Origin of the sequence: Candidatus Methanoperedens sp. BLZ2 (genome assembly GCF_002487355.1) — an archaeon.
In the GTDB taxonomy this organism is placed as follows: Archaea; Halobacteriota; Methanosarcinia; order Methanosarcinales; family Methanoperedenaceae; genus Methanoperedens.
In genome coordinates this window covers 1-91,243 of record NZ_NTMG01000083.1, presented here as the reverse complement: position 1 = coordinate 91,243, position 91,243 = coordinate 1, and the positions used below count along the sequence as shown (strand labels likewise).

Below are 91,243 nucleotides of genomic sequence, written 5' to 3'. Positions count from 1 at the left end.
TCCGTATGCATTGGGCATAATTAAAGTATTCATATTCAATAGAAATATAAAATTATGAAGTAAATTCATTATGCATAAGGTATATCAATATTTTGATCTATATAAATTAATAATATTTGGCTCTGAGTTGTATAATATATGAAAGTTTCTATAATAATATGTACTAAAGATAGACCCCTCGATTTGATGATTTGTTTGAAATCTATTTTTGCTCAATCTGTTAAACCCGGGGAAATTATCATAATAGATTCAAGTAATTCTGAGGAAAAAATCAATCATTTGAAGGAATTTATTCGAGAAAATAAGATCATAAAACATTATGCAGTCAAAGCTGGCTTAACAAGGGCAAGAAATATTGGAATCGAAAAAAGTATAGGGGAAATAATAATATTTCTAGACGATGATGTAATATTAGATGATGATTATGTGAATCACATTTTAAAAATATTCGATGCTTATGAGAATGTTGGGTTAGTGACAGGAAACATGATTCAGGCTGATATGGCAACAAGGACATTTTCAAAGTTAATAAATAATTCATTTATAAAAGAAATAAGGAATGTTTTTTTCTTTCTGTTTTTTTTGCACAGGTATGGTAATGGATATTTTCTACCGTCAGGACTTCCCAGATATATAGCATGCGAAAAAAAAATCAAAATGATAGAATGTGTACAAGGTGCAAATATGGCATTTAGAAGAAATGTTCTGGATGAATTTCATTTTGATGAACATTTTAAAGGATATAGTTTTATGGAGGATTGCGATATATCGTATAGGGTATCAAGAAAATACAAAGTGATATTCACACCATTTGCAGAACTTATTCATAAAATATCTCCAGTGTCAAGGGATTCTGAGAGATATAGAGCGGAAATGTTATTAGAGAATCATTTTTATTTATTCCAGAAAAATTTTCCTCAGACACTTCTGAAAAGATTTGCATTCTGGATATCCATTATTGGTTTATTTTTAATGGCCACACTTAGATTAAGTTCAAATGAATTTCGAGGATACTTCTGCGCCTGTATTGAAATTTTTAAAAAAAAAAGGAAAAACAAGCACAAAATTATCTGCCATGTCGAAACGATGGTAGTTGAAGGGGAAAAGGTGTGATATTTTGGAAAAACCTTGTGTATCTATAATTGTACCTGTTCTGAATGGCGCTAACCATATTAACAATTTGATGAACTCCTTAATGAATATTAATTACCCAAAAAATAAATATGAAATTCTCATAGTTGATAATGAATCCATGGATAAGACAGTTGAATTAATTAAAAAGTTTCAAAGAAATATTCCACAGTTAAAATTGTTTTTTGAAAAAAGAAGAAGTTCTTATGCAGCAAGGAATATGGGGGTTATGAATGCTAAGGGCGAAATAATAGTATTCACAGACGCGGACTGTGTTGTCGATAAAAACTGGTTAATTAATATAGTGAAGAGTTTTTCAGAAAATTCAGTTGGTTGTGTCGCTGGTGAAATTTTATCGGCAAAATGGAATAATATCGTGGAGGAATATTATGCAAAAAAAGATATTATGTCTCAAAAAAATACATTGAATTCAGAGTTTCTACCATATCCCATGACAGCAAATGTCGCTTATAGAAAAGAGATATTTAATAAAATAGGATATTTTGATGAAGAATTGATTTCAGGTGGAGATGCTGATTTTGCCTGGAGGATGCAATTAGAAACAGAATATAAGATAGTATATGACCAAAATGCCATTGTAATTCATAAACATAGATCAAATATGAAGTCCTTATTTAAACAACAATTTAGCTATGGATATGGAAGTGTACTTTTATATAGAAAACATAATTATTTTATGGATTTTAATCTAAAAAATATCTTAATGGACTATTTAAAGCTTATGCTCGCTTTCGCTTTATTCTATTTCAGATTATTTGCCAGGTTATTTTGGGATTGCGACAGATATTGTCTATACGAACCTTTATTAGCATTCTTATGCATATCCGGATATCGTCTCGGAAGGCTATATGGATCAATAAAATTGAAAAAATTATTTATCTAAAATTCATATATTATTAGAAATTGATATAAATTATGAAATTGTCTGTGTCTTATCATATTTATTCAAGAAAAAATACAAAACAGCATAAAGTAAGAGTTTCAATATGTTAAGAAATCAAAAAAACATCAGTTCAACAAAAAAATTTGAATATCCAAAATCATTGTTTAGTGGACCCAAAGATTCAAAAATATACCTGATTTTTGTAGCTATCAGCCTGATATTATTATTTTATGCTATAATGGAAATCAAACCGGTCGTCGTCAATAGTACAGATTTTCTTGGATTAACTTCTCATTTAACCCTTGCCTATTGGATTGGATTTTTGATACTAATATTTGGCTCAATAAGTTTATATTTAGATAAACAATATCAAAACACATTAATATATATAATTTTTTTATTAGTTATAGGTCTATATCTTTTTGGTTTACCGATATTTGCCGAAGAAAATGCATGGTTCGCCTGGTCTTACCATCCTGCAGGAGGAGTTCAAAATATTTTAGAAAGTAAATACATAGATACCAATTCTGCAAACCTCTTATCCTATAATTCGTGGCCAGCTACCCATCTAATATCAGCATTCATTATTTCAATTGGAAATGTTAGTTTAGGGTCTCTCATAAAGTATATGCCACTATTCTGGATAATCGCTCTGATTTATTTTACATATGCTGCGGGAAAAATCTTTAATTTCTCTCCGAATCAATCCTTCTTACTCTCTTTTATAATCCTTACATCATTTATATTATTTTTATATTACTATGGTCCACCGTCCATAGCCTACCTATTTTTTGTTATGATATTTATATGCTTAAATGATATTTGTATAAATCGAAAAAATAGACTTTATATTCCATTAATCTTACTCATTTCTGCTCTTGTTGTAACGCATTTATTGACCTCATTAGTGGTGATCGTCGTGATATTTATTATGTATTTAATTGAAAGAAGGTTAAGAACCTTAATGCTTTTTTCGATAACAGTCTTCTTTTCATGGTATTATTTTTTTGCACCACGCATAATCAAACTTATAATAGACAATTTTTCTAAACTCATAACAATCGGGAATCCTGTAGAATTCGCGGGAACAAGTACGATATTCCAAATATCAAAAATGTTGTCCCATACTTATCTTGGAATATACATTATTTTAGTAATTCTAATTACATTGAATATGTTTTATAATAAAAGTTTATTGAATAACAAGAAATCGATCAATTGCATCGTGTGGCTTATAGGTATTGGATCTTTTTTACTCGTCAAATATGGTGGTGAAATTGATGACAGATTATATATATATAGCATTATACCAGCTGCAACTTATATCATATTAAATATTTCAAATCGCAATAAAATATTGATCGGAATTATGGTGATTTTTGCATTTCTTCATATTCCTGCGCATTATGATTCAGAAAGTATAAATATGATTTATACAACAGAATTATACGGTTCAAAATTTTTTGCATTGAGAGTGGAACCGGGAAATGAACATCCTATATTTGTAAATTATGTTTTTGGTCCTTTGTTGGATTATTATCATCCCTTGCCCTTTTACGAAAGGGGAGGTATAAGCGCATATGTTTCAGGAATTTACAATCCAAGCAATGCCTCTTTGGAGGAATCAACATATATTATATATTCCAAACAAACAAATAATTTCCTTCTGTACGTCTTTGGATATGATTCCATTAAATTGTGGTTAGAATCAGACAATACGTCTAAATTAATATATACAAATGGATATTACGAAATATATAAACATCTTATGTGGTAATCTGGTATAGATTCAATAATGAAAACCACATCTAACAGTAAAATAAATATTATGAATTCATTATCACATAAATCTGTCTTAATCCATATTTGTGATATTTTCATGTTAATATTTATAATATTTCCAATTATAATAGTTATTCAAATCTCCATATCGCCATCTAGTCAAGACCCTTCAGGTTATACTCTTGTCTGGAATGATGATTTCAATGATAAAACGCTGGACACTTCAAAATGGTCTAAAGAGAATAGGCATCCTCAATCTCTGAATAATGAATTAGAGATTTATATTCCAGATGAAGTATATATTGAGGATGGAACTCTTATATTAAGAAGTGAAAAAAAAAATTACCAAGGATATAACTATACATCTGGATCAGTAATTTCACGCGATAAGTTTTTCCAGAAGTATGGCTGGTTTGAGATTCGTGCGAAACTCCCAGAAGGTAAAGGAATATGGCCTGCTTTCTGGCTAGTACCCAATGATCGATTATGGCCCCCAGAAATTGATGTTTTTGAATTGCTTGGGCATGATACAAGAAAAATTTATATGACAAACCATTGGGAATGCGAAAATCCATCCAAAGCAACTTTATCATGTTTTAATCAAGAAGACTACATGATATCGGATTTGAATGTTCCTGATTTTTCTTCAGATTATCATACTTTTGCCATTGAATGGCAACCGGGATTGATACGATGGATTATTGATGGCAAAGAAAGGTTCAGGTCAACTTTATACGTTCCCGATATTCCAATGTACCTGTATTTGAATACAGCTGTGGGTGGAAACTGGCCGGGTGACCCAGATTCGACAGTTGTGTTCCCTCAATACTATTATATCGACTATGTTCGTGTATATAATAAAATATAATCTGCCTAGAATACGATCGCATTGAAGTCTATTTTGTTTATTTTTTCATGAAAAATTCCCTAACAATTGCCAAGATATCAGTTGTAATACATTAACAAAGCTCGATGTCCTAATATATATCTAACATATATCTAACATAATTAAATAAAATGACTCAGGATTATAAAGCACTTATTTACGACAAAACGCGATATATTCATAACCTCCTAAAAGTGATTGATCAATATCTTTTGATACTAATCTTATTAAACTAGATAGATTTGAATGGAGTTTTCCAAATATAGTTCTCTGCATCTGCGATCCACACGATTTCATAATTTTAGAATTAACAATATTAAATCCAGATTTTTCAATAAGGTTTTTACATTTGTTTGATTTAAATCTATGAATGTGACCATACCTTTCAATGTTAGTTTCTAAACCAATCAAGCGCATAAATTTGAATGCAATATCTGAAAAAAAACCTGATTCAATTGGGATAATTATTAACATTTCTTTTGATACCCTTTCAACTTCATACAGTAATTTATCTGGCTGGTTTACATGTTCCACCAAATCAGTTATTAAAACTAGATCAATCGTATCATTCTTAAAAGGTAATGACAAGCCATCACACCTGATATAATGATTGGAGGGTACCAATTTCTTACTTTGTGATAAAATATTTAAAGAAATATCACATCCCATAGCAATCTCAGGAAATAGCTCATTTGCCATCATATTTATTAATACACCTGAACCGCATCCGATATCCAAGACTTTTTTATATTTATTATCTGAATTAAATACTGACATCAATCTATCAAACTTTTTTGGAATATCCTCTACATGCATTGATGGATTTAATTGTAGATATTTATTTTCATAAAAAATTTTTTTATTCACGATTTTTTCCTCCTAATATTTATTATTTTGATTTATAAACCTACAATATCACTGGTACATTTCTTTATATAACCAAACACATACAGAATGGTTAGTGATAGCAATATAAATGTTGTAAATTTCCCATCGAAACAAGTTCTTAAAATTGATACGAATAGTATTTTCAGATAATTATATTCTTGGTGAAAAATTTGTTTGTTTACAAATATTATATTTATGACTTGACCAAGATCATATTTCAATCTTCCTTCAGATAAAGATCCTTGGTATATATAATTTATTTCTGTCAACAAACATTTTTTTAATTGTACCTCTTTGAACACTATTCTCCATTTATTGCAGTAGTTTTGAATTCAGATTCTATTTTCTGTTTGAGCTTTTTATTTCCATCGACAACAATTATTATTTTAAAATTTTTATTATGAACGTTACAGTTTAGATATCAATAGGGATGCACTTTTATTCATTATTATGATTTAAATTTTCCAAATTGCATACGTTTTCACCCCTCCCAAGTTCGGCAAAAACTCAGGCGCAAAGAAAGCGATGTAAATAGAAAATAGCTCGCATTTTTCGACACTTATCCTACTAAATAACTTCAATGTAAATTATTCGCATCACTTGGCAACTATAAATTCCTTACTCTATATTAAATATATCCCATATCATCATCATAATATCCCACCGGTACGCTCTTCGGGTACTTTGAAGAAGACGATTTCTTACGGATTGTTCTAGCCATTCTGGGGAGTAATATTCAAAGGTCTTTTTCGATCAAATATGGTTCATAAACTGGAATTTTTGTTTTGGGTATTTTGGAATTTTTCGTGCTTTATATCTTTTTTTTTAATTTTAATACAATAAAATTAGAATTTTTAACAATTAGCTCCTTTAGAAAATGAGATTTTAATAAATTTAGAAATTATTTATAAAACAATATACTTAGAAGTCAAACAGATTAATAGATATTCAATGAACTCACTGTCTACTAATTGGACGGAGTCCAGAGGTCGGAATTCAAATACATTGTCGATAATTACTTACATATTGAGATTATAATGTAGTTTCACCGATTGATAAATTATGAAAAATAAAGAAAGATATAATCTATCTCAATTGAAGAGAATGCAGAAATTTGAAGAAGATCATTCTTATTTCAAAAAGATTTTGAAATATTTAAAATATCGTCATCCTGGTTATAAATCAATATGGGATGAATATGAAAAATTGATATCTAAAAATATTTTTCCAGAAATGATATTTTTAGATGCAGGATGTGGATGGATGAATGATAGAACAGATAAGTATTTGACAGACAAATCAATCGGAATTGATATTGACTTAGGCTCTCTTAGAGATAATGTTAATTATGATAGTCTTATTCTCAGTAATCTTGAGAACATACCTTTAAGAAATGGGACTGTGGATATAATTACTACAAAATCCGTATTAGAACATATTGAATATCCCGATGTTGTATTTCAGGAATTTTTTAGACTTTTAAAAGATAATGGTATCCTAATAATGGTATTGCCTAATGTATATAATCCTGTTAATCTATTTGGAAAATTTACTCCGTTGAAACTACACAAAATATTAATGAAAATAGTATCAAAAAGAGACGATAAAGACATATATCCAACATATTTCAGATGTTGTTCTCCAAACTCTATAGATACAAAATTAAAAGAATTTGGCTTTATTAAAGAAGAATTTATACTAAGAGGAGATTTTATATTATTTATGCACTCAAAAATTTTGATAAATTTATGGACCATATTTGACAAATTATTGCCATCCAAATTTAAGATGTTCATATTGATAAAATATTCAAAAAAAATATGTTGAAAAACTAGGAACTAAGGAAAAAAAGAAGACTTTGGATTTTGAATGAAAAAAACTACAAAATGACGGCATAATCATGCCTCGCAGCTCTGCTGCGATTGATTGTGCCGTTTCAAAGTTTGACTATTTTGCGTGCGTAAGTGTCACTGGTCCCATTGTTCTTTTTTCATACACAGGTCTTCCTGCTTTATCGATAACATCCTTGTAAGAAGGCTTCTGTTTAAATGAGTGAGCAAGTTCAAATGTTGCATATTCAAATAGATCCGGACGTATCTCTTGATACGGCCAATTTTCTTTACCTGCTAAATATGGAGCATGAAAATCAAAAGCTAACTCAAGTCCTCTTCCATCATCGGTTTTATAATTATATAGATCTATACCGCGATGACGGGCAATCTCCGCAGTTTGTGTCATCGCATTGATTGAAAAAAGCGAATAGAAAAGAGATCTGGTTCTACGAAGTTCATTCACCATTTGACCTTTTTCGTCCATCTGAATAGGAACAAGTTCCTTCCAATATTGAAATGCCCAATCCATATCATTGTTATCACCTGTTATCACTGCTGATGAGCTGACAAATAATACTTTCCAGTTTTCATAATTGGTAGGGGTGGATTCTTTAGATCTTCCACGGCTGGTACTTATATCTCCAACCCAGGATTTAAACACATTCTTATCGGCAACATTCCAACCCTGATAATTCCATATCAAATCAGCCCCATAGAACATACCTGTCAATGTAATAGGGATTTCAACATAAGATTGACCATTAAAATCTGTAAATTTAGGATTCATTCTTGTTTCAGGATTGACAGACCATGCATTGATAAGTTGTACAGCCTTATCCGCATATTTATTCTCTCCTGTAAGTGCATACGCCAATCCCAGGTTTCTCACTGCTTTTCCAACTGCAATAGCTCCGTAATAGTCGGATTTATCTGCATATGGGTTATAAACGCCGTCACTTGTATATGGAGTTTCAGAAAAATAATCATGTATATCTCCGCTGGGAGGAACCTTTCCCCCATAAGTAACACTCTGAATTTTTGTATTTAATGCTGCTGGAACATCTTCATTCATAAATTTGTCATATGCCTCTTTCCACGGTTGTTGCCCGGAGTCTACTTTCTTTATGATGGCATCTATCTCATTAGCATTAAGATACATGCCCGGGTGATCGGATGTATACCCTGAAGGTGTTGCTGTTGGTACAGGTGTAGGGGTTGATGATGGTACAGGCGTAGGGATTGTTTTTGTCAAACTCAAATTTACGTCATCTATCCAGAGTTCTCCTGGACCATATAACCTGAATTCGATCCTTGCATAGGAAGTATTCGAAGGTGAATTACCTTGAACTGTTACCTCAGTCCAGTCACTAGTTCCAGTCATGGATTTATCTGACTCGTAGCCGCCCAGATAGTTTAAGGATTCGTCCCAGAAGTTAATAACAAGCATTCCATACTGGGCGACATTTATTGTTTTCATCCAGACAGATGCAGAATAATCATTGTTTGCCTGTCCAGAGATGATATCTGTTTTGCTCAACCATCTCGCATATGATCCCGCGGGTTGGCTGGAGACTATTTTAGTTGAACTATTTCCATTGTTTGCTGCATCGGTTGTCCAGGTAAAAGTGCCATTCCCGTGGGTGAAATAGTCGACTGTGGGATCGGTTTCAAAACCGGAGTTAGGTGCAAGATTGGATGATGGGATGGTTACGGTCGGATTCATATTTAAAGTAGCTGCTGAAGATATTGATATAGAAAATAATAGTATAAATAAAACAATATATATTCTTTTTATATGTCCCAATATTTTCAGTTTTATTGATTTTCGGTTCATTTTTCTCATGATCATTACCATATATTTTATTTATAAAATAACTAATCTTATTATAAGGTTAAATAGAAATCGATAATTTTTTTAGTTTTTACTGTTTTTATAGTTTTTTCGCATATACAAACGATGGTATTTATAATTTACGCTGGGTGTAAAGAAGCGCTTTTGTATTAAATAGGAACGGGTTTTTAAAGTTATTATTTTCTTAAAATCCTTTCATTAATTCTTACGATAAATGCGTACATAATCAATATCCAAATATGCCGGAAGTATTTTTGAACTCGCACAATCCGGCCAATCAGACCCGCAGATTCCGCTCCATGCACCCATACCAAATTTCATCGGAATGGTTGGATATAATTGTTTGGAAGTCTTCTTTAAATTACCATCAACATACCATTTTAATGTAGAGTTATCCCATTCAAATGTATATACATGAAATCCAGTATTCCAAGTTGTGCCAGTTACCTGCGTCACATCATACGCAGGTTTATTTAGAGTGTTAGAATAAACCTGAATGAGATATGCTATTATCGGTCGTTTTCCAATGTTTTCAGCAATTACTATTTCGGGTGGCCATTTTCCAGCAGATCCAAAAAGCCCGATATATCCGTCTGTGCCAAATCCCTGTGGCATTTTTGCCCTGATTTCCCATCTTCCTTGTGTTAATTTTCCGGTTACTGAATTAAGATTATCAACACCCCCACCTATATATTTTCTTCCATTAGATGGATTCATAGCAATACCCAAATGAAGTTGACCATTACTTACTTTCACCATATTTGAGTGGAATAATGTATCAGAAGTAGCTCCAGACTGGTTACCCCCATATACTCTCCAACCAGAACTTAATGTATTTCCATTAAACTCATCGCTCCAGAAAAGAGTATAAAAACCCGAAGGTTTTGGAGTCGGAGTTGGTGTAAGTGTTGGTACAGGTGCTGGAGTTGGTGCAGATGCTGCCGTTTTCAAACCCAAATTCACGTCATCCACCCATAATGTGCCTGGACCATAGAGCCTGAATTCGACCCTCACAAAGGCAGTCTTCGAAGGCGCAATACCCTGAACTGCAAGCTGGGTCCAATCTGTGGTGCCTCTTATAGATCCAGCTGACTCGGTGCCCCCTAAATAATTCAAGGATGCGTCCCAGAAGTTAATAACAAGCTTTCCATACTGGACGACACTTATTGACTTCATCCAGACAGATGCGGAATAATCATTGCCTGCCTGTCCCGATATCTTATCAGTTTTGCTCAGCCATCGCGCATATGATCCCGTAGGTTGGATGGAGACTATTTTAGTTGATCGACTTCCAGTGTGTGCTGCATCGTTGGCCCAGGTAAAAGTGCCTTTTCCGTAGGTAAAATAGTCAACTAAGGGATCAGTTTCAAAACCGGAGTTGGGTGCAAGATTGGTTGATGAACTGGTTACGGTCGGATTCGTATTTAAAGTAGCTGCTGAAGATATTGATATGGAAAATAATAGTGTAAATAAAACAATATATATTCTTTTTATATGTTCCATAATTTTCAGTCTTATTAATTTTCGGTTTATTTCCCTCATGATTATCACTATGATACATTTTATTTATAAAATAACTAATTTTATTAGAAGGTTAAAAAGAAATCGACAATTTTTATAGTTTTTATAGTTTTTTTGTAGATATTAATACTGTTTAGTTTTTAAGTAATTAATATCTCATTTGCATTAATTTAAATTCTTAGTGATCACACATTTTGCAATTATTGTTATCAGAAAGGGAATAAATTTCTTTATTTACACCAAGCGAAGAATTTTAGAGGATCATTTGACATTATGTCAAGTTTCTTTTTATTTTGACTGAAGCTCAATTATTGGCGCAATGAAAAAAAAGAAAGGATTAAAATCCTTTCATTAATTCTTACGATAAATGCGTACATAATCAATATCCAAATATGCCGGAAGTATTTTTGAACTCGCACAATCCGGCCAATCAGACCCGCAGATTCCGCTCCATGCACCCATACCAAATTTCATCGGAACGGTTGGATATAATTGTTTGGAAGTCTTCTTTAAATTACCATCAACATACCATTTTAATGTAGAGTTATCCCATTCAAATGTATATACATGAAATCCAGTATTCCAAGTTGTGCCAGTTACCTGCGTCACATCATACGCAGGTTTATTTAGAGTGTTAGAATAAACCTGAATGAAATATGCTATTGTTGGTCGTTTTCCAATGTTTTCAACAATTACTATTTCGGGTGGCCATTTACCGTCCGACTTATAAAGCCCGATGTATCCGTCTGCGCCAAATCCCTGTGGCATTTTTGCTCTGATTTCCCATCTTCCTTGTGTTAATTTTCCGGTTACTGAATTAAGATTATCAACACCCCCACCAATATATTTTCTTCCATTAGATGGATTCATTGCTATACCCAAATGAAGTTGACCATTGCTTACTTTCACCATATTTGAGTGGAATAATGTATCAGAAGTAGCTCCAGACTGGTTACCGCCATACACTCTCCAATCAGAACTTAATGTATTTCCATTAAACTCATCGCTCCAGAAAAGAGTATAAGAACCCGAAGGTTTTAGAGTTGGATTAGGCGTTGGTTCTTGAGTTGGGGTTGGGGTTGGGGTAGATGTTGCAGTTAGTGTAGAGGCTGCTGTTTTCAAACCCAAATTCACGTCATCCACCCATAGTGTGCCTGGACCATAGAGCCTGAATTCGACCCTCACATAGGCAGTCTTCGAAGGTGCAATACCTTGAACTTTAAGCTGGGTCCAATTTGTTGTGCCTCTTATAGATCCAGATGACTCCCTGCCGCCTAAATACCCCAAGGATGCATCCCAGAAGTTGATAACAAGCTTTCCATACTGGGTGACGCTGTTAGTCTTCATCCAGACAGACGCATCATATTCATTGCCAGCTTTTCCGGATATCTTATCCGTCTTGCTCAACCATCGTACATATGATCCCACAGGTTGGCTTGAGACTATTTTGCTTGAACGAGTTCCAGTGTGTGCTGCATCAGTAGCCCAGGTAAAAGCGCCGTTCCCGTGGGAAAAATAGTCAACTGCAGGATCATTTTCAAAACCGGGGTTAGGTGCAAGATTGAATAATGGACTGAATGCTGGAGTTGGAGTAGGAGTTGGAGTAGATGCTGGAGTAGATGCTGGAGTAGATGCTGGAGTAGATGCTGGAGTCAGTGCAGGTGTTGGAGCTGGTGTGGAGGTGGCCGTTTTCAAACCCAAATTCACGTCATCCACCCATAATGTGCCGGGACCATAGAGCCTGAATTCGACCCTCACAAAGGCAGTCTTCGAAGGTGCAATACCCTGAACTGCAAGCTGTGTCCAATCTGTGGTGCCTCTTATAGATCCAGATGACTCGGTGCCCCCTAAATAATTCAAGGATGCGTCCCAGAAGTTAATAACAAGCTTTCCATACTGGACGACACTTATTGACTTCATCCAGACAGATGCAGAATATTCACTCCCGGCCTGTCCTGATGTCTTATCAGTTTTGCCCATCCATCGCGCATATGATCCCGTGGGTTGGATGGAGACTATTTTAGTTGATCGACTTCCAGTGTGTGCTGCATCGTTGGCCCAGGTAAAAGTGCCTTTTCCGTAGGTAAAATAGTCAACTAAGGGATCAGTTTCAAAACCGGAGTTGGGTGCAAGATTGGTTGATGGGCTGGTTACGGTCATATTTAATGTAGCTGCCGAAGATATTAATATAGAAAGAAAGAGTAGAATTAAAATTACGTATACTCTTTCTATACGCCCAATCTTTTGTAATTTTATTATTTTATTTTTTATCTTGTTCATAATGATAACCATAATGTAATACAACCTCACTTTTTAAAATAAACAATATTATTTATATACCTACCTATGCTAATTATTATTATGATGAGAAGCTAAATTATTGCATGATAATTTTCAGATGAATTATATTTGGATTTTGAAAAGAATTTGATACAGGGATTATAGAATCATAAAAGATTGATGAACGTTAGTAAAATTCCAATCACCTCATGATTAGTATCACAATCAGTTAAAATATTTATACGAAGTAGATAAGTTTATATAAGACAAAGTACAATCTGAAACTATGCGTGTGGTACGGGAAAATAAAAGAGATAGTCTATTATTATAATATTTGACCCAAAAAGAAGTGAGACAAGAATGTCATTGATAGATAAATATGGTATAGAAAAAAGAATAAGTATTGTTATTCCTACTTTAAATGAGGGCCCGAACATAAAAAATGTTTTTTCCAATATTCCTGAATTTGTTGACGAAATACTGGTCGTTGATGGGAACTCGACAGATGGAACAAGGGAAGAGATAAAGAAATACAGAAAAGATGCGAAGATCATTATTGAAAATAGACGCGGAAAAGGTCAAGCACTTAAAACTGGTTTCGAGAATGTATCCGGGGATATAGTTGTAATCATGGACGCGGATGGAAGCCACGACACAAGAGAAATGCCAGGGCTGCTGGAACCAGTACTGGATGGTTATGATGTCTCACACGGGTCACGTTTGATTCCGGGTGGGGGTTCGGCTGATTTCACACCTTTCAGGAGATTCGGGAATAATATTTTCGTGAGCCTTGTTAACTATATGTATGGGTCACAGTACTCGGACCTTTGCTATGGGTACCGGGCATTCAAGAAAGAGGCAATACAAAAAATGAAGTGCACTTCGAAAGGTTTTGAGATAGAGACTGAACAATCTATACGTGTTATAAAAGCAGGGCTTAAGGTCAAGGAAATACCCTCTTTCGAAGCGCACAGAATGAATGGAAATTCAAATCTAAATACATTCAGGGATGGATGGAAAATACTTGATGTAATAGTAAAAGAATATATCAAAGATTAATGTGAAATAATAAAAAAATAAATTATAAATGAAAAATCACCCTTTTTTGATTCTCCTCATATTGCTGACCGCAGCAGGGGGCACAGGTGCTTATCTTACAATCACAAAGCTCAAGCTGGATAAGGCCGATGACATCCAATTTCACACAACCAGGTTCTATGTCAAGAACGAAAGCCAGATTGTTTCTGGAAAACCCGTAGACTTCAGGATAATACTTGATAACCATGAAGCAAAAAGCATAGAATATAAGTTAAAAGTCAGGATCGCAGGAGAAGAGATATATTCGAAAGATATCCCACTTCCAGCCAATGAGACATTTAATCAGACTATCACGATCACACCAAAGACGGCAAATGGATACCTGAGGTTTGAGTTCCGGATCATGAAAAACAATGAGACATACAGGACGCGGGTATTTCAGGTATCGCCTATTATTGATAACAGTATAGCCCAGGATTTATCTAATGAATCGAAAAAAGAAGAATCAAAGTACAATTTGGAAAAAAATGGAGACCTTCTTACTTACATCTTCAATTCAGGAGAAAAACTTATACTTAAGAATTCTGGCGGAAAAGTGAATATAGGAGATGCAGTTTATACCAGTGCTAAAAAGAATGAAATCCAGGTCTTCGTTGGGGAATCATACGAACGTTTGATCCCTGACTTAGCGAACTTCTTGCTTCCTGTCCTGCTGGAAGTTAAGGATGTAAAAATTAAGGTAAATGAAAGCTATAAATTACAGAATGGTTATTCTGTTAATCTCCTGTCCATAGAAGATAAGATGACAAGGGTGAATATCATGCAGGATGGCAGAGTGGTCAGGGATTTCAAAAGTACTGAGAACTCAACAATGGAATATTGGATGAAATTGAAGTACTTTGGGAGAATAGACGATTTCAAGAAACAAAAAGCAATACTGATCAAAACCACGAAGGTCAACATGAGTGATGTAACCGTGGATATAAAACAGTATGGTGACCAGAAATCTATTGTTATAGGTAACACATATAGCGAATTCCGGGTCACGGATATTACGAGCGATACTATCGTCATGAAGAATACTGACGCAATAACAATAGAGCCAGGAAGAGAGATAATGCTCATGAAAGGGGCGATAAGGATTAAGGTGTGATCATGAACATTAATATTGATTTTTGTGGGCTCAGGCTTTTCATTTTGCATTAACCCATAGGTGCAGCTGACGATAAGGCAAGGTGAAATTATCTTCCCTGAACAACAAGAACTCAAGCTTGAGGTTACTACCTGTTTTGTCAGGTACAAAAGTTACATTTTCTTCCCATGTTTCATTATGAGCCAGCATAAACGATGTATCTGTCAATACTTCTTTGTCAAGCGCTACCTCAATTGTATAATTAATAGGAATATACTCGTGGTTCACCACGCCGACAAGAATTCTTGAGGGAGAATTAGATTTTAGCTCTGTCGGATAATTCTGCGCTTTTCCTGATGGTTCAAGAATATAAAATTCAGTAAATCTTTCTCCGATAATGGGAGTTGTAATCACGAAATAGAACATGCCTGCGGCAAAGGTAACGGATAATACAAGAATAATAATAATAATGGTGTCTCTTTTGCTCTTAGGGGAATTGATCTCATTGTTGATTATCACATAAACCCTGTGGAATGTAACCGAGAACCGCTCTTCTGGAGGCAATCTTTCCCTCCTGTATACTGCTATTATCACCAGGGCTATTGTATATGATGAAAGCGAGAGAAGGATGGGGATAAGGCTTATCCCGAAGGTGAAATTGAGCAGCAAACCCATGATAGGTACTACTGCTATACTGAGACCAAAACTCAAGGCGACTCTCTCCACCTCTTCAAGGTCTTGCCTTTTTGGATATAATGCTGCAGCAAGCACATAACCTGGAATAAAAAGTACCATGGGAATCCCCAGTACCGTTCTTAAAGGTGTTTCACTTAACATGGGGTCCTGGACAAATATAAGAGTCAGTACAGTCCAAATAAATATTAATATAAGATCAAAAGAGGGTTTTTCGGGTGCTTTCATTCAGAACAAATCCTTAATCAGGGGATCGAACAACAACAACACTCAACATAATTACTGATTAATAAACTCTTTGGGTACACCCATTTATCAGGAATAGGATTATATTTGATATTAAGGGCCGGGCTTTTTTCTTCTTAATTTCCCGATCAATGTTTTCAGACGGCTCTTACTTGCATTCTTAATTTTTAGCCGAAGATAACCCCTCTTTGAATTAATAACCATCTTAAATACCGTATTTTCAGGACAGGCATCAAGATAATTCTTTATCTCTCCTGCTACAGTCTCTTTATTAACTCCTGTGTACTCTATACTCATGCACTATCTGTAACAATCGGAATTATTATATATCTATCCTTCAAATCATGCAATACTTTTAACTAAAATCAAGGCTTAATACGATAATCTTCAAAATGGAAAGAAAATATGGTACTGGATAAACTTGGGGGCTCGCTTCAGGATGCCCTTAAAAAATTAGTCGGCGCAGGCCGGATCGATGAAAAGTTAGTGGATGATGTAGTCAGGGATATTCAGCGCGCCATGCTGCAGGCGGATGTGAATGTAAAGCATGTAATGGCGCTGTCCCAGAAAATAAAGCAGCGCTCACTCAAGGAAGAACCGCCAAGCGGTATGAATCCAAGAGAGCATGTGATACGCATCGTTTACCAGGAATTGATAAATATCCTTGGAAAAAGCGCAAACGTCAAGCTTGCGCCCCAGACAATAATGATGGTGGGGCTCCAGGGAAGCGGAAAAACCACAACGACTGCTAAACTTGCCCGCTATTTCCAGAGAAAAGGACTGAAAGCTGCTGTCATATGCGCAGATAATTTCAGGCTTGGAGCTTATGACCAGTTAAAGACTTTGTGTGAAAGGAGCGGCGTTTTTTTCTATGGGGAAAAAGATGTGAAAGATGCTGTTGGTATTGTACAGCGCGGCCTCAAAGCAATTGAAAAATTCGATGTCAAGATAATAGATACTGCGGGACGGCATGCCCTTGAAACAGACCTTATTAAGGAAATGGAGAATATTCACCAGGCTGCAAAACCGGATCACAAGTTCCTTGTTCTTGATGCGGCCATGGGTCAGCTTGCAAGCGATCAGGCAAAAGCTTTCAATTCATCTATCGGGATAACCGGTGTTATCATAACAAAGCTTGACGGAACAGCCAAAGGTGGAGGCGCTTTATCCGCGGTTTCCGATACGGATTCATCTATTGCTTTTATCGGGGTTGGTGAAACTCCCGATGACCTTGAGAGGTTTGAAGCTGACAGGTTCATTTCACGCCTCCTTGGAATGGGGGATCTCAAATCCCTGCTTGAAAAAGCCGAGGAGACCCTGAAAGCAGAAGATTTTGACATGGAATCAATGCTCAGCGGGAAATTCACTCTTAAAGATATGTACAAGCAGATGGAAGCAGTGAACAAAATGGGCCCACTTAAGCAGGTCATGTCCATGATACCGCTGGGAAAACTGGGAATGAAGGTCTCGGATGATATGTTCGCCGTTACCCAGGAAAAAATGAAAAAGTACAAGTATATCATGGATTCCATGACCGACAAAGAGCTTGAAGACCCGAAACACATCAACAGCCCAAGGATCACACGGATAGCGCGGGGGTCGGGAACGAAATATGATGAGGTAAGGGAACTTCTGAAATACCACAAAATGATGCAAAAGACCATGAAAGGTATGGGTGGCGGCGGAAAATTCAACATGCAGAAAATGATGAAAAAATTTGGAATGTGATGTCCACAATTTTGATTATGATAATATGATCATGGAAAATATTTATAAGGAATGAGATTTATATTGTTAATGGGGCAGCGGCATCGCATCCATCCCCTCCGATGTTTCCGCAACGCCCCCTTTATCTCCGATAATGGAAAAATCCTGCTAATTTAATAGGAACTTCCATGCAGGGATTATTTCGATATCTTCAACAACCCCTTCCTTTTCAAGGTCGATTATTATGGCTTTTTTGATCCTGCCTTTAAATTCTTCCCTGAATTTTCTTATCTGCTTTATATCTTTTTCAGTTTTCTTGACCTCTATTGCTATCAGTTTATCATTATCTGGAATTACGAAATCAATTTCAAAACCATTTCTATAAAAGAATTTTGCATCGGTCTGTGTGGCAATAATATTTTCCAGTAAAAATGGAAATATCCTGTCCATGTCCTGATTAAAAGCGAATGCAATATTCGGGGTAGATAAATATACCTTTTTCATTTTCCGAAGACTTGCCATCGGGCTTCCACGATAGTTGAAAACAAATCTTATCAATAAACCGAATTCCAGATATTCGAAGTAATTTGCAATAGTTCTCTGGTCTTTTCCGAGATTCTTGGAAATTTCCCTGAAATTTACGATCATTCCAGGATTTTTTCCCAATAGATATATCAAATTTTTAAGAAGTTCCACATCTTTGATTTCAAACTCTCCAGGCAGATCTTTATAGATTATTCGCTCTATAATATTATTTAAAATATATTTTCTTGCGAATTCCTCATCATCTTCATTGACAAGCTCAGGGAACATGCCGTATTTCATATACCTGTAGAAAAGCGGGAGAATTTCACGCTTCCAGATATCCGGATTTTCCTTTATTTTGGTAACATCCTTCCCATTCATTTCAAGAAATTCGGGAAATGAAAGCGGTTTCAGGAGAAAATCCAGTACTCTTCCCGCAAGACTTTCACTTGATTTTTTTCGTAATGCAACTGAAGCTGAGCCTGAAGTGAAGAACTTGATGTTCGGATACAGGTCATAGTATGTTTTGAGCTTGTTCTCCCAGTCAGGTATTTTTTGTATTTCATCAAGAAAGATATAAATGCTTTCCCTTGTTTCGTCAAAAGTCCTGTTCAGGATGATTTTCTGGTAGCTCTCAAGCACATTTTTCAGGTCAAAAGCTATCTCGTCAAAAGAGAAATATAAAACGTTCTTCGGATTTGTTTTTGTTAAAAGGTCTGAAATTAGCTGTAACATCAGGGTTGTTTTACCAACTCTTCTTAAGCCCCATATCAGGATGATCTGCTTTTTATCCAGGTATTTTGTTATTTCAAAATAGGTCTTTCTCCTGAATTCCTTCAACAATCCTGCCCTGACCTGTCCTGTTTTCCACCATGGATTAAATCTTTCGAGGTCTTCGAATTGCATGAATTACAGTATGATGTTATAGATATTTAAATTTAATTACATCCTGATGTTATAAAAATTGATTTTTTATGACATTTCAATGTCTTTGTTTTGGATTTTTAAAACTTTTCTTTATCTTCTATTTGAAAAACCACAGAGAGCACAGAGTACACAGAGAAAAGCGACAAAGCTCGGTGCTCTCTGAGTACTCTGTGGTTGATAATCTTCTTTTCGGAAAACTATGATCGGATTTTTTACCCCACCCTCGTCCCTTCCTTCACCTCTTTCTCCGGCATCAGCAGCACTGCGCCCTCAACATCCGCGGCAAGCACCATCCCGCGCGATTCCACTCCGAAAAGCTTTGCCGACTTCATATTTGCCATCACAACGACCAGCTGCCCCACAAGTTCGCAAGGACATGGGATTTTGCGATCCCGGCAACTATCTGGCACTTCTTGCAGATATCAATTTCCAGTTTCAAGAGTTTATCAAAATCCTTGATGGTCAAAGCGCCTTGCTTTTCCTTAGCAGTCATAACATCCTTTTAAGATGGTGTCAGAACACTTATCTCCGGCACTTTTTTGAAATCTCCATCGTTTGTTGCTATCTGAGTTATTCCGTGAGTTCTCATCACAGAAACATGCAGGGCATCCCGTGTCAATAATTTGTACTCTCTGCAAATATTCATAACAAGATTGAAATCCATGGGAGTATCCAGTACCGTGATATTCATGGATAATATCTTATTCAAAGCATCCCAGCACGTTGTCAGTTCATAGATTTTTTCTGTCTTCCATATATTTCTGTTTGAATGCCACATAGAGAAATATATTGGCATCAATATATACATTTGTCCCTTTTACAATCCGGAGAAAAGACAATTAATACCACCCTTTAGATTCTATGAGCTCTTCAGCTTCTGCTTCTTTGAGTTCAATTATGCCAGCAAGTTCATCAACCGGATCGGAAGATGCTTCAACAATCAATTTCTTATTGATCACTGTCATCCTGATTTCCTCTCCTGATCTAAGACCCAGCATTTCAAGGATCTTATCCGGGATTTCGATATGTTTATTTCGGGTTATCTTGCTATGAGCGACTTCCATGTTTTATCTCTTTAATTAATGGACAGAATGGTTATTAAACTTTAGTACAATTTGTATTTCATCAAGTCCATCTTTTCATCTGCCAGTTTTGAATAGAAACACAAAATAATCGTTCAAAAGGCTAGGCAAAAATTGCATATAAGCAGGAAATAAAACGTATTTTATTTATTCACTTATTTTTCAAGTATTGCCTTGAATTTCAAGTTTCTTAAGTTTCTGGAGAAACCTTTTCCGTTCTATATCGGCCATGAAATTCCTGATAGTAAGCTTACCTCACCCTCGTCCCTTCCTTCACCTCTTTCTCAGGCATCAGCAGCACCGCACCTTCAACATCCGCGGCAAGCACCATCCCGCGCGATTCCACGCCAAAGAGCTTTGCAGGCTTCATATTTGCCATCACAACGACCTGCCTGCCCACAAGCTCTGAGGGATCATGGGATTTTGCGATCCCTGCAACGATCTGGCGCTTCTCGCCAATATCCACTTCCAGTTTCAGCAGTTTATCCGAACCCTTGATGGGCTCTGCAGACAATACTTTCCCGACCCTGATATCAAGTTTCTGGAACTCTTCATATGTTATCTCGGTCTTTTCTTCCTTTGCTTCTTCTTCGTGCTTTTTCTCTTTTGACATTGCAATCTTTATCCTTTTATCAAGGATGGCTTCCATTTCCTTGATCTTTTTATCTTCAATTTTTGTGAATAATATCTCAGGTACTTTTAATTCCCCTGCAGGTATCTCGATTAGCGCATCTTCAAACCGTGCGCTGTGAACATCACCCGGAATCCTGAGCTGTTTCCATGCCTTTTCCATATTTCCCGGAAGGGTAGGCTCAAACAACAGGATGAGCGCCTTTCCTATCTGGAGGCAGTTCTTAACAACACGGGCACATTCATCTTTATCTGTCTTTATGAGCGCCCAGGGCTCTCTTGACTGGAAATACGAGTTTCCGTATGCAGCAAGTTCCATCATTGCATCGGTGGCTTTTTTGAACTCATATTCATCAAGAGCCGCAACCACGGTTTCAATAGTCACCTTTATTTTTTCAAGAATTTCTTTATCTACTTTCCCATCCGGGACAGCGCCGAAATTCTTCTGGGCAAAATGCTGCGTCCTGTGCAGGAAATTACCAAGCGCTCCCACAAGTTCGTTGTTGACCTTATCCTGGAACACTTTCCATGAGAAATTTAATTCTTTTGTATGGGATGTGTAATTTGCAATATAATACCGCAAAAGGTCGGGATGGAAACCATGATCAAGGTAATCCTCATCCACCCATACTACATACCCGCGGCTCTTTGAAAATTTCTTATCATCTATTTTCAGCATGCCTGAAGCAACAACAGCCCACGGCGGTGTATAACCTGCTCCTTTTAGCATCGCAGGCCAGAATATGCAGTGATGGTATGTGATATCCTCTCCTATGAAGTGAATTATGCGCGAATCACGCCGCCAGTACTTTTCCCAGTCGCCGCCTGTTTTTTTTGCCCATTCCTCTGTGAACGAGATGTAACCTATTGGCGCATCCACCCATACATACACAACCAGGTCTTCATGACCAGGGAAACGGACGCCCCATTCGAGATTTCTCGTGATGCACCAGTCCTTCAATTCCTTTGCCCATTCTTTTGCATAATTGATGGCATTGGATGTACCCCCGAGCGTTTTAAGGTAATCCGAAAGGAAGCCTCCAAAAGACGAAAGCTTGAAAAAGAAATGCTCCTGCTCGCGGTATTCTGCAGGATTCCCGCATATGCGGCATTTAGCATTCTTGATCTCACCGGGTTCAAGATGTTTTCCGCATCCCTGGTCGCATTCGTCACCGCGTGCTGGTTTTGCGCAATAAGGGCATATCCCTTCAACATACCTGTCAGGAAGGAATCGCTCATCATACGGGCAATAGGCAAGTCTTATGACCCGGGGATAGACATACCCCCTGTCGATCAGCGCTTCCACAATGCTGTTCGTTCTTGCATGATTTGTGGGTGAATCGGTATTACCGAAGATACTGAATTCCACTTCCATCGCTTTGAAAATACTCTCAAAATGCTTATGGTATTTATTAACAAGTTCTGTTGGAGTTATCTTTAGCTCCTCTGCATTTACCACGATCGGAGTACCATGGGCATCAGAACCGCATACGAATACTGCCTCTTGTCCCTGTTTCCTGAGTGACCGTACAAAAATATCACCCGGTACATAAGTACGCAGGTGCCCGATATGGCATTTGCCGTTAGCATAAGGAAGCCCACACGTAACAAGAACAGGTTTATCAGATGGAAAGTTTGACATGGGTGCTACATGGGATTTCTTTATAAAATATGTTTCTGTAAAAATTATTTTATTCCCTGTACCTTGATACTCACCGTTGAATCAGCTATACTTTTCAGTTCATCCTCCGGAATATTGAAATTCTCGATAATTGCCTTTGCTGTCGGGTCATTTGCCATTAACTCTATCGGATATTTTGTCTCATCGATTATCCTGACATCTTTGAATCCTGCGTCTTTGATTGTTTTTATGTATTCGTCCTTCTTGATCGCACCTGAAAGACATCCGATATACGATTCAACTGAATTCTTAATGACCTCAGGAAGTTCTTTGTGCAATACAATATCAGAAACCATTAACCTGCATCCAGGTTTCAAGACTCTGAAAGCCTCTTTAAAAACCTGCTCTTTATCAGGAGACAGATTGATTACGCAATTGGATATGACAGCATCAACAGAATTATCCGCAGCAGGCAGGTTTTCGATCTCACCAAGCCTGAATTCCACATTCGTGTAATTCCCATTCCGGGCGTTTTCCCGTGCTTTTTCTAACATCTCAGGAGTCATATCAACACCTATGACTTTCCCGCTGGCTCCTACTTTTTTTGCTGCAAGGAAACAATCAAACCCTGCGCCAGAACCCAGGTCAAGAACAATTTCACCAGGCTTAAGTGTTGCCAGAGCTACCGGATTCCCGCATCCAAGCCCCAGATTTGCGCCTTCAGGAACGGATTCAATTTCATCTTTTCCATAGCCTATTTTCTGGCTTATTTCTACTGCGCGCCCTTCGCTTCCGCAGCAGGAAGTTGCAGGTGAACAGCATGATTTCCCTTTTGTCGCAATTTTTGCATAGCCTTCCCGAACATTCTTTTTTATATCTTCTTCTTTCAAATTGATCTCTCCTTTTTCATTTTAGAGTACATCTTTTATCAATGGCCCAAGCATGTCTTTTACTATTTCCGCAAGTTCTTCAGCCTTGATCAAAGTAAGACAGCTTATCTTCCCGTCCTTTTCCCAGCTTACAACCGCCAGTTTATCACCCGCATGGATATTTGCCCTTTCCCTGATCTCTTTCGGCAGCACCATTTGTCCGCGCTCATCAACGCTTATCATGGATTCCACCTTACAACAGCTTGACCTGGCATCGCCAGCATCGGATCCGCAGCAAGATTCGTTTTTATCTTTTTGGGTCATTTTTATCCTCACTGTAAGAGGGATTTCTGAATATTTATACTTTGCTGATTAATCAGAAAAATCTGAGTTAGTGGAAAAAAATGAACATCAGCGAATACCGATATATTTGCGCAGATCAGCTATCCCCACTTTCTTTGTCAGATTATCGACCCATGTCGAGTTCAACTCCCAGCCCAGGTCTAATTGCGAATAATAGTAGAGAGTTCCAAGAAGCCCTGTTGCCTCAAGACGCCGGGATGAGTTCACCACTTTTATCTGGGGAAAGTACCTCACAGTTCCAAGCCTGCCTATCCGCCTGCTGAAATCAACGTCCTCGAGCAGGACGTTATGGTATCCCCCACATTTAAAATATACACTACGCCGGACTATTGTATTGAATCCTGGTAAAGTCACTGAATTCAATTTATCCCGCAATGAAAAATATTCATTTGCAACACCTTCTGCGAATTTTATTTTCTTTGATCGTTCTGAAAATTTAAAACCAGTTGAAAATGCAATGAGATCAGGATTGGTTTTGAATGCTTCGTATATGTAGGCCAGAAAATATCCCGGGATAATGGTATCTGCATCAATGAATACAAAATATCTGCTATTATCATTTGAATTTATAGCGCCAAAATGCCTCGTTGCCCCGATTCCAGGTTCCTCACACCGGAGCACAATGTCCGTGTATCTCTTTGCGATATCCAGGCTTCCATCAGTGCTCCCATTATCAACCACTATCAGCTCGTAAGGGGTGTTTGTGTTCTGGTTAACAATCGAATCAAGCGTTGGCTCGAGGTATTTGGCTTCATTAAGGACTGGAACGATAACTGAAATTTCCGGAGCTATTTTATCCATAATTTTCTCCAAATATTAGAGATTTCATATAGTTAAATGTTATTAAACTTGCCCATTTATAATTAAGAGAATATTCAGGAGTTCCTGAGTGAAAAGAAGCAAAAAATAATATCTGTACTCAAAACTAAGACACAACAGAAAAATATATACATAATCATAAGTATTATTAATGGAGGTTATAAAATGTCAGGATGTAATCCAATAACGTATAATAACGTGCCACCAGATGTATTTACATGCATGAAAAAAAAACTTGAGGGCGCTGGAATTCATGTCCCGCCCGGAAACAGTGGCGACATGGAGGGCAGCGGTGTTAAAGCACATTTTGAATGGGATGGAATAAAAAATCTAAAGATAACGATAATAGACAAACCATTTATAGTAAGTTGTGGCTACGTAATCGGAAAAATAACTGATTTTGTGCATGAATGTCACGGTAACGCATAAAATTGGATTTTGAATTATTTTTATTTTTTTTTGCAGTATATTACGCTTATCAGTTCATATTCAATGAAAAAAAGAAGCCAAGGTCCGGAGTCGAACCGGATTGGAATCGCTCTGCAGGCGATTGCGTGGCCGTTCCGCCACCTTGGCAGGGGAGTAACGCTACATATTCATAATAGATAATAAGATTATCGTAATAGGCAATAATTCATATATTGTATCTGATAATATGTTATTAAATGGATAAAATGGAAGTGGGAAAAAAGAATCCGCCAATATACATTGCCCATCGGGACATTATGTTTGCAACGAATGTCATGCAAGCGATTCGATCAAGATAATTACACAATTCTGCCTTTCTTCAAACTCAAAGAATCCCATGGAAATGGCCAAAACCATTATGAAACATCCGGTAATGCCCATGCACGGGCCTGAACACCATGCCATGATAGCCGCTGTGCTTGTTACAGCATATAAGAACATGACAGGGAAAGCGACGGATGAAGACATAAAGGAGGCTATACGCCGCAGCGCCACTGTTCCTGGCGGCTATTGCGGCCTTTACGGGGCAGATGCGGCAGCAATAGCAACGGGTATTGCACTCTCTACGATAATGAAGGCCACTCCTCTATCTGATTATGAACGCCGGACTGCAAATTAAATGACTTCCCGTGCGCTTGCCGCCATAGCCGTGAACAGCGGTGTAAGGTGCTGCAAACGCAGTACATATGCAGCTATTGAATCGGCTTTACAGTATTTCAAAGAAGTCCTTGGAGTAGAGCTTGATCACATCCCCGTTCAAGACTTAAATGTGAGCACAGTCACAGGAATAAGCAGTGTTCTTATGCTGATTGCAGGTATTTTGCGGGTAAGCGATAAATCAGATCATTGAATAATATATAATAATTTAAATATTAAAATATCGGCGCCGATATTTCAGGATATATGAGGAATTTTGAAAATTTGAAACCGCGGATGAACACAGATAAACGCAGATGTGAAATCCCATTGCTGCGCGCCAATATAGCATTTAAATGGTCATTGGCTTTGCGCGCTGGTATGAAAATATCAAACAATCATAATCCGTGAATTTCGTGTGCTTTTTTCCAATTCTTTTTCATGATTGGTTTGTTCGCGCTTGTTTCGCCATTTGATGGCTCACCTGAAAAATGGCAGAATTTTTCGGGATAGTTGGGGTCGCTAAACTCATTCCATTTTTTAAATGCATCATAACTAAAAGGCTTATCGATATTGAATGGAATTTCAATGCCTGTCCTAATACAGTAACCTGTCTTTTTACTTTTATTGTTTGTTTGCTTAGTATTATTTGTTTTATTCTCTGTCGGATTATTAGAATGTGCTATTTTAGGCCCACCAAAGTCGAAGCGTTGACTTGTTTGGTTTATGTAGTCAACCTCTTTCATTGCATCTTCAAAAAGTTGTTTGTCAACAGAGTCATTTTTGTCAATGAGAACACCCATCTCTTTGTTGTTAGCCATTGAAAACGCATATAGGTTCAATGAGGTGATTACCATCTTGTCATCATTGACATAGCATTTAGCATGCAAATCTTCGTTGAATTTTAGAATTACAAAACGAAGTTCTTGTAAAAACTTCATTTCATCCGGATTCAATGCTTGTTTTCCAAAAATTACTGTTGTTATCTTGTCTTTACTGTTACGATAAGTCAGTAATTCTTTAAAGTCTTTAGAAAGTTTTAGATAGGGAGAAACAAGAATAAGTTTTTCACCTGCATTTTTTATCAGGTCTTCAATTTCTGAAACCGCTTTTCTAGTATTTATGAATTTTGCCATATTCCTTCTTCGATTTAAAGCTTTTTTCATTCATATACTTTTCTAAATTCTTCGCCTTGTTCCACTTCCAGCCTCATATAAACCCACAAAATTTATAGTTGTTCTTTCCTTACTTATTTCTTAAGAGATATTGCGGTTATTCAATAACTGATTATAGGAGATAGTATGGAAGACATGAAATTCATATATTTTATTCCTTCAATGCTCTCATGAACCTTTTCTTTATTTCATTAGCAGAAAAAGGTATCTCTTTACATTTGGCATTCACTGGTTTTACGATTACATGAATGAATTGTGCTTTGCGCCTCAGGGCTTCGCTTAGATCATCCTGAGAATGCGCTTTTACTGTATCGTTTATTCCGCTTGCTTTTGCCAGCAGTTCAAGGTCGATCAGGCTTTGCGTGCATGTCTCCTGGTTCCCGGTTGAGCCGTATGATGCATTGTCAATAGAAATAATTGTCAGGTTTGTAGTTGGATATTCCCCGATGCTTATCAGTGCATTCGGATTCATAAGCAGGCTTCCATCTCCGTCAATCACATATACATGCCTTTTTTGATTAATTGCAAGACCCAGGCCTATCGATGAAACAAGCCCCATTGAACCAAGCATGTAAAAATTAAGTTCCCTGTCCCTTATCTCAAATAATTCCTTTGATGGGATACCCAGGTTGGAGACGATTATATCTTCATCTTCATCAATCGTTTCCACAATGGTCCTGATCGCTTCGTATCTTGTTAAAACCGGTTTTTTTATGGTTACACTGAATACCAGTTCAATGTTCCTGCTGCATATATCCATGGGTTCGGGAATTTCGCATGTTGAACCCTCCCAGATAGCAGGAGACATCAAAATAACATGCGGATGAGAGTTATTGAAGGATTCTTTGATCGCTTCATCCAGTCGTTCGATTTCTTTTAGTGATTCTATGATCGTAAACTTAATTCCTGAAGCTGCCAGGATCTCAGGCAACCTCCTCCCAAGCTGCCACTGAGCTTCTATCGATTCTTTATAAACACCGCGCCAGCTTGTGATTATCGGAAGAGGGATTCTGTATGTAAGATTAAGTGAAAGAAGAGCATTTATCATGTTGCCGATGCCGGTGCTCTGGATGACCATAACAGGCCGCCCCCATCCAAGATAAACACCTGCGCATATCCCTGCACCATTCTCTTCCCGCGTGAGAGGAAGTGTTTTTATGTTCCGGGCAATAAGCGGAAGCAGCGCCTTGATCCGGTCACATGGGAGTGTAGCTGCAATATCGATCCTGTTTTGTTTAAGTATATCGACGACTTTCTGTTCCGGAGTATCTGCATTCATTTGCTTTTATCTGCGATTTTTATGTTAATCCAATATTAAATTATCTCTTCCAGGGGAACATTCGCATTCTCGGCATATGCAGATGGTTCGATCTTATAAAGTTTATGATCCTGCTCAACGCGTTTTACTCCGCCGCCTGTGATATTTAACACGATATAATCATCCTTTTTCACTTTTCCGGCATCTACTGCTTCGATCAATGAGGCAACTGCAACTCCTGCCGGCGGGAAGATATCAATGCCTTCAAGATCTTCAAATAATGTTACACCATTCTTCGCAGCATCGTTGGATATCGCATACATACTGCCATTCGTTGCACACAACGCATCATATACGCCTCCTGGTACTGAATATGGCGGTTCCCTGTTAGAGAGGATATCGGCATACATCTCATGAATGAGTTTTTTGGGCTCAGGCATATCAATATCTTTTATAATATCGCGCCGCCCTGCTTCCCATGCATTGTACATGGGTACAAATGGAAGGTTCTGAGAAAGGTGAAGTTGCGGGAGCGCCGTACCAAATCTTCCGTCTTCAAGCAGCCTGAGTGCTGCTTCCCATGCTGCTATTCCTCCTGTTCCGCTTCCTATTGCCTGGAAATAATGATCCGGAATCCGTTTCATAAAAATCGATGCATCAAGCATCACTGTTCCCATACCGTCTCTTCGTGCCACGTTCCTTGCACCGCCTTCAGCCTGCATACCCGGAGCGGCGGAAAGTCTTTCTGCAAGGTGAATAGAGTCTGTATAATCGCATTTATTACCCATTTGTATAAAATGAATTGAATCCGTGGGCTCTTCCGGCAGCCACATTCTTGATATTCCGCTTCCGGGCACCACGATGTAAACATTTACGCCTGTCATTGCAGACACATGGGCAAAAGCCCGCGCCGTATTCCCGGCAGAAGCAAGGACAAGGGATTTACCTGAGTTCTTGAATTTTGATAGCGTTGGAAAAGCTTCCAGCTCCTTGAAGCTGCATGTTTTTATGTTTGCTCCCCTTTCAGGCCAGTAGCCGTTGAAACCGATGAAAAGATTCTTCAGGCCAAGATATTGTGCAAGTTCTGTGCTCCTGTATGTTACCGGGCCTGAATCAGTGGTGATGAGTTCATTAACAGGCAGCCAGTCATGGAATTTTCCTATTCCGGGAGCATCTTTTAATTCAAGTTTTTTGTTCCTGTAATTTGTGCGCAGCAGGCCATTGTCGGAATCACATTTGAGCCGATCGTTAAAATAAGCAGTTTTGCAGCCTGTACATACAAGATCGTATTTCTGGTTCTCAGGTATTGTGATGGCAGGATTCTGGTCTAAAATGCTCCCACGGCACACGGTTTCACTTATTGTCATAATTAATAGTTTCAATCAATGAGTATATAGTTTTATCCATTGGATGCACAGAATTGCCCGTAATGGGACATTATTTTTTATAAAAAATACGATTGTCCAATCATTATATACTTATACCAATTATACCATCTATCATGCCTGAACCACTTAATTTGTAAAAAGGCACCGCGATTACTTTCGGAGATGAAAGTCCAAGCGAATATGTAATATTTTTTAACATATCGGATTTCCCTGCTTCAATACTCAGGAAAATGAAATCAGCGATCTTTTCAGCATCTTTACTTGAACAAGAACATCCGTTCAGCTTGCCCTTTTTTATCATATTGAACTCAGGCTGGCTCTTTGTGAATTCAAGCCCAAGTTTGCGGATATTTTCCAATGATGTCTCAAATGCAGGAACATAGAATTTTCCACCATGTTTATCTTCTTTGCCAAAAATATTCATGATAAAACCTGTGATGCTTCCTGCTGCATCTCTTGAATTGATTTTGATATCTGCGTCAAAAACCCAGAAAGGCAAATATATTTTCTCAGTATCCATATTTTTATTCGGAATTGCAAAATCAATATTCACAGGAACAATTTCGTCTTTTTCATTGATAAGTTCAAAACCTGAATCGCAATTGCCGCAATAATATACTACGTCTCTGGTATCTGCATTTAGAAGATATCCGCATTTTTTGCATTTTAAAGGTATAAGTCTTAATCCTGAATGCTCAGTCATTATCTCATCCCGGTGTATTTATCAAAACCAATTTCTTTTAATGAATTGAAGGTCTCCTGAAGACCCTTTGCTTTCAATCCTGTTGTCTTTCCTTCAATTACCTCACCACCATACCTGAATTTACTGAAACCAAAGATTATCAATGCAATACCTGCTATTGCACCCGCAATTATTAATTCGTTTGATCCCTCAGAAAATAGCCGAAGCGATGTCGTAAGTATGAGATTCCCTATCATCAGGCTTGCGATGAACATACTAACCCTGTAAATGGTGCTGCCGGGTGCACGCCCATACAGAAGCTTGTTGTGAAGACCGTCAATTACAAGCTGGTAATTCCTGTCTTTGAATTTATACCTGACAATCCAGAGAGGATAATAAATAACAGATAACTTTTTCCCTATAGAATGAAGTTTCTGGAAAGTAACTTCATCTATATCCACACTTCTTTTTGCCTGGCCTAACATCCAGTTTTCTGACTCTAAAACGGCGTCTGTTCTTGAATGCATTGGTTCAAACACCATTCCCTGTTTTTCAACTGTTGAGATATCAAAGGGTTCAAGGTTCCCGGAAATCCCTGAATTGTCTATTTCTTCAACGCCAAATTCAGAAACATCGCAGGCCGCTTTATTCCAGATATATTCTTTCATGATCATGCGTTCAACCGGTTCTTTTCGTGTAGTAGTGTGCATATTACCTTTATTGTCCCGGTGTGTCTCATGATGTATCTTATTCCCGAAAATCCAGCCGCATACCTGGCCGATGGATCTCCAGAATGGCAGATGGACAAGGAATATCTCAGTGAACTCAGCTCCAGTTTTCAGTTTCCTATCCTTGTCGAATTTACCGAACCAGTTTTTTGCCACGGCTTTTGTATCAGTTTCATTGACCTTGCTTTTTACATAATATTGTATGACGCCCTCATCTCCCATTACAAGAAGAGGTATCTCACAATACGTACATTTAAGGACGTTATTTCCTTCCTTGAGCTCAACTGTCCCCCCACAGCCAGGACACATTAGCCCCTTTATTATTTCATGCTTGCCTGAATCCATTTTCATACCCTCTCAGCAACGAATACTGCTGCGATAACAACAATTATTGCAGTTATTATGTATGCTCCCAGTACTTGCGGGAAATCCATTGACATACCTTCAAGGAAAAATATTATTGCGGCTCCACCTCCAACGAGAAAATAAGGCATCTCCTGTTTGGATGGGTATTCCGAAGCCATGATCTTGCCTGACGAGCCATCCACTATGGCTGTATATGCATTGTTTTTGTAGTTATAATGAAAAATATAAAGCGGTATATGGACAAGAGCGCTCTGGGTGATATTGGACACATCTACGGCTTCTTTTTTCAGCCATTCCACTGCTGACGAGTACAACACAGTGGGATCTTTTATGGCCGGGTTACCTGCATCTTCCTGTCCATAGAACCGGAAATCTCCGGCAGGGATAACCATTGTTCTTATTCCGGGCAATGGGGCAGGTAATGCGGGTTGTATCTTTATGGCCTCCTTTTCCCCCTGTTTTATCTTGAAATACCATATCGGGAAATATACAAATTCCTTCCCTGATATCGCTGCTTCCTTATCCAGACCTTTCACAGTAGAACTTCCCGCCATCCAGCGCCGAAGTGATGCTGCGGCTGCAACCTCATCAATAGTGGATTTTAGCATATAATGGAATACAATTTTGCTTTTATCAATGTAAATGGCAGATGAACAATATTCACAAGTTAAAAATGTCTGGCCTTCTATGGCTTTGACATCTGCACCGCATTGAGGACATTTTATTTCCATTATTGCCTTCCTATTCTATCTTTGTGCCGCATGATGGACAGAACTTAACCCCTGGTGCAAGTTCAGCATTGCATTTCGGGCAATTTGAGATAATCTTATATCCGCAGCCAGGGCAGAATTTTGAACCAGCCGGGATATCTGCTTTGCATTTCGGGCATGATATGCCCCCTCCGATCTTATTTCCGCAATTAGTGCAGAATTTAGAACCGGAAGGTAAGTCAGCGCCGCATGAGGGGCATTTTATTCCATTTGGACGTGCTTGCTGTTGCTGTTGCGGCTGCATAGTTTGTCCCATCTGGGAAGCCATCATCATTCCCATTCCCATGCCGGCCCCCAGGCCGACTCCAGCCCCTGCCCCGGCGCCTGCTGCCCCACCTTCCTGTTTTGCAGCATCCCGCATGGCACTTCCAGCCTGGAAAGCAATAAATGCTTCCTTCTGTCTCTGGTCTGTTAAGCCCAGTGCGCCTATGCCAGAGCGCGTATCAACGGCTTTTTGAACTTCTTCGGGGAGATTAATGTTAAGTTCTGCTATACGCATGACCTTTAGCCCGTACTCAGCTACGTTTGTCTCAACCTTTGAAAGCAGCATCTGTTCGATCTCTTCAAGATTTGCAGGTATATCTAAGACTGATAATTGTTTTTTAGATTTGAGCTCACCGAGAGTATCATTGAGCTGCATGATAATTTCGCCTTTTAGCCAGCTCACTACCTGGTCGCTGTCGCTGAATCCTTTTGTCCCCACAAACTGGGTAATGAACTGTATGGGGTTAACAACTTTATAAGCGAACTGCCCGAAAATCCTAAGCCTGACAATTCCGAAATCCTGGTCTCTGAATACCATTGGCTCGGCACTTCCGAATTTACTTCTCAGTTCCCTGCGCTGGACGTAATATGCTTCAGCTACAGGCTGGGTACCAGTTACTATTCTCTGGAGTTCTGTAAGTACAGGAATATTAAGTGTTGAGAGCCCGAACCTGCCCGGGCGATCAAGTACTGTCAGTATTTTCCCATCCCTGAGGAAAACCGCATACTCATCTTCCCTGACAACCACATTATCATTCCAGATAAGGTTCCTTGGTATCCTGAATATTACATTTTCGCCTTTTGCAGCATCATCCCACATGAAAGTGGTCGATCCAAGTATACTTCCACCTGAACCAGCTGTTGTGGGGGTTTTTTTATCAAATAACATCTAACTTACCTCCAGTCCTGTAATTATAGAAATCCTCTTATCGAATATTAAATTAAAATCCTTCAATGCCTTTTTTATATCTTTCATTTTCTGCCCTGCTGTGCCGTCAGAGATTATTATGGAACTATTGAGTTCGTCTGCTGTTTTCCCGATGGATTCTATTGTTTGAAGAAGCGAGAGATCCCATTCATACATTTTATTAAGCTCTTCTTCTTTTATCCGGATATCTGCTGATACCCCTGAATATCCCTGCTCTGTATGCCTTATCTTATTTTCTATCTGCCTTGATAATTTCAATACATCGCCCATATCCGAAATGAGCGCAAGTTCCAGGGCTCTTGTCAGCTCTTCCCTGCAATTCTCGAATTTTTTATTTATCTCACCCATTCGCCTGGCAAGCTGTTGCCTTAGCAGGCTGTCTGCGGCCCGCAAATCCTCACGCTTGCGGTATCCTTTAAAACCGGGTATGAAAAGCTCGATCTTTTTTAATAGTCCCCTATCATCTTCAACTCGTGTTCGAAGGTCTGTCATTTTTTCACCCTTTTAAAATTGTATAATGTTTTCCAAAATTTAGGGGGACAATTATTTCATTGTAATTAAATCTTTTTATTAATAAAATACATGATCATGAAAAATATTTTTAGATTATAGTTTAATTATATTATCTTGATTTATATTTACTGCATTGTCGCAGGAACTCATCGAATGAATTAGAAGCCGGATGCGTATGCATATAACTTGCCATTGTATTATGTTCTATTAAACCATCCCGCCCTTCAATAATCCCTTTTCCCCTGCGTAATCGATACACAAGGCGTGCATCCCTGTCGCATTCCGTTATGGAATAATGGAACTCATGTCCCCGTATTAATTTGCCTTTTTTCGCGATCGGAGAATCCATAATAGCTTCAGCTTCGGTATAACCTAAGCCCTGGAGCTTTCCTGTCATCCTTGAACTTGCGCCAAACACTCCTGCCATTTTATAAGCCTTATCGGTTTTGAGACTGTTACAAAGATATAGAAGCGCGCCGCACTCGCCATATATGGGCATCCCATCTTCTGCTGCTTTTTTTATTTCATGGCGTGTGCCTGAGGCTTCAAGCTCCTTGGCAAATAATTCAGGATACCCTCCTCCAAGATAGATGCCATCAACATCCGGCAGCCTATCGCTCATCGGACTGAAAAAGATAAGTTCTGCTCCTGAAATTTTGAGGGAATCAAATGTATCCTGGTAATAGAAGCAGAATGCTCTGTCATTGGCGATGCCTATCTTTACATCGAATCTCACATTTGATTCCTTTAAATCAATATCATACGGTTTAAAATTCTCTGCTATTATTTTTACTGAATCCATATTGATATGCTGTTCAATAAAATTAGCACGCTCTGAAGTTTTCGGATGATTTTCACCGGACATATGAAGGCCAAGATGCCGTGACGGGATTGATAATTCTTTGTTTCCTGGAAGCGCGCCGATAACAGGAATTTTGATCCCTGCGCCATGCAGCGAATCCCTGATAAGCTTAATATGCCTGTCGCTTCCTGTATTATTGAGTATTATTCCCTGAATGCTGACACTGCGGTCAAATTCAGAGAAACCTTTTACAATAGCGGCGATACTTCGCGATACACCATGTGCATTAATAACAAGTAGAACCGGCACATCCAGGATTTTTGCAATATGGGCAGAACTTGCGATCTCGGTTGCATCGAGGCCATCAAATAAGCCCATGACACCTTCAATTATGCAATATTCAGCACCCCTGGATGCGCGCGCGAATGTTTCCAGTACACCTCTTTCTCCCATCATGAAGCTGTCAAGATTCCTTGATGGTCGGCCGCAAATCTGCGTATGATGCCCCGGGTCGATAAAATCAGGACCAACCTTGAAAGGCTGAACTTTGTGATTTTTGCCAAGGGCGGCCATAAGACCTGTTGCGACCGTGGTTTTTCCCACGCCACTGGCGGTCCCTGCGATCAATAGCGCCTTTGTTTTATCTACCATATTCTTTTTTTTCCTGGATAGACCATTATGAGCTTTCTTTATTTTTCAAAGTATTTAATTTCATGTTAAATATTGATATAATGAAGAAAGACAATCCTCTAACGTCCCATTTCCCACAAAATCTGGATGTATCCCACTTTTCCTCATAGCATCAGCAGTTTTTGGCCCGATCGCAATTGATCTTATTTTTTTAGCATTTTCAGATTTGAAACCTGAAAGCTCAAAGGATTTAGCGCTTGTGAAAATCACCGCATCAACATCGTTTAATACCTCCAGGATACTATTCCCGGCCGGCTCCAACCGATACGCTGGGGCTTCGATGATAATAGCGCCTTTTGATACTAATGATCCGGTCAATTCAGGATTCGGAACTTGTGCACGGGCGACGCCGATAGTCTTTCCTGAAATATCACCAAGATAATCTGCGAAATTATCGGATGAGAATTTTTCAATTACCTCACTTTTCAATCCGTATTCTTCCACTTTCTTTGCGGTTTTTGGCCCCACGCTTACGATTCTCACTTTTTTTCCCGGCTTTACCTTATCGAGAAGCTTTTCAACGCCAAGTGAGCTTGTGAAAATAAGAATATCTATCTTTTCTTTCGAGATCATATGGCATAACCTTAAAAGCGGCTCCGGGTCAGATGGGTCAGCCGCGCGCATCGTTGATAATATTACTGCTTCATGGCCATAGCTCCTGAATAGTTCATGAACACCTTCGGATTTTTCTTCAAGTTTAGTTACTGCGATTTTCACAAAGCTAAAATCACACTTGAAAACATAACCCTTTTGTTTATGAGATGCTTTCAGGAGAAATCCATGGACATCTCCCTGACAATCCTGATAATATCAATAATGTTCGGCTTCCTGCTTGGCATCATTTCAGGTCTTACGCCGGGGATACACGTAAATAATTTCGCCTTAATACTCGTTGCGATATCGCCTTTTCTTTCAGGAATCGGTTTTGCCCCATTCTATATTGCGGTGATAATACTTTCAAATTCGATAGCCCACACATTTCTTGACATAATTCCCTCAATATTCCTGGGTGCGCCTGAAGCAGATACCGCGCTTGCTGTGCTCCCCGGTCATGCGCTCCTCATGGAGGGAAGGGGCGCTGAGGCAATACGCCTTTCCTCTATCGGAAGCGCCGGGGCGGTCATTGTATCCTTGATAATGGCGATCCCAATGGCTTTTTTCTTTTGGAAAATATATGGAATGATCAATGCATACATCGGGTGGATCCTCGTTTTGATTGTAGTATTGATGATAGCCACAGAAAATGGGGAATATGTGGAAGGACAGGGGTCACTTGTGCATCTTAAATTCAAGTTTTATGCAATTCTCCTTTTTTTCATTTCAGGGTTCCTTGGTATATTTGCATTTGACAATACAGTATTGATGCAGCCCCTTGTAAAATTCGGTGAGCCCTCAATTCTCCTGCCCCTGCTTTCGGGATTATTCGGCGCTTCCATGCTTGTTATCAGCCTTATGACAAAATCCGAATTGCCGCCTCAGCAGAAGAACTGCATGTTCGTGCTTCCCAAAAAGAGGATTATCAGGGGAATGGTGACAGGGACTGCGGCAGGATCTTTTGTGGCATGGCTTCCGGGTGTATCATCAGCTGTCGGTACGCTTCTTGCAAGGCTCATTGTCCGCGAGGAAAAGGATAGCATGTCATCAAAAGAATTCATGGTTTCAATAAGCAGCGCTAATACCGCGAATGCTATTTTCAGCCTGGTTGCTCTTTTCATTATTGGAAAAGCAAGAAGCGGTGCAATGGTCGCGATCGATCAGCTGGTGAAAGTCAGTGAATGGGATTATTCGGTCATTATTCTTTTACTGATCGTTATAATCTTTGTTTCTGCAATTTCATATTTTACTACGATTTATCTTGGCGACAGGATTTCGGGATTTCTATCAAGGATCAATTATTCGAAATTATGTGCAGCTGTGTTAGCGGGATTATCAATTATGGTCTTTATGTTCACAGGCTGGTTCGGGTTTATCATATTTATGATATCCACGCCTGTTGGAATGATAGCATCGTATGCGAAGATCAGGAAGATAAATGCCATGGGGGTCATAATGCTGCCGGTGATATTGTATTTTTTGTGAAAAATAGAGATATTCCATTTAGACGGCTAATGGAAGTTGCACCGGAGGTAGCGGGTGAATTGGCGCACCCGTCCTGGTTCATATACAATAATTAACGGTCAGTATCAGGATATGCATTTTTATGAGAACATTTGTCCCATAAATTAAGTTTTGTGTTATATATGTATAATTAATTTTGAAGCGAAAATTATATATCTGGCAAATGTCGTATAATATAATAACATAAATTGCCACGTGGTGGAACATCAGTTCATCAGGTTTATAACCCTCCACGTGGTTTAACAATCTGTTTTATCTCTTCAATGTGATCATCTAAAATTATTAACTCATCGCATGATGCGCGATATTCATATGACAATGGTTCTCTAAAAGATGCAATTATTACTTTCTTGCCTTCTTCCTGGCGGAGATGATTAATTATAGGAATGAAGTCTTGGTCTCCGCTTATTAATATCGCTTTTTCATATAAATGGGAAGTCTGAAGTAACTTAAGCGCTATCAAAATATCAATTCTCTTTGACTTATGTGGTGGTAAGGTTACGGGTGTATCACAATTTGAGCATGTATAATTGACTTCGATATGACAGTTAGGGCAGTATATTTTTCCTGGCCGTTCTACTAATTCATGCGTGTATACAAGAAAACCACGCTCTTTTAATCCATTATGAAAATGCTGTTGTCCTACATTATTCGGGTCTTGCGCAGAAAAATAATTCCTTTGGATTACATGTTCATTATTAGATACAAGGTCACATAGTCTCAATGGATCTATTTTAATCCCCACATTCTTTGCATAAATAAAAATATTTGACCAATCTATAAAAATAGATATTTTAGACATTTCAGATCACCATTAGCAAGATTATTTTGATAGTCCAGACAACTAAAAACATTTATATCTATCTCTTACCTATAGTTCTATAGGTGAAAAAATGGTAACCTCCATCCAGATGCATGAAGATATCATCAAGGAATTGAACGCTTTAAAGAAAGAATTGAACCTCAAATCCTATGAAGAGGTTATCAGGGCACTTCTGCGATCAGAGAAGAGGCTTAAGAAATCGTATTTTGGGACGTTCACTGAGCTACATGAATTCAAAAGGGACGAGGAAGAAGATGACCGTCTTGGTTGATTCCTGGGCATGGATCGAGTACTTTAAAGGAACTTGCGCCGGGGAGAGGGTCAAAGAATTATTGGAAAACTCACAGGATAAGGTAATTGTGAGTACGGTAAATATTGTAGAAGTATACAATTCGTTTCTGAGTGATTATTCTCGTCCGGATAACGATCGCTACGCAGAGGCTTCAAGGAATGCCATGGAACAAAGGTCATATGTTTATGAAGTTGATAAAAAGATCGCTGTTGATTCTGCAAAGATAAAGCATGAAAAGAAATGGGGTCTTGGCGATTCTATAATATATGCAACCGCAAAAAGAGAAGGCGCTTTGGTCCTGACCGGAGACCCGCATTTCAAGGGCTTAAATGATGTCATATATCTGGAAAGGTGAAAAGTCACAGTGAATCTTATGGAGCCTATATGTGACGCATGAAGAAAATTAATAAATGGGGTAACTAATATGTGGAATTCAAACGAGGAATTGGATATCGAAAAAGCAGGAGATGATGCAAATAAGCTTGTATTGCTTGGTTCTGCCCTGAAAGCAGGAATATTCCAGGCTCTTGACAGGCAAAAGTCTCTCGCAACACTTAAAGAAGAACTCAAAGCGGATGAAAGGGCACTTTTCATCGTGCTTGAGGCGCTGTGTTCCATGGGATATGTTGATAAATCGCATGACAGGTATATAATTGCAGATAAAGCCCGTCCTCTTTTCCTTTTGCGCGGCGAAGAATACGTCGGCGGTTATCTGCCTCATTTCATGAACATCTTAAAATCATGGCTTTTGCTGCCCGATATTATAAGGGGAGAAAGGCCGGAAAGAGAACCGGTTCCCCGCGATATACCAGTTTTTATGCATGCTATGGCATCAAGGCCGGATAGGATAGCAGAGGAGGCAGTAAGCCAGACCCTGATGAGAAAAAAAGACGCGAAGAATGTGCTTGACCTTGGCGGAGGCCCTGGAAAATATTCAAGAGCTTTTGTTGAAAGGGGGCTAAAAGCAGTTCTTTTTGACATGGAGGAAGTAATCGATTATGTCAGTACAGCATTTAACCTGAGCCAGATAGAGGATCTTACCCTTGTAAAAGGGGATTTCACAAAAGACATTGAAAATGTTCTTGAAAATGTTCTCAACGAAAAATTTGATATTGTGTTCATGGGAAATATCTGCCATATTTATTCTGAAAACAATAACAGGAAACTTATCAGGCAGGTTCATGATTTACTGAATAAGAACGGGATGATAGCAATAGAGGATTTCGTGCGGAGAAGAAGCCCACACGCTGAGATTTTTGCAGTAAATATGCTTGCGAACTCAGAAGAAGGAAATACCTGGTCTGAGGCGCAATATCGTGAATGGCTAAAGGATGGAGGATTCCAGGGGATTGAAGTTATTGACCTTGCAAAGAAGGGAAAGCAGCTTATTCTGGGATTCAAAGCTTGAAATAAGTGTGAAATGTCATAATTTTTTATATATGAATTTCATTAAAGAACATTACATGCAAAAAACGGCGAAAAAGGAAACACTCTTCTCAAGGGACTTTATCCTTACAAGCCTTTCAACATTTACCCTGTTCGCAAGTTTTTATTTCCTTCTTATCACCCTTCCGATTTACATTCAGAAAATTGGCGGTACTGAATCCGAAATCGGATTGATCATAGGCGTTTTTACCATATCGGCAGTGGCACTTCGACCGTTCATAGGGCAGGAGGTTGACAGACGTGGAAGAAAAATAATTCTCATAGTGGGCCTCCTTGTTTTCCTGATATCAATGCTGCTTTATGATTATACAAAAAGCGTTACCTCTTTACTTCTCCTCAGGGTTCTTCATGGGGTCGGCTGGGGTGCCGCAACAACCGCAGCAACCACTCTTATAGCTGATATCGCTCCTCCAAACAGAAGAGGCGAGGCCATGGGCGTATTTGGAATGGCCTCCAACGTTGCCATGGCGATAGGCCCTGCATTGAGTATGATACTGCTCCAGGCATATGATTTTTCCATTCTTTTTTCAATAGGCGCAGGCATTGCACTTCTATCTTTGCTTCTTGCACTTCCGATATCTGAAACCATGGTTGTACATCCGGAAACTCCTCTTTTCAGCACAGAAGCGTTATTTCCATCGGCGCTTATGTTCACAGTCTCATTAACGTATGGTTCAATTGTTTCGTTTCTGTCTCTTTTTGCCCAGAAACAGGGAATAGTAAACCCGGGTATTTTTTTTACAGTGTTTGCTGTGACCCTCATTCTTGTAAGGGCGCTTGCGGGTAAACTATCAGATATAAAAGGGAGAAAGTATGTAATAATACCAGGGATGGTTCTTATTTCCGCAAGTCTCTGGGTTTTATCGACAGCAAGCGGACTTGAAAAATTCCTTGCAGCGGCGCTTCTTTACGGTCTTGGTTTTGGGCTTGTGCATCCGTCGCTTATGGCATATCTTGTTGATACAGTGAGTGACAAGGGCCGCGGCGCTGCCATGGGTACATTTACAGCAGCTTTTGATCTTGGAATAGGAGCAGGTTCTATTATTCTGGGTTTAGTCCTGCAATACTATGGTTTCCGGGTCATGTACACACTGGGCGGCCTGATAGTGTTAACAGGTGCGATCGTTTTAATAGCCAGTAACGGAAAAGCTTCGAGGCGGATGTAATGGATCTATTCACTCATGCGCTATTTCCATATCTGTTCGGGAATTATTTCAAAAAAAGGAAAGAGGAGATCACAGCTTTTGTTATCGGTGGCATTGCCCCGGATTTTGATATTTTTCTTTTATTGATACAATATCTCTATCCTACTTTTTTCCTGATCACCCATAGGGGTATAACCCATTCGATTTTTTTCGGGTTTTTCACCGGGGTTATTGTATTATATCTTGCTTCCAGTAACTCTATTAAGAAGAGAGTTCAGAAGTATATCCATTTTGAACCAGTTTTCTCGCGCCGGAACATTGTGTATGCTTTTGCAGGTATTATCTTCCACCTGGCCCTTGATTATTCAACAACAGGTGGTGTACCGCTATTTTACCCGTTTGATGCAACAAGATATTCTGCCGAATTGTTCTTTTATACGGACATATATCTCACAATAGTCAGCTTGATAATGGTAATATATCTATTCAGGAAGCCTTTCCAGACCAGAGCGATCACAAAATTCCTGATAATTTTACTTCTTATTTCTGGCGGATTGGGCGCCCTGCGATTTACAGAAAAAAGCAGCGCAGAGCAATTTTTTCATGATGTTTCGATTAAATCTTTTCCAACTATGGATCCCTTCAACTGGTATGCACAGAAAGAAGAGAGTACAAAAATAGAAATATACGAATATAATGGTTTGAAGGGAACATCACAATACAATGATACTTTTCAGCGTTTGAATGTAATCTCAGGAGGAGACGGTCTTGATAATGCGCTTCGTCTTGCTGATGAACTTCCACAGTTAAAAATGTTCAGGTGGAGGGCGCATTCGGTCGCTGTTAATGCATCTTACAGTAATGAAACCTGGTCGTTAGAATATTATGACCCTATCCAGAAGGTACAAATGAGAGGTATATCGGGAACATTCAGAAGAGCCGGAGCCCGATTCGGTTCACTTATGATAAATGTAACCGGGAATAAAGCGGTTGCACAATAGACCTGCAAAATCATAATGTAATTTCTGTATACGATGAAATAAGAGGGACGGATGAAATAGGAACATAAAAAGTAGATCTTGATGATAAGTTAAAATACAGAATGCAAAATTGGTGATCCTGATGCTTATAGAATATATTAACAAAGCTTTTGGAAATACGCTTTTTGAGTGCCAGAAAGAACTTGAATCAGTCCTTGAAGGCTGGCTTATCGTCAAAATACGGCACAGCGATACTTTGCCTGTGATAGATCATCCGGATATCAATACAGGTATCCCGCAAGGCATTGAGGCTCATGCTTAAATGGAATCCATGTAAACGCAGGGTTTTTATTAAAAAAATGATGATCAAAGAATTGGAAAAACTCATCGGAAGAATAATTACGCTGGAAGAATGGGAAGAACTTTAATCCCTATACCTGGATTCCCATCCTCGTATACACAGCCCCGCTGGCAGACCCGGCGCGTGCGCGAAGCCCGGACAGGCGCACAGGACACGATCAAATGCGGCGCGCCAAACTTGAAGGTTGCCTTCGGGAGAGTTCAGATATTCTTATTTATAAGCGTTCCCTCTAAAATCAACCCTGTGGATAAGGATAACCTTTTGTTCCCAGATAACTTCGTAAACAATTCTGAACTTACCTTTACGGATACGATACTTATTCTTTTCACTCTTTAGTTTGGTGATATCAAGGGATTTTATGGGAACCGGGTCTTCCTTCAGGGCAAGCATTGCCTCTTTGAGGCGCGCCCTGTCATGTTTTTGCAATGAAGAAATAAATTTCAAAGATTTGTCTTTGATATTTATTTCAAATGTCATGCATCCAATACCTTTAGTAATTCGGCTTCCGAAGCTATTCTATCTTTGCTCCTTATCGCCTTAAGGTCTTCAGCTTCAGGTTCTTCTTCCGGGATCAGCCTATCAACAAGTTTAGAATATAAATTCGTAAGCATATCAAGGTCGGTGCGAATCTTTCTCAATTCAGCCACTGTTTCGGTTACCATGCAATATCATTAATATTTTAAACCTTATAAGGATTTTCCATAGCAAATATAAAAGGCAGCACTTCATCAGGTCGGCCGATTCATTTTCACTATTAATCTATATGCGCCAGATGTGCGCCGTACTAACCCGAGCCTTCCCCCGCTTTCAGACCCCGACGCGTGCGGGATGCGCGAAGCCCGGACAGGTGCGAAGGACATATCGCAAGCTGTCTGCGCTTTAATTTAAATATATGTTTAAACATATGTTTACTTATGACAGCCAAGACCATAACAATACGCGAAGATATTTACAAAATGCTTCTCTCGATAAAGGGTTCAAACGAGAGCTTCAGCAATTTTTTTGAACGGCTCGTGAAATCGCGAAGAAATATTGATAAACTTAAAGAATTGAGAGGCTCTGTTGAATTCAGGAATAAAGAAGCTCTTTTGAAAGAGTTATCTGATAAAAGAAAGGAGATCAGATATTGATCCTTGCTGATACTGATGTTATTATTGAACATTCCAAAATCCATATCAGAGAACGCCAATTCGTAAAGAATGATCTTTATAATCGTAGAGTTTATGTGCTTGCCTGACATAGAACCGCAGGTTTTGAGGTAACAGGAATCTGCGATCATGGACAAATTGGCGCTTATCACAAGAAATACAGAAGAGATTGTAACAAAAGAAGAGCTTGAAGCACTGGTCAATTCAGAAAAACAACCGACTGCATACGTAGGCTATGAACCCAGCGGGAAAATTCACATGGGCCATGTGCTAACAGTCAATAAGCTCCTTGACCTCCAGCAGGCAGGTTTCAAAATTACGGTGCTTCTTGCAGATGTACATGCTTACCTTAATGAGAAAGGGACTATGGATGAAGTCCAAAAGATCGCTGATTACAACAAAAGATGTTTTATTGCTCTTGGCCTTAATGAAAAGAACACGAACTTCGTGCTGGGCTCCTCATACCAGCTCAGTTCGGAATACATGCTTGATGTCCTTAAACTTGCCCGCACTACCACGCTTAACCGGGCGCGCCGAAGCATGGATGAAGTGAGCAGGAATTCCGAAGACCCCAAAGTATCCCAGATGATCTATCCAATTATGCAGGCTCTTGATATAGCTCATCTTGGCGTTGACGTTGCAGTGGGAGGCATCGATCAGCGTAAGATCCACATGCTGGCGCGTGAAGGTTTGCCGGAGCTCGGCTATAAGGCGCCTGTTTGCATCCACACGCCAATTCTTCCTGGTCTTGACGGCAAGAAGATGTCATCGAGCAAAGGTAATTATATTTCGGTTGATGATTCGGTTGAGGATATGAAGAAGAAAATGAAAGGCGCTTTCTGCGTGGAGGGTGAAGTGAAGGATAACCCCGTACTTGCCCTTTTTAAGTATCATATCACGCCGCGCTATCCCGATATCGTGATAAAGCGCCCCGAAAAATTCGGCGGCAACCTGCAATTTAGCAGTTACGAGGCGCTTGAGGCTGATTTTGCTGCAAAGGCGCTGCATCCCATGGATTTGAAGACGGCGGCGGCTGAGTATATGAACGAAATACTTGAGCCTGTAAGGAAGCTGATGGTGGCGAAGTAACTCCAGATGAAAGGCATCATTTGTTATTGTTCAGGCTCAGGAAATACGCAATTAGCATGCCGGTACATCGCTGGCAAGATGAAAAACATCGAGTTTGATCTTTTTGATATCATAACAGGAGGCATTCCTGACCTTGAAAAATACGATATCGCCGGGTTTGCCGCCTTCACGAATTACGGGAGAATTCCGGATATTATCCAGGCTTTCGTGGAAAAACTGCCGCAGCAGGATGACAAGCCTGCATTCGTGTTCAATACATATGGTTTCATGAGTGGAAAGACACTTTTAATCCTTGATAAACTTGTCACTGAAAAGGGTTTTTTTGTTATCGCCGGGCATTCCCTTCATACGCCTGAAAGCTATCCTCCCATGATAGTGAGGGGCATGGGTAACGAGAAGGCTCCGAATGAAAAAGAAATGCGCAGGTTTAACAAATTTATCTATGAATTAGACCGGCTTATATCTGCTGACAGGGAACTTAAGCGAAAAAATATATGGCCGGGTTTATTGAACCGCCTGGTGCCAGCGTTTTCTGTTACGAAAGCACGCAAGGATATGGGAGAAAAATTCGTCGATGAGGCGCTGTGTATCGAATGCGGGCTGTGCGAGAGATTATGTCCCTATGAAGCCATCAAATGTTCCCCTAAGCCGGTTTTCGATACAGCCAGATGCTATGCTTGCTGGAGATGCTACAATCATTGCCCTGAAAAGGCAATCTACACTACAAAATACAGGAAAGCAGGGCACTATCCAGAACCTATTAATCAGTTAAAGGAGAAATTGGAAGTCTGATGGAGTTATTATGATCACGCACGTTGTCCTTTTTAAATTGAAAGATAAAAGCCCCCAGAGCATCGAAAAAGCAAGGGACGTCCTGCTGGGTTTGAAAGGTAAAGGTAAAATCCCTGTATTGCGCTACCTGGAAGTCGGTACCGATGTTCTCCACTCCGAGAGATCGTATGACATCGCACTTATTACGAAGTTTGATTCAATGGATGACTTGCAGGCATACCAGGTTCATCCAGTCCATCTGGAAGTGGCAAAATATATAATGGCTGCAAAGGAATCTGCGATCGCTGTGGATTTCGAATCAAAATAGGCACCAATTTACTCAAAACCCTGGAAATAAAAGATAATCATCATATAGTTTATTGGTTATAATAACTTAAATAAAGCTGGAGATATGATGGATATCGAACGTATTAGAAGATACAAAGATAAAATGAACTTCATTTCTGAAAGAAGACAGGATATTGAAGAATGGGTTTCAGGCTTTGATCCTTCTGATTTTATTGAGGATAAAAAGACCTGACTGGCGGTTTATAAAGCATTCCAGGAACTGGTGGAAGCATCTTTTGATATTGCTGCAATGGCATGTAAAGACTTAAAATTGATTCCGAAGGATGACTACACAAATATCGACCTGCTATTTGAAAAAATTCGGATTTTTCAGAGGTAATCGGGATATGGTTGAGATCAAAACTATAAAGAAAGACTTTCTTTTCCTGTCTTTGCGGGATGATATTCTTGCTATCCTGCTTTACGGATCAGTGGCAAAAGGCGAGGAGACGCAGAGAAGCGATATTGATATCTGTATAATTTCACCTTCATGCAAAGACAAGTTGGGTTTACTGAATGAAATATACAGGAAACTGGATGTATTTTCAAAAAAATATGACGTCAGGTTTTTTGAAGAATTACCTCTTTATATTCAGATCAATATCATAGAAAATAACCAGATAATTTATGCAAAAGATGTTTATGAATTGTACGAATATTTCTATTATTTCAGGAAACTCTGGGAAGACCAGGCGATGAGGCAAAAAGTAACCCCTGCGGAAATGGCTGAAATTCTGGGATGAGAGTATTGAAGATTTGATTTCCCAAAAGCAGCGATCTTATTCCTGTATATCATCAACTAAATAATCGCTCTGGATTTTCACAACCTCAGTACTGTCCTTTGCTTTTGAATACCTCTCAAGAGGTTCAAGGTTCAATTCAATAAATACGGGACCCCATTTGAATTTATTGAGTATGAGCGCTGCCTGCTCCTTTTCTCCGAGTATATAAAGCGCCGCAGCAAAAGCCTCCACCGTGCTTAATTTAAAAGGCTTCCCGAAATTCACCGCATTTGCCGCAAGCAGGAACGGAAGTGCGCGGTGTTTCATCATAAGTCTTTGAAGGACCGGGAACACGCGTTCCACTTCTGCCCATGAGCAGTCAAGAACCACTATGCCATTTTTTGTATTATCAGCGGGAGAAAGCGCCTGCTCTGCGAAGGGATCAAGAAATATCGCCTGCCTGGGGAGTGTTCCTGGATTTTTATGGAGCTTTGCAAGATCGAACCTTGCAAGCTTTTTCCCGGTGCATTTTTTGGGGTCGCACTGGTCGGCATGATAAAAATGAAGACGAAGCATAATAGTTAGTTGATGTGACAGCTTGTTATTATCATTTATGCATTCAGTCAAAAAAAGTTTCTGTCAAGGAAAAACTATATATTCAGAAAAAATAAATGCTTAACCGGTGAGAAAAATGGGCGTTAATGAAGACACCATGGACGAAATATTCAATGAGAGAGCATACTATCTATCCGATATGGATAAGCTGTTGCTTAAAAGATTAGATGAACAGGTTTCAAGAAATAGAATGAGTACCCCTCAGGATTTCTTTATATCCATGGAAGATCGCTTAGAAGCAGCTGTAAGTGAATATTAAGTATTTAAAATAATGCAACCACAATAGCCTGTTTAAATGACGGATATAGAGGAAGGGCTTTATGCCCAACCTCTAAAGTTATATTGTATTGTTATATTCGTACTTCTTTTAAAAGTCCGTCATTATCCTGTACTGGTCTATCTCAGGCTGCTTCATTTCTTCGATGAACTGCTCTGTCATAGATCTCACATCTTTTGCTTTTGTGATAGCTCGTCCAACAACGATTATATCTGCGCCTGATTTTAAGGCTTCCTTAACAGTATCCACACGGATGCCGCCAGCAACTGCCACAAGCAGCCTCTCGGATAATTTCTTCATTGCTGAAATGTCGCCCCATGCATGTTCTGCCTTTCCTTCAGTGTCAATTGCCCTGTGCAGTTCCACAACATGTGGTTTGACAGAGAGGCCTTTTATTACTGACAACGGCTTATCAACGTTGAGCATATCGATGACTGCATAAATACCGGTCTTTCTCGCTTCTATTATCGCTTTTTCGATAGTGGAGATCGGCGCAAGTCCTGAGATTACAATTGCATCAGCAGTTGCATCTGCGACCATGCGCGCCTCAAGATTGCCTGTATCAAGTGTCTTTAGATCAGCTACAATAAAAGAATTCGGACGTGCCTCTCTAATAGATTGTACTACATTGACACCATATCTCTTGATAAGAGGCGTTCCCGCTTCTATGATAAGATGGTCGCTCTGTGGCACCTGTTTCAGGATATTCTTGACAGCTTCGATATCCGGCATATCAAATGCAACCTGCAGATAAGGCGGGTTCCATAACCTGACGACCTTGAATCCCATGATCGGGTGCATGGTCCTGTCTTTCTCGTACATGAGGGTCTTCACATCCGGGAATCCCTGCATTGCGCGTTCTATTGCAAGCTTTGTGGCGCCGTAATTGTAACGGTATATTTTATTGTAATCCTTTGCTTCAGGATGGATAAAAACGCTTACAACAATACTGAGATCTTCAACCTGGTCTTCTGGTATTACGCCTTCCTCAACGGAATCTGCCACGGCTCTTGCCACGGCGGTTTGTGCAGGTCCGAATATCTGGGCTGCCTGGGCCATGTTCTTGACAGTGACCTTTGGCACAATAAGTGTTGCAGGTTTTGCAAGAAGGTTTGGCCTTACTACTGAAAGAAGGGGAGTATGTCCCATAGAAAGCTGTGTAAAACCATTCGCAAACGCCTGTCCGACAGGGCCTGATTTCTCTCCGATCATCAAATCAATGTGAGCAAGTTCCGGTGCTTCTCCAATTAAAGCTTCACCTATTAAAAACATTATCGTACCTCTGGCCTTAGATTGATTGTTTGGTATTTATGTATTTCTGGAGAAAAAATCATAAAAAATGAAAAACATTAATATCTTTGCATGCTTAGTTGTATCAGGTGATAAAATGAAAGTTTATATTTGTGAAAAAAGCTGCTGCCCGGCTGTTGAAACAGTCGGTGATGAAGTATTGATCGGAGAAGATACGAATATAGTCAGATTGAAAAAGAATGAATGGAACAAACTGGTCGAGAAAATCCAATCAGGTGAACTTCGTTCGCTTTAAAACCCTTTTTTTCCGACAAGGGGTACAAATACTACGTCCCCTTTCACTTCTTTTTTCAAACCATCGGTCTTCGTAACAAGATATAATTCCTGATAATTTTTTCCTACAGGTATGATCAATTTTCCCCCGATTTTAAGCTGGTCAGTCAGGGTATCAAGTATTTCAGGAGATGCGGCAGCGACACTTATCCTGTCATATGGTGCATATTCGGGAAGACCAAGCGATCCATCCCCAACGATCACAGTCACATTTTCAATACCTGCTTTTTTTAAGTTCTGGCGGGCAAGTAATGCCAGGGGTTCGATCCTTTCAACAGTATAAACATGCCCGCTGCCTGCGAGTACTGCCATGACAGCAGCATGATATCCGGACCCTGCTCCGATCTCAAGAACCTTCATTCCATCCCTTATATCGAGAAGATCGCACATTATCGCAACCATGTGAGGGGCCGATATCGTTTGATTGAAACCTATCATTAATGGGTAATCGCCATATGCATTCTCCTGTTCTCTTTCAGGAACAAAAAGATGCCTGTGGACGCTTTTCATCGCACCAAGCACACGTTCACGTATCCCGTGCTGCCTCAATTCCTCGATCAGCTGGTTACTTTTGACCTCAAACTCCATAATGACTCCCTCTTTTTGATCACAACACGCTCTCCTTTCGCCCTTGAAAATCGTTTAGGTTCCTTGATACCGGAATCAGCATATATCCGCTTTATATATTTTGCTTTGATAGAGACACCTTTTCTGCTCTTAAATCCGCCATCCCTTATTTTTATCCGTACTATCTTTAATTTCCGGTTGTTTACTTCCACTTTATCCCCGATAACAAATTCCCTGTCACCCGGTACTCGCATAGATACGGACTCTGTGGTTTCCCTGTGGCTTATTGCAAATTTCACAATGGCTTCATCTATTGCCCTTGCCCATATCGTTTTAATAACGTCTGCATTCGCCTCATCCAGTCTTTTATCTTTACCTTCTATAGAAGTTATTTTTACAAGATACGCTTCACCCGTTGTTTCATCATCTATAAGGATCTCATCGTCTTTTCGTATAATACCGGAAAGCACTGCTCTTGTATGAACTGATTCTTTTCCCTTGCTTACAATCACCCTTACCAGTAAATTTTGTGGTTTTTTCTCCTTATGGACCGACTTACATTCCTGGCACTGCAATAATTCTTCTTTCCTCCCTTTAAGGATAATATGGTTAACTTCTGTATCTGGTGAGCATGAAGGGCATGTTGTTTCGATATATTCCATATGATCATATAAGAGGCTTGATTGATATAAATATTCTTTTAGGACATAAAAAACTTTATTATTGACCATAACAAATAAATAGTAAGCGATACGCTTATATACTACATATTTGAATATATAACTCTTTCGCTGAGGTAAAAATTGAAAAGATTAGGAACTGTTCTTCATTCTATCGATAATATACTGATAGTACGCGCCGATAAAACACTTGAATCAAATGCCCTATACCCGAATTCAATGGTTATTACAAAAACTATGAAAAGGATAGGCAGGGTAAAAGAACTATTTGGTCCGGAGAAGAATCCCTACATATCTATCAAGTTATTCAATGAAATCAAAGACTCGGAAATAACGAAATTAAAAAAGGAAAGAGTCTATTTGGCATAAAGGAAAGGTGTGAAATGGTAGAAATTGAAAAAGTAAAGGAAATTGAGAAGACCGAACGAGAGAAAATAAAAGAAGGCATCAGGCAGAAGAAAGAAAAAGAAAAGGTCGGTCAGTTCGAGAAAGCAACGGTGGAGTGCCCCGAATGTAAGAGCCACGCCCTTGTTCATGACTATGAAAGGGCTGAACTTATCTGCAATGAATGCGGCCTTGTAGTTGATGCAGACTTTATTGACCAGGGTCCGGAATGGAGAGCTTTTGACCATGACCAGAGAATGAAACGGTCTCGTGTCGGTGCGCCAATGACCTACACTATTCATGATAAAGGATTATCCACTATGATAGACTGGAGAAACAGGGACTCATATGGGAAATCCATATCCAGTAAAAGCAGGGCGCAGTTATACCGCCTCAGGAAATGGCAGCGCCGCATACGTGTAAGCAATGCGACCGAGAGGAACCTTGCATTTGCATTATCAGAACTTGACAGAATGGCATCAGCGCTCGGTTTATCCCAGAACGTGAGAGAGACAGCAGCCGTCGTGTATCGAAAAGCCGTTGATAAGAACCTTATCAGGGGAAGAAGCATTGAGGGCGTTGCAGCAGCAGCTTTGTATTCAGCATGCAGGCAGTGCAATGTTCCCAGGACCCTTGATGAGATCGGAGAAGTTTCAAGAGTAAGCAGGAAAGAGATCGGAAGAACATACAGGTTCATCTCAAGAGAACTTGGCCTGAAGCTTGTCCCGACATCGCCAATTGATTATGTGCCGCGTTTCTGCTCAGGACTCACTCTTCGCGGAGAAGTCCAGTCAAAGGCCGTAGAGATCCTGAGGCAGGCATCCGAAAAAGAACTTACAAGCGGAAGAGGCCCTACAGGTGTTGCTGCCGCAGCAATTTATATTTCCTCGATCCTGTGCGGTGACAGGAGAACACAGCGCGAAGTTGCCGAAGTCGCAGGCATAACTGAAGTGACAATAAGGAACCGCTACAAGGAATTGGCTGAGGAACTGGATATTGAAATTATCCTCTGAGGATGAAAAACCGATAGCATAAAAATCAAGAACGAACCGCAGATAAACACAGATGAACGCAGATAAGGTTAACAAATATGCGTTCATTTGCTTTTACTATAATTATTTTTCATCGTTTTAATATGAAATTTGAGGAATGGGAACCGATATATAAACTGATCCTTGAAGATATGCATTTTGACAGGATATATGATGAAAATTCTGCTCGCCTGCTTTCAAAAATGCTTGAAACAAAGGCAAGGAAAAAACCCCCTGATGTTATTGAGATCGAATTACTGCAAAAGGCTATCAATGTAAAGGATATTCTTGTATGCGGCAAAGCGCCCTGTCTTAAGGATGATATAAAAAAAATTGATTTTAAAAAATATGTGGTAATGGCTGCTGACGGTGCAACCAGTGTTCTGATGAACAACGGAATTACCCCGGATATAATCGTTACAGACCTTGATGGCAATATGGACGATGAAGCAAAAGCCAACGAACTTGGCGCCATAATGGTTGTGCATGCCCATGGTGATAACATTGATACGCTGGGTGAAGAGTTACCGCGCCTGAAAAGAGTGATAGGAACTACGCAATCAAAGCCCCTTAACAATGTCTATAATTTTGGTGGTTTCACTGATGGTGACAGGTGCGTTTTTATTGCAAAGGAAATGGGAGCAAAGTCAATCACATTGATCGGATTTGATTTTAAAGATACGAACGTAACTCCTCTTAAGAAGAAAAAACTCGTATGGGCAGAGAGATTAATAGATATGATCAATCTTTGAGAAATCATTTATTATTGATTTCACCTGTTTTAATCCATTAATTATTTCTTCTTTAAGGTAGCTATCTATAATTGTATGATTGTATGGCTTTCCATAATAATTTCACCAAATATTATAATGGTAGTCACATAATAAGAGTTTAGTTTAACAGGTTTAATAAAATAACAACTAATACGGGGTAATATGGAAAAATCAATTAGGTTGAAAGTAGTTGAGGCAGACCAGCGGGATGTAGGAAAAGGGATCGTCCGGATTGATGAAAAGTATCGGAACTTAATAGGTATCAATATTTTTGATGTAGTTGAGATAAAAGGAGAGCAGCATTCTACATCTGCTGTGGTTGGAAGGGCATATCCGCAGGATGAAGGGCTTGATGTCATAAGAATGGACGGCCTTATACGTACAAATGCCAGGACAGGCCTCGGGGAATATGTGGAAGTTTCAGTAGCAGAATGGAAAGAAGCAAAAAAAGTCACACTTGCCCCGGTGACAAAGAATATTCATATTTATGCGCCAGCTGAAAGTCTTCGTGCAATTTTTCATAACAGGACGGTCTCAAAGGGAGACATCATATCGACAACAAGCGTCAGGCGGCCGAGGGAATCAATGGGCACGGATGTAATGTTCGAACAGGTATTCCCGGAATTCTTTGGCGGCTCATTTGGACTTGGCGAGATAAAACTGCATGTTTTTTCAACATCTCCTGCCGGGATAGTCAAGATAACCGATGTCACTGAAGTGGAGCTTTTGCCTGAAGCTGTTGAGCTTCCTGCAGAACTGCCTGAGGTAATGTATGAAGACCTTGGCGGTATAAAACCTGCCCTGAGTAAGATCAGGGAGATCATTGAACTGCCTCTTAAGCACCCTGAGCTTTTTAACAGGCTGGGTATTGATGCCCCAAAAGGAGTGCTTCTTCACGGGCCGCCTGGAACAGGAAAAACCATGCTTGCAAAAGCCGTGGCAAACGAAAGTGAGGCGTATTTTATCACGATCAATGGTCCTGAGATAATGTCAAAATATTACGGGGAAAGCGAACACAAGCTTCGTGAAGCTTTTGATCTGGCCGAAAAAAATGCCCCTGCCATAATCTTCATTGACGAGATCGACAGCATTGCACCAAAACGAGCCGAAGTAACAGGCGAGGTGGAGCGCCGGGTCGTGGCTCAGCTTCTTTCTCTTATGGACGGCCTGAAATCAAGGAAGAATGTGATCGTCATCGGGGCGACAAACCGTCCTGAAGCTCTTGACATGGCGCTTCGCCGTCCGGGCAGGTTTGACCGTGAGATAGAGCTTCGGGCACCTGACAGGGAAGGGCGGCACGAGATATTCCAGATACACACACGCGGTATGCCTCTTGCTGAAGATGTCAGTCTTGATAAACTTGCGGATCGCACTTATGGCTTTGTGGGCGCAGATATCGCAGCATTATGCCGCGAGGCTGCAATGACCTCTCTTCGAAGAGTTCTTCCTGAAATTGACCTTGAACTGAAGGTCATATCCAAAGAGACGCTTGATAAACTCATTATTAATGCTTCGGATTTTGAAGACGTAATGAAGGAAATACAGCCATCAGCCCTTCGTGAAATATTGTTTGAAGTGCCAAATGTTTCCTGGAATGACATAGGCGGACTTGAGAGTGTTAAAGATCTGCTTTCTGAGGCTGTGGAATGGCCGCTGCGGTATGCCGAATCATTCAAGCGGATAGGGGTTGAAGCACCAAAAGGCGTTCTCCTGTATGGGCCCCCTGGCACTGGAAAGACGCTTCTGGCTAAAGCTATTGCCTATGAAAGCGAGGCAAACTTTATGACCGTAAAGGGGAGCGATATTTTATCAAAATGGTATGGCGAATCTGAAAAGCATATAGCTGAGATCTTTAAGAAAGCGCGCCAGGTCGCACCTGCTATAATATTCCTTGACGAGCTTGATGCTATTGCGCCTGTAAGAGGAACTGCCGAGGGCGAGCCACTTGCAACAGAGCGAATTGTGAATCAATTGCTCTCAGAACTTGATGGTCTTGAGGAACTCAGGGGAGTTGTGATAATCGGTGCGACAAACCGGCCTGATATAATCGACCCTGCGCTCTTGCGGCCCGGAAGGTTTGATGAGATGATACTTGTTCCTGTTCCTGATCCCAGGACAAGATTAGAGATTTTTAAAGTCCATACGAAGAAAATGGCGCTCTCTGATGATGTGAATCTGGGGGAATTTGTGAGGATAACCCAGGATTATACAGGTGCGGATATTGCCGCTGTGTGCAAGAAAGCGGGACGCATTGCGATGCGAGAGAATATAAACGCAGAAAAAGTGAGCCACAAGCATTTCCTTTCTGCAATTGAAGAGACCGGACCGTCTGTCACGCCTGATATAATGAGCTATTATGAAAAGATCAAGGATGATCTGCGAAAGAAACGCTCAAAACAGATAGAAACCAGGCCGGGGATATATGTATAAACCTGAGATATATAGATTATAATAATATAAATTATAATAAATATTAAATATATAAATCTTAATGAGGAGTGATAAGTGATGATCAAGGAAGGGGTACTATTTGATGAGCTTGCGGACAAAAAAGTGAAATGTCATGTTTGTTCTCACAGGTGTACTATTACAGAAGGTAAAGTAGGGATATGCAGGACAAGACAAAATAGGAACGGAAAAATCTACACGCTGATATACAATGTCGTTTCGAGTGAAGCAGTTGACCCTGTCGAGAAAAAGCCGCTTTATCATTTCCTGCCAGGTACGCTTTCGTATTCCCTGGGGTCAATAGGGTGTAATTTCAGATGCGAGCACTGCCAGAACTGGAATATTTCCCAGGTTAATCCGGAAGAATCTTATACGATGGAGATAACACCTGAAGCCGCAATCAACCGGGCGCTGGCATACGGGTCAAAATCGATCTCCTGGACATATAATGAGCCCGCCATCTGGCATGAATATACTTTTGACAGCGCGGTGCTTGCGAAAAAGGCGGGGCTAAAAACGGTGTATGTGACAAACGGCTACATCACCCCTGAGGCGCTTCGAAGAATGGCACCATATCTTGATGCCTACCGCGTGGATATTAAATCATTTTCCGAGGATTTCTACAGGAAAACCTGCGGCGCAAGGCTGGCTCCAGTCCTTGAATCAACAAAGCTGGCTAAGGAACTGGGAATGCATGTGGAAACTGTAACGCTTATCATACCCACAAAGAACGATTCATCTGAGGAAATTACACAAATCGTGCGGTGGGTGCATGATAACCTGGGTATGGACACGCCTATGCATTTTACGAGATTCCATCCAATGTATAAGATGAATGGCATTAATCCCACGCCTCTTGATACTCTTGAGATGGCTTATAATATCGCAAAAAAAGTTGGGATGAGATTCGTGTATCTGGGAAATGTTGGTGGGCATAAGTATGAGAATACGTATTGTCCGAAGTGCAATGCCCTGCTTATTGACCGCCTGGGATTCAGGGTGGGTACTGTTAAGATCAAGGATGGGAAATGCCCGGAATGCGGGGAAATGATACCGATCGTCGTATAGATCATGGATAAAGTTTTATATATCTATCTATTCCAAAAGAGTATGGTGCTGTTATTTCAAGATGTATAGATGCCCCACGTTCCTGATTAATATATATTGAGATAGTTTGTCTTGGAACAAGGATCGGATTTGTATGATTGAGAGCATGAACGTTAATATCTACTAAATCTCCACTGTTAAGAACCGGATAATTCGCAGCAAAAGATCCATCAATATCGCGTATGATGGACGCGCCAAATGTATTTACCATATCACTATTATTTGAATAATTCAAAAACTGATGTTCATTTAAGATTATCATTATTTGCCTTAGATCCATTGATTCAGTCCCCACCTCTGGTTTGATTCGAATTAACAAAGATTGGATACCAGGTTGAAGGCCTGGCATGGTAGAGTTTACCCTGTCTCCAACTACGTTTTCGATTTGAAAATTTGTTGCAATTGTCGCAGTAGCATCCTTAGATGTAATTATTGCTTTCTGGTGGAGCTCTCCTGTTGAATAAATCAACACAATTGCCGCCACGGCTGCAACCAATACCATTGCAATGAAAATTATCAGTGTGCCAACACCAATATCTGCTATTTCATTTGTAAGGACTTTCATTGTCATCGTAAACTCATTCAGCTCTCGAAACAGTATAATAATTTTATTCTCTTTTAGATAGCGTTGTGTGTTACAAATAAACTAACGTGTGAAAAATGTGTGAACCTTTTTTGCTGCAATATTCTGTGCAGTGTTCAAGGTTCCGGAGGGACATCACTGGCCGAAATAAGCTCGATACCCTTTGGGCCAATTTCATATGTTATAAGCTGTATTGGTGTCTTTGTATTCCTCATCTTTACGATATCCATGACCCTTTCTCTTCGATCCGTGTACGGGTTCTCTTTTTTCATAAGCTGGATTGCGCCGTATGCTGAGAAAAGAGCGATATCGTTGAATTCCTTTGATGTAACACTGTCAAGTATAATCAGTGCCGTAATTCCCTTAATGGCCAGATTGTAGACAAGAAGATCGAACCTGTCCCTGAATTCAAATGACATGAGGTTGGAAGTATGGTTTCCAAGACTATCTATGATAAGTACCCTTGTGCCTTCTGGCAAATTATCAATCAGATCCTCAAAATTGCCTTTTTGGGCATCCATGCTGATGCTTAATGCGGACTTTATCTCTGCTGCCCTCTTTCCTGTTATATCTATGAATTTTAATATGCCTTTCTCCTCAAAACTTTCAAGAGCCCATCCGAATGATTTCCCCTGGAGACGAAGATCGCAGGCGCTCTCCTCAGTTGATATATAGGCGGTCTTTATCCCCTGCTCACAACATGATTTTGCAAACCCCATCCCGAATATCGTCTTGCCCGTTCCAGGATCCCCTGTGATAAGAATTGTTTTACCTGCAGGAAAGCCGCCAAGGATGTTATCAAGTTCTGGTATACCTGTCTTAATTCGTTCCATCGTCATATTCATAATTAATCATACCTCAATATTTTTAATACCTTCAATCTTAATTATACCTCATTTTTAATACCTTCAATCGACGCAGATTTTACATGAATTTCAAAAACACATATATTTGAACCACTTGCTATGCTGGAATTCTGGTTGACACTTCCTTTAAAGAAGGTCCAGGTAAAGCTTCGCATCACGATTGTACGGCAGATAAAGCAGAATATCGGATTACCTCTTGCCTCGCATCTCCATGGGCAATTCAATAATTCAAGGGAACTATTGGCGCTATGGAATTTTTTTATTACCTCTACACCAAAGCTGGCAAATAATCCCGCAAGCCATGACAGATAAATATCAAGGATTTTATTTGTGTCCTCAATGCTGCTGTAACTCTCCATATTTTGGCCGTATCCCAGCCTTTTCATTTCTTCCTGGAACCTCGGTCTGTTATTATTCTCGAAGCGCCCGGCAAAATTCTTCACAAGACTATTCCTCACCTGTGAGGGAACACCCCTTGCAAAGACAGGCAGCGCACTTACAATAAAACCGTACAGTTCAGCCCTGGCTTTTTCTTTTAAAATATCCTCTGCCTTCTTGCGCTCGGTGATGTCGCGCATGATCACACTATAAAATTGTTGGTCCCCGGTATTCCATGTGGCAATTGAAATTTCAAGAGGAATTTTACTGCCATCTTTCCTTAACCCATATGTCTCAATCGTTTTTCCTATTATGCCGTCCGCACGCCATGGCATGATATGTTGTATGGATTTGCCCAGTACTTCGTCTTCCAGATAGCCAAAAATTGCCGTAGCGCCCTTATTCCAGAAAATAATGTCATTTTTGCCATCTGTCAAAATAATCGCATCATTGGCTGACTGTACCACGGAACGGAACTTCATCTCGGATTCTTCCAGGGCTTTTCGGGCTTTCCTGTATTCGATCTTTTCTGCTACCTCAGATAAAGCCCGATCCACTGCAGGAACAAGGCGGCACAAGCGATCCTTAAGGACATAATCCGTTGCACCGCTCTTTAGTGATTCGATCGCAAAATCCTCACCTATTGTCCCTGAAACAAAAATGAAAGGCACATCCGGATTTTTTTCTTTAACCATCCGCAATGCGGAAGAGCCATCGAATGCTGGAAGTGTATAATCCGCCAGTATGAGGTCAGGCTCAAAATCGAAGAGCTTCTTCTGGAAAGCATCTCTTGTCTGGACACGTTGCGACTTGAATATAATGTTTGCTTTTCTCAGTTCGTATTGTATCAACTCGGCATCTGCCTCATCATCTTCGAGTATCAGTATCCGAAGCTCATTTTTCATCAGGTTATTTTCAATAATATGGTTCATCAGGGTTGTTTATTCAGTAACATCCAGTACATTCCCAGCTGTGCAACTGCATGGGCGAATTTATCAAATTCCACGGGCTTGACTATGTAGCTATTCACGCCAAATTTATAACTCTCTACAAGATCCCGCTCCTCATGGGAAGATGTCAATACCACAATCGGTATCGTCCTTGTCCTCTCATCAGACTTGACCTTATGCAGAATCTCAAGGCCATCCACTTTTGGAAGCTTCAGGTCGAGAAATATCACTTTTGGCTTTCTCATCATGTTGCGTCCTGCATAAGCTCCGGTGCAATAAATAAATTCAAGGGCTTCTGCCCCATCTTTCACATGATGTATCTTATTGGCAATATTATTTTTCTTAAGAGCCCTTAGTGCAAGCTCAGCATCGTTCGGATTATCCTCTACTAAAAGGATTTCCACTTCACTTATATCAGTCATTTTTTCATTCCTCCTTCTGAAAGATTAAAATAAAATGTTGAGCCTTCGTTGACTTTTCCCTCAGCCCATACCTTTCCGCCATGCCTGTGGATAATGCGCTGGACTATGGCAAGTCCCACTCCGGTTCCTTCGAAATCCTCGGTGCTGTGCAGTCTCTGGAATACTCCAAACAACTTATTTAAATACTGCATATCAAACCCGACACCGTTGTCTTTGACATAATAGACAATTTCATTCATTCGGACAATGCTGCCGATCTCAATAACAGCTTTTTCTTTAAATCGTGTGAATTTAATGGCGTTTGAGAGAAGATTAACGAGAACCTGATGAATCATCGCCTGGTCTCCATATGCAGGTGGAAGTGTTTTTATTTCAAGCTGGATATTTCGTCCGGGGTTTGCTTCTTTGATCTCATCAAACACAGTTTTTGCAAGTTTAGTCATATCTATCCTGGATACCTGCATCTCTTTTCGCCCCAAACGGGACAGGGCGAGAAGATCCTCGATAAGTTGTCCCATTTTCTGCGTGTTGTCCCTGACTATATTCAAATATCGTTTGCCTTCATCATCTAATTTATCATTATATTCCTCTAACATAACACGGGAAAAACCGTCGATTGCCCGCAGTGGCGCCCTCAGGTCATGGGAAACTGAATAGCTGAACGCTTCAAGCTCTTTGTTGGCTGATTCCAGTTCTGTTGTGCGCTTGAGGAGTTCTTTCTCAGCACGCTGGAGTTCTGCCAGTTGCATCTTTGTCTCTTCATAGAGTCTCTCATTCTCCTTGTTGCGGTGGATAAGTTCCCTTGAGGCGTTGCGTACAAAAACAAATAACGAGCCATAAAGGACAAGGAATCCAAGGCCGATGCTTCCCCATACAAAGTTACGCATTCTGGCAATGCCAGGTTCAAGCATGTCCATGTCCTGATATATTTCGTAAGCGCCAGCCACCTGATTGGAATCCGCGGGTAGCAGGGGTACATACACTTCGAAAAGCCTTCCATACTGTTCTCTTTCTTCTTTGTTTTCTTCTTTCTCCGGAGAAACATCACTCACGATCTTGCCTGCAAGAGCCTCATTGAGTTCATCATTATCAGTGAAACTTTGCCCTATTTGCTCTTTCTCATCCGAGTAAAGAAGCAGACCTTCACGGTTCCATATTTTTACCCGGACGACATGTTTATTGAGTACGTTCTGCCGGATCAGTGAATCAATCTCTTCATATCTGGCAGGGTCAAGAGTTCCATTGAAATCTGCCCGGTGCAGTTTCTGGTTAAGAATAGTGGAAACCTGGTCAGCAGTGTTCTGGGTGGCTTGCGAAAGCGCATTTTGTTCCATCTGCTGCTGGATGCCCCATCCAAGGGCAATGGCAATGGCAGCTGTTATGAGAAAGCTGATTATGGTAAATTTGGCTAAAAGACTAAGTTTCGGCAAGCGTATGGGTTCCATTCTCTTACCTCGTTATCCAGGAAATCCTTATTGACCTGGAAATAGTCATCAAAAATATATTTATTCTAATAGGCATAACAATCCTTAGTCTAAGTGCCGAATATTCATTTGATTCACCTGTTTATAAATGAGGGTGTGAACATTGTGTGAATCTGAAAACCACAACTTATATTTTAATGCAAAGGCATTTAGATAAAAAAATAGATATTGGTTTTTATAAATTATGGCTACTAAACGCGACTATTATGAAATCCTTGGTGTGGATAAAAAAGCTTCAGCAGATGATATAAAATCAGCATATCGTAAGTTGGCGATGCAATACCATCCGGATAAGAACAAATCACCTGATGCTGAGGAGAAGTTCAAGGAAATATCCGAATCTTACGCAGTGTTATCAGACCAGAGCAAAAGGCAGCAATATGACCAGTTCGGACATGCTGGTATTGATCAGAGATATTCACAGGAGGATATTTTCAGGGGCGTGGATTTCGAAGACCTTTTCCGTGATATCGGCATGGGGGGTATGGGAGGACGCGGAAGGGGTGGAGGCAGCATATTCGATATCTTTTTCGGAGGAGAGGGAGGAGGGAGAAGGCGTGAGGGTCCAAGCAGGGGCTCGGATCTGCTTTACGAATTAGCCATAAATCTTGAAGATGCAGCAAAGGGCAAAGCAGTGGAATTGGAAGTCCCGAGAACTGAAACTTGCGATGTATGCCATGGAAGCGGGGCAAGACCCGGAACATCTCCAAAGACATGTTCAACCTGCCGCGGCAGCGGCCAGGTAAACAGGACACAGAATACACCATTTGGCAGATTCATGACCACTTCCACGTGCGGGACATGCCACGGAACAGGAACCATTATCGATTCTCCCTGCACGACCTGTCATGGCAGTGGTACTGTCCAGAAAAGACGTAAGATCGAAGTGAAGATCCCGCCAGGTGTTGATACGGGTTCGAGGCTGCGGGTACCAGGTGAGGGCGAAGCTGGCGGGAAAGGCGGACCACCCGGGGATCTCTATGTGGAAATAAATGTGAGACCTCATAATATTTTTACCCGTAATGAGAATGACCTCATAATGGAAGCTGCCATCAGCTTCACGCAGGCTGCTCTTGGTGATGAAATAATCGTGCCCACTCTTGATGGTAAGGCTGAGATGAAAATTCCGCCCGGGACGCAAAACGGTCATGTGTTCCGTCTTAGAGGCAAAGGAATGCCAGGTCTTCATTATTCCGGGAAGGGCGACCAGCTTGTGAAAATAAAGGTGGAAGTTCCCACAAAGCTGACAGACAGGCAAAAAGAGCTACTGCGGGAATTTGCCCAGATAAGTGGAGAAAGAACAAGGGGCAAGAGCATTTTTGAGAAAGTCAGGGATCACATTTGATTTGATTTTTAAAAATAAAAATTTTTAAATAAGCGGTCTTGGCTGCTTCTCATCCGGCTGTACCGGCAGTTTCATCGTATTTATCAGGATTGGGTCTGTCACTTCTTTTGCCCGCTCAAGCAGCATTTCTTTGCCGCATTGTGTTATTGCAAATATGGGGATTGCAGTACCGAATTGGGCGATGGTCTTCCCTGCCACACAGCCCCGGATCCATTTTGAAGTGCATCCTGTGGTCATATCCACAAGGTCTACGAATTCTTTTGCTTCATTTTCAGGCATACCTGTAGTATGTACACCGAATGCGATTATCTGGACATTGTGTTTTTTCTCAAGTTCCCTTATTTCCCGGACATCCCTGACATTTGTTACGGATACCCCTATTTTTTTATAGCCCAGTTCTATCGCTTTTTTCACACCTGCTACCTGGTCAAGAGCAGCGGTTGCAGGGTCAAGAACAATACCATTAACTTCCTGTATCCGTTCAATAAGCTCAGGTATTGGCGTAGTCTCGGACAATCCTGAAATGCGAGACCCCATACCCTGTGCAAGTTTTGGATTGTTCGTGATCACAGTGCCGGCGCCGTCGCATGCAGTCACGCTGGTATCAATTAGACCCCGGCGCAGTCCTGTCATGAAAGTCTCACTTGCCCCAAACCCTACGAATATTTCCATTTCAACAGCCCTGTCCTTCGTGAAAAGGCCAAAATCCTTAATCCTGAACTCGATATTTTCCTTTGCGGACTTTGAGGTGAATTTCTTGATCCCGCGCACCTTATCAAATATAGGGCAGTATTCTGTCTGGGGTTCACCGACTTCAATGACTTTTCCATTCTCAACAACTACCCGGGTTTTTCCGAGAGCTTCCATAACATGTCTATCTTTTGCCATAGATACCAATATGCATCTGGTATGTATTAATCATTAAGATACTGACAAAATATGATAAATTGAGGCAGAATTTGCCCCAATTATTTATTTCTTCGCCTTTCAAGAATAGCCCAGGCAAATAATCCAACTATAGAAATTATAATTCCAAATCCGGGAGATCTGGGTGTTGTTGTGGCTGTTACTGTGGTCTCTTCTGGTATTTCTGTGGTCTCTTCTGGTATTTCTGTCTCTTCTATAATTCCTGGTATTTCTGTTTCTGTGATTCCTGGTGTTGTTCCTGTGGTAACCCCTGGAGTTGCTGCCATGGTCGTTGTGACAGTTGATGTAACAGTTGCGGTTGGCGGTGCCCCTATAGCTATCAGGGCTTCACTGGCATTAGTAAGGTGATCTACCTGATTCTCAAATAATGTTCCGTAACCGGTACGTGGTCCGTCGCTTGCACCATTAATATGGCAGGTATCACATGAACCTGCGCCATAAATTGCCGTAAGATTTGTAAGATACTCGGGCTTTGCAAAAGTTGTCGGTGTTGCTATAAGAATTACTATTGATACCAGAAGCAATTCAGCTAATCTTTTATTATTCATATATTTTCCTCCTCTTCCTCCCCAATTACTACTACTCTCAGATATAGCCGGGAAGTGTTAAATAAATCGTTGTGAATCCTATATAATACTTCCTAATTCCCTTTACTCATATCTTAAGGCATCAGCTGGCCTTAGTTTCGACTCATGGTAAGCAGGGATCATTCCTGCCAGTATTCCAGAGACCATCCATAGGGGCGCATAAAACCTGAAAGAATTTATATAGAAAGAGTTGGGATAGATGTGGTTCTGTTAAGCCGGGCGCTCAGTATAACTGTTGCCCGGGTTCACTTCCTTTGCACCATTATCTTTTCTGCGAGTTCCTTTCCTACTGATATTTCCGACCCTGGCACCCTGATAAGGATCGGTCCTCCGAAAGGAGCGACACTCTTTACTTTTACTTCTATCTCAGGATATAATCCAAGACTGCCCAGATACTGCAACATCTCAGAGTTCTCCTCAAAGACGCTTATAATAACTCCTTTTTCATTTGCTTTGAGTTCTGAAAGTTTTACAGTATTATCCTGGACTATCAATCCCTCTTTATCAGGTATCGGATAACCATGCGGACATGTTCTGGGATTGCCCAGTTTCTCTTCGATTTTGTCCTCCATCTCAGAACTTATATCGTGTTCAAGCCTGCATGCCTCCTCATGAACTTTATCCCATTTAAAACCCAGAATATCCGTAAGCAGGCGCTCTGAGAGGCGATGTTTTCTTATCACTTTCCTGGCTTTAAGTTCACCTTCTTTTGTCAATACCACTCCTTTCTCAGCGTACTCTACAAGTCCTTTCTGTTCAAGCTGCTTTAGCATCTCTGAAACGGATGAAGGGGCTAACTCCAGGCGCTGGGCTAATTTCGAGGTTGTGGCGGATTCATGCATCTCCTGCAGTTTATATATATATTCAAGATATTCTTCTATCCTTGGGGATTCTTTTGTCATCTATGATTTCAGTAGGCTTCTTGATGATTAATACTTTACTTCACCGTGGGATATCTATTCTGGATCTCATGCATGAACTGAAAACTTTTCTCCCAAACTTTCTGTGTTTAATAGCGTTAGTTTTCTGAAATCCTAAAGTGTGGTCTAAAATATTCCAGCATGGTATTAACCATTACTCCCATAGTTACCCAGAAAGCAAACATAGCTCCAAGGCTCTCGACCCTGTATTTCCATAGTAAATCTGAAGGAATTGAAGGTATGTTGGAATTAGGGGGAAACAATAAAGATGCAGTGATAATTATGACGACAAAGGCAATTGCTCCTATTGATAATCCAGGCATGGGATTATATTTCCGGGATAAACGTAAATAAATAATCCAGAAGGCTATTGAAGCAAGGATACCAGCAATGATTATAGCGATAAAGATGCTCTGCCTTATTATCACAGACAGCGAGGTCACCATGCCAGGCGGATTAGGCGGCAGATAGAGAGAAGGGATAAGCACCGCTACTAAAAAACCGTTTAAAGCCAGAATCAGACTTTTAAACCCAACATTTTTTACAGGAATCCCGTGTTGAACCATAGTATACACAAAAGTGAATATTATAGAATAGAGGATTCCAAGCATTATTGCTCCAGCAAATGTCCAGAAGTGAACAATATTCCTTGGAATTAATGGATGGGAATCAGGTATCTGGATTTCGTAAGTTTCTGCTTCCAATATGATTGGCGTTAGGAACAAAAGGAGAAGTCCTCCGAGGGCTGTGCCTGCAACCATACCTGTTACAATTCCTGCTTTCAGGATTGATATAAAATCCAGTGAGTCTTTAATGGCAGGGGAAGCCTGCTGCGTGGCGTAAGTCATGGAATCCCTCGTGGAGTGCCGGAAAGCTTTCAAAGTTTGAAAATCCTATAATATAAATCGCAAGGGCGATTGTCAAAAAAATTACTGCAAGCTTTGCGAGCATTGCATAGTCCAATTCATATCGATACTCATATCCATACCTGTATTCACTAATCATTTCTGTCATTATTATACCTCAATTAACCTGCTTAATCATGAAGGGTAAAATATTTACTCTTTAAGGCAATAGTTGTTATCCATATGGCTAACGATATTTTTAAAGCACTCAGCAGTACTACGCGATTAAAAATGCTGAGAATATTGGCTAAGGAAGAAATGCATATCACAGGTATTGCAAAAGAATTAAATCTCTCTGTTCCGGTAGTGGCTAAACATGCTAAGCTTCTGGAAAGAGCAAATTTAATTGAAATAAGAAGGTTTGGCAAAACCCATGTGCTTGGCAGTAAAATAAAAAACATGTATGGTATGCTTGATGAACTTGCCGACTCACACACGATTGATCTGCAAAAAGGTGCCAGTATCCTGGAAGCTCTGAGAAAAGTATCCGGGGTAGAATTAAAAACTGTTGGTGATAAAGAGTTTGTTATGGCTATCGACGGAGAAGAGGGACTTTACCTTTATGAAGTTAACGGGAACTCACCAAATTCAACAACTGAGGATTTTAAGATAGAAAAAGATTGCACTATCGAATGGAAAAAATTAATACCAGTAACGAGAAAGAAGATTTTTGTCAAAATCAAATAGAATAACACATTACCTTATTCAAATCCTTCTGGTTATTCTCAAAAATGTTTATTCGCTCCTATAATTTTTTATTATTCTTTTTCAAGTATATGAAACTTAAGCTGTCGGTGATTTTTTCACTTTTGAATATTTTATAACCAAGCTTTTGATATAAATACAGATTCTTTTCACTTCTATGTCCTGTGAATAGTTCAAATCTTTTGCTATTAAAAATATTTTCTATTCTATTCAGTAGTTTTGTTCCAAACCCTTGATTTTGATAATCTGCGTGCACAATAAGCCTTCCTATATAGCAGGTCTCGCCTTTTTCGAATGCCCTTACAGAACCTATTATTTTTCCATCATAGTTAAGAACCAAACATTTCTAACTTATTATTAAGGAATTTTTCAATCCATCCCTTTGCAAAGCTCATTTTTAATGAAAATTTCTGAAAAATAAGAATAATATTTTTTATAGGATTTTTGGCTCTAATTTCTGTCAAAAATTCACAGACATCTTCTTTTCTTGAATGCTCCTTAAAGTTAATTACAGATTTTCCATTCAATGCATAAAATCCAAACGAATTTCGCCGTTGTTTGAGGTGATGATTCATCAAGAAAACCTATGATTGTATCCTCACTCATTTCAGGTAGTTTTTTTTAAGATCTCTTCTACATCATTTGGTCTTCGGTAATCATGTGGAAATGGTTTCGCAAGTTTCATGCCAAATGTTCTCACGATAACTCGTATTTGCTTCAGAGAATATTCAACCATGAACTCGTCTGATATGAGTTTCTTAATTTCCTCTGTTGTCCAGTCATCCCGTTTATTCAGGATTTTCTTTAATTGTTCTTTTTGATCATCAGAAAGTTTTGATGGTTTTCCTCCTGCAAATTTCGGTTTCAAACCTTCATATCCTTCTTTATTCCATCTATCCTGCCATATATAAGCCACCGGCTTTGATATTTCTACTCGACTGGCCGCTTCTTCAACCGTTGCTCCTTCATAACGATATTTTATGAAATACAATCTCTGCAATACTTTTACATCTTTTTCCAAGGATTTTATTCTCTCTTGCAGTTCTTCGGCTGTTATATGCCGCTCAATAGTGATATTTTCTGGTCTTGCCACATTGAACTATATTACCTAATTAGTTATAAAAGTTACGTTTTTAACTATAAATATCATTATCTTACTTTGAAAGCTAAAAATAAGAAAAGCTACAACTCAATTATTCAGTTTTTCCTGCAGGGAAAAAAGAACGGAAACTCAAATATATCTGAAATGAGTGGTCCATTTTATGAGTGTGTCAAACTGAAAAGAGGATGAAACAAATTATATTTTCTTTTCAGAAAAGCTGTATCATGAGCAGCTACAAAAAAGAGAGAAGAAATATCTAAAGCTTCTCGAAAAAAACGATAAGGACCTGAAGAAAGCCAAAAAAGGAAAGAAACTTGGCTCAGTCATAACGAAAGATGGTTACATTATTCTGCATGGAAGTATCCAAAAAACCCTTGCTCTGATAAGTAATCCTTTCATCAATGGATTGGAGGGATTTTTTGCTCATGAAAGTTCTGTCGATGATGAACCCGAAAAAATTCTTTCTTTGTATAAAGATAGGGATAAAGCTAAAAAATTCATTCGGAGTTTGAAAGACGGACTGGAGTTGAGACCGATACGACATTGGAGTCCTCTTGCAGTCAAAGGTTATTTGCTGCTTACGTTCCTCACGAATTTCCTGGTCAATTTGACACTTACCGTTGTATATCCTCCAAATGCCTTTAAATTTAAAGTACTGTCCAATATTTCAAATAAAGTTATCAGTATTTTAGGGGATTTTATCAAAAATATCAGGATAATAGTCTGAAATTACGCTGGTAAAAAGTAAACTGGCAAATTGTATAAAGGCATAAAAATTCGTATCACTTAGCCGTAAGTGGCGAATTCAAGATAATACTTATTATTTGAGATCTATTCCCACCATCCCATTGGTGGAATTTTCATTGGATAACCACCTCTTGTACCGCTTTCTTCGATATCTCCGCCAACTTTTTGTTCACCCGTGATGTTGATTTCTGTATCATTACTTTCTCTTATTCCTTGCCTCAAAAAAGGCGGCTCATTTCGGAACATGCGTATAAATCTCCGGTCAGTCCTGGATTCAAACTTATCCTCAAGTTGCGCGCTGTTATCCAGAGCTCTCTTTAGTCCCTTGTTATCAGGGTAATCATCAAGAAGCCTTTCCAGGACGAACTGATGCCTAATAATCTTCCTCTGTGCATCGAAAAGTTCTGAAACATTTCCGGTGGTTTTCGAAACTGAATCATCAATAGAGTTGATTTTTTCCCTGTATCGTTCAATCGCTATATCGGCGTAATCCCCATTACTGCTTCTTAATTCAGTTTTTGCCTCAGCTATCCGCGATCTTGCATGTTCTATTTGTTTTTCGATTCTTCGGCTCTCATTAAACGTGAAGATTTCACCAAAGTCCTCAAATGCAATTTTTAATCCGTATAAAGCACTGCCCGGACCTATTGGACCTTCATAAGGAGCTATGTCTACAAAAGTTTCTTCAGTTGTATCATCGACCAGTTCATCCGATTGGGCAATGCCAATATTTATTGTAAAGGCAAGGGATAACAGGATCGTTCCTGAAATCATAATATGTCTCATATTTATATTTTTCATATTCTCACTTCTAATTCTGGCATTTTGCCGTTAAATTCAATTATTATAGTTGTAGGGGTGCTTATTCTTTAATCGGTTTTTGCTTTATAAAATTAAATCATCCATATTGTATTTTACTTTTTATAACAAAAAAATGAGGATTATTTTTAGATAATAAAAAGCGGCAACAGTTTCCTTACAAATTAAAAGATCTGAAAGAACAAAGTTTTATTTTGTGAAGCACAAATGACTTCAAAAATTAAAACAATGTTATTTTTATAGGTGAACTAATGGCAATATACAAATGCACTATTTGTGGCTGTGACATTGTCATCAACGAAACAAGCCCGCAGTTAAAGAGCGAGTACATGGGATTGACATACTTCTTCTACACGCCAGAGTGTAAGCACATTTTCGATGCGAGCCCTGTGAGCCATGCGGCGGTTTGCTAGATAAAATCAGTTTGTTCGGCAGATTGAGATATGCAGAAGTAAACCGAAGAGATGCCCGGAAGAAGAAAAATCTGGCCAGAAATTATGAAAATAAGACGTAATCAGTTGTCCTAATGGTATCTCTTCCTCATGATAAATCCTGAGATTCAGGGTTTTATAGATTACCCAAAAAGAAGCTTTTTCTTCAAATCCAATTTTTCAATTACCTCTTGGCACCCCAAAGAAATATATCGTATCCTCAGCTTGCTGGATTTCATAGATAGAGAAAACAGGGCTGATTTTTTCTGCCAGTTCCTCAACAACCGAAGATTCTTGATTGGGATTCATCGCACTAATATTCCAAATACTGCCTAATAGTTTAACTATTTGGTATCTCTTCCTCGCCGATCAGGCACGGTGCGGTTTCATCGGTTACACTGCAGCATTTCCTGAGAACTACGACTGTCACGAGTCCGCCGGCAAAACTGGCTATACTTGACCTGCCGCACTTATGGAATGGACGTTCTTTCGGCGTGAGGAGGCGAAGTTCATACTTTTTCTTCAGTTGTTGCTTCATGAAGTATGAGTAAAGCCGCCCCATAATGTTGTTTGGTAAGCTGTGGAAAACATAGATTACATAGCCATCCTCGTTTATCACCCGCAGAAACTCTGTCACAGTCTTTTTGGGTTCTTTCAAAGTTTCCAGTGCCCACGTGGATGTAACTACATCAAAGGAATTGTCCGGATATGGAAGCGTTGAGATATCCTGCACCTCAAAACTGACTCTTTTATCTTTGATTTTCTCTCGTGCTATTTTCAACATCCCTTTTGAGATATCGATGCCCACAACCTTTGAGGGATTTGAGTTTTTAAGTATGGCTTTAATGGCTTCCCCTGTTCCGGTCCCTGCATCAAGGATAGTTGCCCCATCTTTGATATTCTCTTTTAACATTTCCTCAAAATACTTCCATACGCCTTTTCCCATTGTATTTTTCCAGAAGAATGCATAGGAATCATACTGGTCTGCTATCGAATCATACGTCTCTCGAACATCCCGGGGTCTGGTTTTAAGAAGTCCGAGATATGCTAAAATTTCGATGCCTGCTTTGCTTTTCATTTTACCCAATAATTGTTCATAGCTCGCCTCTCCCCTCACAATATCGAATATCAATTCATAGAATTCCGGGTAGCGTTTCAGCAGTTCATATCCTAATTTCGGGAAGGTATAAAAGACCATGCCTATCTTTCGCGCATACTGGAATTCAGGGTATATTTCCTGAGCTATGCGCTTATGATAACTCGCTGTTGTAGTATTGCCATGCAAAACAGCTGAAGCCACTTCTGCCGCGATTTGCCCGCTGCGTACTGCATAATAAATACCTTCAGCAAGAAAAGGATCCACAAGAGCGGCTGCATCGCCAACCAGCATGGTGCGAAAGCCTGCGATTTTTGACTCTCCGTCAAAAATCGGGATGGTATAACCAAACTTTCGTTCACTCTCAATGTCATCAAGAATGTACTGGTCTGACAGAAACCCAGAGTAGTAGGGTTTTGGGTTCTTTATCATTTCCTTTAATCCACCAACTCCGAGGGAGAGATGGTCAGCTTTCGGGAAAATCCATCCGTAGCCGTATGGGACAGAACCGAAATCAAACTGTATCTCTTCGCTGACTCTATTGAATACTTTTTCTTTGACTTTAACCTCGCCCTCTATAAGTACAGCAGTCCTTTTTTTGGGTTTGAGTCCGAGTGACCGTGCGACTATACCGTTAACCCCATCAGCGCCAATAAGAAGTTTTGATGAATACATATTTTTTTCCGTCATTACAATCACACTGTCCTTCTCTTCTTCCACATGAGTGACTTTCTCCTGCTCATGTATTTCGGCTCCAGCAGCTCTTGCCTTCTCAACGAGGAAGTTATCGAATACATCCCGCATCACCATATACACTATAGGATGGCGGGATACTGCCCTGATATCTCCTGTTCCCTTGTAAGTAAAGTTCACTTTATATATTATTCTCTCAACTACGCTTTTAAAATCCGGTTCAAGTATCTTCTCTATTTTGGCAGTAAGCCCTCCCCCACAGGGCTTGTATCTGGGATGCTTCTGCTTATCGAGTGCCAGAACATTAAAACCTTTTTTGCTTATCTCATAGGCAGCCGTTGCTCCAGCAGGGCCCAAACCTGCCACGATGGCGTCGTATTTCATGTTACCATCTCTGCAAATCTGCCAACGAAGTAATTGTATATCGGCACAAAAATAATTCCTGCCAGCAGACCCCAGACAAATGACTCTGCCAGGCCGAGTAAAAAACTGGATGGAGTGAGCCATGTAAAGCCGGGTAGCAGAAGAGGCCATACTCTTCTCATCTCATAAACAGGCCAGAGCAGGTCAAATATTACGCAGATAACGTAGATGACTGCGAGAAATACCCCAAGGGATAATGCTACAACTTTTGTATATAGTCTGTACATATAATCGCCAACCTTTATTATACTTAAGCCGTTACAGATGGGAGGATATTTAGGCCGTATAAAGGGATAGCCTGTTTTTTTTGAATGGGGTGCTTACGTGGGAACGCCTCTGGCAACATTTCGATACAACCTATCAACTCATGGTAAATCTTATGCCTCGGGCTTACAATTATCACATGAGCCGGAGGATGGATTTTCCTCAGCCTGCTGATGGCTGCACTGGCTGAATCAATCAACGGTACAACAGCCGCAACCGTGCAACCGCTTTTTAATGGAGACTTCATTACATTTACAAGTATACTGTCCGCAAAACTTGGTTCAAGCCTTTTTGGTACGTTGGCGTATGACATATGACCATACTTCACAAGGTCATGAAGTGTTGTTCTTAATTTAGAGCTGTCATTCGCTCTAATTACTGCCAATGAATTCATTTTTTCTACTCCAATTGATGTTAGTATATCAGATGTATCGTATCCAGAGACTACATCTTTTAATTTTTAATGTACTAGTATCGGGGCTTATCCTTTAATCGGTTTTTGCTTTAAAAAGCCAAAAAAACATTTACTGATTTTACTTTTTATAATAAAAATAAAGGATTATTTTTTGGATATAAAAATGTGATAATTGGCTCCAAGATTATAAAGATGCAAGATAAAGAGCTGCATCTCTGAATCTTTTCCATATGTACTTACCCGCTCCTATATTTCTACACTATACCATATTTGTTGTTGATCATAACGCATAAATTTCTTCTCTTCAAAAGAAGAGGAACGAAATTATTAAAAACAACATGAGGGACGCACCGATTTATACTGAAGATGCGCAGAAGTTTTTCCTGATTGTTTTTCATTTTTAAAAGATGTTTGATTCCAGGATATGCATAGTTTTTGTTCAGTATTCCTCTGGCAACCTCTTCGCCTGATAAAATAGCCTGGTATATCCCTTCTCCAGTCAGTCCTGATGCAAACCCAGCCGCATCACCGGCTAAGAACCTGTTCTTGAAAACAAATCCCTTATAATCAATGTTAATGCGTGCAGCTTCGAACCTTGTTCTTTCAATGGAGAGCCTATCACATAGCTCATCAAGGCTGCGCCTCATCAATGCACCGTTTCCAGTCATTCCTCCAATCCCTATTGATGTAAAGCCCCGGTGTGGAAATATCCAGCTGTATTTAAGGATGTATCTAAAGTCGTCTACAAAGACCTCCAGGTCTTTTCTCAGTGTTTTGCTTATATACTGGATCCCTATTACAGTCTTATTAACAGGTATATCCAGGGATCTCCTGACAATCGAGTTAGAACCGTCAGCACCTACTAAATGATCAAAACCTATTTTTTCGCCGTTTACAATTATATGGTTTCCATCAACAGCACTGACGCATCTTGCTGTCTTGATCAGGGCGCCTGCTTTTTCAGTCTCTTTTGCCATCCACTGCCCGAGTTTTTCCCTGTCCACCGTAAACACAGGGTGGCTGCCCAGGTCCACATCGTATGATCCTTTTGCTGTATGCAGTAGCATGTAATTAAATTCAGCATCAACAATATTTTTTGGAACAAAGTCCATATCTCCGATGGTTAGACCGCCAGCGCATATTGTTTGCCCGATTGTCCTGTTTTTCTCCAATATCAGTGTATATCTTCCTGCTTCTGCCAGTACCCGTGCAGCCCTGAGCCCGGCCGGACCTGCGCCGACGATAATCGTATCATATTTTTCCATGTTGTTATACCGATGCCTGTTTTTAATTATAACTATTACATCAGCAATATAGCTGCCAGCCCGAGGATTGCAACAAATATGAGCATAAAAAATATCACCAATATCATTTCTTTGTCCTTCATGTTGAGTCACTTCATCTTTAAATCTATTTTATTATTTATTAAAGCAATTTTTGGTTTAAATTTGCAAGATTTCTAATGGGATTATTTATGATTTTCAAAAAATAAGGATTGTTTATACAAAAAATATGGAAAAATAGTTATAATTTTGTGCCTTGCCTATTTTTCCCATTTGTCGTTATTAAAATGCCATTTTGCGGCATTCTTCAGCACATTTCCTGCATTCTTCTGCACACTTCTTGCAGTGCTCAGCTTCATGTTTTTCGCATTCTTCTGCACATGCATCACAGATATCAGCGCAAAGGGTACAAAGTTTCTTTGCAAACTGACTGTCTCTCGCCGTGAACCTTGAACATAGCGCACAAATATCCGCGCAATCACGGCAAAGCTGTATGCACTTTACCATCATCTCCACATCACTCCCGCGAAGACAGGCTGTAGCACAGGATTCACATGCCACGAAGCAGTCATTACAAGCATCTATGCACTCCTGCTGTTTACGATTTATCAATTTTTCACCTCCAATTATCTTTATGTATATCTTCTCTTAAGCGATTTCTGGTTAAAATAACCAAAGAAAATCACAAATAAGATTTTGATTTTGCAAACTTAACCAAAAAAAGAATTACCGTTTTTTTAAAGCATAAACCATTAGCTTCCTCTTGCAGGAAAATTTAATTTCATTGCCTCTAATTGATTTTTATCTTCAAGAAATACTTTCAAACTTAAGATATTACAGTATGAGATTGTGGGAAAAATCCCATTTTGAAGCTTCACTGTTCTACAGTGGAAATCTTTTTTGAAAGGGGGTACTTACGTGGGAATGCCTCTGGCAACATTTCGATGCAGCCTATCAGCTGATAGTAAATCTCATGCATCGGGCTCACAATTATCACATGAGCTGGAGGATGAATTCTCCTCAGTCTGTTGATGGCCGAACTGGCTGAATCCATTAACGGCACAATAGCAGCAGCCGTGCTCCAGCTTTTTAATGGAGCCTTCATTATATTTACAAGTATGTTATCTGCAAAACCTGGTTCAAGCTTTCTCGGTACGCTGGAGTATGAAATATGACCATACTTCACAAGGTCATGAAGTGCTGTTCTTAATTTAGAATTGTCATTCGCTCTAATTACTGCCAGTGAATTCATTTTTCCTATCTCGATTGATTTTACCTTGCTTGTGGCGTCAATGTATACGCTGTACTTTTTAATTTGAATTTTTGCATTGTTATTTCGAAAGATCGCTTACCTTGTGACAATTTGTTTATTGATTCAAAGCTTATATGATACTCTTTCGCTATTACAAGCTCTGCTTTTGTTAAGGCACTCCGTACATTCATTCCTTTTGCGACAAAATCATCTCTTTTTTTACAAATATATGTTAGTATATCAACTGTGTCCATAACTTCACCTCTTAATTCTTGACATGTTACTATCTACGCTATTCCTTAACCGGTTTTTGCTTTAAAAAGTTAAACAATATTTACTGATTTTTTCCTTTTTATAGCAAAAGTAGCGGATTATTTTCAAACACAGTAAAATGAGACAATTAGCTCCAGTATGAATTTATAAAAATTCAGGGAATGCATCAAGAAATCCCATTTAGAACTCCATCTTGCGCTCCATATCCTCAAGTGCGCGTATGCGTGCCCCTACCGTTGGATGCGTGGAGAAGAGATTCATTATCAAATCCCCTGAGATCGCGGGAATGATAAAAAATGCATTCATACCCTCCACTTCTCTTAAGTCGCGAGACGGTACACGTTCCATGACACCGCTTATGGTCATGAGAGCCGAGGCAAGATGTTTTGGCTGACCTGTGATTACCGCAGAGCCTCTGTCAGCCGCAAACTCGCGGTATCTTGAAAGAGCACGTATGAGCAGGAAACTTATGATCCATACCGCCAGCGATATCACAAAAACGATTATCGCGGCGCCTGCGCCCCTGTCGCGGTCACGATTTCCGCCACCCATGCCGAAAAACAGCATATTCCTCACAAGGAAAAAGGCAACGGTGGACAGGAAGCTTGCAATTGTGATAACCAGCATATCACGATTCTTGACGTGGCTCAACTCATGGGCCAACACTGCTTCAAGCTCTGGCTGGCTTAATTTCTGTTTCAAAGAAGTCGTAACTGCTACAACTGCGCTGTCTTTGCTCCTTCCTGTTGCAAAGGCGTTAGGGATATTGCTATCCACAATAGCGATTTTCGGCTTAGGTAGATCGGCTATTGCGCAGAGTCTTGATACTGTTTCATGAAGACGCGGTTCCTCCTGCTCGCTGACAATACGCCCGCCCATGCTCCAGAGGGCAAACTTATCTGAAAAGAAAAACTGAATGAGCAGGAAAAAACCTGCAAACACCATCAAACCGTATGTCCCTATCCCTCCGTACTCTGATAGAACAACAAGGAAGATAAGATACAGCCCAGCAAGCAAGAGCATAGTTAGGACCATGCGTGCCTGAAGTCCATAATCACGGTACCACTTTTTCATCTTAATCACCTGTTTTAGCACCAATCACTTCATTGAAAACTGGCTTCATTGTACTCAATCTTTTATCAGTCCATCTCCTTTGAAAATCTTTCTTACCTCCTTAAGCGAAATGTCAGCAGGCGGTATGATTAAGTCGCTAGGTTTTATGATATCATCCGGGATCTTTTTCCCATTTTTTCGTACATGGTCATTGAGCTTCTTGAATTCTGACTTGAAGATTATTCTGATAGCTTTTTCGTCTCCTCTGCTAATAATTCTCACTATGTTGTTGTCGATTTTATTGAGCTCATCCACATGTTTTTCATCAAGCTCGTACTGTCCTTCTCCCATTAACCGCACTATCATTTTCCCATCTCCTTCTTCAACGATTCAAGCTGCTCATCCACTTCACCCTTTGACTTTATCTTAGAAAGTTCCCGTTCAATGTCATCCTTCGTTCCCCCGGTCACATCTTCAAGAGTGCCTGAATCTACAAGTTCATCAAGCGCAGATGCACGCGCCTTCATATCCTCTGTTTTATCCTGTGCGCGCTGGACTGCAAGCCCCACATCGCTCATCTCTTCGCTGATACCGCTAACAGATTCTGTAATCTTGACCTGCGCTTCAGCCGCGCTGTACTGGGCTTTGATGGTTTCCTTTGTTGAGCGGAAGGACTCTACCTTAACTGACAGGCGCTTTTCCGTTGCCATGAGTTTTTCCTGCTCTTTATAAATATCTGCTATCTGCTTCGTAAGGCTCTCTATTTCAGTCTGTGATGTGCTCTTTCGCTCAAGCGCAATCCTTGCGAGGTCTTCCCGTCCAGCTTTCAGGGCACCTCGCGCCTGTTCGTCTAATTTTGTTATATTCTGCTCGAGTTTCATCTTTTGCAATTCAAGCCGCTTCTTGGCAGTTGTTACCTCAGCTACGCCGCGCTTGACATTTTGTAAGAGTTCAAGCTGCTTCTCATAAGAGTAATCGAGAGTCTCTCTCGGATCTTCGAATTTATTTAGAATCTTATTCACTTTTGCTTTGATGACTGTGCTCATCCTGTCTATAAGTCCCATAATTTTTTCTCCTTGTTTTATCAAATTGTTTCGATATTATTTTCTGATTTTTAACAACTACAACAGTACTTCTGTAGTTAAGCTGGTTTTGCTTTAAATTTGTAAAAGATTTAATAGAAGTTCTTAAAAAATAATTAAAATGCCCTCATTTTTTTTGCATCGAGTTTTAACTTGCTGTTCGCCGGTTACATGTACCAATGTAAGGACTGCGGATGATATCACGTTGCTTTTCAAACTTAAACCAAAATCCAGATAAAGAATCGAAGTAATATATATAAATGATATATGAATGAGATGAATGCTGATAATATTGTTCTTTGGCTCTGCAGGCTTTTTGGCGTATTGAATCTTCCAATATTCGGGTTAATATTGACCTTCGTTTCTCTTGTGAGGCTTGTTAGAACTATATTATTTGCAGGTTGGCTTTTATAAGGGTTAAACGGAAACATGTTAAACATTATTTACTGACTGGAAAAGAGTGGATCTATGAAAATAGCAATACTAGGCGGCACAGGCCGAGTCGGTGAGGGATTGGCCACCCGATGGGCAACTCGGCATAATATCTATATCGGCTCAAGAGATGTTGAGAAAGCAAAGAATGCTGCATGCGGCTATTCATGTCGGCTCACCGATCAGGGCTTTGAATGCCAGATCGACGGAACAAGCAATAAAGAAGCGGTTGAGAAAGCTGATGTCGCTGTTCTCTCGGTTCCATTTGAAGCTGCATTAGATCTTATTGAGTGCCTTCGACCTGTCCTGAAGAACCAGATATTAATATCCTTGGTCGTCCCAATGAAAAAAGAAAATGGGTCATTTGAATACACACCCCCTGAAGAAGGGTGTGCAGCCCTTCGTATCCAGCATCTTCTTCCAGGGGTGAAAGTAGTCTCTGCCTACCATAATCTTTCTTACCGGAAATTGTGCAATCCTGATAAATATGGCTAAGAGAAATGGCTTGTCTGATCTCGGGGTAAAGTTCGTATAATTCCTTATTCAATATTTCGCACTCTGGGGTCGGGAACAAGCACCAAACTCAAACGTCCTGATAAGCTCATATATTTTCTTTGGAATACCCTGCTTAACATTCAAGCCAAAACTCTTTGCAACATCAAAAACAATGGGCATATCGTGCGTCATGTATCCTCCCGTCAAAAACTCTGCTAGTTCCTCTGCATTCTCTTTATCCATTTTATCTTCCAGCAGCCACATTACCATTTTCTGCACCCTTATCAGGCTCTTCCTGGCTTCCTCTGAGAGCATTATGTAATCATCTGATATTGTCTCCACGGGCTTTTTTTCTGGCAGCGAGATCAATGCGCCTGCCGGAAAACCGCCTAACTGCGGGTCAACAGGACCGAGCACGCTGTCTTTCTCCATCATGATCTCATTTGCCGCAAGAGCAATAAGCGTGCCACCGGACATGGCATAAAAAGGGATTATAACCGTGACCTTTGCCGGATGGTTCTTCACAGCCATAGCGATCATCTCAGATGCCAGCACAAAGCCTCCTGGTGTGTGAAGCATGAGGTCCACATCCTCTGGCGTCTGTCTTATCCTCATCAGAACATGCTCCGTATCCTCGATGTTGATCTGGCTATCGTCTTTTTCTTCCCACGGTTCTCTTCTATGGATCATTGTTATGACCCTGGTACCTCTCTCTTTTTCTATGTCCTCGATTATGGCATTCCTCTCAGCCATGATCGCCGCTTTCATTCTTCCCTTTTTCTCAAGCCCATCGAACATGACTGCGCAATGTCGACTGCAGAACTTGATATCTTCATCATCGATTTTTTTTATTATTCCTTTTCCCTCGATTTCCATGCCGCAATAGATACATTTTTCTGTCATGATTATCCTCCTTAAAATCCAGAAATGATATTGATCTCGTGTCTTATTTTCACCTTCATTATCCCTCCACTTTTCCATCCCTGAAATGAATGATCCTATCCGCCATCTCCCCCAACTCCGGGTTGTGGGTCACCATGATTATTGTCTGGTGCTGGTCATGGTTAAGGGTTCTGAATAGTTCCATTATTTCCCGGGTTATCTTTGTATCCAGGTTCGCAGTGGGTTCATCCGTGAGCAGCAACTTGGGTTTATTCGAAAGGGCTCTGGCGATAGCTACACGCTGCTGCTCTCCTCCTGAAAGTTCTGAAGGGAGATGATTTGATCTTTTATTGAGCCCGACAATTTCAAGAAGTTCTTCCGCTCTTTCCCTGTGAAAGGGATGACCTGAAAGCATCATGGGGAACATGACGTTTTCTACGGCTGTCAATTCCATGAAAAGGTTGAAAAACTGGAACACAAACCCAATGTTCTTTAGACGATATTCGGTACGGGTTCGCTCATCCATTTTAATGGTATCCGTCCCATTTAAATATATCTCCCCGCTTGAGGGTATATCCAGCATCCCTACAAGATTCAAAAATGTACTCTTGCCACTGCCGGAAGGCCCCATAATGGCCACAAATTCGCCTTCATCAGCTGACGTTGTGACACCATTAAGAGCATTCACTTCTATCCTTCCAAGCCTATAAGTTTTTTTCAGATATATCGTATCTATTATCTTCATTCATGTCCCCCATATTGCTTTTATAATGTTTGTCCTGCCGGCGATAAGGGCAGGATACATACCGGCCAGCACAACTACTGCTCCTGAAACTATTGATGCATCGTAAAGCAAATATGTATAGAATTTCGCACTGATGTACTCCTTGATAATAGGGCAGTAAAAGGGCTTTGTCTCAAGGTACTTTGTACCCATATACCCGAGAGCATCACCACTTGCTACCCCGATGATGGCAAAAAAAAGTGCCTCCATCAGGTATACTGTGAATATCACAGAGCCTTTCATACCTATTGCTTTCATCATGCCTATCTGCCTTCTCTTATAGATGACATTAACATAGATTATGACACCAACAGAGACAGCAGCTGCAAAAAGCCCCACTGCTATGACCGTGTCGGTCATTTTCTTTATGGTATTCATTGAACCAACTATTCCCTCTATCTCCTCCCTCCAGACCTTGACTTTCGTAACTTCAAGCTCTTTTTTCAGAATGTTTCTGTACTCTTCTGCCAGTTCCCTGCCAGAAATCTTGACCATTATTATTGATGCTTTTCCAGATAATCCCAGAATCCTGTTCACTTCACCCATGTACATTATGACGCCGCTGGCATCAATATCCATTACACCGGTTCGAGTAATGCCTTTGATCCTGTATGTCTTTGACTTACCGTTCTCGAATACCAGGGTGGCTTCTCCACCTGCATTCGCACCCAGGTCTTCAGCAATCCTGTAGGATATAAGAATCTCATTTTCTCGTTTAAGAGTTCCACCCTCAATTATCTTCCCGAGGATTGTAGTCACGTCCCGCTCTTTTTCAGGATCCAGTGCAACGATCTTAACTGTTTTCGTTTTCCCATTAAACGACAGTGTACCGCTGGAATACAAGCGTGGAGAGTGGGCTATTACGTTCTCCATCCTTGACAGTTTCAGTTCCTTTATTCCCAGTCCTTCAATATACCTTTCATTCTCTTTTGGATAAATGTTGACATGACCCGAAGAAATATCCAGCGTCACATCCATTAACGAGTTAGAGAAGCCGTCCATAAACCCATTTATTATAATGATATTTGCGGTCGCAAAAGCAATAGCTATTATTATAAGAGCAAAAACCCGTTTATTCTTTGATGTATCCTTTCTGGCAAAGAAAAATGCTGTTCTAATGTCGGACCTCAATCCCATATGTTATCCCCATATTGCTTTTATAATGTTTGTCTTTCTTGCTTTTAATGCTGGATATATCCCCGCTATTATTGTGATGCCAAAGGACACAATGGATGCATTGTAAAGAAGATATGGATAGAACCTGGCCCTGAACCAGGTACGCGTTATGGGCTCCCAGAAGGGATGGGTTTCAAAATATTTTGTCGCATAATATCCCAGAAAGTCGCCTCCTGCCACACCCAGGATGGCGAAAAGACCTGCTTCGATGATAAATACGATAAAAACAAAAGAGTTGCTCGCACCTATCGCTTTCATGATACCTATCTGCCTTCGTTTGTGGACTACGTTTATGAAAATAATTACACCCACGGAGATTGCCGATGCTATCAGACCCACAGAGATGACCATATTGGAGAACTCAGACCATGCACCCATGGATTTCACAATATGCTCTATCTCTTCAACCCATGTTTTCACTTTAGAAACCCCGAGTTCATCTATAAAAACCTGCTTTTTTGCCTCAGCCATATCTTTATCAGTAAGTTTAACAAGGATGATAGATGCTTTATCACCAAAGCCAAGATGTTGATTTAGCTCAGTTTTTGAAATGAAAATAGTATCAACATCGAGTTCATAAATCCCTGTATGGATAATACCTTTGATTTTATACAACTTAGAATCGCCATTTTCAAAAACTAAAGTAACATGGTCTCCGACATCTGCCTTCATATCCTCAGCCAGGCGGTAGGAAATGAGAATGTCTCTATCATTAGGTTCCAGAGTGCTGCCTGTATCAAGTTTTTCAAGAAGCTTTGTGATCTTTCTTTCATTTTCAACATCAACAGCAATTATGTTCACTGTGGTTGTGATATCGCGCAAAGACAGGGTGCCTCCGGCGTACAATCTTGAAGAGAACGCCACCAAATCTTTCATGGATGCAAGTTTTTGTTCCTTAAAACCAATGCCTTCGATGAACCGGTCATCATCTCTGGGATATACATTTAGATGGCCCACAGAAGTTTCTATTGAATTATCGATAAGGTCATCTGCTATACCACCCATAAATCCATTTACAACTATTATGTTAGCAGTTGCGAATATAATCGCTGCTGTGATAAAAAAAAAGACCTTCTTGTCTTTTATTATGTCCTTTCTTGCATAGAAAAAAGCGGCTTTTAGTTCTGAAAATTTCATTTCATGTTCCTTCGGGCAAGGATTATCACTAGCAGGGCACCTACGGCAAAATACAATTGAAATCCTGGTGCCGCAGGTGTGGGTGTTGCAGGAGTTACAGGGATCTGTTTTTTATCAACTGTTATTGCCTTATCATATCTTGCAATTGTATCGTCTCCCCTGAGTTCAGTAGCTATAACATACTCGCCCGGTTGAAGACTTTTACTCCAGAGCACATCAACAGTTTTCTCCTGGTCATTGGACATGATATACGGTGCCTTTGCTTCCCTGATTTCCAGTACTATCCCATCCTGTTTCAGCGTGAATATTATCTTTGCATCAAGGGGGACCATTGATTCGCCTTTCACGGTAGCGCTGGCACCTATGCTGTCACCATAGATATCCTCAATCTTTGCATCCATTATTGCTGTAAAATTTGCGGATGCTGTAGTGAGATAATCCACTTTCCCATTCTCGACCAGATATATTTCTGCCAGTGCAGTATAGTTCTTGCCTTCTTCAAGTGAAACATACCACGGTTGCACTATTTCAGCAGTGCCCCCAATAGTTTCTCCAACAGAGACCTGTCTGACCTTTTCAGAAAAAATAGTCTTCTCATGGTCTATAAGTATGAAATTCACATTCACAACATAAGGTTGAAAATGAGCGCCAGAATGGCGTTCACTGGCTCTTAATAGGAGCTTTAATCCATTAGAATCTGTATTTACGCCATCAATAGAGATCTTAGTGAAATACACATCTGGATATGCACCAAGAACAGGACTGGATAAAATGATAATGAAGAAAATTATGCTGACGATCCTTTTCATATGTTGCCCCAATCTATTATAGAAGATTTCCTTATGTTCATATTTTATGCTACCATATTTTCCACCATGGTTTATCTTTCAAATATTTATCCGGTTTCGCTTGAAAAGCAGTTTTGCATGCAGCAGAACAAAAATAGTAGGTTTTTTGTTTATATTCTGTCTTGTGCTGGGCAGTATCTTCTACTATTTCCATTTTACATATAGGGTCAATTGCCATTTATTTCACTAATTAAACCTAGACTATTCATTTCTTAAGAGACTTTCGGTTGAATTTTCATAAAGTTGAGGGCATTTTTATTTCAATTTTATAAAGCGCAACTCACATGAAAAATTAGAATCTATTTTTAATTATCATAGAGATGTTCTAATGGCAGAGATAACACCAGATGTAGTATTGGATGTAAGAGGCGAAGCATGCCCCTACCCCTTCATAAGGACAAAATGGCTTGCGGAGTAGATAGCCAGCGGTGGGGTAATAAAGGTAGTTGCAAATGATCCTGATGCTCTCGAGAATATCGACGCATGGACTAAAAAATCTGGCGACAGAATCCTTAGGATTGAAAATGAAGGCGATACTTGCATCATCTATTTAAAAAAGAAGTGATGAGATAATAGCGTGCAAATGAACTAATCTGATGATATTGAGTATTGAGGACGATAGGTTCGGGTTTGAAGAACTCTATTAATTATCCACCTATGCTTTTTACTGCTTCATCGATAAGTCCTGAACGGTATGTTCTGTCAGGGTTGTTTACAGCTATCCAGATCACAAGATTGTTTTTTGAGTAATAGTAGTGATACTCTCCGCCGCCCTCGGTATAATAGATTTTCAAACCATTTAGTTCCAGGATTTCCGGAATGCCAAACATTCCCCCCATTCCTTTTGTCATGTTATCTACCTTTTCGACCGCTCTCTTTTCCGTGTTTGCTGATGTTACAGATACTGTTGCCCTGTTGCCTTCGCTATTCCTGTAGAGCGCTATGTGGGCTTCATCCGGAAGGACATTATCCTTTGCAGAGTGCGACTTTTTAATCTCATTAATAGCAATATCACCTTCCCTATGAAGTTTGAGTTCCATGTCACCAAGTTTGTCTGGAAAAAATGTCTTCTGACTCAAAGATAAGATTACAACAGATGCAATTATAATTGCAGCAAGAGCAACTATCAAAAAAATACTGGTTTTTCTTCGTTTCATTGAGTTAAATCCGTTTTATGGCCTCTCTCACGAAGTTGAGTCTGTAAGCTTCATCAGGATTATCTATCTGTATCCAGAATACTCTTTTATCTTTGACATAGAAGTAATGATACAGACCAAGTTCCGGTTTTCCACTCACAAAATAAACAGTAATTCCTTCTATATCCATAGGCGTGGAATTACTGAACATCCCGGTTTTTCCTACACTGCTGTTCATAGATGCAAGAAGAGATAATGCTTCTTCGCTTGTTTTTGATTCTGATACCCAGAATTTGGCTTTACTGGGAGGCGTACCCCTGTAGTTCGCCACGTATGCGTTCTCTATTACTACGCCCGGATTATTGCGGTGCAGTCCTTTTACTTCTGTCATTGCAATATCTCCATCCCTGTAAAGAGCAAGGCTCATATCGCCCAGTTTGTCAGGGAACATGCTTGTGCTGCTTTTTTCCTGGGTAAGCAGGTAAGCTGCCGCAGTAACTGCTATTACTGCGATTATGAATATTGCAAGGTATATTTCAGTTCTGTTTTTTCCCATAGCTTCTCCTATATATCCACCACAGCCTGCTTCACGATAGACAATTGATAACCAGTATCTGCAGAATCAAAAATTATCCAGAAGACTCTTCCCATCTTATAATCCATTTTAAAATAATAGTAATTATATTCGTTATTTGTTCTCATCATATATACATCGGGCTTCACAAACTCCATAATATCCAATTTAACAGGTATGGTGCCATTCATAGTACCTGCATCGCCGTGCCCTTTATGCGAGTCTATCTGCCCAACATCGCCTGAGTATTCATGCCCTTCGTGCCCTGTTGAACCTCCGAGCATGGAATTCATCGCGCTGAAGGCATCATTTGCAGCACTATGATCTGTGGCTTCAGCGACCCAGATACGCATGATGCCTTTCTTGCCGCTGTAAACTGCAAAGTACCCTTTTGCAAGGGGTATATCCTTTAGTCCGTACATGTTCGATATCTGCTGTGCAGCAACCTCGCCAGTTTCGTATCTTGTCAACGTCATATCGCCAAGTCTTTCTGTAAATATGCTTTTTCTGGAATCTGATAGGTACAGAAAAAATACTGCCACCACAGCAGCCATGATGATTATAATATAAATTCTTTTCATATATGATCACCACTTCAGAACCCTCTCTTTCACTCCTGCAACTTCCTGGATGACAAGTTCAAAACCTGCGCTATCGTCAAATTCCGGGAATTTCAGGGTGCCTTCAAAATGATGACCCCCAATTCCTCCATCCCACGACTCTGGTTTGATGATGCTTCCTTTGCTGTCGCGGATATAAGATATCTTTACCATCTCATAATCCAGCGATCCAGAATGTGTATCGAGTTTAATATCAAAGTCATTATTGCCAAGATACACAGCAGTGATAGTTACTCCTGCTTCTGAGTTTTCTCTTGTTTCAGATGGATCCGTTGTTGATGTTTTATCTACAGTAGAAGTCGGAACTACAACATTGGGATTTTCGGTTTGAGGTTCTTTACCTGATAAACACCCGCCAACTGCTACTGTAATCAAGATCAAAAGTACTATTATTCCTGATATTCTCATTTCAGTTCCTCTTTTTTGTTCTCATCAATCCGGCTTTCAGGATTCTGCGTACCGTGTTTCATATTTTTCATCATCAAAAGATGCATAATCGGACAGAGTAGCAGTATTCCAAAAGAAAGTATATTCTGCGAAACTCCTGCAACCCATAGAATTCCGAGGAACAAAAGTGGGATTATACAGCCAAGCACCATCATTAATGTATGCTTGTGCTTGCTGAAAAATCCTTCATATATATGAGGGGTCTTTGTTTCGCTTTCCATTTATGCACCTTTTATTTTTTGGGAAAAAGGTTACCATAACTTCCACCAGGGTTTTTTCTCGCCCATCCCTACGGGTCCGCTTTTAAGGTATTTTTCTGGCTCAGACTCAAATGCTTTCTTGCATCCCGGTGCACAGAAATAGTAGGTCTTTCCCGTATATTCTGTTTTATACTGCGCTGTATTCTCATCTACCTGCATTCCACAAACTGGGTCTATTTGCATATTTTTCATTTCTCCTTTTTATGTTTTACAATTTATGTACTTTACGTCTAACGTAAAATAAGTATCTTATGGCGGAAGCGACGTATTTGTTCCAACACCCCTGCCTGAATACTCATCATCAATCTTTTTTCTGACATCTTTCAGTGAAGATCCCGTCATCAACATATCCCTTGCCTCAAGTGTTATATCGTTACACAGTTTGCATTCAGATGCATGCGGCTCATAGCTGCCATCAGGCTTGATATAACAATCTTTAAGGCTTTTATGTGACAGGAGCTTATCGGAATGCTGCATGCCTGCGCAGCCGCAGTAGCAGGCAAGGTACATGACCTTATCCTGATTCTGTGCAGCAAAGATATAGGCTTCAGCCACCCGCCCGGTTTTCTGGGCAAACTCTGGAAGTTCTGGTTTTGCTAGTATACTAATACTGCTGGTTGATTTTTCAAGACTTGTTTTGTTCAATATTTGCAGGTCACCGGGTAATAGTAATGTATACACTATCATTATGATCGCCAGGATCGAAATTGCACCAAGAATAAATTTAAATTTCATGTATTCTCCATATCAAATTATTTCCAGTATCACAAATCCCATAGCCACCATGAACGACCCCATCAATAGTTTCATTCTCATTTTGTTCCTTGACTGCCATGCAACCATTTTATCAACAACAGCCCTATTGGTGGAAGCAAGAAGAACTGCAACAAGAGGCACGATGAGCATCAGATTATAGAGTAAAAGGTACAATATACCCTGAGACAGCGTGGATTGCAGTGATAACAAACCTATGACTGCAAGATAGATGCCGCCGCTGCATGGCACCGTGCAAAGGCCGACAAGTACGCCTGCTCCGAAGACACCGGGAACTGTTGTGCGCTTTATCCAGTTGTTTATTGATGCATGCATACTCCCGGGGATTGCCAGGAGAGAACTGCCGGGTATAAAAAAATCCTTCATTATTACAACCCCAAGTATCATTGAAATAAATCCAGCAGCCTTACCCACAGCATGTGTTGTGGAAAAGAAAGAAATGGCACTGAGAATACCCACACCAATTAACACATAGGTTACAAATATACCGCTTATATATATCGAACCCACCTTCATCAATCCGTACCTGTAGTTTGTCTGCATCTGGAGCATGCCCATGGTAAAAGTAATGAACAACAGGAGGACTGCGAAAGCACATGGATTAAAGCCGTCAATTAAGCCTGCCGTGATTACCAGAGGAAGTGTTAACGTCTGCGGGTCGATTGTCATTTCTTTTCCTTCAAGCAACTATGAGAGTTCCGTGCATGCTGGGATTCTCTTTACCTCCACAGCATGATTCGCAGTACCAGTGATACTCCCCTGCCTGCATAGGCGTAAAGGTGAATACCTTCTGGCTCTCGGGTAAGACTGTGATATTTACATTGCTTACGCCGGATTCTTTAAGATTGAAGTTGTGAATGCCGCCGCCGTCTGTATGCATTGAATTGTCTGGATTTATCAGGTTTATTTTCACAGGTTGTCCTACTTTAGCCCTGATTACATTGGGTTCAAAGCCTACCATGGAGATTGTCATTTTAATGGCCTCTTTGTCCTCTGGTTCCAAGGACGCTGTTTTACTCACGACTAAATATGTAGCAGAGCTGAAAATCGCAATAACGATCACTACGAACAAAATGCTCATATATGGCAGTTTTTTTCTTTGCTTTTCTCTCGACATCTTTCCTTTATACTTTTTTGATCTTGACATTATTACTCCTCCTGCTTCACTTCAGGTCTGTTTCAGATTCTTTTTGCAATAACCCGTACTGACCTTTGTCTTTTAATTTATCGATTTTTATGAAAATCTGGATCACTTTCTGCCTGTACTCTTCCATCAATTTCCTGAATTCTTCAGAGCTTTCAGGTTCTGCATGTTTTTCAAATCCATAAATTGTTTTGAAAATCTTTCTTTTCTCATCCTCCAACTCTTCCAGGGTTAATTCTTTTTTTCTCCTGAAAATTTTTTTCCTGAAACAGTAGGCTGAGCCAATTGAAAACAAAGATAGTACTCCAATTCCTGCATATAGATAATCCGGTTCCTTCGTCATTTTAACTGGAATACTTACAGTCTCTCCTGCTTTGAGATCATTAAAGCTGATGACTCTGTATTCATTTCCTCCAAGCGTTATAGTTTCATTCGATCCATCTATGCTCATGCCGCTTTTTTTATCAATGAGGATCAAGACAGAAGTGGTATTGTATATAGCACTTTTATTGAACACATATTCTGGTCCCTCAGAAAGAAGTGTGTACGAGATCTGCATCTCGAAGTTATCCCCGCGTTTAATGGATTGCATTGGGTCCATATATACCATTCCCTCCTCCTGAACAAGGCAACACTCCATTGCCTGGGTTTTCAGATTTTGTGCATCAAGCGGGGTTGACATGGCAAAGAATGTATGGTTATTCTCCGTGTAGTAAATTTCCTGGCCCTCATTCCTGAACACAACAATCTCAGATATCTCAAGAGAATTGTTTCTTTTTGAGATGAAAATATGGTCAAGAGCGACCCTTATATTATATTTCTGGTTGCTCGGATTGTGTCCGTCAATTGAATTATTCTGGTTCTTTATTTCCTGGATGTTTGATGTAATATTTCCAGTAATTTTTATACCTGTAATACTCTCATCGGTCTGTGCAGAGACTGTGCCTATGAAATAAGAAATTACAATGAACACAGGAATGGAGAACCTAAAAGCGATTATCACTTTACCTCCGGATTTGATGAACCCCTTGAAAAAGGTTCCATATTCTTTTCTGGTTCCTCTAATTCGGAAACAAACTTCCGATATTCTTCTTCAAATCTCTGTTCATACTTTTTTATGTCGGGTGTAATTTCAGGTATAACCTCCATTTTCGGTTTCTTGGTAAAAATATATCCCGTAAACACCAATAAAATACCTAATGATAAACCGCCTATCCATAATGATAATGGATTTGTTTTTTCAGGATTTACCATTATCTCTTTTCCGTACTCTGCCTGAAGCGCTGAAAATATCCGCTTTTCTGAAAAACCATTATCTTTCATCCGGGTAATCTCTTTTTTAACCTGTATCGCTGTGGTACAGTCACATGTTGAAATAACCATGGCGCATTCACAGGGGCATATCAGGTCAGAAGTCATATTATCATCCGCCATGACATAATTAATTCCTGATGTTAGAAGTGTAAAAAGCATAATTACCCTGAGCATTATTTTCCTCGTCTCAGGAGCATCATTGAACAGAGGTGCGGGCTTCGCCGCACTCTCACATACATTTACTCATTGCGTTCGATATCATCTATTCTCTGTTCAATAATTTCCTTTAATTCTACCCTGTTTTCTCCTTCTTTTTCACGATCAAGCAGCTTTTCCAGGATATCGATGTCGCCTATATGGGCTATCATTTTTTCAAGTTCATACACAGGTTGGTCAAGATCAAGGTTTAAAGCTGCCTCTTTTAATTGTTTCAGGACAAGCGTTGCATTTTCTTTATGTACTTTCTTGAGTTCCTTATACTCATTTTCCGTAATTTCTCCTGCATTGAATTTATTTTCAAGAGAAAGGATCGATTCAAATGATGCATTCTTTTCAATTAGCAATTCATCAAATGACATTTCAGTGATATCTTTTCCCGGAACATTCCCTGAAACAACATCCAGTTGTGATATATCATCAACTGCTTCCTGCATCTCATCGATGGATCTATTCGTTGCAGGCACTGATTTTATAATGAGCCTTTTTGGCTTTTTGCCAATTCTGTTTTTAAGGAATGGATATGAGACAGCCCCGATCAATATAATCGCTGCCACAGGGATAAGATAATTGAAATCTCCGCTGCTTCCTGTCTTAGAGGGAACATACCCGGTTATCCGGATATCCAGTCCTTGATCCCTCGGAACGTTCATGAAGCTTAAGACTTCGAATTCGTTCCCTTCATTCTGGACTATTTCCTTCCTGGCAAATTGGCTTTCAATCCCGAAACCATTTTTCTTATCCGAAAGCAGAGTGATATATGAAGTATTGTAGATCATACTTTTAAAGAATATATCTTTTGTTGATTCCGGATTAAAAATGTATGATATCTGCACCCCATATGTTTCACCCGGTAAAATAGGATTCATCGGGTCTATCCATGCTGAATCTTTTTCCCTCTGAAGACAGCATTCCATAGCATCGGTCTGGAATCTTGTTATACCTTCCGGAGTTGAGATGCCGACATAAGCCCTGTCTTTACTGAAAAAAACCCTATCTCCTGTATTCAGGAATTCGACGTATTCATCAACTTTTATCCCGTTCGCTGCTCTGGAAAGAACAATATGGTCGATTTTCACTGTCAGGCCATCTCCATCTTTTGTGCTATCATAAACTGTGACATTAACTTTTTCTGACGCATTGACATGCTCTGTATATGGTACATCAGTATAATTCACACCCAGCAGGTAACCCTGCCGGGCATTGACCTTATTAAATGTATATTTTCCGCTCTTATCGGTGGCCGTATCCATTAATTCGATCCCGACTTCATCCATGAGGCGTACCGGTACTCCTTCAAGTGTTTTGTTTGCTTTAATGACATACCCTTCAATTTTTTCGGATAGATTGAAATTCACAACAGCTTTTCCCTGAAGTCTGAGATTCTCTCCGTATATTGTCCCGTTATATGTCACATTTACCCTGTACATGCCATCATTAATGTCAGCAAATGTATAATTTCCGTCTTTATCCGTTATTAGATTTGAAAGAGGCATGTAGGTATATACCACACCTGTTTCAGCGCTCTCTGTGGTGTTTACCCTGCTCAGTACAACTTCCTGGCCAGGAAGTTTATTTCCGGTCGATTCAACACTTCCGCTTATCTGTGCAGCCGATGCTGCACTTACGAAAATGACAAACATTATAAAAATTGATAATAATTTATTCATTTTTCTCTTTCTCCTGCAAGAACTTTTCATATTCCAGTTCAAATTCCTCGTTCTCATCCATTCTCTTCCTGCTGATCTTATAGACAACGACCCCTCCCACAATGACGCCAGCAGGCAGTGCAAGCCACACTATCCAGTCAAACCCTTCTTTTGGCGGCGTGGCGAGAACACCTTTTCCATATTCTGCCATCAGTTTATCATATATCTTTTTCTCAGAAAGTCCC

At 39.9% G+C, this 91,243-nt stretch carries 110 protein-coding genes and 2 pseudogenes; 37 read left to right on the top strand and 75 right to left on the bottom strand.

Annotation, left to right across the window (positions count from 1 at the left end):
- Positions 1-138 precede the first annotated feature (138 nt).
- The 4 genes from CL181_RS18325 to CL181_RS18310 all read left to right on the top strand — a co-directional run bounded on the left by CL181_RS18325 (position 139) and on the right by CL181_RS18310 (position 4,685).
- Complete coding sequence (locus CL181_RS18325) at positions 139-1,113, top strand: glycosyltransferase family 2 protein (protein ID WP_097300764.1); 975 nt, start codon at positions 139-141, stop codon at positions 1,111-1,113.
- Between the two features lie 4 nt (positions 1,114-1,117).
- Positions 1,118-2,035, top strand: coding sequence for a glycosyltransferase (locus CL181_RS18320; protein WP_176505323.1), 918 nt, complete (start codon positions 1,118-1,120; stop codon positions 2,033-2,035).
- 103 nt (positions 2,036-2,138) lie between these two features.
- The gene (locus CL181_RS18315) at positions 2,139-3,812 is read left to right on the top strand and encodes a hypothetical protein (RefSeq protein ID WP_097300762.1); all 1,674 of its coding nucleotides are present in this window, start codon (positions 2,139-2,141) and stop codon (positions 3,810-3,812) included.
- An 18-nt stretch (positions 3,813-3,830) separates the two neighbouring features.
- A complete protein-coding gene (locus CL181_RS18310) occupies positions 3,831-4,685 on the top strand; it encodes a family 16 glycosylhydrolase (protein ID WP_097300761.1) in 855 nt (284 codons plus the stop codon).
- Positions 4,686-4,856: 171 nt separating this feature from the next.
- Here CL181_RS18310 and CL181_RS18305 read toward each other — a convergent pair whose 3' ends face one another.
- Positions 4,857-5,570, bottom strand: coding sequence for a class I SAM-dependent methyltransferase (locus CL181_RS18305; protein ID WP_097300760.1), 714 nt, complete (start codon positions 5,568-5,570; stop codon positions 4,857-4,859).
- Positions 5,571-6,653: 1,083 nt separating this feature from the next.
- Between CL181_RS18305 and CL181_RS18295 the strand changes: the two genes are divergently transcribed.
- Positions 6,654-7,418 carry a class I SAM-dependent methyltransferase gene (locus CL181_RS18295; RefSeq protein ID WP_097300758.1) on the top strand — a complete coding sequence of 255 codons (765 nt, stop codon included), beginning with the start codon at positions 6,654-6,656 and terminating at the stop codon, positions 7,416-7,418.
- Positions 7,419-7,538: 120 nt separating this feature from the next.
- On the opposite strand, the gene CL181_RS18290 is transcribed toward CL181_RS18295, so the two are convergent.
- From CL181_RS18290 to CL181_RS18280, 3 genes are all read right to left on the bottom strand, one after another.
- Complete coding sequence (locus tag CL181_RS18290; RefSeq protein ID WP_176505322.1) at positions 7,539-9,146, bottom strand: alginate lyase family protein; 1,608 nt, start codon at positions 9,144-9,146, stop codon at positions 7,539-7,541.
- 327 nt (positions 9,147-9,473) lie between these two features.
- Positions 9,474-10,817 (bottom strand): family 16 glycosylhydrolase, encoded by a 1,344-nt coding sequence (locus CL181_RS18285; protein ID WP_097300756.1) that lies wholly within the window; start codon positions 10,815-10,817, stop codon positions 9,474-9,476.
- A gap of 330 nt (positions 10,818-11,147) precedes the next feature.
- Entirely contained in the window at positions 11,148-12,956 is a 1,809-nt protein-coding gene (locus CL181_RS18280; RefSeq protein WP_176505321.1) for a family 16 glycosylhydrolase, read from the bottom strand.
- 480 nt (positions 12,957-13,436) lie between these two features.
- Here CL181_RS18280 and CL181_RS18275 point away from each other — a divergent pair, with 480 nt between their 5' ends.
- Both CL181_RS18275 and CL181_RS18270 read left to right on the top strand, forming a co-directional pair.
- Positions 13,437-14,135, top strand: a complete 699-nt coding sequence (locus CL181_RS18275) for a glycosyltransferase family 2 protein (RefSeq protein ID WP_097300754.1) — start codon at positions 13,437-13,439, stop codon at positions 14,133-14,135.
- Positions 14,136-14,163: 28 nt separating this feature from the next.
- Positions 14,164-15,267 (top strand): hypothetical protein, encoded by a 1,104-nt coding sequence (locus CL181_RS18270; protein ID WP_097300753.1) that lies wholly within the window; start codon positions 14,164-14,166, stop codon positions 15,265-15,267.
- A 39-nt stretch (positions 15,268-15,306) separates the two neighbouring features.
- On the opposite strand, the gene CL181_RS18265 is transcribed toward CL181_RS18270, so the two are convergent.
- Positions 15,307-16,167, bottom strand: a complete 861-nt coding sequence (locus tag CL181_RS18265; protein WP_097300752.1) for a DUF1616 domain-containing protein — start codon at positions 16,165-16,167, stop codon at positions 15,307-15,309.
- Positions 16,168-16,278: 111 nt separating this feature from the next.
- The gene (locus tag CL181_RS18260) at positions 16,279-16,482 is read right to left on the bottom strand and encodes a hypothetical protein (protein ID WP_097300751.1); all 204 of its coding nucleotides are present in this window, start codon (positions 16,480-16,482) and stop codon (positions 16,279-16,281) included.
- A gap of 108 nt (positions 16,483-16,590) precedes the next feature.
- Between CL181_RS18260 and CL181_RS18255 the strand changes: the two genes are divergently transcribed.
- A complete protein-coding gene (locus tag CL181_RS18255; protein ID WP_097300750.1) occupies positions 16,591-17,913 on the top strand; it encodes a signal recognition particle protein Srp54 in 1,323 nt (440 codons plus the stop codon).
- A gap of 147 nt (positions 17,914-18,060) precedes the next feature.
- On the opposite strand, the gene CL181_RS18250 is transcribed toward CL181_RS18255, so the two are convergent.
- The 9 genes from CL181_RS18250 to CL181_RS18215 form a co-directional block, all read right to left on the bottom strand.
- Positions 18,061-19,323, bottom strand: coding sequence for an ATP-binding protein (locus CL181_RS18250; RefSeq protein ID WP_097300749.1), 1,263 nt, complete (start codon positions 19,321-19,323; stop codon positions 18,061-18,063).
- Positions 19,324-19,556: 233 nt separating this feature from the next.
- Positions 19,557-19,685 (bottom strand): hypothetical protein, encoded by a 129-nt coding sequence (locus CL181_RS21325; protein WP_255251633.1) that lies wholly within the window; start codon positions 19,683-19,685, stop codon positions 19,557-19,559.
- Positions 19,685-19,837 carry a hypothetical protein gene (locus CL181_RS21320; RefSeq protein WP_255251632.1) on the bottom strand — a complete coding sequence of 51 codons (153 nt, stop codon included), beginning with the start codon at positions 19,835-19,837 and terminating at the stop codon, positions 19,685-19,687. Before CL181_RS21320 ends, CL181_RS21325 begins: the two co-directional genes overlap by 1 nt.
- 9 nt (positions 19,838-19,846) lie before the next feature.
- On the bottom strand, positions 19,847-20,122 hold the full coding sequence (locus tag CL181_RS18240) for a PIN domain-containing protein (protein WP_176505320.1): 276 nt from the start codon (positions 20,120-20,122) through the stop codon (positions 19,847-19,849).
- 61 nt (positions 20,123-20,183) lie between these two features.
- A complete protein-coding gene (locus CL181_RS18235) occupies positions 20,184-20,408 on the bottom strand; it encodes a hypothetical protein (protein ID WP_097300747.1) in 225 nt (74 codons plus the stop codon).
- A gap of 268 nt (positions 20,409-20,676) precedes the next feature.
- Entirely contained in the window at positions 20,677-22,698 is a 2,022-nt protein-coding gene (gene metG, locus CL181_RS18230) for a methionine--tRNA ligase (RefSeq protein WP_097300746.1), read from the bottom strand.
- Between the two features lie 44 nt (positions 22,699-22,742).
- On the bottom strand, positions 22,743-23,567 hold the full coding sequence (locus tag CL181_RS18225) for an arsenite methyltransferase (RefSeq protein ID WP_097300745.1): 825 nt from the start codon (positions 23,565-23,567) through the stop codon (positions 22,743-22,745).
- A 21-nt stretch (positions 23,568-23,588) separates the two neighbouring features.
- On the bottom strand, positions 23,589-23,870 hold the full coding sequence (gene hgcC / locus CL181_RS18220) for an HgcAB-associated protein HgcC (RefSeq protein ID WP_097300744.1): 282 nt from the start codon (positions 23,868-23,870) through the stop codon (positions 23,589-23,591).
- A gap of 87 nt (positions 23,871-23,957) precedes the next feature.
- On the bottom strand, positions 23,958-24,710 hold the full coding sequence (locus CL181_RS18215) for a glycosyltransferase (protein ID WP_097300743.1): 753 nt from the start codon (positions 24,708-24,710) through the stop codon (positions 23,958-23,960).
- Positions 24,711-24,893: 183 nt separating this feature from the next.
- Here CL181_RS18215 and CL181_RS18210 point away from each other — a divergent pair, with 183 nt between their 5' ends.
- The gene (locus CL181_RS18210) at positions 24,894-25,157 is read left to right on the top strand and encodes a hypothetical protein (RefSeq protein WP_097300742.1); all 264 of its coding nucleotides are present in this window, start codon (positions 24,894-24,896) and stop codon (positions 25,155-25,157) included.
- Between the two features lie 274 nt (positions 25,158-25,431).
- Positions 25,432-26,046, top strand: a pseudogene (locus CL181_RS21315) (DUF5714 domain-containing protein).
- 184 nt (positions 26,047-26,230) lie between these two features.
- Here the strand turns inward: CL181_RS21315 and CL181_RS18195 are convergent.
- From CL181_RS18195 to CL181_RS18150, 10 genes are all read right to left on the bottom strand, one after another.
- Entirely contained in the window at positions 26,231-26,968 is a 738-nt protein-coding gene (locus CL181_RS18195) for a phospholipase D family protein (RefSeq protein WP_097300769.1), read from the bottom strand.
- Between the two features lie 190 nt (positions 26,969-27,158).
- The gene (comE, locus tag CL181_RS18190) at positions 27,159-28,286 is read right to left on the bottom strand and encodes a sulfopyruvate decarboxylase subunit beta (protein WP_097300739.1); all 1,128 of its coding nucleotides are present in this window, start codon (positions 28,284-28,286) and stop codon (positions 27,159-27,161) included.
- 35 nt (positions 28,287-28,321) lie between these two features.
- Complete coding sequence (locus CL181_RS18185) at positions 28,322-29,632, bottom strand: cysteate synthase (protein WP_097300738.1); 1,311 nt, start codon at positions 29,630-29,632, stop codon at positions 28,322-28,324.
- Between the two features lie 103 nt (positions 29,633-29,735).
- Positions 29,736-30,356 (bottom strand): hypothetical protein, encoded by a 621-nt coding sequence (locus CL181_RS18180; protein ID WP_097300737.1) that lies wholly within the window; start codon positions 30,354-30,356, stop codon positions 29,736-29,738.
- The gene (locus tag CL181_RS18175) at positions 30,356-31,414 is read right to left on the bottom strand and encodes a hypothetical protein (protein ID WP_097300736.1); all 1,059 of its coding nucleotides are present in this window, start codon (positions 31,412-31,414) and stop codon (positions 30,356-30,358) included. Before CL181_RS18175 ends, CL181_RS18180 begins: the two co-directional genes overlap by 1 nt.
- Positions 31,411-32,160 carry a hypothetical protein gene (locus CL181_RS18170; protein ID WP_097300735.1) on the bottom strand — a complete coding sequence of 250 codons (750 nt, stop codon included), beginning with the start codon at positions 32,158-32,160 and terminating at the stop codon, positions 31,411-31,413. Before CL181_RS18170 ends, CL181_RS18175 begins: the two co-directional genes overlap by 4 nt.
- 10 nt (positions 32,161-32,170) lie before the next feature.
- On the bottom strand, positions 32,171-33,352 hold the full coding sequence (locus tag CL181_RS18165) for an SPFH domain-containing protein (protein ID WP_097300734.1): 1,182 nt from the start codon (positions 33,350-33,352) through the stop codon (positions 32,171-32,173).
- Complete coding sequence (locus CL181_RS18160) at positions 33,353-33,883, bottom strand: hypothetical protein (RefSeq protein WP_097300733.1); 531 nt, start codon at positions 33,881-33,883, stop codon at positions 33,353-33,355.
- Between the two features lie 130 nt (positions 33,884-34,013).
- A complete protein-coding gene (locus CL181_RS18155) occupies positions 34,014-35,357 on the bottom strand; it encodes a cobyrinate a,c-diamide synthase (RefSeq protein ID WP_097300732.1) in 1,344 nt (447 codons plus the stop codon).
- Between the two features lie 60 nt (positions 35,358-35,417).
- A complete protein-coding gene (locus CL181_RS18150; RefSeq protein ID WP_176505319.1) occupies positions 35,418-36,113 on the bottom strand; it encodes a uroporphyrinogen-III synthase in 696 nt (231 codons plus the stop codon).
- 63 nt (positions 36,114-36,176) lie between these two features.
- Here CL181_RS18150 and CL181_RS18145 point away from each other — a divergent pair, with 63 nt between their 5' ends.
- A complete protein-coding gene (locus CL181_RS18145) occupies positions 36,177-37,475 on the top strand; it encodes a tripartite tricarboxylate transporter permease (protein ID WP_097300730.1) in 1,299 nt (432 codons plus the stop codon).
- Between the two features lie 259 nt (positions 37,476-37,734).
- Here CL181_RS18145 and CL181_RS18140 read toward each other — a convergent pair whose 3' ends face one another.
- Positions 37,735-38,316, bottom strand: a complete 582-nt coding sequence (locus CL181_RS18140) for an NYN domain-containing protein (protein ID WP_097300729.1) — start codon at positions 38,314-38,316, stop codon at positions 37,735-37,737.
- A 91-nt stretch (positions 38,317-38,407) separates the two neighbouring features.
- Between CL181_RS18140 and CL181_RS19895 the strand changes: the two genes are divergently transcribed.
- The 6 genes from CL181_RS19895 to CL181_RS18115 all read left to right on the top strand — a co-directional run bounded on the left by CL181_RS19895 (position 38,408) and on the right by CL181_RS18115 (position 42,522).
- A complete protein-coding gene (locus CL181_RS19895) occupies positions 38,408-38,608 on the top strand; it encodes a ribbon-helix-helix protein, CopG family (RefSeq protein ID WP_141398965.1) in 201 nt (66 codons plus the stop codon).
- The gene (locus CL181_RS18135) at positions 38,592-38,984 is read left to right on the top strand and encodes a type II toxin-antitoxin system VapC family toxin (protein WP_176505318.1); all 393 of its coding nucleotides are present in this window, start codon (positions 38,592-38,594) and stop codon (positions 38,982-38,984) included. Before CL181_RS19895 ends, CL181_RS18135 begins: the two co-directional genes overlap by 17 nt.
- Before the next feature lie 69 nt (positions 38,985-39,053).
- The gene (locus tag CL181_RS18130) at positions 39,054-40,037 is read left to right on the top strand and encodes a methyltransferase (protein WP_097300727.1); all 984 of its coding nucleotides are present in this window, start codon (positions 39,054-39,056) and stop codon (positions 40,035-40,037) included.
- Positions 40,038-40,092: 55 nt separating this feature from the next.
- Positions 40,093-41,241, top strand: coding sequence for an MFS transporter (locus tag CL181_RS18125; protein ID WP_176505317.1), 1,149 nt, complete (start codon positions 40,093-40,095; stop codon positions 41,239-41,241).
- Entirely contained in the window at positions 41,241-42,221 is a 981-nt protein-coding gene (locus CL181_RS18120; protein ID WP_097300725.1) for a metal-dependent hydrolase, read from the top strand. Before CL181_RS18125 ends, CL181_RS18120 begins: the two co-directional genes overlap by 1 nt.
- Positions 42,222-42,342: 121 nt before the next feature.
- Positions 42,343-42,522: a hypothetical protein gene (locus tag CL181_RS18115; protein ID WP_097300724.1), complete on the top strand. Its 180-nt coding sequence runs from the start codon at positions 42,343-42,345 to the stop codon at positions 42,520-42,522.
- 249 nt (positions 42,523-42,771) lie between these two features.
- On the opposite strand, the gene CL181_RS18110 is transcribed toward CL181_RS18115, so the two are convergent.
- Positions 42,772-43,038 carry a type II toxin-antitoxin system RelE/ParE family toxin gene (locus CL181_RS18110; protein ID WP_097300723.1) on the bottom strand — a complete coding sequence of 89 codons (267 nt, stop codon included), beginning with the start codon at positions 43,036-43,038 and terminating at the stop codon, positions 42,772-42,774.
- Entirely contained in the window at positions 43,035-43,223 is a 189-nt protein-coding gene (locus tag CL181_RS18105) for a hypothetical protein (protein WP_097300722.1), read from the bottom strand. The genes CL181_RS18110 and CL181_RS18105 overlap by 4 nt, the downstream gene beginning before the upstream one ends.
- Before the next feature lie 252 nt (positions 43,224-43,475).
- Here CL181_RS18105 and CL181_RS18100 point away from each other — a divergent pair, with 252 nt between their 5' ends.
- The 7 genes from CL181_RS18100 (at position 43,476) to CL181_RS18080 (ending at position 46,660) form a co-directional block, all read left to right on the top strand.
- Positions 43,476-43,691, top strand: coding sequence for an antitoxin VapB family protein (locus CL181_RS18100; protein ID WP_097300721.1), 216 nt, complete (start codon positions 43,476-43,478; stop codon positions 43,689-43,691).
- A 147-nt stretch (positions 43,692-43,838) separates the two neighbouring features.
- Complete coding sequence (locus tag CL181_RS18095; RefSeq protein ID WP_097300720.1) at positions 43,839-44,798, top strand: tyrosine--tRNA ligase; 960 nt, start codon at positions 43,839-43,841, stop codon at positions 44,796-44,798.
- Positions 44,799-44,804: 6 nt separating this feature from the next.
- Positions 44,805-45,590 carry an EFR1 family ferrodoxin gene (locus CL181_RS18090; RefSeq protein ID WP_097300719.1) on the top strand — a complete coding sequence of 262 codons (786 nt, stop codon included), beginning with the start codon at positions 44,805-44,807 and terminating at the stop codon, positions 45,588-45,590.
- Between the two features lie 10 nt (positions 45,591-45,600).
- Positions 45,601-45,897, top strand: coding sequence for a Dabb family protein (locus CL181_RS18085; protein WP_097300718.1), 297 nt, complete (start codon positions 45,601-45,603; stop codon positions 45,895-45,897).
- 84 nt (positions 45,898-45,981) lie between these two features.
- Positions 45,982-46,110, top strand: coding sequence for a hypothetical protein (locus CL181_RS21310; protein ID WP_255251630.1), 129 nt, complete (start codon positions 45,982-45,984; stop codon positions 46,108-46,110).
- Positions 46,111-46,257, top strand: a complete 147-nt coding sequence (locus CL181_RS21605) for a HepT-like ribonuclease domain-containing protein (protein ID WP_369332922.1) — start codon at positions 46,111-46,113, stop codon at positions 46,255-46,257.
- 7 nt (positions 46,258-46,264) lie between these two features.
- A complete protein-coding gene (locus CL181_RS18080; RefSeq protein WP_097300717.1) occupies positions 46,265-46,660 on the top strand; it encodes a nucleotidyltransferase domain-containing protein in 396 nt (131 codons plus the stop codon).
- 36 nt (positions 46,661-46,696) lie between these two features.
- On the opposite strand, the gene CL181_RS18075 is transcribed toward CL181_RS18080, so the two are convergent.
- The gene (locus tag CL181_RS18075) at positions 46,697-47,215 is read right to left on the bottom strand and encodes a DUF367 family protein (protein ID WP_097300716.1); all 519 of its coding nucleotides are present in this window, start codon (positions 47,213-47,215) and stop codon (positions 46,697-46,699) included.
- Between the two features lie 115 nt (positions 47,216-47,330).
- On the opposite strand from CL181_RS18075, the gene CL181_RS18070 reads away from it, so the two are divergent.
- The gene (locus tag CL181_RS18070; protein ID WP_097300715.1) at positions 47,331-47,513 is read left to right on the top strand and encodes a hypothetical protein; all 183 of its coding nucleotides are present in this window, start codon (positions 47,331-47,333) and stop codon (positions 47,511-47,513) included.
- Positions 47,514-47,621: 108 nt separating this feature from the next.
- Here CL181_RS18070 and CL181_RS18065 read toward each other — a convergent pair whose 3' ends face one another.
- Positions 47,622-48,803 carry a bifunctional 5,6,7,8-tetrahydromethanopterin hydro-lyase/3-hexulose-6-phosphate synthase gene (locus CL181_RS18065; protein ID WP_097300714.1) on the bottom strand — a complete coding sequence of 394 codons (1,182 nt, stop codon included), beginning with the start codon at positions 48,801-48,803 and terminating at the stop codon, positions 47,622-47,624.
- A 115-nt stretch (positions 48,804-48,918) separates the two neighbouring features.
- Between CL181_RS18065 and CL181_RS20680 the strand changes: the two genes are divergently transcribed.
- Positions 48,919-49,077, top strand: a complete 159-nt coding sequence (locus CL181_RS20680) for a hypothetical protein (RefSeq protein WP_176505316.1) — start codon at positions 48,919-48,921, stop codon at positions 49,075-49,077.
- On the opposite strand, the gene CL181_RS18055 is transcribed toward CL181_RS20680, so the two are convergent.
- Together CL181_RS18055 and CL181_RS18050 are read right to left on the bottom strand one after the other, a co-directional pair.
- On the bottom strand, positions 49,074-49,703 hold the full coding sequence (locus CL181_RS18055) for a protein-L-isoaspartate(D-aspartate) O-methyltransferase (RefSeq protein WP_097300712.1): 630 nt from the start codon (positions 49,701-49,703) through the stop codon (positions 49,074-49,076). The two genes, CL181_RS20680 and CL181_RS18055, sit on opposite strands and share 4 nt — an antisense overlap.
- Entirely contained in the window at positions 49,673-50,344 is a 672-nt protein-coding gene (locus CL181_RS18050) for an HVO_0476 family zinc finger protein (protein ID WP_097300711.1), read from the bottom strand. The genes CL181_RS18055 and CL181_RS18050 overlap by 31 nt, the downstream gene beginning before the upstream one ends.
- A gap of 141 nt (positions 50,345-50,485) precedes the next feature.
- Between CL181_RS18050 and CL181_RS18045 the strand changes: the two genes are divergently transcribed.
- The 5 genes from CL181_RS18045 to amrS all read left to right on the top strand — a co-directional run bounded on the left by CL181_RS18045 (position 50,486) and on the right by amrS (position 56,066).
- The gene (locus tag CL181_RS18045; RefSeq protein WP_097300710.1) at positions 50,486-50,731 is read left to right on the top strand and encodes an H/ACA ribonucleoprotein complex subunit GAR1; all 246 of its coding nucleotides are present in this window, start codon (positions 50,486-50,488) and stop codon (positions 50,729-50,731) included.
- A 14-nt stretch (positions 50,732-50,745) separates the two neighbouring features.
- Positions 50,746-51,759: a transcription initiation factor IIB gene (locus CL181_RS18040; protein ID WP_097300709.1), complete on the top strand. Its 1,014-nt coding sequence runs from the start codon at positions 50,746-50,748 to the stop codon at positions 51,757-51,759.
- Positions 51,760-51,881: 122 nt separating this feature from the next.
- Positions 51,882-52,529 carry a 6-hydroxymethylpterin diphosphokinase MptE-like protein gene (locus CL181_RS18035; protein WP_097300768.1) on the top strand — a complete coding sequence of 216 codons (648 nt, stop codon included), beginning with the start codon at positions 51,882-51,884 and terminating at the stop codon, positions 52,527-52,529.
- Positions 52,530-52,712: 183 nt separating this feature from the next.
- Positions 52,713-54,980, top strand: a complete 2,268-nt coding sequence (locus CL181_RS18030) for a CDC48 family AAA ATPase (RefSeq protein WP_097300708.1) — start codon at positions 52,713-52,715, stop codon at positions 54,978-54,980.
- Between the two features lie 78 nt (positions 54,981-55,058).
- Positions 55,059-56,066, top strand: a complete 1,008-nt coding sequence (gene amrS, locus CL181_RS18025; RefSeq protein WP_097300707.1) for an AmmeMemoRadiSam system radical SAM enzyme — start codon at positions 55,059-55,061, stop codon at positions 56,064-56,066.
- 1 nt (position 56,067) lies between these two features.
- Here the strand turns inward: amrS and CL181_RS18020 are convergent, their stop codons facing one another.
- The 5 genes from CL181_RS18020 to CL181_RS20965 all read right to left on the bottom strand — a co-directional run bounded on the left by CL181_RS18020 (position 56,068) and on the right by CL181_RS20965 (position 60,749).
- A complete protein-coding gene (locus CL181_RS18020) occupies positions 56,068-56,676 on the bottom strand; it encodes a hypothetical protein (protein WP_097300706.1) in 609 nt (202 codons plus the stop codon).
- 128 nt (positions 56,677-56,804) lie between these two features.
- A complete protein-coding gene (locus CL181_RS18015) occupies positions 56,805-57,533 on the bottom strand; it encodes an ATPase domain-containing protein (protein WP_217993217.1) in 729 nt (242 codons plus the stop codon).
- 41 nt (positions 57,534-57,574) lie between these two features.
- On the bottom strand, positions 57,575-58,837 hold the full coding sequence (locus tag CL181_RS18010; RefSeq protein WP_176505315.1) for a methanogen output domain 1-containing protein: 1,263 nt from the start codon (positions 58,835-58,837) through the stop codon (positions 57,575-57,577).
- Positions 58,838-58,863: 26 nt separating this feature from the next.
- Positions 58,864-59,304, bottom strand: coding sequence for a response regulator (locus tag CL181_RS18005; protein ID WP_097300704.1), 441 nt, complete (start codon positions 59,302-59,304; stop codon positions 58,864-58,866).
- Positions 59,301-60,749, bottom strand: coding sequence for an ATP-binding protein (locus CL181_RS20965; protein WP_217993216.1), 1,449 nt, complete (start codon positions 60,747-60,749; stop codon positions 59,301-59,303). Before CL181_RS20965 ends, CL181_RS18005 begins: the two co-directional genes overlap by 4 nt.
- A gap of 223 nt (positions 60,750-60,972) precedes the next feature.
- On the opposite strand from CL181_RS20965, the gene dnaJ reads away from it, so the two are divergent.
- Positions 60,973-62,133 (top strand): molecular chaperone DnaJ, encoded by a 1,161-nt coding sequence (gene dnaJ / locus CL181_RS17995; RefSeq protein WP_097300703.1) that lies wholly within the window; start codon positions 60,973-60,975, stop codon positions 62,131-62,133.
- A 24-nt stretch (positions 62,134-62,157) separates the two neighbouring features.
- Here dnaJ and CL181_RS17990 read toward each other — a convergent pair whose 3' ends face one another.
- From CL181_RS17990 to CL181_RS17970, 5 genes are all read right to left on the bottom strand, one after another.
- Positions 62,158-63,021 (bottom strand): methanogenesis marker 8 protein, encoded by an 864-nt coding sequence (locus tag CL181_RS17990; protein WP_097300702.1) that lies wholly within the window; start codon positions 63,019-63,021, stop codon positions 62,158-62,160.
- Positions 63,022-63,101: 80 nt separating this feature from the next.
- Positions 63,102-63,608 carry a PGF-CTERM sorting domain-containing protein gene (locus CL181_RS17985; protein ID WP_097300701.1) on the bottom strand — a complete coding sequence of 169 codons (507 nt, stop codon included), beginning with the start codon at positions 63,606-63,608 and terminating at the stop codon, positions 63,102-63,104.
- A gap of 284 nt (positions 63,609-63,892) precedes the next feature.
- Positions 63,893-64,549 carry a metal-dependent transcriptional regulator gene (locus CL181_RS17980; protein ID WP_097300700.1) on the bottom strand — a complete coding sequence of 219 codons (657 nt, stop codon included), beginning with the start codon at positions 64,547-64,549 and terminating at the stop codon, positions 63,893-63,895.
- 116 nt (positions 64,550-64,665) lie between these two features.
- Positions 64,666-65,415, bottom strand: a complete 750-nt coding sequence (locus CL181_RS17975) for a CbtA family protein (RefSeq protein ID WP_097300699.1) — start codon at positions 65,413-65,415, stop codon at positions 64,666-64,668.
- Complete coding sequence (locus CL181_RS17970) at positions 65,378-65,581, bottom strand: CbtB domain-containing protein (protein WP_097300698.1); 204 nt, start codon at positions 65,579-65,581, stop codon at positions 65,378-65,380. Before CL181_RS17970 ends, CL181_RS17975 begins: the two co-directional genes overlap by 38 nt.
- Before the next feature lie 74 nt (positions 65,582-65,655).
- Here CL181_RS17970 and CL181_RS17965 point away from each other — a divergent pair, with 74 nt between their 5' ends.
- The gene (locus CL181_RS17965) at positions 65,656-66,159 is read left to right on the top strand and encodes an ArsR family transcriptional regulator (protein WP_097300697.1); all 504 of its coding nucleotides are present in this window, start codon (positions 65,656-65,658) and stop codon (positions 66,157-66,159) included.
- A gap of 58 nt (positions 66,160-66,217) precedes the next feature.
- On the opposite strand, the gene CL181_RS21600 is transcribed toward CL181_RS17965, so the two are convergent.
- Both CL181_RS21600 and CL181_RS17955 read right to left on the bottom strand, forming a co-directional pair.
- The gene (locus CL181_RS21600; protein WP_097300696.1) at positions 66,218-66,517 is read right to left on the bottom strand and encodes a GNAT family N-acetyltransferase; all 300 of its coding nucleotides are present in this window, start codon (positions 66,515-66,517) and stop codon (positions 66,218-66,220) included.
- A pseudogene (locus CL181_RS17955) lies at positions 66,507-67,270 on the bottom strand (IS630 family transposase). Before CL181_RS17955 ends, CL181_RS21600 begins: the two are co-directional and overlap by 11 nt.
- Before the next feature lie 415 nt (positions 67,271-67,685).
- Here CL181_RS17955 and CL181_RS19890 point away from each other — a divergent pair.
- Positions 67,686-68,006: a hypothetical protein gene (locus CL181_RS19890; protein WP_097300695.1), complete on the top strand. Its 321-nt coding sequence runs from the start codon at positions 67,686-67,688 to the stop codon at positions 68,004-68,006.
- 104 nt (positions 68,007-68,110) lie between these two features.
- On the opposite strand, the gene CL181_RS17945 is transcribed toward CL181_RS19890, so the two are convergent.
- Positions 68,111-68,812, bottom strand: a complete 702-nt coding sequence (locus tag CL181_RS17945; protein ID WP_176505312.1) for a DUF5667 domain-containing protein — start codon at positions 68,810-68,812, stop codon at positions 68,111-68,113.
- A gap of 284 nt (positions 68,813-69,096) precedes the next feature.
- On the opposite strand from CL181_RS17945, the gene CL181_RS21595 reads away from it, so the two are divergent.
- Complete coding sequence (locus CL181_RS21595) at positions 69,097-69,258, top strand: YHS domain-containing protein (RefSeq protein ID WP_141398963.1); 162 nt, start codon at positions 69,097-69,099, stop codon at positions 69,256-69,258.
- A 198-nt stretch (positions 69,259-69,456) separates the two neighbouring features.
- Here CL181_RS21595 and CL181_RS21305 read toward each other — a convergent pair whose 3' ends face one another.
- From CL181_RS21305 to CL181_RS17895, 11 genes are all read right to left on the bottom strand, one after another.
- Positions 69,457-69,585, bottom strand: a complete 129-nt coding sequence (locus tag CL181_RS21305; protein ID WP_255251629.1) for a hypothetical protein — start codon at positions 69,583-69,585, stop codon at positions 69,457-69,459.
- Positions 69,586-69,616: 31 nt separating this feature from the next.
- On the bottom strand, positions 69,617-71,449 hold the full coding sequence (locus CL181_RS17940) for a geranylgeranyl reductase family protein (RefSeq protein ID WP_176505311.1): 1,833 nt from the start codon (positions 71,447-71,449) through the stop codon (positions 69,617-69,619).
- Positions 71,446-71,715, bottom strand: coding sequence for a DUF5676 family membrane protein (locus CL181_RS17935; protein WP_097300692.1), 270 nt, complete (start codon positions 71,713-71,715; stop codon positions 71,446-71,448). The genes CL181_RS17940 and CL181_RS17935 overlap by 4 nt, the downstream gene beginning before the upstream one ends.
- A 23-nt stretch (positions 71,716-71,738) precedes the next feature.
- A complete protein-coding gene (locus CL181_RS17930) occupies positions 71,739-72,146 on the bottom strand; it encodes a DUF356 domain-containing protein (protein ID WP_097300691.1) in 408 nt (135 codons plus the stop codon).
- Positions 72,147-72,421: 275 nt separating this feature from the next.
- Positions 72,422-73,432: an NAD(P)/FAD-dependent oxidoreductase gene (locus tag CL181_RS17925; RefSeq protein ID WP_097300690.1), complete on the bottom strand. Its 1,011-nt coding sequence runs from the start codon at positions 73,430-73,432 to the stop codon at positions 72,422-72,424.
- A gap of 300 nt (positions 73,433-73,732) precedes the next feature.
- Positions 73,733-74,062, bottom strand: coding sequence for a four-helix bundle copper-binding protein (locus CL181_RS17920; protein WP_097300689.1), 330 nt, complete (start codon positions 74,060-74,062; stop codon positions 73,733-73,735).
- Positions 74,063-74,324: 262 nt separating this feature from the next.
- Positions 74,325-74,702, bottom strand: a complete 378-nt coding sequence (locus CL181_RS17915; RefSeq protein WP_097300688.1) for a DUF356 domain-containing protein — start codon at positions 74,700-74,702, stop codon at positions 74,325-74,327.
- 20 nt (positions 74,703-74,722) lie between these two features.
- The gene (locus CL181_RS17910) at positions 74,723-74,956 is read right to left on the bottom strand and encodes a hypothetical protein (protein ID WP_097300687.1); all 234 of its coding nucleotides are present in this window, start codon (positions 74,954-74,956) and stop codon (positions 74,723-74,725) included.
- Between the two features lie 199 nt (positions 74,957-75,155).
- On the bottom strand, positions 75,156-76,049 hold the full coding sequence (gene htpX / locus CL181_RS17905) for a zinc metalloprotease HtpX (RefSeq protein WP_097300686.1): 894 nt from the start codon (positions 76,047-76,049) through the stop codon (positions 75,156-75,158).
- A gap of 54 nt (positions 76,050-76,103) precedes the next feature.
- Positions 76,104-76,394 (bottom strand): PspA-associated protein PspAA, encoded by a 291-nt coding sequence (gene pspAA, locus CL181_RS17900; protein WP_097300685.1) that lies wholly within the window; start codon positions 76,392-76,394, stop codon positions 76,104-76,106.
- Complete coding sequence (locus tag CL181_RS17895; protein WP_097300684.1) at positions 76,391-77,092, bottom strand: PspA/IM30 family protein; 702 nt, start codon at positions 77,090-77,092, stop codon at positions 76,391-76,393. The genes pspAA and CL181_RS17895 overlap by 4 nt, the downstream gene beginning before the upstream one ends.
- A gap of 486 nt (positions 77,093-77,578) precedes the next feature.
- Between CL181_RS17895 and npdG the strand changes: the two genes are divergently transcribed.
- Positions 77,579-78,037: an NADPH-dependent F420 reductase gene (gene npdG / locus CL181_RS17890; RefSeq protein WP_097300683.1), complete on the top strand. Its 459-nt coding sequence runs from the start codon at positions 77,579-77,581 to the stop codon at positions 78,035-78,037.
- Positions 78,038-78,085: 48 nt separating this feature from the next.
- Here npdG and CL181_RS17885 read toward each other — a convergent pair whose 3' ends face one another.
- From CL181_RS17885 to CL181_RS17860, 6 genes are read right to left on the bottom strand one after another with little or no spacing between them, the layout of a single operon-like run.
- On the bottom strand, positions 78,086-78,940 hold the full coding sequence (locus CL181_RS17885; RefSeq protein ID WP_176505310.1) for an SDH family Clp fold serine proteinase: 855 nt from the start codon (positions 78,938-78,940) through the stop codon (positions 78,086-78,088).
- 58 nt (positions 78,941-78,998) lie between these two features.
- Positions 78,999-79,664, bottom strand: a complete 666-nt coding sequence (locus CL181_RS17880) for an ABC transporter ATP-binding protein (protein ID WP_097300681.1) — start codon at positions 79,662-79,664, stop codon at positions 78,999-79,001.
- Complete coding sequence (locus CL181_RS17875) at positions 79,665-80,840, bottom strand: ABC transporter permease (RefSeq protein WP_097300680.1); 1,176 nt, start codon at positions 80,838-80,840, stop codon at positions 79,665-79,667.
- Between the two features lie 3 nt (positions 80,841-80,843).
- Entirely contained in the window at positions 80,844-82,016 is a 1,173-nt protein-coding gene (locus CL181_RS17870; RefSeq protein WP_097300679.1) for an ABC transporter permease, read from the bottom strand.
- On the bottom strand, positions 82,013-82,825 hold the full coding sequence (locus tag CL181_RS17865) for a hypothetical protein (protein WP_097300678.1): 813 nt from the start codon (positions 82,823-82,825) through the stop codon (positions 82,013-82,015). Before CL181_RS17865 ends, CL181_RS17870 begins: the two co-directional genes overlap by 4 nt.
- A 49-nt stretch (positions 82,826-82,874) precedes the next feature.
- The gene (locus CL181_RS17860; protein WP_097300677.1) at positions 82,875-83,042 is read right to left on the bottom strand and encodes a YHS domain-containing protein; all 168 of its coding nucleotides are present in this window, start codon (positions 83,040-83,042) and stop codon (positions 82,875-82,877) included.
- Between the two features lie 240 nt (positions 83,043-83,282).
- Between CL181_RS17860 and CL181_RS21590 the strand changes: the two genes are divergently transcribed.
- A complete protein-coding gene (locus tag CL181_RS21590; protein ID WP_141398966.1) occupies positions 83,283-83,429 on the top strand; it encodes a sulfurtransferase TusA family protein in 147 nt (48 codons plus the stop codon).
- Positions 83,430-83,511: 82 nt separating this feature from the next.
- Here the strand turns inward: CL181_RS21590 and CL181_RS17855 are convergent, their stop codons facing one another.
- The 13 genes from CL181_RS17855 to CL181_RS17795 all read right to left on the bottom strand — a co-directional run.
- Positions 83,512-84,021: a hypothetical protein gene (locus CL181_RS17855; protein WP_097300676.1), complete on the bottom strand. Its 510-nt coding sequence runs from the start codon at positions 84,019-84,021 to the stop codon at positions 83,512-83,514.
- Positions 84,022-84,025: 4 nt separating this feature from the next.
- Positions 84,026-84,556: a hypothetical protein gene (locus tag CL181_RS17850; RefSeq protein ID WP_097300675.1), complete on the bottom strand. Its 531-nt coding sequence runs from the start codon at positions 84,554-84,556 to the stop codon at positions 84,026-84,028.
- Between the two features lie 8 nt (positions 84,557-84,564).
- On the bottom strand, positions 84,565-85,155 hold the full coding sequence (locus CL181_RS17845) for a hypothetical protein (protein ID WP_097300674.1): 591 nt from the start codon (positions 85,153-85,155) through the stop codon (positions 84,565-84,567).
- Positions 85,156-85,161: 6 nt separating this feature from the next.
- Positions 85,162-85,602: a hypothetical protein gene (locus CL181_RS17840; protein WP_097300673.1), complete on the bottom strand. Its 441-nt coding sequence runs from the start codon at positions 85,600-85,602 to the stop codon at positions 85,162-85,164.
- Complete coding sequence (locus tag CL181_RS17835; RefSeq protein WP_097300672.1) at positions 85,599-85,862, bottom strand: DUF2933 domain-containing protein; 264 nt, start codon at positions 85,860-85,862, stop codon at positions 85,599-85,601. The genes CL181_RS17840 and CL181_RS17835 overlap by 4 nt, the downstream gene beginning before the upstream one ends.
- Before the next feature lie 30 nt (positions 85,863-85,892).
- A complete protein-coding gene (locus CL181_RS17830) occupies positions 85,893-86,084 on the bottom strand; it encodes a YHS domain-containing protein (RefSeq protein WP_097300765.1) in 192 nt (63 codons plus the stop codon).
- A gap of 66 nt (positions 86,085-86,150) precedes the next feature.
- A complete protein-coding gene (locus CL181_RS17825) occupies positions 86,151-86,636 on the bottom strand; it encodes a PCYCGC motif-containing (lipo)protein (protein WP_097300671.1) in 486 nt (161 codons plus the stop codon).
- Between the two features lie 12 nt (positions 86,637-86,648).
- Positions 86,649-87,344, bottom strand: a complete 696-nt coding sequence (locus CL181_RS17820; RefSeq protein ID WP_141398962.1) for a cytochrome c biogenesis CcdA family protein — start codon at positions 87,342-87,344, stop codon at positions 86,649-86,651.
- 10 nt (positions 87,345-87,354) lie between these two features.
- On the bottom strand, positions 87,355-87,822 hold the full coding sequence (locus tag CL181_RS17815; RefSeq protein WP_097300669.1) for a cupredoxin domain-containing protein: 468 nt from the start codon (positions 87,820-87,822) through the stop codon (positions 87,355-87,357).
- A gap of 16 nt (positions 87,823-87,838) precedes the next feature.
- A complete protein-coding gene (locus CL181_RS17810; protein WP_097300668.1) occupies positions 87,839-88,822 on the bottom strand; it encodes a hypothetical protein in 984 nt (327 codons plus the stop codon).
- Entirely contained in the window at positions 88,819-89,238 is a 420-nt protein-coding gene (locus tag CL181_RS17805) for a cytochrome c-type biogenesis protein CcmH (RefSeq protein WP_255251634.1), read from the bottom strand. The genes CL181_RS17810 and CL181_RS17805 overlap by 4 nt, the downstream gene beginning before the upstream one ends.
- 134 nt (positions 89,239-89,372) lie before the next feature.
- On the bottom strand, positions 89,373-91,019 hold the full coding sequence (locus CL181_RS17800; protein ID WP_097300666.1) for a collagen binding domain-containing protein: 1,647 nt from the start codon (positions 91,017-91,019) through the stop codon (positions 89,373-89,375).
- On the bottom strand, positions 91,012-91,243 hold a 232-nt coding region (locus tag CL181_RS17795; protein ID WP_176505130.1), incomplete at its 5' end, for a cytochrome c-type biogenesis protein CcmH. The genes CL181_RS17795 and CL181_RS17800, both read right to left, overlap by 8 nt.

Bases quoted from the DNA above. Each gene is read 5' to 3' on its own strand.
- CL181_RS18325 (WP_097300764.1), top strand. From the start codon at position 139: ATGAAAGTTTCTATAATAATATGTACTAAAGATAGACCCCTCGATTTG.
- CL181_RS18315 (WP_097300762.1), top strand. From the start codon at position 2,139: ATGTTAAGAAATCAAAAAAACATCAGTTCAACAAAAAAATTTGAATAT.
- CL181_RS18310 (WP_097300761.1), top strand. From the start codon at position 3,831: ATGAAAACCACATCTAACAGTAAAATAAATATTATGAATTCATTATCA.
- CL181_RS18295 (WP_097300758.1), top strand. From the start codon at position 6,654: ATGAAAAATAAAGAAAGATATAATCTATCTCAATTGAAGAGAATGCAG.
- CL181_RS18290 (WP_176505322.1), bottom strand. From the start codon at position 9,146: ATGAATCCGACCGTAACCATCCCATCATCCAATCTTGCACCTAACTCC.
- CL181_RS18285 (WP_097300756.1), bottom strand. From the start codon at position 10,817: ATGAGGGAAATAAACCGAAAATTAATAAGACTGAAAATTATGGAACAT.
- CL181_RS18280 (WP_176505321.1), bottom strand. From the start codon at position 12,956: ATGACCGTAACCAGCCCATCAACCAATCTTGCACCCAACTCCGGTTTT.
- CL181_RS18275 (WP_097300754.1), top strand. From the start codon at position 13,437: ATGTCATTGATAGATAAATATGGTATAGAAAAAAGAATAAGTATTGTT.
- CL181_RS18270 (WP_097300753.1), top strand. From the start codon at position 14,164: ATGAAAAATCACCCTTTTTTGATTCTCCTCATATTGCTGACCGCAGCA.
- CL181_RS18265 (WP_097300752.1), bottom strand. From the start codon at position 16,167: ATGAAAGCACCCGAAAAACCCTCTTTTGATCTTATATTAATATTTATT.
- CL181_RS18260 (WP_097300751.1), bottom strand. From the start codon at position 16,482: ATGAGTATAGAGTACACAGGAGTTAATAAAGAGACTGTAGCAGGAGAG.
- CL181_RS18255 (WP_097300750.1), top strand. From the start codon at position 16,591: ATGGTACTGGATAAACTTGGGGGCTCGCTTCAGGATGCCCTTAAAAAA.
- CL181_RS18250 (WP_097300749.1), bottom strand. From the start codon at position 19,323: ATGCAATTCGAAGACCTCGAAAGATTTAATCCATGGTGGAAAACAGGA.
- CL181_RS21325 (WP_255251633.1), bottom strand. From the start codon at position 19,685: ATGGCAAATATGAAGTCGGCAAAGCTTTTCGGAGTGGAATCGCGCGGG.
- CL181_RS21320 (WP_255251632.1), bottom strand. From the start codon at position 19,837: ATGACTGCTAAGGAAAAGCAAGGCGCTTTGACCATCAAGGATTTTGAT.
- CL181_RS18240 (WP_176505320.1), bottom strand. From the start codon at position 20,122: ATGTGGCATTCAAACAGAAATATATGGAAGACAGAAAAAATCTATGAA.
- CL181_RS18235 (WP_097300747.1), bottom strand. From the start codon at position 20,408: ATGGAAGTCGCTCATAGCAAGATAACCCGAAATAAACATATCGAAATC.
- metG (WP_097300746.1), bottom strand. From the start codon at position 22,698: ATGTCAAACTTTCCATCTGATAAACCTGTTCTTGTTACGTGTGGGCTT.
- hgcC (WP_097300744.1), bottom strand. From the start codon at position 23,870: ATGACCCAAAAAGATAAAAACGAATCTTGCTGCGGATCCGATGCTGGC.
- CL181_RS18215 (WP_097300743.1), bottom strand. From the start codon at position 24,710: ATGGATAAAATAGCTCCGGAAATTTCAGTTATCGTTCCAGTCCTTAAT.
- CL181_RS18210 (WP_097300742.1), top strand. From the start codon at position 24,894: ATGTCAGGATGTAATCCAATAACGTATAATAACGTGCCACCAGATGTA.
- CL181_RS18195 (WP_097300769.1), bottom strand. From the start codon at position 26,968: ATGGCAAAATTCATAAATACTAGAAAAGCGGTTTCAGAAATTGAAGAC.
- comE (WP_097300739.1), bottom strand. From the start codon at position 28,286: ATGAATGCAGATACTCCGGAACAGAAAGTCGTCGATATACTTAAACAA.
- CL181_RS18185 (WP_097300738.1), bottom strand. From the start codon at position 29,632: ATGACAATAAGTGAAACCGTGTGCCGTGGGAGCATTTTAGACCAGAAT.
- CL181_RS18180 (WP_097300737.1), bottom strand. From the start codon at position 30,356: ATGACTGAGCATTCAGGATTAAGACTTATACCTTTAAAATGCAAAAAA.
- CL181_RS18175 (WP_097300736.1), bottom strand. From the start codon at position 31,414: ATGAAAATGGATTCAGGCAAGCATGAAATAATAAAGGGGCTAATGTGT.
- CL181_RS18170 (WP_097300735.1), bottom strand. From the start codon at position 32,160: ATGGAAATAAAATGTCCTCAATGCGGTGCAGATGTCAAAGCCATAGAA.
- CL181_RS18165 (WP_097300734.1), bottom strand. From the start codon at position 33,352: ATGTTATTTGATAAAAAAACCCCCACAACAGCTGGTTCAGGTGGAAGT.
- CL181_RS18160 (WP_097300733.1), bottom strand. From the start codon at position 33,883: ATGACAGACCTTCGAACACGAGTTGAAGATGATAGGGGACTATTAAAA.
- CL181_RS18155 (WP_097300732.1), bottom strand. From the start codon at position 35,357: ATGGTAGATAAAACAAAGGCGCTATTGATCGCAGGGACCGCCAGTGGC.
- CL181_RS18145 (WP_097300730.1), top strand. From the start codon at position 36,177: ATGGACATCTCCCTGACAATCCTGATAATATCAATAATGTTCGGCTTC.
- CL181_RS18140 (WP_097300729.1), bottom strand. From the start codon at position 38,316: ATGTCTAAAATATCTATTTTTATAGATTGGTCAAATATTTTTATTTAT.
- CL181_RS19895 (WP_141398965.1), top strand. From the start codon at position 38,408: ATGGTAACCTCCATCCAGATGCATGAAGATATCATCAAGGAATTGAAC.
- CL181_RS18135 (WP_176505318.1), top strand. From the start codon at position 38,592: ATGACCGTCTTGGTTGATTCCTGGGCATGGATCGAGTACTTTAAAGGA.
- CL181_RS18130 (WP_097300727.1), top strand. From the start codon at position 39,054: ATGTGGAATTCAAACGAGGAATTGGATATCGAAAAAGCAGGAGATGAT.
- CL181_RS18125 (WP_176505317.1), top strand. From the start codon at position 40,093: ATGCAAAAAACGGCGAAAAAGGAAACACTCTTCTCAAGGGACTTTATC.
- CL181_RS18120 (WP_097300725.1), top strand. From the start codon at position 41,241: ATGGATCTATTCACTCATGCGCTATTTCCATATCTGTTCGGGAATTAT.
- CL181_RS18115 (WP_097300724.1), top strand. From the start codon at position 42,343: ATGCTTATAGAATATATTAACAAAGCTTTTGGAAATACGCTTTTTGAG.
- CL181_RS18110 (WP_097300723.1), bottom strand. From the start codon at position 43,038: ATGACATTTGAAATAAATATCAAAGACAAATCTTTGAAATTTATTTCT.
- CL181_RS18105 (WP_097300722.1), bottom strand. From the start codon at position 43,223: ATGGTAACCGAAACAGTGGCTGAATTGAGAAAGATTCGCACCGACCTT.
- CL181_RS18100 (WP_097300721.1), top strand. From the start codon at position 43,476: ATGACAGCCAAGACCATAACAATACGCGAAGATATTTACAAAATGCTT.
- CL181_RS18095 (WP_097300720.1), top strand. From the start codon at position 43,839: ATGGACAAATTGGCGCTTATCACAAGAAATACAGAAGAGATTGTAACA.
- CL181_RS18090 (WP_097300719.1), top strand. From the start codon at position 44,805: ATGAAAGGCATCATTTGTTATTGTTCAGGCTCAGGAAATACGCAATTA.
- CL181_RS18085 (WP_097300718.1), top strand. From the start codon at position 45,601: ATGATCACGCACGTTGTCCTTTTTAAATTGAAAGATAAAAGCCCCCAG.
- CL181_RS21310 (WP_255251630.1), top strand. From the start codon at position 45,982: ATGATGGATATCGAACGTATTAGAAGATACAAAGATAAAATGAACTTC.
- CL181_RS18080 (WP_097300717.1), top strand. From the start codon at position 46,265: ATGGTTGAGATCAAAACTATAAAGAAAGACTTTCTTTTCCTGTCTTTG.
- CL181_RS18075 (WP_097300716.1), bottom strand. From the start codon at position 47,215: ATGCTTCGTCTTCATTTTTATCATGCCGACCAGTGCGACCCCAAAAAA.
- CL181_RS18070 (WP_097300715.1), top strand. From the start codon at position 47,331: ATGGGCGTTAATGAAGACACCATGGACGAAATATTCAATGAGAGAGCA.
- CL181_RS18065 (WP_097300714.1), bottom strand. From the start codon at position 48,803: ATGTTTTTAATAGGTGAAGCTTTAATTGGAGAAGCACCGGAACTTGCT.
- CL181_RS20680 (WP_176505316.1), top strand. From the start codon at position 48,919: ATGAAAGTTTATATTTGTGAAAAAAGCTGCTGCCCGGCTGTTGAAACA.
- CL181_RS18055 (WP_097300712.1), bottom strand. From the start codon at position 49,703: ATGGAGTTTGAGGTCAAAAGTAACCAGCTGATCGAGGAATTGAGGCAG.
- CL181_RS18050 (WP_097300711.1), bottom strand. From the start codon at position 50,344: ATGGAATATATCGAAACAACATGCCCTTCATGCTCACCAGATACAGAA.
- CL181_RS18040 (WP_097300709.1), top strand. From the start codon at position 50,746: ATGGTAGAAATTGAAAAAGTAAAGGAAATTGAGAAGACCGAACGAGAG.
- CL181_RS18035 (WP_097300768.1), top strand. From the start codon at position 51,882: ATGAAATTTGAGGAATGGGAACCGATATATAAACTGATCCTTGAAGAT.
- CL181_RS18030 (WP_097300708.1), top strand. From the start codon at position 52,713: ATGGAAAAATCAATTAGGTTGAAAGTAGTTGAGGCAGACCAGCGGGAT.
- amrS (WP_097300707.1), top strand. From the start codon at position 55,059: ATGATCAAGGAAGGGGTACTATTTGATGAGCTTGCGGACAAAAAAGTG.
- CL181_RS18020 (WP_097300706.1), bottom strand. From the start codon at position 56,676: ATGACAATGAAAGTCCTTACAAATGAAATAGCAGATATTGGTGTTGGC.
- CL181_RS18015 (WP_217993217.1), bottom strand. From the start codon at position 57,533: ATGAATATGACGATGGAACGAATTAAGACAGGTATACCAGAACTTGAT.
- CL181_RS18010 (WP_176505315.1), bottom strand. From the start codon at position 58,837: ATGAAAAATGAGCTTCGGATACTGATACTCGAAGATGATGAGGCAGAT.
- CL181_RS18005 (WP_097300704.1), bottom strand. From the start codon at position 59,304: ATGACTGATATAAGTGAAGTGGAAATCCTTTTAGTAGAGGATAATCCG.
- CL181_RS20965 (WP_217993216.1), bottom strand. From the start codon at position 60,749: ATGGAACCCATACGCTTGCCGAAACTTAGTCTTTTAGCCAAATTTACC.
- dnaJ (WP_097300703.1), top strand. From the start codon at position 60,973: ATGGCTACTAAACGCGACTATTATGAAATCCTTGGTGTGGATAAAAAA.
- CL181_RS17990 (WP_097300702.1), bottom strand. From the start codon at position 63,021: ATGGCAAAAGATAGACATGTTATGGAAGCTCTCGGAAAAACCCGGGTA.
- CL181_RS17985 (WP_097300701.1), bottom strand. From the start codon at position 63,608: ATGAATAATAAAAGATTAGCTGAATTGCTTCTGGTATCAATAGTAATT.
- CL181_RS17980 (WP_097300700.1), bottom strand. From the start codon at position 64,549: ATGACAAAAGAATCCCCAAGGATAGAAGAATATCTTGAATATATATAT.
- CL181_RS17975 (WP_097300699.1), bottom strand. From the start codon at position 65,415: ATGACTTACGCCACGCAGCAGGCTTCCCCTGCCATTAAAGACTCACTG.
- CL181_RS17970 (WP_097300698.1), bottom strand. From the start codon at position 65,581: ATGACAGAAATGATTAGTGAATACAGGTATGGATATGAGTATCGATAT.
- CL181_RS17965 (WP_097300697.1), top strand. From the start codon at position 65,656: ATGGCTAACGATATTTTTAAAGCACTCAGCAGTACTACGCGATTAAAA.
- CL181_RS17945 (WP_176505312.1), bottom strand. From the start codon at position 68,812: ATGAGACATATTATGATTTCAGGAACGATCCTGTTATCCCTTGCCTTT.
- CL181_RS21595 (WP_141398963.1), top strand. From the start codon at position 69,097: ATGGCAATATACAAATGCACTATTTGTGGCTGTGACATTGTCATCAAC.
- CL181_RS21305 (WP_255251629.1), bottom strand. From the start codon at position 69,585: ATGAATCCCAATCAAGAATCTTCGGTTGTTGAGGAACTGGCAGAAAAA.
- CL181_RS17940 (WP_176505311.1), bottom strand. From the start codon at position 71,449: ATGAAATACGACGCCATCGTGGCAGGTTTGGGCCCTGCTGGAGCAACG.
- CL181_RS17935 (WP_097300692.1), bottom strand. From the start codon at position 71,715: ATGTACAGACTATATACAAAAGTTGTAGCATTATCCCTTGGGGTATTT.
- CL181_RS17930 (WP_097300691.1), bottom strand. From the start codon at position 72,146: ATGAATTCATTGGCAGTAATTAGAGCGAATGACAGCTCTAAATTAAGA.
- CL181_RS17925 (WP_097300690.1), bottom strand. From the start codon at position 73,432: ATGGAAAAATATGATACGATTATCGTCGGCGCAGGTCCGGCCGGGCTC.
- CL181_RS17915 (WP_097300688.1), bottom strand. From the start codon at position 74,702: ATGAATTCACTGGCAGTAATTAGAGCGAATGACAATTCTAAATTAAGA.
- CL181_RS17910 (WP_097300687.1), bottom strand. From the start codon at position 74,956: ATGGACACAGTTGATATACTAACATATATTTGTAAAAAAAGAGATGAT.
- htpX (WP_097300686.1), bottom strand. From the start codon at position 76,049: ATGAAAAAGTGGTACCGTGATTATGGACTTCAGGCACGCATGGTCCTA.
- pspAA (WP_097300685.1), bottom strand. From the start codon at position 76,394: ATGATAGTGCGGTTAATGGGAGAAGGACAGTACGAGCTTGATGAAAAA.
- CL181_RS17895 (WP_097300684.1), bottom strand. From the start codon at position 77,092: ATGGGACTTATAGACAGGATGAGCACAGTCATCAAAGCAAAAGTGAAT.
- npdG (WP_097300683.1), top strand. From the start codon at position 77,579: ATGAAAATAGCAATACTAGGCGGCACAGGCCGAGTCGGTGAGGGATTG.
- CL181_RS17885 (WP_176505310.1), bottom strand. From the start codon at position 78,940: ATGACAGAAAAATGTATCTATTGCGGCATGGAAATCGAGGGAAAAGGA.
- CL181_RS17880 (WP_097300681.1), bottom strand. From the start codon at position 79,664: ATGAAGATAATAGATACGATATATCTGAAAAAAACTTATAGGCTTGGA.
- CL181_RS17875 (WP_097300680.1), bottom strand. From the start codon at position 80,840: ATGGGATTGAGGTCCGACATTAGAACAGCATTTTTCTTTGCCAGAAAG.
- CL181_RS17870 (WP_097300679.1), bottom strand. From the start codon at position 82,016: ATGAAATTTTCAGAACTAAAAGCCGCTTTTTTCTATGCAAGAAAGGAC.
- CL181_RS17865 (WP_097300678.1), bottom strand. From the start codon at position 82,825: ATGAAAAGGATCGTCAGCATAATTTTCTTCATTATCATTTTATCCAGT.
- CL181_RS17860 (WP_097300677.1), bottom strand. From the start codon at position 83,042: ATGGCAATTGACCCTATATGTAAAATGGAAATAGTAGAAGATACTGCC.
- CL181_RS17855 (WP_097300676.1), bottom strand. From the start codon at position 84,021: ATGAAACGAAGAAAAACCAGTATTTTTTTGATAGTTGCTCTTGCTGCA.
- CL181_RS17850 (WP_097300675.1), bottom strand. From the start codon at position 84,556: ATGGGAAAAAACAGAACTGAAATATACCTTGCAATATTCATAATCGCA.
- CL181_RS17845 (WP_097300674.1), bottom strand. From the start codon at position 85,155: ATGAAAAGAATTTATATTATAATCATCATGGCTGCTGTGGTGGCAGTA.
- CL181_RS17840 (WP_097300673.1), bottom strand. From the start codon at position 85,602: ATGAGAATATCAGGAATAATAGTACTTTTGATCTTGATTACAGTAGCA.
- CL181_RS17835 (WP_097300672.1), bottom strand. From the start codon at position 85,862: ATGGAAAGCGAAACAAAGACCCCTCATATATATGAAGGATTTTTCAGC.
- CL181_RS17830 (WP_097300765.1), bottom strand. From the start codon at position 86,084: ATGCAAATAGACCCAGTTTGTGGAATGCAGGTAGATGAGAATACAGCG.
- CL181_RS17825 (WP_097300671.1), bottom strand. From the start codon at position 86,636: ATGAAATTTAAATTTATTCTTGGTGCAATTTCGATCCTGGCGATCATA.
- CL181_RS17820 (WP_141398962.1), bottom strand. From the start codon at position 87,344: ATGACAATCGACCCGCAGACGTTAACACTTCCTCTGGTAATCACGGCA.
- CL181_RS17815 (WP_097300669.1), bottom strand. From the start codon at position 87,822: ATGTCAAGATCAAAAAAGTATAAAGGAAAGATGTCGAGAGAAAAGCAA.
- CL181_RS17805 (WP_255251634.1), bottom strand. From the start codon at position 89,238: ATGACTTCTGACCTGATATGCCCCTGTGAATGCGCCATGGTTATTTCA.
- CL181_RS17800 (WP_097300666.1), bottom strand. From the start codon at position 91,019: ATGAATAAATTATTATCAATTTTTATAATGTTTGTCATTTTCGTAAGT.